This is a genomic window from Methylobacterium sp. WL1 (assembly GCF_008000895.1).
GTDB lineage: Bacteria > Pseudomonadota > Alphaproteobacteria > Rhizobiales > Beijerinckiaceae > Methylobacterium.
In genome coordinates this window covers 1899493-2014164 of the sequence record NZ_CP042823.1, presented here as the reverse complement: position 1 = coordinate 2014164, position 114672 = coordinate 1899493, and the positions used below count along the sequence as shown (strand labels likewise).

The 114672-nt window shown below is 67.0% G+C and carries 101 protein-coding genes, 1 tRNA gene and 8 pseudogenes (1 of these 110 only partly in view); 44 read left to right on the top strand and 66 right to left on the bottom strand.

Features of this window, described 5'->3' with window-relative positions; all coding sequences use genetic code 11:
- Positions 1-1014, bottom strand: partial view of a hydrolase gene (locus tag FVA80_RS09965; RefSeq protein ID WP_147908634.1) — the 5' portion only. The gene continues 141 nt to the left of window position 1, outside the view; only the first 1014 of its 1155 coding nucleotides appear in the window; it begins with the start codon at positions 1012-1014; its stop codon lies beyond the left edge, outside the window.
- 211 nt (positions 1015-1225) lie between these two features.
- Positions 1226-3067: a DNA helicase RecQ gene (recQ, locus tag FVA80_RS09960; RefSeq protein WP_147908622.1), complete on the bottom strand. Its 1842-nt coding sequence runs from the start codon at positions 3065-3067 to the stop codon at positions 1226-1228.
- A gap of 86 nt (positions 3068-3153) precedes the next feature.
- On the opposite strand from recQ, the gene FVA80_RS09955 reads away from it, so the two are divergent.
- Both FVA80_RS09955 and FVA80_RS09950 read left to right on the top strand, forming a co-directional pair.
- Complete coding sequence (locus FVA80_RS09955) at positions 3154-3390, top strand: type II toxin-antitoxin system VapB family antitoxin (RefSeq protein ID WP_147908623.1); 237 nt, start codon at positions 3154-3156, stop codon at positions 3388-3390.
- Positions 3391-3410: 20 nt separating this feature from the next.
- The gene (locus FVA80_RS09950) at positions 3411-3794 is read left to right on the top strand and encodes a type II toxin-antitoxin system VapC family toxin (protein WP_246692344.1); all 384 of its coding nucleotides are present in this window, start codon (positions 3411-3413) and stop codon (positions 3792-3794) included.
- A 4-nt stretch (positions 3795-3798) separates the two neighbouring features.
- On the opposite strand, the gene denD is transcribed toward FVA80_RS09950, so the two are convergent.
- From denD to FVA80_RS09925, 5 genes and pseudogenes are all read right to left on the bottom strand, one after another.
- A complete protein-coding gene (gene denD, locus FVA80_RS09945) occupies positions 3799-4776 on the bottom strand; it encodes a D-erythronate dehydrogenase (RefSeq protein WP_147908624.1) in 978 nt (325 codons plus the stop codon).
- A gap of 108 nt (positions 4777-4884) precedes the next feature.
- Positions 4885-6170 (bottom strand): annotated as a pseudogene (gene otnK / locus FVA80_RS09940) (3-oxo-tetronate kinase).
- Complete coding sequence (gene otnI, locus FVA80_RS09935) at positions 6167-6949, bottom strand: 2-oxo-tetronate isomerase (RefSeq protein WP_147908626.1); 783 nt, start codon at positions 6947-6949, stop codon at positions 6167-6169. The pseudogene otnK and the gene otnI overlap by 4 nt, the downstream one beginning before the upstream one ends.
- A gap of 29 nt (positions 6950-6978) precedes the next feature.
- Entirely contained in the window at positions 6979-7893 is a 915-nt protein-coding gene (gene ltnD / locus FVA80_RS09930; RefSeq protein WP_147908627.1) for an L-threonate dehydrogenase, read from the bottom strand.
- 95 nt (positions 7894-7988) lie between these two features.
- Positions 7989-9308, bottom strand: coding sequence for an MFS transporter (locus FVA80_RS09925; protein ID WP_147908628.1), 1320 nt, complete (start codon positions 9306-9308; stop codon positions 7989-7991).
- A gap of 288 nt (positions 9309-9596) precedes the next feature.
- On the opposite strand from FVA80_RS09925, the gene FVA80_RS09920 reads away from it, so the two are divergent.
- Together FVA80_RS09920 and FVA80_RS09915 are read left to right on the top strand one after the other, a co-directional pair.
- Positions 9597-10604, top strand: coding sequence for a LacI family DNA-binding transcriptional regulator (locus FVA80_RS09920; RefSeq protein ID WP_147908629.1), 1008 nt, complete (start codon positions 9597-9599; stop codon positions 10602-10604).
- A complete protein-coding gene (locus FVA80_RS09915; RefSeq protein WP_147908630.1) occupies positions 10601-11278 on the top strand; it encodes an aldolase in 678 nt (225 codons plus the stop codon). The genes FVA80_RS09920 and FVA80_RS09915 overlap by 4 nt, the downstream gene beginning before the upstream one ends.
- Before the next feature lie 50 nt (positions 11279-11328).
- On the opposite strand, the gene glyS is transcribed toward FVA80_RS09915, so the two are convergent.
- From glyS to FVA80_RS09900, 3 genes are all read right to left on the bottom strand, one after another.
- Positions 11329-13512, bottom strand: coding sequence for a glycine--tRNA ligase subunit beta (gene glyS, locus FVA80_RS09910; RefSeq protein WP_147908631.1), 2184 nt, complete (start codon positions 13510-13512; stop codon positions 11329-11331).
- Between the two features lie 139 nt (positions 13513-13651).
- The gene (locus tag FVA80_RS09905) at positions 13652-14095 is read right to left on the bottom strand and encodes a hypothetical protein (protein WP_147908632.1); all 444 of its coding nucleotides are present in this window, start codon (positions 14093-14095) and stop codon (positions 13652-13654) included.
- A 68-nt stretch (positions 14096-14163) separates the two neighbouring features.
- Complete coding sequence (locus FVA80_RS09900) at positions 14164-15075, bottom strand: glycine--tRNA ligase subunit alpha (protein ID WP_147855523.1); 912 nt, start codon at positions 15073-15075, stop codon at positions 14164-14166.
- Between the two features lie 167 nt (positions 15076-15242).
- On the opposite strand from FVA80_RS09900, the gene FVA80_RS09895 reads away from it, so the two are divergent.
- Together FVA80_RS09895 and FVA80_RS09890 are read left to right on the top strand one after the other, a co-directional pair.
- Complete coding sequence (locus FVA80_RS09895; RefSeq protein ID WP_147910850.1) at positions 15243-15701, top strand: GNAT family N-acetyltransferase; 459 nt, start codon at positions 15243-15245, stop codon at positions 15699-15701.
- 153 nt (positions 15702-15854) lie between these two features.
- A complete protein-coding gene (locus FVA80_RS09890; RefSeq protein WP_147910851.1) occupies positions 15855-16130 on the top strand; it encodes a hypothetical protein in 276 nt (91 codons plus the stop codon).
- A gap of 144 nt (positions 16131-16274) precedes the next feature.
- On the opposite strand, the gene FVA80_RS09885 is transcribed toward FVA80_RS09890, so the two are convergent.
- The 4 genes from FVA80_RS09885 to FVA80_RS09870 all read right to left on the bottom strand — a co-directional run bounded on the left by FVA80_RS09885 (position 16275) and on the right by FVA80_RS09870 (position 19966).
- Positions 16275-17885, bottom strand: coding sequence for a Na+/H+ antiporter (locus FVA80_RS09885; protein WP_147910852.1), 1611 nt, complete (start codon positions 17883-17885; stop codon positions 16275-16277).
- A gap of 139 nt (positions 17886-18024) precedes the next feature.
- A complete protein-coding gene (locus tag FVA80_RS09880; RefSeq protein ID WP_147910853.1) occupies positions 18025-18531 on the bottom strand; it encodes an MmcB family DNA repair protein in 507 nt (168 codons plus the stop codon).
- 120 nt (positions 18532-18651) lie between these two features.
- Positions 18652-19428, bottom strand: coding sequence for a cobalamin-binding protein (locus FVA80_RS09875; RefSeq protein WP_147910854.1), 777 nt, complete (start codon positions 19426-19428; stop codon positions 18652-18654).
- Between the two features lie 16 nt (positions 19429-19444).
- On the bottom strand, positions 19445-19966 hold the full coding sequence (locus FVA80_RS09870) for a DedA family protein (protein WP_147910855.1): 522 nt from the start codon (positions 19964-19966) through the stop codon (positions 19445-19447).
- Between the two features lie 361 nt (positions 19967-20327).
- Here FVA80_RS09870 and FVA80_RS09865 point away from each other — a divergent pair, with 361 nt between their 5' ends.
- The 4 genes and pseudogenes from FVA80_RS09865 (at position 20328) to pdxY (ending at position 23439) form a co-directional block, all read left to right on the top strand.
- Complete coding sequence (locus FVA80_RS09865; protein ID WP_147910981.1) at positions 20328-20549, top strand: hypothetical protein; 222 nt, start codon at positions 20328-20330, stop codon at positions 20547-20549.
- A 103-nt stretch (positions 20550-20652) separates the two neighbouring features.
- Positions 20653-20994 (top strand): hypothetical protein, encoded by a 342-nt coding sequence (locus FVA80_RS09860; protein ID WP_147910982.1) that lies wholly within the window; start codon positions 20653-20655, stop codon positions 20992-20994.
- 807 nt (positions 20995-21801) lie between these two features.
- Positions 21802-22385 (top strand): annotated as a pseudogene (locus FVA80_RS32175) (phospholipase A2 family protein).
- 205 nt (positions 22386-22590) lie between these two features.
- The gene (pdxY, locus tag FVA80_RS09845) at positions 22591-23439 is read left to right on the top strand and encodes a pyridoxal kinase PdxY (RefSeq protein ID WP_147957826.1); all 849 of its coding nucleotides are present in this window, start codon (positions 22591-22593) and stop codon (positions 23437-23439) included.
- A gap of 20 nt (positions 23440-23459) precedes the next feature.
- Here the strand turns inward: pdxY and FVA80_RS09840 are convergent, their stop codons facing one another.
- The gene (locus FVA80_RS09840; RefSeq protein WP_147910513.1) at positions 23460-23942 is read right to left on the bottom strand and encodes an OsmC family protein; all 483 of its coding nucleotides are present in this window, start codon (positions 23940-23942) and stop codon (positions 23460-23462) included.
- A gap of 154 nt (positions 23943-24096) precedes the next feature.
- Here FVA80_RS09840 and FVA80_RS09835 point away from each other — a divergent pair, with 154 nt between their 5' ends.
- The 5 genes and pseudogenes from FVA80_RS09835 to FVA80_RS09815 all read left to right on the top strand — a co-directional run bounded on the left by FVA80_RS09835 (position 24097) and on the right by FVA80_RS09815 (position 29780).
- Positions 24097-24981 (top strand): PhzF family phenazine biosynthesis protein, encoded by an 885-nt coding sequence (locus FVA80_RS09835; RefSeq protein WP_147910512.1) that lies wholly within the window; start codon positions 24097-24099, stop codon positions 24979-24981.
- Positions 24974-25678, top strand: a complete 705-nt coding sequence (locus FVA80_RS09830) for an NUDIX hydrolase (RefSeq protein WP_147910511.1) — start codon at positions 24974-24976, stop codon at positions 25676-25678. Before FVA80_RS09835 ends, FVA80_RS09830 begins: the two co-directional genes overlap by 8 nt.
- Positions 25679-26047: 369 nt before the next feature.
- Positions 26048-27027: pseudogene (locus FVA80_RS09825) on the top strand (ABC transporter substrate-binding protein).
- A 258-nt stretch (positions 27028-27285) separates the two neighbouring features.
- A complete protein-coding gene (gene glgX, locus FVA80_RS09820; RefSeq protein WP_147910510.1) occupies positions 27286-29553 on the top strand; it encodes a glycogen debranching protein GlgX in 2268 nt (755 codons plus the stop codon).
- Between the two features lie 137 nt (positions 29554-29690).
- Positions 29691-29780, top strand: a tRNA-Ser gene (locus FVA80_RS09815).
- 136 nt (positions 29781-29916) lie between these two features.
- On the opposite strand, the gene FVA80_RS30450 is transcribed toward FVA80_RS09815, so the two are convergent.
- Complete coding sequence (locus FVA80_RS30450) at positions 29917-30093, bottom strand: hypothetical protein (protein WP_246692342.1); 177 nt, start codon at positions 30091-30093, stop codon at positions 29917-29919.
- 668 nt (positions 30094-30761) lie between these two features.
- Between FVA80_RS30450 and FVA80_RS09810 the strand changes: the two genes are divergently transcribed.
- The 7 genes from FVA80_RS09810 to FVA80_RS09780 all read left to right on the top strand — a co-directional run bounded on the left by FVA80_RS09810 (position 30762) and on the right by FVA80_RS09780 (position 39290).
- Positions 30762-30944: a hypothetical protein gene (locus FVA80_RS09810; protein WP_147910509.1), complete on the top strand. Its 183-nt coding sequence runs from the start codon at positions 30762-30764 to the stop codon at positions 30942-30944.
- A gap of 85 nt (positions 30945-31029) precedes the next feature.
- A complete protein-coding gene (locus tag FVA80_RS09805) occupies positions 31030-31464 on the top strand; it encodes a hypothetical protein (RefSeq protein ID WP_147910508.1) in 435 nt (144 codons plus the stop codon).
- A 17-nt stretch (positions 31465-31481) separates the two neighbouring features.
- Complete coding sequence (locus FVA80_RS09800; RefSeq protein WP_147910507.1) at positions 31482-32186, top strand: hypothetical protein; 705 nt, start codon at positions 31482-31484, stop codon at positions 32184-32186.
- A 1367-nt stretch (positions 32187-33553) separates the two neighbouring features.
- Positions 33554-34564 carry a nucleoid-associated protein gene (locus FVA80_RS09795; protein WP_187193494.1) on the top strand — a complete coding sequence of 337 codons (1011 nt, stop codon included), beginning with the start codon at positions 33554-33556 and terminating at the stop codon, positions 34562-34564.
- A 252-nt stretch (positions 34565-34816) separates the two neighbouring features.
- Positions 34817-35935, top strand: a complete 1119-nt coding sequence (locus FVA80_RS31885) for a hypothetical protein (protein ID WP_147957824.1) — start codon at positions 34817-34819, stop codon at positions 35933-35935.
- Positions 35936-36417: 482 nt separating this feature from the next.
- A complete protein-coding gene (locus FVA80_RS09785; protein ID WP_246692341.1) occupies positions 36418-37638 on the top strand; it encodes a hypothetical protein in 1221 nt (406 codons plus the stop codon).
- Between the two features lie 623 nt (positions 37639-38261).
- On the top strand, positions 38262-39290 hold the full coding sequence (locus FVA80_RS09780; protein WP_147911031.1) for an IS110 family transposase: 1029 nt from the start codon (positions 38262-38264) through the stop codon (positions 39288-39290).
- A gap of 701 nt (positions 39291-39991) precedes the next feature.
- Here FVA80_RS09780 and FVA80_RS09775 read toward each other — a convergent pair.
- The 10 genes from FVA80_RS09775 to FVA80_RS09725 all read right to left on the bottom strand — a co-directional run bounded on the left by FVA80_RS09775 (position 39992) and on the right by FVA80_RS09725 (position 52634).
- The gene (locus FVA80_RS09775) at positions 39992-41371 is read right to left on the bottom strand and encodes an HD-GYP domain-containing protein (RefSeq protein WP_147908683.1); all 1380 of its coding nucleotides are present in this window, start codon (positions 41369-41371) and stop codon (positions 39992-39994) included.
- Positions 41372-41709: 338 nt separating this feature from the next.
- The gene (locus FVA80_RS31170) at positions 41710-45948 is read right to left on the bottom strand and encodes a GAF domain-containing protein (RefSeq protein ID WP_246692340.1); all 4239 of its coding nucleotides are present in this window, start codon (positions 45946-45948) and stop codon (positions 41710-41712) included.
- A gap of 6 nt (positions 45949-45954) precedes the next feature.
- The gene (locus FVA80_RS09760; RefSeq protein WP_147908684.1) at positions 45955-46155 is read right to left on the bottom strand and encodes a type II toxin-antitoxin system ParD family antitoxin; all 201 of its coding nucleotides are present in this window, start codon (positions 46153-46155) and stop codon (positions 45955-45957) included.
- A gap of 292 nt (positions 46156-46447) precedes the next feature.
- A complete protein-coding gene (locus tag FVA80_RS09755; protein ID WP_147908718.1) occupies positions 46448-46990 on the bottom strand; it encodes a hypothetical protein in 543 nt (180 codons plus the stop codon).
- Positions 46991-47419: 429 nt separating this feature from the next.
- On the bottom strand, positions 47420-48487 hold the full coding sequence (cax, locus tag FVA80_RS09750) for a calcium/proton exchanger (RefSeq protein WP_147908685.1): 1068 nt from the start codon (positions 48485-48487) through the stop codon (positions 47420-47422).
- Between the two features lie 65 nt (positions 48488-48552).
- Complete coding sequence (locus FVA80_RS09745) at positions 48553-49806, bottom strand: sodium:proton antiporter (RefSeq protein ID WP_147908686.1); 1254 nt, start codon at positions 49804-49806, stop codon at positions 48553-48555.
- Between the two features lie 55 nt (positions 49807-49861).
- Positions 49862-50929 carry an endonuclease/exonuclease/phosphatase family protein gene (locus FVA80_RS09740; RefSeq protein WP_147908687.1) on the bottom strand — a complete coding sequence of 356 codons (1068 nt, stop codon included), beginning with the start codon at positions 50927-50929 and terminating at the stop codon, positions 49862-49864.
- Positions 50926-51462: a YetF domain-containing protein gene (locus FVA80_RS09735; RefSeq protein WP_147908688.1), complete on the bottom strand. Its 537-nt coding sequence runs from the start codon at positions 51460-51462 to the stop codon at positions 50926-50928. The genes FVA80_RS09740 and FVA80_RS09735 overlap by 4 nt, the downstream gene beginning before the upstream one ends.
- 95 nt (positions 51463-51557) lie before the next feature.
- Positions 51558-51893 (bottom strand): hypothetical protein, encoded by a 336-nt coding sequence (locus FVA80_RS09730; RefSeq protein ID WP_246692339.1) that lies wholly within the window; start codon positions 51891-51893, stop codon positions 51558-51560.
- 189 nt (positions 51894-52082) lie between these two features.
- The gene (locus tag FVA80_RS09725; RefSeq protein ID WP_147908689.1) at positions 52083-52634 is read right to left on the bottom strand and encodes a fasciclin domain-containing protein; all 552 of its coding nucleotides are present in this window, start codon (positions 52632-52634) and stop codon (positions 52083-52085) included.
- Positions 52635-53016: 382 nt separating this feature from the next.
- Between FVA80_RS09725 and FVA80_RS09720 the strand changes: the two genes are divergently transcribed.
- The 6 genes from FVA80_RS09720 (at position 53017) to FVA80_RS09695 (ending at position 57445) form a co-directional block, all read left to right on the top strand.
- A complete protein-coding gene (locus FVA80_RS09720; protein WP_246692338.1) occupies positions 53017-53490 on the top strand; it encodes a PRC-barrel domain-containing protein in 474 nt (157 codons plus the stop codon).
- Positions 53491-53516: 26 nt separating this feature from the next.
- The gene (locus FVA80_RS09715) at positions 53517-53768 is read left to right on the top strand and encodes a hypothetical protein (RefSeq protein ID WP_147908691.1); all 252 of its coding nucleotides are present in this window, start codon (positions 53517-53519) and stop codon (positions 53766-53768) included.
- Positions 53769-53877: 109 nt separating this feature from the next.
- Positions 53878-54858, top strand: coding sequence for a mechanosensitive ion channel family protein (locus tag FVA80_RS09710; RefSeq protein WP_147908692.1), 981 nt, complete (start codon positions 53878-53880; stop codon positions 54856-54858).
- Positions 54855-56153 carry a DUF2254 domain-containing protein gene (locus FVA80_RS09705; protein ID WP_147908693.1) on the top strand — a complete coding sequence of 433 codons (1299 nt, stop codon included), beginning with the start codon at positions 54855-54857 and terminating at the stop codon, positions 56151-56153. Before FVA80_RS09710 ends, FVA80_RS09705 begins: the two co-directional genes overlap by 4 nt.
- A 59-nt stretch (positions 56154-56212) precedes the next feature.
- Entirely contained in the window at positions 56213-56464 is a 252-nt protein-coding gene (locus tag FVA80_RS09700) for a hypothetical protein (protein WP_147908694.1), read from the top strand.
- A 93-nt stretch (positions 56465-56557) separates the two neighbouring features.
- Positions 56558-57445, top strand: coding sequence for a YihY/virulence factor BrkB family protein (locus tag FVA80_RS09695; RefSeq protein WP_147908695.1), 888 nt, complete (start codon positions 56558-56560; stop codon positions 57443-57445).
- Between the two features lie 249 nt (positions 57446-57694).
- On the opposite strand, the gene FVA80_RS32170 is transcribed toward FVA80_RS09695, so the two are convergent.
- The 10 genes and pseudogenes from FVA80_RS32170 to FVA80_RS09650 form a co-directional block, all read right to left on the bottom strand.
- Complete coding sequence (locus tag FVA80_RS32170; RefSeq protein WP_348642425.1) at positions 57695-57910, bottom strand: hypothetical protein; 216 nt, start codon at positions 57908-57910, stop codon at positions 57695-57697.
- Between the two features lie 24 nt (positions 57911-57934).
- A complete protein-coding gene (locus FVA80_RS09690) occupies positions 57935-58900 on the bottom strand; it encodes a DUF2252 family protein (protein ID WP_348642426.1) in 966 nt (321 codons plus the stop codon).
- Positions 58901-58976: 76 nt separating this feature from the next.
- Complete coding sequence (locus FVA80_RS09685; protein WP_147908696.1) at positions 58977-59264, bottom strand: 3',5'-cyclic-nucleotide phosphodiesterase; 288 nt, start codon at positions 59262-59264, stop codon at positions 58977-58979.
- A gap of 188 nt (positions 59265-59452) precedes the next feature.
- Positions 59453-59854, bottom strand: coding sequence for an exopolysaccharide production protein YjbE (locus tag FVA80_RS09680; protein WP_147908697.1), 402 nt, complete (start codon positions 59852-59854; stop codon positions 59453-59455).
- Positions 59855-60005: 151 nt separating this feature from the next.
- Positions 60006-60671: a response regulator transcription factor gene (locus FVA80_RS09675; protein ID WP_147908720.1), complete on the bottom strand. Its 666-nt coding sequence runs from the start codon at positions 60669-60671 to the stop codon at positions 60006-60008.
- A gap of 11 nt (positions 60672-60682) precedes the next feature.
- Entirely contained in the window at positions 60683-62767 is a 2085-nt protein-coding gene (locus FVA80_RS09670; RefSeq protein ID WP_147908698.1) for an ATP-binding protein, read from the bottom strand.
- 177 nt (positions 62768-62944) lie between these two features.
- Positions 62945-63157, bottom strand: a complete 213-nt coding sequence (locus tag FVA80_RS09665; protein WP_246692337.1) for a hypothetical protein — start codon at positions 63155-63157, stop codon at positions 62945-62947.
- Positions 63158-63426: 269 nt separating this feature from the next.
- A pseudogene (locus FVA80_RS32165) lies at positions 63427-63488 on the bottom strand (hypothetical protein); the annotation flags it as partial.
- Between the two features lie 231 nt (positions 63489-63719).
- Positions 63720-64220 carry a PRC-barrel domain-containing protein gene (locus tag FVA80_RS09655; protein ID WP_147908700.1) on the bottom strand — a complete coding sequence of 167 codons (501 nt, stop codon included), beginning with the start codon at positions 64218-64220 and terminating at the stop codon, positions 63720-63722.
- A 105-nt stretch (positions 64221-64325) separates the two neighbouring features.
- Entirely contained in the window at positions 64326-64793 is a 468-nt protein-coding gene (locus FVA80_RS09650) for a hypothetical protein (RefSeq protein ID WP_147908701.1), read from the bottom strand.
- A gap of 332 nt (positions 64794-65125) precedes the next feature.
- Here FVA80_RS09650 and FVA80_RS09645 point away from each other — a divergent pair, with 332 nt between their 5' ends.
- Complete coding sequence (locus FVA80_RS09645) at positions 65126-65329, top strand: hypothetical protein (protein ID WP_147908702.1); 204 nt, start codon at positions 65126-65128, stop codon at positions 65327-65329.
- 275 nt (positions 65330-65604) lie between these two features.
- A complete protein-coding gene (locus tag FVA80_RS30440) occupies positions 65605-65781 on the top strand; it encodes a hypothetical protein (protein WP_187193638.1) in 177 nt (58 codons plus the stop codon).
- 24 nt (positions 65782-65805) lie between these two features.
- On the opposite strand, the gene FVA80_RS09635 is transcribed toward FVA80_RS30440, so the two are convergent.
- Entirely contained in the window at positions 65806-66225 is a 420-nt protein-coding gene (locus tag FVA80_RS09635; protein WP_147908704.1) for a BA14K family protein, read from the bottom strand.
- A 341-nt stretch (positions 66226-66566) separates the two neighbouring features.
- Between FVA80_RS09635 and FVA80_RS09630 the strand changes: the two genes are divergently transcribed.
- Positions 66567-67310, top strand: a complete 744-nt coding sequence (locus tag FVA80_RS09630) for a glutaredoxin (RefSeq protein ID WP_147908705.1) — start codon at positions 66567-66569, stop codon at positions 67308-67310.
- Positions 67311-67322: 12 nt separating this feature from the next.
- Here the strand turns inward: FVA80_RS09630 and FVA80_RS09625 are convergent, their stop codons facing one another.
- From FVA80_RS09625 to FVA80_RS32160, 4 genes and pseudogenes are all read right to left on the bottom strand, one after another.
- Positions 67323-68003, bottom strand: a complete 681-nt coding sequence (locus tag FVA80_RS09625) for a LysM domain-containing protein (protein ID WP_187193637.1) — start codon at positions 68001-68003, stop codon at positions 67323-67325.
- 217 nt (positions 68004-68220) lie between these two features.
- Positions 68221-69381, bottom strand: a complete 1161-nt coding sequence (locus FVA80_RS09620) for an AI-2E family transporter (RefSeq protein WP_147908707.1) — start codon at positions 69379-69381, stop codon at positions 68221-68223.
- A 191-nt stretch (positions 69382-69572) separates the two neighbouring features.
- Entirely contained in the window at positions 69573-69830 is a 258-nt protein-coding gene (locus FVA80_RS09615; RefSeq protein ID WP_147908708.1) for a hypothetical protein, read from the bottom strand.
- Between the two features lie 91 nt (positions 69831-69921).
- Positions 69922-70011, bottom strand: a pseudogene (locus tag FVA80_RS32160) (ion transporter); the annotation flags it as partial.
- Between the two features lie 175 nt (positions 70012-70186).
- Between FVA80_RS32160 and FVA80_RS09605 the strand changes: the two are divergent.
- A complete protein-coding gene (locus FVA80_RS09605; RefSeq protein WP_147908709.1) occupies positions 70187-72100 on the top strand; it encodes a potassium transporter Kup in 1914 nt (637 codons plus the stop codon).
- A 189-nt stretch (positions 72101-72289) separates the two neighbouring features.
- On the opposite strand, the gene FVA80_RS09600 is transcribed toward FVA80_RS09605, so the two are convergent.
- From FVA80_RS09600 to FVA80_RS09565, 7 genes are all read right to left on the bottom strand, one after another.
- Positions 72290-72553: a hypothetical protein gene (locus FVA80_RS09600; protein ID WP_147908710.1), complete on the bottom strand. Its 264-nt coding sequence runs from the start codon at positions 72551-72553 to the stop codon at positions 72290-72292.
- Between the two features lie 735 nt (positions 72554-73288).
- The gene (locus tag FVA80_RS09590) at positions 73289-76546 is read right to left on the bottom strand and encodes a CusA/CzcA family heavy metal efflux RND transporter (protein WP_246692336.1); all 3258 of its coding nucleotides are present in this window, start codon (positions 76544-76546) and stop codon (positions 73289-73291) included.
- Positions 76547-76559: 13 nt separating this feature from the next.
- Positions 76560-77966, bottom strand: a complete 1407-nt coding sequence (locus FVA80_RS09585) for an efflux RND transporter periplasmic adaptor subunit (RefSeq protein ID WP_147908711.1) — start codon at positions 77964-77966, stop codon at positions 76560-76562.
- 136 nt (positions 77967-78102) lie between these two features.
- Entirely contained in the window at positions 78103-78465 is a 363-nt protein-coding gene (locus FVA80_RS09580) for a hypothetical protein (RefSeq protein ID WP_246692335.1), read from the bottom strand.
- A 65-nt stretch (positions 78466-78530) separates the two neighbouring features.
- On the bottom strand, positions 78531-78770 hold the full coding sequence (locus FVA80_RS09575; protein ID WP_147908712.1) for a hypothetical protein: 240 nt from the start codon (positions 78768-78770) through the stop codon (positions 78531-78533).
- 125 nt (positions 78771-78895) lie between these two features.
- On the bottom strand, positions 78896-79879 hold the full coding sequence (locus tag FVA80_RS09570) for a cation diffusion facilitator family transporter (RefSeq protein ID WP_147908713.1): 984 nt from the start codon (positions 79877-79879) through the stop codon (positions 78896-78898).
- 46 nt (positions 79880-79925) lie between these two features.
- Positions 79926-80675, bottom strand: a complete 750-nt coding sequence (locus FVA80_RS09565; protein ID WP_147908714.1) for a cation transporter — start codon at positions 80673-80675, stop codon at positions 79926-79928.
- Positions 80676-80744: 69 nt separating this feature from the next.
- Between FVA80_RS09565 and FVA80_RS09560 the strand changes: the two genes are divergently transcribed.
- Together FVA80_RS09560 and FVA80_RS09555 are read left to right on the top strand one after the other, a co-directional pair.
- Entirely contained in the window at positions 80745-81164 is a 420-nt protein-coding gene (locus FVA80_RS09560) for a helix-turn-helix domain-containing protein (RefSeq protein WP_147908715.1), read from the top strand.
- A 194-nt stretch (positions 81165-81358) separates the two neighbouring features.
- The gene (locus tag FVA80_RS09555; protein ID WP_147908716.1) at positions 81359-81568 is read left to right on the top strand and encodes a hypothetical protein; all 210 of its coding nucleotides are present in this window, start codon (positions 81359-81361) and stop codon (positions 81566-81568) included.
- A 203-nt stretch (positions 81569-81771) separates the two neighbouring features.
- Here the strand turns inward: FVA80_RS09555 and FVA80_RS09550 are convergent, their stop codons facing one another.
- Positions 81772-82581 carry an IS5 family transposase gene (locus tag FVA80_RS09550; protein ID WP_147911041.1) on the bottom strand — a complete coding sequence of 270 codons (810 nt, stop codon included), beginning with the start codon at positions 82579-82581 and terminating at the stop codon, positions 81772-81774.
- A gap of 310 nt (positions 82582-82891) precedes the next feature.
- Here FVA80_RS09550 and FVA80_RS09545 point away from each other — a divergent pair, with 310 nt between their 5' ends.
- A complete protein-coding gene (locus tag FVA80_RS09545) occupies positions 82892-83920 on the top strand; it encodes an IS110 family transposase (RefSeq protein ID WP_147911031.1) in 1029 nt (342 codons plus the stop codon).
- Positions 83921-84524: 604 nt separating this feature from the next.
- On the opposite strand, the gene FVA80_RS09540 is transcribed toward FVA80_RS09545, so the two are convergent.
- The gene (locus FVA80_RS09540) at positions 84525-86177 is read right to left on the bottom strand and encodes a hypothetical protein (protein ID WP_147910866.1); all 1653 of its coding nucleotides are present in this window, start codon (positions 86175-86177) and stop codon (positions 84525-84527) included.
- A 441-nt stretch (positions 86178-86618) separates the two neighbouring features.
- Here FVA80_RS09540 and FVA80_RS09535 point away from each other — a divergent pair, with 441 nt between their 5' ends.
- A complete protein-coding gene (locus FVA80_RS09535) occupies positions 86619-88271 on the top strand; it encodes a porin (RefSeq protein WP_147910867.1) in 1653 nt (550 codons plus the stop codon).
- A gap of 133 nt (positions 88272-88404) precedes the next feature.
- Positions 88405-88982: pseudogene (locus FVA80_RS09530) on the top strand (IS110 family transposase); the annotation flags it as partial.
- Between the two features lie 412 nt (positions 88983-89394).
- Here the strand turns inward: FVA80_RS09530 and FVA80_RS09525 are convergent.
- The 6 genes and pseudogenes from FVA80_RS09525 to FVA80_RS09500 form a co-directional block, all read right to left on the bottom strand.
- Positions 89395-90663 (bottom strand): sodium:proton antiporter, encoded by a 1269-nt coding sequence (locus tag FVA80_RS09525; RefSeq protein WP_281408721.1) that lies wholly within the window; start codon positions 90661-90663, stop codon positions 89395-89397.
- Positions 90664-90700: 37 nt separating this feature from the next.
- Positions 90701-91869, bottom strand: a protein-coding gene (locus FVA80_RS09520) for an IS3 family transposase (protein ID WP_147911033.1) whose coding sequence is annotated in 2 segments (ribosomal slippage) — positions 90701-91605 and positions 91605-91869 — 1170 coding nt in all. Because the reading frame shifts where the segments join, the coding sequence is not laid out codon by codon here.
- A gap of 64 nt (positions 91870-91933) precedes the next feature.
- Positions 91934-92107 (bottom strand): annotated as a pseudogene (locus FVA80_RS09515) (efflux transporter periplasmic adaptor subunit); the annotation flags it as partial.
- A gap of 60 nt (positions 92108-92167) precedes the next feature.
- A complete protein-coding gene (locus FVA80_RS09510) occupies positions 92168-92377 on the bottom strand; it encodes a DUF1656 domain-containing protein (RefSeq protein WP_147909004.1) in 210 nt (69 codons plus the stop codon).
- The gene (locus FVA80_RS09505; protein ID WP_147909005.1) at positions 92374-94416 is read right to left on the bottom strand and encodes an FUSC family protein; all 2043 of its coding nucleotides are present in this window, start codon (positions 94414-94416) and stop codon (positions 92374-92376) included. Before FVA80_RS09505 ends, FVA80_RS09510 begins: the two co-directional genes overlap by 4 nt.
- On the bottom strand, positions 94413-94889 hold the full coding sequence (locus FVA80_RS09500) for a MarR family transcriptional regulator (RefSeq protein ID WP_147909006.1): 477 nt from the start codon (positions 94887-94889) through the stop codon (positions 94413-94415). The genes FVA80_RS09505 and FVA80_RS09500 overlap by 4 nt, the downstream gene beginning before the upstream one ends.
- Before the next feature lie 496 nt (positions 94890-95385).
- Here FVA80_RS09500 and FVA80_RS09495 point away from each other — a divergent pair.
- Positions 95386-96048: pseudogene (locus FVA80_RS09495) on the top strand (IS630 family transposase); the annotation flags it as partial.
- A gap of 671 nt (positions 96049-96719) precedes the next feature.
- Positions 96720-97181, top strand: a complete 462-nt coding sequence (locus tag FVA80_RS09490; protein ID WP_147909007.1) for a MucR family transcriptional regulator — start codon at positions 96720-96722, stop codon at positions 97179-97181.
- Between the two features lie 617 nt (positions 97182-97798).
- Here FVA80_RS09490 and FVA80_RS09485 read toward each other — a convergent pair.
- From FVA80_RS09485 to FVA80_RS09450, 8 genes are all read right to left on the bottom strand, one after another.
- Positions 97799-99562 carry an EAL domain-containing protein gene (locus FVA80_RS09485; protein ID WP_147909008.1) on the bottom strand — a complete coding sequence of 588 codons (1764 nt, stop codon included), beginning with the start codon at positions 99560-99562 and terminating at the stop codon, positions 97799-97801.
- Positions 99563-100084: 522 nt separating this feature from the next.
- Positions 100085-101812, bottom strand: a complete 1728-nt coding sequence (locus tag FVA80_RS09480; RefSeq protein WP_147909009.1) for a sensor domain-containing diguanylate cyclase — start codon at positions 101810-101812, stop codon at positions 100085-100087.
- A 689-nt stretch (positions 101813-102501) separates the two neighbouring features.
- Positions 102502-102915: a VOC family protein gene (locus FVA80_RS09475; RefSeq protein ID WP_147909010.1), complete on the bottom strand. Its 414-nt coding sequence runs from the start codon at positions 102913-102915 to the stop codon at positions 102502-102504.
- A 42-nt stretch (positions 102916-102957) separates the two neighbouring features.
- Complete coding sequence (locus tag FVA80_RS09470) at positions 102958-103992, bottom strand: biotin-dependent carboxyltransferase family protein (RefSeq protein ID WP_147909011.1); 1035 nt, start codon at positions 103990-103992, stop codon at positions 102958-102960.
- Positions 103985-104719: a 5-oxoprolinase subunit PxpB gene (gene pxpB / locus FVA80_RS09465; protein WP_147909012.1), complete on the bottom strand. Its 735-nt coding sequence runs from the start codon at positions 104717-104719 to the stop codon at positions 103985-103987. Before pxpB ends, FVA80_RS09470 begins: the two co-directional genes overlap by 8 nt.
- On the bottom strand, positions 104712-105485 hold the full coding sequence (locus FVA80_RS09460; RefSeq protein WP_147909013.1) for a 5-oxoprolinase subunit PxpA: 774 nt from the start codon (positions 105483-105485) through the stop codon (positions 104712-104714). The genes pxpB and FVA80_RS09460 overlap by 8 nt, the downstream gene beginning before the upstream one ends.
- Positions 105486-105520: 35 nt before the next feature.
- Complete coding sequence (locus tag FVA80_RS09455) at positions 105521-106804, bottom strand: Zn-dependent hydrolase (RefSeq protein WP_147909014.1); 1284 nt, start codon at positions 106802-106804, stop codon at positions 105521-105523.
- The gene (locus FVA80_RS09450; protein ID WP_246692333.1) at positions 106801-107865 is read right to left on the bottom strand and encodes a hydroxyacid dehydrogenase; all 1065 of its coding nucleotides are present in this window, start codon (positions 107863-107865) and stop codon (positions 106801-106803) included. Before FVA80_RS09450 ends, FVA80_RS09455 begins: the two co-directional genes overlap by 4 nt.
- A gap of 194 nt (positions 107866-108059) precedes the next feature.
- Here FVA80_RS09450 and FVA80_RS09445 point away from each other — a divergent pair, with 194 nt between their 5' ends.
- From FVA80_RS09445 to FVA80_RS09425, 5 genes are all read left to right on the top strand, one after another.
- Positions 108060-108866: an amino acid ABC transporter ATP-binding protein gene (locus tag FVA80_RS09445; RefSeq protein ID WP_147909015.1), complete on the top strand. Its 807-nt coding sequence runs from the start codon at positions 108060-108062 to the stop codon at positions 108864-108866.
- 34 nt (positions 108867-108900) lie between these two features.
- The gene (locus FVA80_RS09440; RefSeq protein WP_147909016.1) at positions 108901-109584 is read left to right on the top strand and encodes an amino acid ABC transporter permease; all 684 of its coding nucleotides are present in this window, start codon (positions 108901-108903) and stop codon (positions 109582-109584) included.
- Positions 109585-109650: 66 nt separating this feature from the next.
- Positions 109651-110448: a transporter substrate-binding domain-containing protein gene (locus FVA80_RS09435; RefSeq protein ID WP_147909017.1), complete on the top strand. Its 798-nt coding sequence runs from the start codon at positions 109651-109653 to the stop codon at positions 110446-110448.
- 70 nt (positions 110449-110518) lie between these two features.
- Entirely contained in the window at positions 110519-111199 is a 681-nt protein-coding gene (locus tag FVA80_RS09430; protein ID WP_147909018.1) for a GntR family transcriptional regulator, read from the top strand.
- Between the two features lie 14 nt (positions 111200-111213).
- Complete coding sequence (locus tag FVA80_RS09425) at positions 111214-112380, top strand: Xaa-Pro peptidase family protein (RefSeq protein ID WP_147909019.1); 1167 nt, start codon at positions 111214-111216, stop codon at positions 112378-112380.
- 235 nt (positions 112381-112615) lie between these two features.
- On the opposite strand, the gene cysC is transcribed toward FVA80_RS09425, so the two are convergent.
- Together cysC and FVA80_RS09415 are read right to left on the bottom strand one after the other, a co-directional pair.
- Positions 112616-113248 (bottom strand): adenylyl-sulfate kinase, encoded by a 633-nt coding sequence (cysC, locus tag FVA80_RS09420; RefSeq protein ID WP_147909020.1) that lies wholly within the window; start codon positions 113246-113248, stop codon positions 112616-112618.
- Position 113249: 1 nt separating this feature from the next.
- Positions 113250-114224 carry a hypothetical protein gene (locus FVA80_RS09415; RefSeq protein ID WP_246692332.1) on the bottom strand — a complete coding sequence of 325 codons (975 nt, stop codon included), beginning with the start codon at positions 114222-114224 and terminating at the stop codon, positions 113250-113252.
- Positions 114225-114672: the final 448 nt, after the last annotated feature.

Sequence of the window (114672 nt, the reverse complement as noted above, 5' to 3'; positions counted from 1 at the left end):
GAAGTGCATCTGGAACAGGTTCCACTGCCGCCGGCCGACATCGGCGCTGGTGATCAGCTCGTGGATCGCCACCCAGAGGACGGCGGGCCGGCCGGGATCGGGCGGGGTCAGGCCGCAGGCGGCGATCGGGTTGTTCTTGTGGATCGACAGCCAGTCCCAGGTGGCGCGCACGTCGAGCCAGCGGATCTGCGCGGCCCGCCCGAACCGCAGGAGGCTGTCGCGGAAGCCCTGGGCGGCCGGATCGAGGCCGAGCCAGGGGATGACGCTGCCGATGCTCACGAACGAGACCGGCGTGCCGCGCCCGCCGAATCCGGGATCGCGGGCGAGCACCCGGTCCAGTGCCTCGATGCCGAGGAAGCTCGACGAGGAATGGCCGACCACCACCACCTCGTCGGCCTCGCCCTCGGCGGCGTGGATGCGGGCCGCGAAGGCGTCGAGCCGAGGCCCCATCTCGGGCGCCTCGCCCGCCGCGTAGGCATGCGTGAAGGCCGTGTCGTCGACGAGGTGGGGCACGTAGAGCGGCTTGCCGCGGGTCGCCCGGATCAGCCCGGCCAGGATCGCGTAGGCGAGCGGCGGCACTGCCAGCAGGCTCCAGGGCTGGACCGCCTCCGGGGCCAGGCCGGCGAGCCCGGCGGCCGCGGCGAGGCTGAGGAGCGCCAGCGCGATGTAGATGTAGTGGACGCAGAAGATCACCGTCGAGAAGCGCCAGCCCTCCCGGCGCAGGTTCGCCATGTAGCCCGACCGCCACAGGCGCCAGAGCAGCGCCGGCACGCCCCGGAGCCGCGTCCAGTCGGATTGCGGGAACCGGGCGCGGACGATGTCCTCCCAGCGCAGCAGGACGTAGCGGGTGGAAACGCCGCGCGATTCCGCCGTCCAGGCAAGTTCGAGCCCGTCCGCCGAGCGGACCGGATCGCCGACCGTGATCGCGGCCCCCCGGCGCGCGGCGGTGAACCGCGCCTCGCGACGGAACAGGCCCCAATAGGTCTCCGGATCGCGCGGGTCGAAGCCCGGCATGTAGAACACGATGCGGGAGGTCAGCGTCCGCGATGCGGCGCCGTCCGGCTTCCCGGAGGGGTGCTGGGCCGGTGCGTCGGCGGCGGGCGTAAGCGTCGAAATGATGGGTCCGATCGATTCGAGTTGGCGGCTTGCCTACATGAAGCGGCCGGGCGCGCCGAGAGTGAAACTGCGTCGGGCCCGCGCCGGACCGGTCGCCGAGGCGGCAGGCTCACGCCGCCGGCGGCTGGGCCAGGAACTCGCCGATCGCCGCCACGAACCGCTCGCCGTAGGCCTCGCGCTTGCGCTCGCCGACGCCGTGGACCGCCCGCAGCGCCCACAGGTCGACGGGCTTCTGCCGGGCCATCTCGATCAGGGTCCGATCCGGGAACACCATGAAGGCGGCGATGCCCTCGGCCCGCGCCAGGGTGGCGCGCAGGCCGCGCAGGTGCTGGAACAGCGCCTCGTCGACCTCGGAGAGCGCGATCTCGCCCTCCTCGCGCGGCGCGGCCCGGCGGCGATCGCGGGATTCGGATTTCGGCTCCGGATCGGGGCGCAGCTTGACCGGCTCCCGGCCGAACAGGATCGCCTCGCCCTTCTCGGTCATGGACAGGCCGCCGTAGCCATCGGCATTCTCGGCGATCGCCCCGGCCGCGAAGAGCTGGCGCAGGATCGCCCGCCAGGCGGCCACCGGCTTGTCCGACCCGACTCCGAAGGTCTTGAGGCCGGTATGGCCGTTGCGGCGGACCTGCTCGCTTTCCTTGCCGTGGACCACGTCGCAGATATAGGCCGCGCCGAAGCGCTGGCCGGTGCGCACGATCGCCGACAGGATCTTCTGTGCCGCCACGGTCCCGTCCACCAGGGTGACGCCGCCGCGGCAAAGGTCGCAGCGGCCGCAGGGCTCGCTGGCCTCGCCGAAATAGCCGAGCAGCGACTGGCGCCGGCAGGAGGCGCCCTCGCACAGCCCGATCATGGCCTCGAGCTTGCGCCGCTCGACCCGGCGGCGCTCGTCGGAGATCTCCTTCTCGTCGATCTGGCGGCGGCGCAACGCCATGTCGTCGAGGCCGTAGAGGGTCAGCGTGTCGGCCGGCAGCCCGTCGCGGCCGGCGCGGCCGATCTCCTGGTAGTAGCCCTCGACGTTGTTGGGCATGTCGGCGTGGCAGACGAAGCGCACGTCGGGCTTGTTGATGCCCATGCCGAAGGCGATCGTGGCGGTCATCACCACCCCGTCCTCCTGGAGGAACCGGTCCTGGTTGCGCATCCGCGTGCCCTGGTCGAGCCCGGCATGGTAGGGCAGGGCGTCGAACCCGTCCTTCTTGAGGGTCTCGGCGAGCTGCTCGACGCGCTTGCGCGAGGAGCAGTAGATGATCCCGCTCTCCGCCCTGCGGTGCTTGAGGAAGCGCTCGATCTGGCGGGCCGGGTTGTCCTTGGGCTGGAACGTCAGCCGGATGTTCGGCCGGTCGAAGGAGTGGACGAAGATTTTCGGGCCGCGCCCCTGCGGGAACAGCCGCTCGGCGATCTCGGCTCGGGTGGCGGCATCGGCGGTGGCGGTCAGCGCCAGGGTCTGGATGTTGCCCAGCGCCTGCCGGGCCCGGGCGATCTCCCGATATTCCGGGCGGAAATCGTGCCCCCATTGCGAGACGCAATGGGCCTCGTCCACCGCGAGCCGCCGGACCCCGACCCCGCGCAGGGCCTCGATGCAGCCCTCCATCAGCAGCCGCTCGGGGGAGACGAACAACAGGCGCAGCTCCCCGGAGCGGAGGCTGCGCCAGGTCTCGCGCGACTCGACCTCCGACACGGACGAATTGAGGGTGGCGGCCTCGACGCCGACGCTGCGCATCTGCTGCACCTGGTCGTGCATCAGGGCGATCAGGGGCGAGACGACGACGGTCAACCCGGCATCGATCAGCGCCGGAAGCTGGTAGGTCATCGACTTGCCCGAGCCCGTGGGCATCACGGCGAACACGTCGTCGCCGTCCAGCACCGCGCCGATCACCTCGTCCTGCCCGGGCCGGAAATCCTCGTACCCGAAGGTCTTCTTCAGCGCGGCGCGGGCCTCGTCGAGGCGGGTCATCGGGATCCTTGGTTTCGGGACTTGTGCGCGGCTTGCGGCACCCGTGGCGACACACCAGCCTTTCGGATCTCTACACGGGGACGGTCATGCCGCTCAACATCCGCAGCGAAGCGGTGAACCGGCTCGCCGAGACACTGGCCTCGCGCGCCGGCGCGAGCAAGACCGAAGCGGTGCGGATCGCGCGGACGAACGAGTTGGCGCGCCAGGAGCCGCAGGTGCCGCTCGCCGAGCGGCTGAAGCCGTTGCTCGACGAGCTTGCAGCGATCCCGCGCACGGGCCTGGACGCCGACAAGGCGTTCCACGACAGCCTGAACAACGGGTGATGTTCGTCGATGCGTCCGCGATGGTCGCGATCCTGTCGGACGAGCCGGGGGCCGGCGACCTGGTTCGCTGCCTCGACGGGTCCGAGATGCCGATCACATCAGCTTTGGCGGTGTTCGAGACGGCCACAGCCCTCACGCGGAAGCTCGCCCAGGATCTGGCAGCCTCAATATCGCAGATCCTGCGCTTTCTTATTGCGCGCGGTATCCAAATCGTCCCGATCGGCGCGCCAGAAAGCCGCGAGGCCCTGACCGCCCATGCCCGCTTCGGCAGTGGCCGCCACCCCGCCCGGCCGAACCTCGGCGACGGCTTCGCCGATGCCTGCGCGCAGGTCCACGGCGTGCCGCCGCTGTTCGTCGGCGACGACTTTCGGCAGCAGGATATCCACTCCGCCCTGGCCCGATGAGGCCTCAGCCGGCGTGGAACTCCGCCACGTGCTGCGCCACGATCGCGTCGAAGGAGGCGTCCGCCCGGAAGCCGAGCGCCAGGGCCGCCTCCGGCTCGAACGCCTCAGGCCAGGAGGAGACGATCCGGGCGATGGTCGCGTCCGGCTCGCGCCGGATCAGCGCCACGGCCTTGTCGCCGGCCACCCGCCGCAGGGCCTCGATCTCCTCGGCCACGGTCGCGGAGACGCCCGGCATGGTCAGGCTGATCCGCGAGCCGATCGCCGCGCGGTCGAGCCCCGCCGCATGGACCAGGAAGCCGACCGCGGCGGCGGGGCTGGCGAACCAGTGCCGCACCGTCTCGGGGACCGGCAGCACCGCCTCCTGGCCGGCCAGCGGCTCGCGGATGATCCCGGAGAAGAAGCCCGAGGCCGCCTTGTTGGGCTTGCCCGGGCGCACGCAGATGGTCGGCAGCCGCAACCCGATCCCGTCCAGGAAGCCGCGCCGGGCGTAGTCGGCGAGCATCAGCTCGCCCATGGCCTTCTGGACCCCGTACGAGGAGGCCGGACGCAAGATGTAATCGTCCGGGATCACCTTCGGGAAGGGCGGCCCGAACACCGCGAGCGACGAGGTGAAGACCAGCTTCGGCCGGTAGCCGTCAGCGGCGTTGGCCCGGCGGATCGCGTCGAGCAGCAGCCGCGTCCCGTCCAGGTTGACCCGGTAGCCGAGCTCCAGGTTCGCCTCGGCCTCGCCCGAGACCACCGCGGCGAGGTGGAAGATCACCTCCGGACGCTCGGCGAGGGCGGATTCGGCGGCGCCCGGGGCGGTGAGGTCCGCGGCCTCGGCCTTCACCGGCCCGGAGAAGCCCGCGGGCGCCGTGGGCGGCACCACGTCGAGCAGGGTAAGGGCGGTGAGCGGCGCGCCGCCTACCGTGCCGTCCGCGACCAAGGCATCGACAAGGCGGCGGCCGATCATGCCGGCGGCACCGAGAATCAGGGCGTGCATGGGTAACCTCCTGCTCCAGGGCAAAGCCCTAAATTTTTTAGTGACGCATCATCGTTGTTCGAAAGCCGGCGCCACCGCTCTCGGGATGATGCTTGGTGGTTTGCCGCGTCAGGCCATCATGTCCAGGGCGCGCCCGAAGAAGTCGGGCCCGCCGAAATTGCCGGATTTCAGGGCGAGCAGCATCGGCTCCGGCCGGCCGGCGGTACGCAGGATCGGCACGCCCGCGGCGATCTCGGGGCCGACCAGGAACGCCCGGAGACCGAGCCGGTCGACCACGGCGCCCGAAGTCTCGCCCCCCGCCACCACGAGCCGGCGCACGCCGCGGGCGACCAGCCCCTCGGCGATGGCGGCCAGCGCCGCCTCGATGGCGTGGCCGGTCGCGTCGATCCCGTGCTCGGCCTGGAGGGCACGCACCGCCTCGGGGGTCGCCGAGGAGGCGATCAGCACCGGGCCGGCGGCCAGGCGTTCTTCAGCGAAGGCCAGGGCCTCGCCGACCACGCGCGCCACCGCATCGGCTCCGCCGAGCAGGGCCGCCGTGTCGAGGCGCAGCACCGGCATCAGCGCCTCCGCGGCAGCGATCTGCTGGAGGGTCGCCTGGGAGCAGCTGCCGGCGAGGCACGCCGCGGCCCCGCCCACCGGTTCGCCGAGGGCACCGCCGGCCGCGTCCGGGTGCCGCGCCTGTCGGCCACGAGGGCGCGGGCGAGCCCCAACCCGAGCCCCGAGGCGCCCACCGAGAACCGTTTCGCGAGGATCGCCCGGCCGAGCGTTTCGAGGTCGTTGTCGAAGATCGCGTCCGCGATGGCCGCCTGCTTGCCCTCCGCCGCCAAGGCGTCGAGCCGGGCCGCCACGGCCTCGGCGCCGCGGGCCACCGTGGCGGTGTCGACGAGGCCAACCGGGCCCGCGCTTTGTCGTGCCAGCACGCGCACAAGGTTGGCATCGCGCATGGGGTTGAGCGGATGATCCTTCAGCGGGCTCTCGTTCAGGGGCACGGAGCCGACGAACAGGTTGCCCTGGTAGACGCTCCGCCCCGTCTCCGGGAAAGCCGGGGTGACCAGGGCGATCGGCTCCCCGGCATCCGTCCGCAGGGCATCCATGACCGGACCGATGTTGCCGGCCTCCGTCGAATCGAAGGTCGAGCAGACCTTGAACATGACGTGGGCGGCGCCCCGGGCACGCAGCCAGCCGTCCGCTTCGCGGGAGCGCGCCACGGCCTCGCCGGCCGGGATCGAGCGGCTCTTGAGCGCCACCACCACCGCGTCGGCCTCCGGCAGGGCACGGTCATCCGTCGGCACGCCGATGGTCTGGATCGTGCGCAGGCCCGCCTTGGTGAGGGTGTTGGCGAGGTCCGAGGCGCCCGTGTAGTCGTCGGCGACGCATCCCAGTGCAAGGCTCATCGGGCACTCCCTTTGTAGGCGGCGAGCCAGCCGAGGCCGGCCACGGTGTCGGCGGCCGGGATGTACTCGCAGCCGACGAAGCCGGCGTAGCCGAGCCGGTCCAGCTCGTCGAACAGGAACGCGTCGTTCATCTCGCCGGTGCCGGGTTCGTGACGCTCGGGCACGCTCGCGGTCTGGACATGGCCGACGATCGGCATCAGCGCGCGCAGCCGCATGGTCACGTCCCCGTGCAGGATCTGGCAATGGTAGAGGTCGAACTGCAGCTTGAGGTTCGGCAGAGCCAGCGCGCGGATCAGGTCCGCGGCCCGGCCGAAATCGTTCAGGAAGTAGCCCGGCATGTTGCGGCCGTTGATCGGCTCGAGCACGAGGTCGAGGCCGGCCGCGCCCAGGCGCTCCGCCGTCCAGGCCACCGCCCGGCGATAGGCCTCCGCGGCGCGCGGATCGTTCGGGTCGGCCAAGCCCGCCATCAGGTGCAGCCGGGCGACGCCGGTCGCCTCGGCGTAGCGGAGCGCCGTGTCGACGCCGGCCCTCAGTTCATCGAAGCGCTCGGGAAACGCCGCCACGCCGCGCTCGCCCTTGGCGAAATCGCCCGGCGGCAGGTTGAACAGCGCCTGGGTCAGGCCGTTCGCCCGAAGCCGCTCGGCGATGGCCGCGGGCGGGTGTTCGTAGGGAAACAGGAACTCGACGGCGTCGAACCCGGCACGGGCCGCCGCCTCGAAGCGGTCGAGGAACGGCACCTCGTTGAACATCAGGCTGAGATTGGCGGCAAAGCGCGGCATTTTTTTCGGACTCCCTGCGCTCGATCCGGTTACTTCTGCCCCGGCAACTTGGCGCCCGAGACCTGCGCGTAGAGCCGCGCCACGGACGCGTCGTCGTCCCGGCCCATGCCGGCGCCGGATGCCATCAGGAACATCTGGAGCGCCGCCGCGGCCACCGGGACCGGGTATTTCTCGGCCCGGGCCATGTCCTGCACGATGCCGAGGTCCTTGACGAAGATGTCGACCGCGCTCTTCGGCGCGTAGTCGGCGTCCAGGATGTGGGGCACCCGGTTCTCGAACATCCAGGAATTGCCGGCCGACTTGGTGATCACCTCGTAGACGCGGGCCAGGTCGAGGCCCTGCTTGGCGGCGAAGCTCATCGCCTCGCAGGCGGCCGCGATGTGGACCCCGGCCAGCAGCTGGTTGATCATCTTGAAGGCCGCACCCTGGCCGGCCGCGTCGCCGAGTTCGTAGAGCGTGCCCGCCATGGCATTGAGGGCGGGGCGGGCCTTGGCGAAGGCCGCCGCCGAGCCCGAGGCCAGGAAGGTCAGGCCGCCATCCGCCGCGCGGGCGGCGCCGCCGCTCATCGGAGCGTCGAGATAATGGCGGCCGGTGGCCTCCAGCCGCGCCGCCAGTGCCCGGGCGACGGCCGGATCCATGGTCGCCGAGGACACGAACACGGCGCCTTCGGGCATCGCCGCGGCGGCGCCGGCCTCGCCGAACAGCACCGCCTCGGTCTGGGCGGCGTTGACGACCACGCTCACCACCACGTCGGCGCCCCGTGCCGCCTCGGCCGGATCGGCCGCGGCAGTGCCGCCCGCATCCCGGAAGCGGGCGACGGCCTCCGGGTTCACGTCGCAGGCGGACACGGAGAAGCCGGCGCGCAGGAGCGAGCCTGCCATGCCGGAGCCCATGGAGCCGAGGCCGATCACCGCGGCGCGGCCTGTCTGCGTGGTGTTGGCCATCGGGTTGGGTCCTGCTCTTGATGACGGGACAGGTGAGGCGGCAGCGCAGGGCGAGGCGCGCTCTCCTCCCCCGTGTGGAGAGGGGGGAAAGAACCTCAGCGGTTGACCATCCTGGCCGGGGTGACGAACACGCAGGCCGAGCCGACCACCAGCATCACCGCCAGCGCGTACATGCCGGCCGCGGTGCTGCCGGTGGCGTCGCGCAGCGCCCCGATCACGTAGGGGCTGACGAAGCCGGCGAGGTTCCCCACCGAGTTGATCAGCGCGATACCGGCAGCCGCGCCGGCGCCGCTCAGGAAGGCGGTGGGCAGGGACCAGAACAGGGGCGAGCAGGTCAGCACGCCGGCCGCCGCCACCGAAAGGGCCGCCACCGCGACCGTGGTCGAGCCCGCGCTCGCCGAGACCACGAAGCCGACGGCCCTGACCAGCGCTGGGACGATGAGATGCCAGCGGCGCTCGCGCATCCGGTCGGCGCTCAAGCCCAGCAGGATCATCACGACGGCCGCGCACAGGAACGGGATCGCGCTGATCAGGCCGATATTGAGGTTGCCCTGCACCCCGGACGCCTTGACGATGGTCGGCAGCCAGAAGGTCAGGCCGTACTGGCCGGTGACGAAGGCGAAGTAGATCAGGCTCATGAACCAGACGCGGCCGTTGCGGAACACGGTCGCGATCGAGTGCGGGCTGGATTCCTTGCCGTGATTGTCGGCGGCGATGTCCCGCGCCAGCACCTGCTTCTCGGCGTCGGTCAGCCACTTGGCCTCGGACGGACGGTTGTCGAGGTAGAGGAACACGGCGACGCCGATCAGCACGGCCGGCACGGCCTCGATCAGGAACATCCATTGCCAGCCGGACAGGCCGTGGGCGCCGTTGAACGCGTCCATGATCCAGCCGGAGAGCGGGTTGCCGAAGATACCCGAGATCGGGATCGCCGCCATGAACACCGCGATCACCCTGGCGCGGCGATGGGCCGGGAACCACTGCGTCGTGTACAGGATCACGCCCGGGTAGAACCCGGCCTCGGCCAACCCGAGCAGGAAGCGCATCCCGTAGAAGGTCCATTCCGAGTTCACGAACACGAACGCGCCGGAGATCAACCCCCAGGTGATCATGATCCGGGCGATCCAGACCCGGGCACCGACCCGGTGCAGGATCACGTTCGATGGCACCTCGAACAGGAAGTAGCCCAGAAAGAAAATGCCGGCGCCGAGGCCGTAGACCGTCTCGGAGAACTTGAGCTCCTGGGACATCTGGAGCTTGGCGAAGCCGACATTCACCCGGTCCAGATACGCCACCACGTAGCAGAGCATCAGGAACGGCACGAGGCGCCAGAACACCTTCGCGTAGGTGCGGTCGGTAAAAGTCTTCTCGTCCGCGAGGGCCGCGCCCCGCAGCGGGGCGGCTTGAACCGACATCGGCGTACTCCCTGGTCCGCACCCCGCGGGAGGCGGACGGATAATGGTCTTCACCGCTCGTTCCGGCGGCGCTGACGGGGGCTGTAACGGTTTTTGGCAGCGCTGCCAATCCGGCTTGTGCGAAATAATGCAGGCCGCTATGGCGGGGCATAAGGCGCCGCCGAACGGGAGCCCTGCATCCAATCCACCCCCCATCCAGAGGTGCCGAAGCGCAGCGGATGCCTCAGGATGAGGGCCCTGGGTGGGAGGCGAGGCGGAGACGCGAAAATGGCCGGGAGAGGCCGGGAGATGGATGCATTCCAGCCGCCGGGGCGGCTCGTGACGCTCACCGACGTCGCCCGGGCGGCGGGGGTCGGCGAGAGCACGGTCTCGCGGGTCCTGCGCAACCACGGCTCCTATTCGAAGCGGGCCGGGGAGCGGGTGGCCGAGGCCGTGGCCCGGCTCGGCTACGTGCCCAACCGCCTCGCCGGCAGCCTCGCCGGTCCCGGCGCGAGCGCGCAGCTCGCCGGGGTGATCGTGCCGTCCCTCGCCAACGTGGTGTTCCCCGACCTGCTGCGCGGGCTGACCGGGGCGCTGGAGGCCGAGGGCATCCAGTGCGTGATCGGGGTGAGCGACTACGATCCCGACCGGGAGGAGGCGCTGGCCGCCGCGCTGCTGTCCTGGCGCCCGGCCGCGCTGTTGCTGACCGGGCTGGAGCACAATCCCGGGACCGTGGCCCTGGCGAAGGCCGGGGGCGTGCGCGTGGTCGAGATGATCGACACGGACGGGCCCGGGATCGACGCCGTGGTCGGCTTCTCCAACCGGGCGGTGGGGGCAGCGAGCGCCCGGCATCTCGCGCTCCGCGGGTATCGCCGCATCGCCTATCTCGGCCACGACCTTGCGGTCGACCTGAGGGCGGGCAAGCGACTGGCCGGGTTCGAGGCTGCCCTGGGCGAAGCGGGCCTGGCGCTCCAGGCCCGAGAAATCCGGCCGGGGCCGTCCTCGCCGGCCTCGGGGCGGGCCGGGCTGGAGACGCTGCTGGCGCGCCGTCCGGACCTCGACGCGGTCTACTTCTCCAACGACGACATGGCGCTCGGGGGCTACTTCGCTTGCCTGTCGGCGGGGCTGGCGGTGCCGGGGCGGATCGCCCTGTTCGGCTTCAACGGGCTCGAATTCGCGGCGGCGATGCCCCAGCCCTTGTCGACGGTGCGCACCCCGCGCCTGGAGATCGGCCGGCAGGCGGCCATCTGCCTGATGGGTGAAAGTCCCAAAAGAATCGATCTCGGATTCGAGCTGATCGAGGGAGCGACCGCATGAGCGAGACGGCGTTGCGTGAACAAATCTGCCGCTACGGCCGCTCGCTGTTCGAGCGCGGCCTGACGCCGGGCTCCTCCGGCAACATCTCGCTGCGCCTGCCCGACGGCGGCTGGCTGGTGACGCCGACCAACGCGTCGCTGGGCTTCCTCAACCCCGCCCGGATCTCGCGGCTCGACCAGGATGGCCGGCTGATCTCGGGCGACAAGCCGACCAAGGAAATCCCGCTGCACACTGCGCTCTACGAGAGCCGGGGCGAGGCCAAGGCGATCGTGCACCTGCACTCCACCCACGCGGTGGCAGTCTCGATGCTGCCCGAGATCGACCCGCGCCAGGTGCTGCCGCCGCTGACGCCCTATTACCTGATGCGCACCGGGGGCACAGCGCTGGTGCCGTATTATCGCCCCGGCGACCCCGCGGTGGCGGACGCGATCCGGGGGCTCGCGGGCCGGTACAGCTCGGTGCTGCTCGCAAATCACGGTCCGGTGGTGGCCGGCGACAGCCTGGAGGGCGCGGTGTTCGCCACCGAGGAGCTGGAGGAGACCGCCAAGCTTTATCTGTTACTTCGCAACCTCAACCCGCGGCAGTTGAGCCCGGGACAGGTGGCGGATCTCGTCACCCATTTCGGGCTGACCCTGCCGGAGGTGGACGACCATGCCGGGCACGATCATGGGTGACGGGACGGGGGCCGCGCGTCCCGTCGCCCCGCCTGCGGGGAGAAGGGGTGCTATCCCTCGATCTTCGAGAAATCCGCCACCGCGCGGGTCGCGGCGCGTAGCGCGTTGAGCAGCAGCAGGCGGTTCTCGCGCAAGCCCGGATCGGGCGCGTTGACGGTAACATCCTGGAAGAAGGCGTCGACCGGCGCGCGCAGGGTCGAGAGCGCCCGCATCGCGCCGGCGAAGTCCTCGTTCGCAATAGCGTGCGATGCCGTCGCGGCGGCGCCCGTCAGGGCCTCGGCGAGCGCCCGCTCGGCCGGCTCACCGGACGCGGCCAGCGCGGAATCGGGCGCGGCATCGTAGGCGCGGCCGTCCTTTTTCTCCTCGATCCGCAGGATGTTCGAGGCGCGCTTGACCCCGGCCAGCAGGTTCTTGCCGTCCTCGGTCTCCAGGAAGGCCTGCAGGGCCTCGACCCGGCGCACCACCATCAGCAGGTCGTCCTGCCCGGGCAGCGCGAAGACCGCGTCGATCAAGTCGTGCCGGGCGCCCTGTTCGCGCAGGTAGACCTTGAGGCGGTCGGCGAAGAAGGCGAGAAGATCAATGCTGCTGATATCTGCAGTTCGTCCGCCCCAATCGATTAGACCACGACCATGCCCGACAGCATTGCCTCCAGGAGACGCTTTGGCACTTGCTGTCGCGTTTATAGACTTGCCAACCAGATCAGAATGCGCGTCGAAAATGTTAACAAGATTCAGGCGGAGCCCATTGAGCACATACCGAATCACCCCCAAGGCCGCCCGTCGGAGCGCATACGGGTCCTTGCTGCCGGTGGGCTTCTCGTCGATTGCCCAAAAGCCCACCAGCGTGTCGAGCTTGTCGGCCAGCGCCACGGCGATCGAGACCGGATCGCTCGGCACCCGGTCGGAGGGGCCGACCGGCTTGTAATGCTCCTCGATGGCGGCGCAGACGCTTCCGTGCTCGCCCTGGAGCGCCGCGTATTTACGGCCCATCAGGCCCTGAAGCTCCGGGAACTCGCCGACCATCTCGGTGACGAGGTCGGCCTTGGCGAGGCGGGCGGCGCGCTCGGCGAGCGCCGGGTCGGCCCCGACCAGGGGCGCCAGCTCCTTCGCCAGGGCGGCGATACGGGCGATCCGCTCACCCTGCGTCCCGAGCTTTTCGTGGAAGACGATGCTGTCGAGCTTGGGCAGCCGGTCGTCCAGGCGGATCGCCTTGTCGGTCTCCCAGAAGAATTTTGCGTCCGACAGGCGCGCCCGCACCACGCGCTCGTTGCCGGCCGTGATCGCTTGGCCGCCGTCAGACGCCAAAAGATTCGAGACCAGGATGAACGCGGGGGCCAGATCCTCCGAGCCGGATTTGCGCAGGACGAAGCACTTCTGGTTCGCCCGGATGGTCGCCCGGATCGCCTCGGCCGGGATGTCGAGGAAGGCGTCGTCGAAGGAGCCCATCAGCACCACGGGCCATTCCACCAAGCCGGACACCTCCTCCAGCAGGCCCTCGTCCTCCACGAGGTCGAGGCCGCGGGCGAAGGCAAGGTCGCGGGCATCGTGCAGGATCACATCCTTGCGCCGGTCGGCGTCGAGGATGACCTTCGCGCGCTCCAGGGCCTGGATGTAGTCGTCGAACCGGCGCACCTCGATCGGTCCGGGCGCCAGGAAGCGATGGCCGTAGGTGACAGTCCCGGCCGCGATGCCACTGACGGCGAACGACACCACCTCGGGGGTCTCGGTCTCCGGCCCGAAGGTCGCGACGATCGATTGCAGCGGGCGCACCCAGCGTAGGGCGCCGGGCTGGGCGGACGCCGCGCCCCAGCGCATCGCCTTCGGCCAGGGGAAGCTCCGGATGATCTCGGGCAGGAGCTCGGCCAGCACGTCCAGGGTCTCGCGGCCCGGGCGCTCGATCACCGCGAGGTAGAATTCCCCTTTCTTGGGGTCGGTGATTCGTTGTGCCTCGTCCAGGCTCGCAAGGCCGGCGCCCTTCAGGAAGCCTTGGACGGCGGCCTCGGGGGCGCCGACCCGCGGCCCGCGGCGCTCCTCGCGCACGGCCTCGCCGCGGGCGGGCAGGCCGGCGATGTGCAGGGCGAGGCGGCGCGGCGTCGAGAACGCCTTGGCGCCCTCGTACAGGAAGCCGCGCTCGACCAGCGAGTCGGTCACGAGTTTCTTCAGATCCTCCGCCGCGCGCCGCTGCATGCGGGCGGGGATCTCTTCCGAGCGGAGTTCGAGCAGGAGGTCGGGCATGGCGCGGCCATATCGCCGCGCCGCTGGCCTGTCGAGGGTCGAACGGCCGGGGCCGTCCTGAGAACCTCTCACAAATCTCCCGCTGCGCCGTCGCTGCCAGAGAAGAACTCCCGGTGATCGGGAGTTTCGTGAGAAGCTCTTATTGCGCCTCGCCCTTCAGGATGGTGGTGAGCTGCCACTTGCGATCGCCGATCGCGTGGGCATCCGACACCCGCCAGGCGCCGTCCTCGCGCACGAGGTCGAAGACGATGGATTTCGAGCCGTCCCCACCCTTGCGCTCCACCGTGACCTTCGCCTGGTCCTTGCCCTCCGTGGCCTCCTTGAAGGTCAGGGCCTTCACGGTATCGGGCTTCAGGGGCTCGCCGTTCAGGCGGTAATCGAAGTCGAGGCTGCCGGTGGCGCCGTTGGCCTGCTTGGCGTCGGCGTCGAACAGGCCCTGCAGGCGCTTGGTGTAGACGGCCGAGTGATTCGGGCGCGGCTCCGCATAGAGCTTCTTGACCACAGCCTCCGGGCCGGGATCGGCCGCGAGCGCCGGGGCGAGACCGAACGCGAGGACGCCGAGGGCGAGGAGGGTCTTTTTCATCATGGGATTCCCGCGTCTGCGGACGCGCCGAAACGCGCCGATTGGCGGGGGTTGCAACGCGCGAGGGCTCAAGGGGCTCCACCGGCCGCCGTCTTGAGCCACGCCGCGCCGCAGGCCTTGGCGAGTTCCCGCACCCGCAGGATGTAGCTCTGACGCTCCGTGACCGAGATGACCCCGCGGGCGTCGAGCAGGTTGAAGACGTGGCTCGCCTTGATGCACTGGTCGTAGGCCGGTTGCGCCATGCGGTGGCGCTCGGTCTCGGCGGCAGGCGCGCCGGCGTCGAGATAGGACCGGCAGGCGGCCTCCGCGTCGGTGAACTGGCGGAACAGCATCGCGGTGTCGGCCGCCTCGAAGTTGTGCCGGGAATATTCCTGCTCGGCCTGCAGGAACACGTCGCCGTAGGTGATCCGGTCCGCGCCCTCGGCGCCGTTGAAGTCGAGGTCGTAGACGTTCTCGACACCCTGGACGTACATGGCGAGCCGCTCGAGGCCGTAGGTCAGCTCGCCGGCCACGGGCGCGCATTCGAAGCCCGCCACCTGCTGGAAGTAGGTGAACTGGCTGACCTCCATCCCGTCGCACCAGCATTCCCAGCCGAGGCCCCAGGCGCCGAGCGTCGGGCTCTCCCAATCGTCCTCGACGAAGCGGATGTCGTGGAGCTTCAGGTCGACCCCGATCGCGTCGAGGGAGGCGAGGTAGAGTTCCTGGAGGTTGGGCGGGTTCGGCTTCAGGATCACCTGGAACTGGTAATAATGCTGGAGCCGGTTGGGATTCTCGCCGTAGCGGCCGTCCTTGGGCCGGCGCGACGGCTGGACATAGGCGGCCTTCCAGGGCTTCGGGCCGAGCGCGCGCAGCGTCGTCGCCGGATGGAACGTGCCGGCGCCGACCTCCATGTCGTAGGGCTGGAGGATCACGCAGCCCTGCGCGGCCCAGAACTCCTGCAGCGTCAGGATCAGCCCCTGGAACGATTTCTTGTGGGACATAGGCGGGGACGGCTCGGCGATGCAGGTCTGGGGGTCGGCGGGCCGGTTTAGGTGCGGGCGGCGGGGGGGTGCAAGACGAAGGGCCAGCGGGGCGGGCGCGGTTGCGCTTGCGCCCGGGGTACGGAGGGTGGTCAGTTCCCCCCTGTGCCATGCGGGAGACGCGGACCATGACCCTCGAACCGGAGACCATCGCCATCCGCCCGATCGCCCCGGAGGATCGGGCGGCGTGGCTGCCGCTCTGGCGGGGCTACCAAGCCTTCTACAAGGTCGAGATCGCCGAGGCCGTCACGGACTGCACCTGGGCCCGCCTCAACGACCCGGCCGAACCGGTCGACGGCGCCCTGGCCTGGCGGGGCGCCGAGGCAGTCGGGCTGGTCCACCACATCCGCCACCGCTCGGCCTGGACGATCGGCGATTACTGCTACCTGCAGGACCTGTTCGTGGCGGACACAGTCCGTGGCGCGGGAATCGGCCGTCGGCTGATCACGCATGTCTACGCGGCCGCAAAAGCCGCCGGCTGCTCACGCGTCCATTGGTTGACCCATGAGACCAATACCGACGCGATGCTGCTCTACGACCGGATCGCGGAGCGGTCGGGCTTCGTGCAGTACCGTAAGATCGTCTGAATCCTTCGCACGGGCGCCCCGGTTGTGTGGCGAAGCACGCAAGCGGGGCCGTTTTCTCGGCATAGCGGGAACCGTCAAGTTCGCGGCCAAGTTATCGCCGCAAACAGGGGATTTCGGCACCTCAGCGCTGCCGAATACGACGGACCACCAGTCATGCATCAGGCTCGCACGCGTCACGATTTCGGCCGCAAGAACTTTGCCGTCCTGGCCGCGCTCGCCGTCTCGGCGATGGTTGCCACCCCGTTCGTGATGAGCGCCAGCCGCGCGCTGGCGACCCCTGAGGAGCCGACCGTCACGGCGAGCCTGCGGGTCGAGCCGGTGGAGGTCTCCCCCGTGGCGGCGCCCAAGGAGGCCGCCCCCTGCCTGCGCAAGGTGCGGGTCGTCTACAGCGGCTACAGCAACCCGACCGACGCCTGCACCACCCGCTAGGGCATCGTTCCGAAAGGCGGCCGCCGGCTTTCGGACGAAGACGTTGCGGATCCAGATGCCAGCGCAACGTGCTGGTTCCGACATCCGGCAGGATGCGCGAGCGCATAGCCTCGAGAACCCCGACGCTCCGCTCGGAGTTCGGGCTTAGACGGCGCCGTGCGCCGGCGCTTCGCCGGCCAGGCGCTTCAGGTGGAGTTCCTCCAGGTCGATCTCCCCTTCCAGGGCCCGCAACACCGAGCTGTGGATGCGGTTCTCCCGGTGCAGGGCGATCAGCGCCGAGCGCCCGGACCGCACCGCGAGCAGCGCGGCGGCGAAATGCTCGGTCTTCTCGGCGGCCAGCGCCCCACGCTCGTCGCGGTCCCGGGACGATGCCCGCACCCGGCGACGGCACTCCTCGACCAGGCGCGGATGCTGCAGCGCGCCGGACCCGGGCGCCACCAGCCGCTGTAGGGCACCGAGCCCGGCCTCGTTCATCACCACCCGGGCCATCGCGGCGTCGAGATGGCCCTCCGGGAGGCTCTGGCGCGGGTCGAGGCGTAGCCACCGGATCAGCGGACCAAGCGTCGTGCCCTGGATCAGGACCGTGAACAGGATCACCGCGAAGGCCGCCACCAGGATCGCGTCACGGCCCGGAAAGTCCACCGGCAGTGCCAGGGCAGCGGCCAGGGTCACCACCCCGCGCATGCCGGCCCAGCCGATGATCAGCGGCACCCGCGGGTCCGGGCGGGGCTCCTGGGCGCGAACCCGGGCCGACAGGGTCCGCCGCAGGTAGACGGCAGGGAACACCCACAGCAGCCGCGCGGTCACGCATGCCACCGTGACGATGACCGCCAGCGGCAGACCGGTGGCGAGCGCGCCGAGGTCGCCCCCGGACCGGGCCAGCACGCCGCGCAGGGCCAGCCCGATCAGCACGAAGACCAGAGCCTCCAGCACGAAGACCACGAATTCCCACACCGACACGGCGTGACGCCGGACATGAGCGTCGAAGGTCTCGTGCTCGCGCCCGCCCATCATCAGCCCGCAGGCGACCACGCCGAGCACCCCGGAGGCGTGGACCTCCTCGGCGGCGAGATAGGCGGCGTAGGAGGCCAGGAAACTCAGTACCGCGACGGCGTTGGCATCGTGCAGGCGCCGCACCAGCGCGTTCACCGCCAGGCCGCAGGCGAGCCCGACCGCGATACCCGCCACCGCCAGCCAGGCGAAGCTGCCCGCCGCCGCCCAGACGCTGAAGCTACCGGTCAGCGCCGCCGCAACGGCGAACCGGTAGAGCACGAGGCCGGACGCGTCGTTGACGAGGCTCTCGCCCTCCAGGACCGTGACCATCCGGCGGGGCAGGGCGACCCGGGCCAGCACCGCCTTGGCGGCGACCGCGTCCGGCGGCGAGACGATGGCGCCGAGCGCGAAGCAGGCGGCCCAGGGCAGGGCCGGCACCACCGCGTGGGCGACGAGCCCGACCACCAGGGTGGTGAACAGCACCGCCCCGAGCGAGAGCGACAGGATCGCGCCGAGGCTCGCGCGGAAGTCGCGCCAGACGGTGAAATAGGCCGATTCGAGCAGCAGCGGCGGCAGGAACAGGACCATGATCAGGTCCGGATCGAGATCGAAGGCCGGCAGGCCCGGTGCCACCGCCAGTGCCATGCCGCCCAGCACCAGGGCGGCGGCCGGGGGAAACCCGAGCCGTCCGGCTGCGAGCGACAGCAGAAGGGCCGCCCCGAGGAGCGCAAGAATCAATTCGAACAGGGCAACGGGCGTCATCACCCGCCCATAGCGCAGTCTTCACGAAAACGTCAGGGTTTCAAAAGGTCCGAGACCTGTTGTGGGTACAGAGCAAAGCCCTGCAGGTCCCGGGGCTCCGCCACCGCCCCCCAAAGCGCTTACCCGTTGAGATCCCTCGTCAAAGCGCCCCTTCCCGCACCGCGCCCGGGTCGGCCAGCGCGTGGAGGATGCGGGCGGCGCTGTGGGCGAAGCGGAGGGTGACGGCCTTGCGGCGGGGGCCGCTGAGCGGGTGCTCCGGGGCTTCCCGCAGGATGCCGGCGCCGTAGCCGTCGGCGACGATCAGGCCACATGCCTCCGGGATCAGCGATTCGGGCACGTCCTCGGGGATGGCGAAGAAGAACCGGTCGCAGAAGTCCCTGTAATCAGGCCACTTTCTGTCGGCGCGGAAATCCGCGACGCTCGACTTGATCTCCACGATGGTGAGCCGGCCGGCGCCGCACAGGGCGATCACGTCGGCGCGGCGGCCGTTGACCAGGGAGAATTCCGGCAGGGTGACGCAGCCCATCTCGGAGAACAGGCGGCGCACGCCGCGCTGGATCCGCAGGGCGGTGGGCGATTGCCGCCGGTCGGGGGGCAGGATCGTGGCGCCCGCCGGGAGCGCGGGGAGGCCGAGGGAAGCGGACATGCGGTTGCGGGATGCGCCTGTGTCGAATCGGGACATCCTGCCGAACCGCGACCGATCCGTCACCTGCGGCGCGGCATCGCCCCCGCCACCCGGAATGAACATCCACTTGAATTCAGAGGCTTAAGCCAGGAAGGCCTGGATCGCAGCGAACCCGTCGGTGAGCGCGGCGGGGCCCGGCTGGAGGATCAGCGGGGCCTTGATCTCGTGGATCCGGCCGGTCCGCACCGCCGGGATCGCGTCCCAGCCGGGGCGGGCGCGGATGCGGTCGACGTTGACCTTCTTGCCGCACCAGGAGGCCAGGATCACGTCGGGGGCGGCGGCGATCACCTGGTCGGGGGTGACGATCCGGTCCTTCGCGGCCGGCTGTCGGCTGAGCTCGGGGAACACGTCCTGGCCGCCGGCGAAGCCGATTAATTCGGAGATCCAGCCGATTCCGGAGATCATCGGCGCGTCCCACTCTTCGAAGTAAACGCGAAGTCTGGGCCGGGTCGGGGCCTGTGCGGCGGCGGAATGCAGGGATTCTTCGAAGAACCGTGCGAGCGCGTCCGCCCGCTCCGGGACCCCGACCAGGGCCCCCAGGGTGCGGACCATAGCGAGGCAGCCCGCCACATCCCTCTGGTTGAATAGGTGTACGGCGATACCCGCGCGGGCGAGATCGGCGACGATGTCGGCCTGGAGGTCGGAGAACGCCAGGACGAGGTCCGGCGCCAGGGCCAGGATCTTTGGGATGTCGGCGCTGGTGAAGGCCGAGACCCGGGGCTTCTCCCGCCGGACCCGGGGCGGGCGCACCGCGTAGCCCGAGACGCCGACGATCCGGTCCTCCTCACCCAGAAGGTACAGGGTCTCGACGGTCTCCTCGGTGAGGCAGACGATGCGCTCCGGCGGGAAGCGGCGCATCAGCGGGCCGACCGGATCACCGGTCGAGCCAGGCGAGCAGCCCGGCCCCGGGGGCGAGCAGCACGAAGGCCCAGACCAGCGCCGAGCCGACATTGGCCAGCTGGAACGGCAGCCGCGCCAGCCCGAGGGTGCCGGCGAGCAGCGGCACCAGGGCCCGGGCCGGCCCGAAGAAGCGCCCCAGCGCCACCGCGGCGATACCCCAGCGGCCGATGAAGCGTTCCGCCTTGGCGACGAGGTCGGGGTAGCGCCGCAACGGCCACTTGGTGCGGGCGCCCGGCCCGACCCAGCGCCCGGCCTCGTAGGAGAGCCAATCCCCCAGCGCGGCCCCCAGGGCGGCGGCGCCGATCACCGGCCAGAGCGGGATGTCGGCCCCCCCGACCAGGGCGCCGATGCCGATCAGGATCACGGTGGCCGGCACGAACAGCGACAGGATCGCGATCGACTCGCAGAAGGCGAGCCCCCCGGCGATCAGCGGCGTCCAGACCTTGTGCGCCTCGACGAAGGCGAGGGTGGAGGTCCGCAGGGCTTCGATGTCCATCGGGCTCGGGGGCGGCGGGGATCGAACCCATCTGAGGCGGGAGAGGGCCGGGGACAAGGGTTTTGGGTGATTGAACTAGGCTTGGGAGTAGGGGCGGGAGCACCAGCCTATGAACCTGACATATTGATTGATCGCCCTTTGCGATTGTTCTTGCTACCGACGGCAAATCCAGAGCCGGCATTGCAGGGATCGGTAATCCGCCAGTTTGTTCATCCTTTGTTCGCGTGCTATAGATAGCTCCATAAGGAGCCTGCAGCAGTTTTATCACAGCGGTTAAGCTTCCTGCTGAATCCGGCCACGTCATGGATGGACAACTTAAACGCGATTTGCACTCTTCGCTGTCTGTGAAGGAGGGGTACAAATGGCTCAAGCCGAAGACGTGCCGATGAGCCGGCAAGAGTTCTTAGTTGCTTACGATGGCCCCTCTCGTGCGGACGACCACTCTATTGATGTCCGGAACTTGGCGCCAGCGCTGCTGGCTTTTGGCCGACTGCTGCTCGAGGCTAATACAGAGTTTAATGGCAAAAATCCACAACTAAAGTTTTATTTGTCTCAGATTTCGAGCACAAATGCTTCAACATAAATATTGAACTGATCAATGGTTTTTACGATCAAATCAAGCAATTTCTCGGCCTGGATCAAGTAAAAATCGCGAGAGAACTACTTGTATAGATCGGCCTTCCGAAATGTCCGCTATATGGAGTTGGGCTTGCAACAGGCTAAATAAATTTTTTGAAATATCTCGGGCGGAAAAAGGCCAAGATATTATAGAAGAAAGAGTCGGATCCGACCCGCGTGGAATTATAAAAGCCACAATAAAAGGCAATGACAATATGGTTTGCCTGACACCAGAAATATATAGCCTGTCAAAAAATCCAAAGGCGCTTCAAGCAACTCAGGATGCTTTCTTGCCACTGGGGCATGATGGCTTTGAAACAATGCGTGTTTCTGGGAATGAAGAGGATACGCCGGAAAATTTCACACCCGAAGAGGTTGCCAATATCGCCGCATCTTGTGTGAAGGCATAGAAGAAAGCAAATAGGCCAACGAGCCAGACGTTGAAGAAACACCCGCATGGCTAAGCGTTTATTCGCCGGTATACGATGCAAGCGCAATAAACTGGCGGTTTCGCCTTGGGCTGGAAACCATACACGCAGACATTATTGCGACAACAATTGCACAAGATACACTGGAAAGAGGCGGCGCACTATCAGAGGATACGTACCAAGTTGTGTTGGAAATAATCACGCCTTTTGACTCCGACAATAACGCCAAACAACCAACTTACAAAATTAAAAAGGTCATGCGCTTCATTCCCGATCGCCCTCCGAAGCAAACGGATTTATTTAGTCCCGATGGCGCCTTATAAGATACGGACAAACTAATTTTACAAAATTACTGCTAGATATGCAGGCTATGTTTTAAACCAAGATCTAGGACAATATCGCCCGCAGCGGCGGTTCTCCCCCGCGATCCGAGAATCACCGGCGTTGAACACCCTGTCGATCTAGTCCGACGTCGACTACGGCCCGATTGGCAACGCGGCTTCGATGGTCCCGATGCAGCGGCGCGGGGTCGAGGTCGGGCCGGTCCACACCGTCCCGTTCTCAAACCATCTCGACTGACGCCCGGTCTTCGACGCGGAAACAATCCGCGCCACGGTCCGGGGCATCGGCGGGCGCAGACGGGTCGGCACCGGGCGCGCCGTGCTGGCGGCCTCTCGGGGCTCGGCCCCAACCGCGCAGGACGCCCCCGACCCGGCCCCGCTGCGCAGACCGACTTCGGAACGGAACAGTCGCGCTCCGCATTGCTGGCTCCGCATTCGGGAGCCTGCCGTGAGACCCACCCTTCTCGTCCTCCTCGGGCTGTTGCTCCTGGCCGTCCCGCAGCATGTCCGGGCGCAGGCCGTCGCCGGTGAGGCGTATACCACCCTGGAGGCGGACGAGCCCCGCCCAGGCCGCCGCCGCCGCTGCCGGACCTGTCCGATCCGAACGGCCGGGCGGGCGAGGCGCTCAACGAGCCGGGCGAGCGCTCCGGCATCCCCAAGGCGCTGCGGGCGTCGGGCTCCAAGGCTGGCGGCCCGGCCAACGACCTCAACCCGAGCGGGCAGGCGGAGGCGCCGGCGCCGCCCAAGGGCGATCTCGGCAAGGTCGCGGCCGGCGAGGACCTGTTCCACGGCAATTATTGCGGCACGGGCCAGCGCGGCGAGGGCCTGCCCCCGATCGACGCCCTCGATGCCGCCTGCATGCGCCACGACGCCTGCTACGACGCCGCCGGCTACAGCTCCTGCGCCTGCGACGCTACGCTGAAGCGGGAGGCCGCGTCCGTCTCGGACGCGCCGGGCGCCTCGCTGGAGACGCGGCGCCGGGCGCTGAGCGTCACGCAGGCGACGGTGGCCATGCGCTGCCGCGCGCCCTGATCCGCTCCCCGCCGTCGAGCCGAGCGGGACGCGGTCCGGCCCGCCTGCCGGCCGCGGGGGCCGAACCGAGGCGGGCCGGCCGTCCGAACCGCGCCGCTCGCGGCGTGCCCCCGTGCGCGCCTCCCGTGCGTGCCCCCGCGCTTGCGCCCGCGCGCCGGATCGCCGACAGCAGCGGCTCTCCTCACGGCACCGGGAATCACCCGCGTTGAACGTCCTGTCGATCCAGTCCCACGTCGCCTACGGGCATGTCGGCAACGCGTCGGCGGTGTTCCCGATGCAGCGGCTCGGGGTCGAAGTTTGGCCGGTGCACACGGTGCAGTTCTCCAACCACACCGGCTACGGGGCGTGGCGCGGCCCGATCTTCGAGGCGGACATGATCCGCGACGTGGTGCGGGGCATCGGCGAGCGCGGGGTGTTTCCCGGCTGCGACGCGGTGCTGTCGGGCTACATGGGCTCGGCCGCGATCGGGGCGGCGATCCTGGAGGCGGTGGCCTCCGTGCGGGCCGCGAACCCGCAGGCCCTCTATTGCTGCGACCCGGTGATCGGCGACGTCGCGGAGGGCGTCTACGTGCGGCCCGGGATCGAGGCGTTCCTGCGTGACCACGCCGTGCCGGCGGCCGACATCCTCACCCCCAATCAGTTCGAGCTCGACCGGCTCACCGGCCTGCCGAGCCGGACCCTGCCGGAGGCGGCGGCCGCGATCGCGGCGCTCCAGGCCCGGGGCCCCCGGGTGGTGCTGGTCACCTCGGCGCTTTGCGCCGACACGCCGCCCGACCGGATCGACCTGCTGGCCGGGGCGGAGGGCCGGGTGTTCCGGGTCCGCACCCCGCGCCTCGCCATCGCGGTGAACGGCGCGGGCGACTGCATCGCGGCCCTGTTCCTGGTCCACTACGCCCGCACCGGCTCGGCCGCCACGGCTTTGGGCGCGGCCGCCGCCTCGGTCTACGGCCTCCTGAAGCGCACCGCGGCGGCGGGTTCCCGGGAGATCCTCACCGTGGCCGCGCAGGCGGAATACGTGACCCCGACCGAGACCTTTTTGGTCGAGGCGGTGTAGGGGCCGAATCGCGCACGCCCTCAATCCACGCCCTCCCGCACGATGGTCGGTTCGTGCGTCACCGCAAAGTTCACCGAGCGGGCGATGAAGCATTGCGCGTGCGCCCGGTGGTGCAGCGCCAGGGCGGCGGCGGCGTCCGATTCCGCCGTGACGGTCACGCGCGGGCGCAGGGTGACCGCGGTGAACTGGCCCGCACCGCCGGGCTCCTCGGTCATGCGGCCCTCGGCGGTGTCGGCGTAGGCCGTCACCACGATCCCGGCCTGCGCGCACAGGCCGAGATACCAGAGCTTGTGGCAGGCCGAGAGCGAGGCCACCAGCAGGTCCTCCGGGTTCCAGCGCGCCGGGTCGCCCCGGAAGGCCGGGTCGGACGAGCCGGTGATCACCGGCTTGCCCGGGGAGGCGGCCTCGAAGGCGCGGTCGTAGCCGCGATAGGTCCGGGTGCCGGCCCCGGTGTTGCCGGTCCAGGTCACCGTGACCGCGTAGGCGTGCTCCGTGTTGGGCATGGCTCCCTCCCGTCTCCGCGGCCTGGGAAGCGGTGCCGCACTGGGCTAGGCTCTGGGACCGCGCCGCCCGGATCGAGTCGGGCGTTCGCACAGCCTTAGCAAAGCGCGCCGCAGCCGCCAGCCGGTCGCGGGCGCCCCCCGGAGGACCGACACGATGGCGCGCCGCTTCGTCACCCTCGACGTGTTCACCGACCAAAAATTCGCCGGCAACCCGCTGGCCGTGGTGCGCGACGCCGAGGGGCTCGACACGGCCGCGATGCAGGCGATCGCGGCGGAGTTCAACCTGTCCGAGACGGTGTTCGTGCTGCCGCCCACCGACGCGCGGCAGCGGGCGCGTCTGCGGATCTTCACGCCGCGGCACGAGCTTCCGTTCGCCGGCCACCCGACCGTGGGGAGCGCCGTGCTGCTCGCCCTGGAGGACCCGTCCCGGGGCGATGCCCGGGCCTTCGGCCTGGAGGAGCGGATCGGGATCGTGCCCTGCGTGGTCGAGACGCTGTCCGACGGCAGCGGCGGCCGGGCACGGTTCAAGCTGCCGGCCCTGCCGGAATTTCTGGGCGCCGGCCCGGAGCCGGCGGTGCTCGCGCCGCTCCTCGGGCTCGAGCCCGGCGATCTCTGCACCGGCCGGCACGTCCCGAGCCGCCACGGGGTCGGGCCGACCTTCACCTGCGTGCCGGTGGCCACGGTGGCGGCGCTCGATTCCGCCCAGCCGGCGCGAGGACCGGAGGCGCAGGACGGGCTCTACCTCTACGCGCCAGACCCCGAGGGGACGGGCCAGAGCTGGCGGGTGCGGATGTTCGCGCCGCATCTCGGTATCGCGGAGGATCCCGCCACCGGCTCGGCGGCCGCCGCCTTCGCGGGGGTGCTGATGCAGTTCGAGACCCTGGGCGACGGCACCCACGACGTGGCGATCCAGCAGGGCGAGGCCATGGGCCGGCCGAGCGCCATCGCGCTCCAGCTCACGATCGCGGCCGGCGCCCTTCGCTCGGTGGAGATCGGCGGCTCGGCCGTGATCGTGTCGGACGGGACCTTGCGTGTCTGACGGCTTCCGGATCACCCGGCTCGCCGGGGTCACGGCGCGACTCGTCGCGCATGACTGGCCGTTCGCCCGGGACCACGAAGCGGAAATCGCCGAACACTGGCAGGCGCGGCGCGCCCGCAGCCCCGGGATGTTCGACGGCACCGTGCTGCTCGCCCGCGCCTGGTCGGTCGCGGACGGGATCGCTCGGGTCGACCTGTTTGCCGCCCGCTATTCCAGCTTCATCGCCTACCGGGACCGGGGCCGCACGGAAGCCGGCGTGGTCAACGCCTTCGCGGCGATCGTGCCCGGGAGCCTGGACGGTGGGGTGCTGCTCGGCGCGATGGGCACCCATACGGCCAATGCCGGCCAGCTCTACTTCCCGTGCGGCACGCCCGACCTCGACGACGTGCGGGGCGAGACCGTCGACCTCGCCGGCAGCGCCGCCCGGGAGCTCGCCGAGGAGACCGGCCTGGCGCTGCCGGCGGATGCCGCGACCGACTGGGTGCTGCTGGCCGGGGAGGGGCAGCTCGCCTTCCTGCGCCCGGTGCGGTTCCCGGAGACGGCCGACGCCCTGTGCGCCCGCATCGAGGCCCACCGCCGCCGGGAGGCGGAGCCGGAACTCGCCGGGATCCACGTGTCGCGCGCGGCCGACGGTCCGGAGGCGACTCGGATGCCGGGCTTCGTGCGGGCGTATCTGGCGGATGCTTTTGCGGTGTAGGCTGCCGGAGCCCGGCGGCAGGGAGGCTGAGGGCTGGTCATCGGACGAGGGCCGCTCCCACCCAGTCCCCTCATCCTGAGGTGCGAGCGCACCGAGCCTCGAAGGAGCCCTCCGGGGATCGCGCGGCCGGCTGGAGGGCTCCTTCGAAACCTCCGCTGCGCGAACGCACCTCACGAAGACCCGGTTGGGTGAGAGAGGCCCGCCGCAACGACACGTATCTTCTCTCGCGCGACGAAACCCGACACCGCCATCACCCGATGTGCCCGCAATACGGAGTGTCGTTTCCTTGTTCGCCGCAGGCGCTTCCATAGACTTGGCCGCTCCGCTGGACCCCTCGCGCACGCTGCGCCGGGCAACGAAACGGGCGACATGCGCATCCTCTCTGACGCCCCGAGAACGACCCGCCGGCACGCGGCCGCCTGGCTCGCCGCCGCCCTGATGCTGTCGGCGGCCGCCCCGTCCTGCGCGGCCGAGCCCGTGATGCTGCGGGTCGGCGACCAGAAGGGCGGCAACCGCGCGCTGCTGAAGATCTCCGGCTTCGGAAAAGACCTGCGCTACACGATCGCCTGGTCGAATTCCCCGCCGCCGCGCCGATCCTGGAGGCGCTCAATGCCGGCGCCCTCGATGTCGGCTATACCGGCGACCTGTCGCTGCTCACGGCCTACGCGGCCGGCGCCCCGATCAAGGCGGTCGGCGGCACGAAATCGGACCCGCGGAGCCATGCGATCCTGGTCCGCCAGGATTCCCCGATCCGGTCGGACGCCGACCTCGCGGGCAAGCGCCTGGCCGGCACCCGCGGCGGCTGGGGCCAGTTCCTGATCGACGCGACCCTGGAGAAGACGCGGATTAGGTTGGAGGACGCCACCTTCGCGCCGCTCAACCCCGTGGACGCCAAGGTCGCCCTGGTCGCCGGCTCGATCGATGCCTGGGCGGTCTGGGAGCCCTACGTCTCGTTCGCGACCCGCAAGGACAACGCCCGGGTGATCGCCGACGGCGCGGGCCTGACCCCGACCATCACGTTCATTGTCGCCTCCGACACCGCCATCGCCACCAAGCGGGCGGCCGTGCAGGACCTGCTGGACCGCCTGAACAGGGCCCGGCTGTGGTCGCTCGACCATCTCCCCGAATACGCCAAGAGCACCGCCGCCCTGACACGCCTGCCGGAGGATGTGCTGCTGGCGGCCTATGCGGCGCAGCGGACCAGCCCGATCAACATCGACGACGGCGTGGTCGCGGAGGTCCAGGAGGCGTCCGATCGCGCGACCCGCTACGGCATCCTGGCCAAGCGGCTCGACGTCGGCCGGGTGCTCGACCGCAGCTTCACCGCGCCGGCTCCGAACGCGAACTAGGGCATCGTCCCAAAGGGTGGATTCCGGCTTTCGGAAAACGACGATGCGCAGCGAAAAACTCGCGCCGCGTGCCGGTTCCGATATCCGGCACGCGGCGCGAGAGGCGGGGCCCGCCGGCCCGAACCGCACCGCAAAAATTCGCCCGCCCCGGCGGGAGCTTCGCTGTTCCCGGGACGTTTGCGTTGCAGTCCGGGGTCACCGGCCGAGGCGTCCCGCGACGCGCGGCCGGCGTTCCGGGCTGCCAGCACCGGAGCTCCCATGGCCGACCCGACCCGTTCGACAAACTCGTCCCGCGCGACCCGCACGCGCATCCAGGAAGGCCAGCCCTATCCGCTCGGCGCCACCTGGGACGGGCTGGGCGTCAACTTCGCCCTGTTCTCGGCCCACGCCACCAAGGTCGAACTCTGCCTGTTCGACGACCAGGGCGAGAAGGAGATCGAGCGGATCGAGCTCCCCGAATACACGGACGAGATCTGGCACGGCTACCTGCCGGATGCGCGGCCCGGCACGATCTACGGCTACCGGGTCCACGGCCCCTACGAGCCGAAGGCCGGCCACCGGTTCAACCACAACAAGCTCCTGATCGACCCCTACGCCAAGGGACTGGTGGGCTCGATCACCTGGAACCCTGCCCTGTTCGGCTACCAGATGGAATCGGGCGACGACCTGACCTTCGACGAGCGCGACAGCGCGCCGTTCAACCGCCGCTCGCGGGTGATCGACCCGGCCTTCACTTGGGGCCGGCACCGCAAGCCCAACGTGCCGTGGGAGAAAACGATCTTCTACGAGGCCCACGTGAAGGGCATGACCAAGCTCGACCCGCGGGTTCCGGAGAAGCTGCGCGGCACCTATGCCGGCCTCGGCACGCCCGACGTGCTCGACTACATCAAGAGCCTCGGCGTCACCTCGGTGGAGCTGCTCCCGGTGCATTCCTTCGTGCAGGACGACTACCTGCAGCAGAAGAACCTGGTGAATTACTGGGGCTACAACACGATCTCGTTCTTCACCCCCGCCCGGCGCTACGCGGCGGTGCCGGACTTCGCCTTCTCCGAGTTCAAGGAGATGGTCTCGCGCTTCCACGGCGCCGGCCTCGAGGTGATCCTCGACGTGGTCTACAACCACACCGCCGAGGGCAACGAGAAGGGCCCGACTCTGTCGTTCAAGGGCGTCGACAACGCCTCCTACTACCGGCTCCTACCGGGCGAGCCGCGCTACTACATCAACGACACCGGCACCGGGAACACCTTCAACCTGTCGCACCCGCGGGTGCTGCAGCTGGTGACCGACTCCCTGCGCTACTGGGCAACCGAGATGCGGGTCGACGGCTTCCGGTTCGACCTGGCCACGATCCTCGGCCGTGAGCCCTACGGCTTCGACGAGGGCGGCGGCTTCCTCGACACCTGCCGGCAGGACCCGGTGCTCAACGGCGTCAAGCTGATCGCCGAGCCGTGGGATTGCGGCCCCGGCGGCTACCAGGTCGGCGGCTTCCCGCCGGGCTGGGCCGAGTGGAACGACCGGTTCCGCGACGACGTGCGCGCCTATTGGCGGGGCGATCCCGGCCTGCTGCCGGACCTCGCCGCCCGGGTCTCGGGCTCGGCCGACAAGTTCGACAAGCGCGGCCGTAAACCCTGGGCCTCGGTGAACTTCCTCACCGCCCATGACGGCTTCACCCTGCATGACACGGTGGCCTACAACGAGAAGCACAACGAGGCGAACGGCGAGGGCAACCGCGACGGCCACTCGCACAACCTCTCGTACAATTACGGCGCCGAGGGCCCGACCGAGGACCCGGCGATCCGGGCCGTGCGGCTGCGCCAGATGCGCAACATGCTGGCGACCCTGTTCCTGTCGCGCGGCACCCCGATGCTGCTCGCCGGCGACGAGTTCGCCCGCACCCAGAACGGCAACAACAACGCCTATTGCCAGGACAACGAGGTCTCTTGGCTCGACTGGGGGGCGATCGGCGACGAGGAGCGCGATCTCGCGGAGTTCACCCAGCGCCTGGTCATCCTGCGCAACGCCCTGCCGATCCTCAGCCGCGGACGCTTCCTCACCGGGCAGTACGACGAGGAGTTCGGCGTCAAGGACGTGACCTGGCTGCGCCCGGACGGGGGCGAGATGGCCAGCGAGAACTGGTCCGAGGGGGCGGCGAAGGCGTTCGCGGTCCAGCTCGACGGGCGTGCCCAGGCCACCGGCCTGCACCGCCGGGGCGGCGACGCCACGCTGCTGATCATGTTCAACGCCCACCACGACCTGGTGACGTTCACGCTGCCCGAATCGCCCAACGGCGTGGCCTGGACCCGGCTGCTCGACACCAACCTGCCCGACAGCCAGGACGTCGAGAGCTTCCCGTTCGGCAATGGCTACGACGTGACCGGGCGCTCGCTCCTGATGTTCGTGCTCAAGCCCGAGGACACCCCGGGCGACGACGCCACCGAGATGGAGCGCTCCTACCAGCACGTGATGCAGGCTTTTGAGCGCGCCAACGTCGAGAGCGTGCATTTCCACCTCGACCCGGAGGCCTGAGACGCGCTGAGCGGGACGGTTTTCGTCTCGCTCAGGGTCCGCCGCTTGCGCCCGGCGGCGCACCCGGCTAACAGCACCCCACCGCGCGGCCCTGGTCGCGTCCGGCGCCTCGGTGCCCGGGCGCCCTGTCTGCGGTCGGAGGGGTGGCCGAGTGGTTGAAGGCGCACGCCTGGAAAGTGTGTATACGGGAAACCGTATCGCGGGTTCGAATCCCGCTCCCTCCGCCATTCAACCCTACAAGTATCTCAATTCGTTGAGCTTTTGAGCTAAGCCTAGCATACCCCCCTCATTGCAGCCCACATTAAGTTTTGGGTTGATTTGGATACTGTCGGTCGAGTTCGGACAGGGTTCAGGCGGTCTGAGCTAAAATCTTTTTTCATTTTCGGTGTAGGCCGTGCAGACCATGTAGGCCGTGCAGACCATGTAGGCCGTGCAGACCATGTAGGCCGTGCAGACCATGTAGGCCGTGCAGACCATGTAGGCCGTGCAGACCATGTAGGCCGTGCAGACCATGATTTTATAGCAGTGCTTCGTCGTCACACGAAGGGGAGGGGGCTTGATGCCTCCAATATTCAACAACGATCATCGGTAAGGCGGGAGTTGGGTTTCGTCCCTTCGAAAGAATTCAGGCGCTGGCACGTCCTCAAAGCGCGTCGAGCAGATCGCCCGTCGGTACTGTGAGCGCCTCGGTCTCGCGATCGAGCAGGTCCACCATCGCGCTCTGCACGCTGTCCAGTACACGTGTGCGTATAACTCGTGTGCGTATAAGCGGATGGGGAGGAATATGAGACAACCGGGGAGTGCGGCCCAGCCGCCGGGGACAGCCTCGACCGCGACCACCACGTTCTGCCGGAAGCTTGAGCGCACACCCTAATAGCGCTGACATACTCACTGAGATGTTGAGCTGCTTGCACTTCAGGGCTCAGCCTCATTGCCGTCGTACCCAAGCCCGAGGCGCTGCACGATGCGCAGCTGAAGATTATCGGCGTCGACCACACGCTTACCTTCTCCAGCGGCCGTTGCTCGCCGTGCGTCGGCCGGCCGCGCCGAAATAAACAGACAGCTGTAAATTTTCGCGGGGCTCGCGGGAAACTCTCTCATCGGCTCCGGGTGAGCCGCGGAGACTCACTTTCATGCCCGTCGCCATCGTCATCGGCGCTATCCTAATACCACCCTGGTCCGCCCGTGCGAGGCCACGTGCGCTCAGATTGATCGCTCTGGCCACGCTCCTGACCTTGCCAGCCTTCGCACAGTCGCCGCTGGAGGGCTGCTTCCAGGGGCGGGGTGAGAGCAAGCTCGGCCTGCAGGTCTATGCACTCAGCACGGACGACCCAGGGGACGCGCACCTCGTCATCGCCGAGACGGCTATCTCCGGCAGGACATCGTCGTGATGTGCTCTGCCGCCCTAACCGACGCGACCGCGCCGGTCCGCAAGATCGACTGGGAGTTCGTGTACTGATGGGGGGCGTTATGATCATGGACACCACTGCCAGCCCGAACCCCGCCCTCCCTCAAGATGCGATGGTCGCACCGAGCGTCGGTATCTTCTGGGGCGTGCCGGAGGGCGGGCGCACCGTGCTGGTCACCGACCGCACGCCCCTGGCGGAGGCGGAGGTCTACGGCAATTGCCTCACCCACCCGCGCGGGCACCACGAGGTCTGGGAGGCCTGGCGCAAGCTGGGCGCCACGATGCTGCGCCGCCGCGGCCTGCCGGCGGCTATCGCGAGCCACGAGTACGAGGCGTTCCCCCGCGGACGGGTGGTGTACATGCGCAAGCCCGCACTGTTCACGCTCTACGCCGATCGGCACCTGCAGAGCCCGAAGACGATCGCTGAACTGGTGCGATTGTTCGGCCTCGCCGGGGAGCACCACGCGGTGCGCTCGGACGCGCACTACCGCACCCTCACCTGATCCAGAGGTCACACATCATGGGAGGTAGCTCAGACGACATCGAGGCGCTCCTCGTCGACTGCCACGACCTAAGCAACCCGTCGCCGGGGATGCTGCCGGCAATCTTCCGCGACATCGTCGAGCGGCTCAATGCGGAGGGCTACGTCTACGCCGTTGTCGGCCGCATCGCGCTGACGCTGCACGAGCAGGCGCGGTACGTCGGCGTGATCGAGATCGTCGCCGACCTCGGCGCGGACGGGCGCGAGCGTGCCGCGGATCTCGTTCAGGCGACACGGGTGCGGTTCGCGGCGCACATGGACCCGAAGCTGTGCCCGCGGCCCATCGAGGTGACGCTGCGGCCCTGCGCCTGCGCGATCGAGGCGGGTCTGCTGTCGGAGGCAATCACCCGCCTGTGGTTCGGCATCCCAGCGCGGCTCGCGAGCGCGGAGCATCTGCTCTGGCTATGGTGTCGATCGGACGCCATCGATCATCCAGCGGACGCCTCCGCGCTGATCGCGGGGGGCACAGTCGACCTATACCGTGTGCAGGGCCTTCTGCGGGAGACGGACGACCTCGAGGAGGCGGGGCAGAGGCGGCTGCGGTTGGCGATCGGCGACGCTGTCATGTCGACGACGTTCTCGTTCAGCCGGTTCATGAGCGAGCGGCGCGCCAGGCTCGACCCGAACTATGTTCCGGTCTGGCGCCGGCTCCTCGAAGAGCGAGACGAGGCAACGCCGGACTGATCAAGTGCGAGTTCGCCATGCTCTCACATTCTGATGCGTCGGCATCGACCAACGTCCCTGGCAGTGCCGACTGCCGAGACGGGACGGCGCGGTGTCTTCGCAGGCCAATCGCTGCAGCGGGACATGAGGGTGGCGGCTCGCACGTAACTACGACCGACGACCGACGACCGCACGAGGGATCGGTGCCATCGCTGCAGATGTGAGCGGTGGATACGCCTGCGCACCACGCCCCGGACAACGCAATGTTTCTCCGAAACCTGCACCGACCGGATGGGACGACCGCCTGCCGCCCTACTCCCGGCCGGCGCACAGCCGGCGCCAGCCGCAGTCGCGTCCACCCCCACCGACGCACTGACGGGCCAGATTCACTTCGGACGCCAGCCATCCGGCCGGAGCCGAACGAGGGTTGACGGTCGCTCGGCTCCGGGCACCGCGGTTTCTTGATTGAGTGACGGCCCTGCACATCTCTTTCGCAGCAACGCCGTCCAGCTGTACCCTCACCCCCACAACGGCGTTTCCGGGCACTTCGCGACCCCGCCAAGTGTTTGAAACTCGAGAGGTCCGAGCGGTCTGGTTCAGCTGACAAGTGGCCTACGCGGCCACCGGCGAGCTACAGCTCTCGCACCCTGCACGTCCCGCCGCAATTGACCCATTCCGGGCATTGGGAATGTCCGCTCGTGGGCGGCGAGCCCGCGGCTATGAACCTTAGGCGGGGTTGACTGGGGGTGTTGTGCTCCACCGCGGTTTGTTGACCTTTAGGCACCTTACGAGGCGTTTGCTCGAGTGTCCTTTTTAGACCGTTGCCGTTTCTGCTCGTTAGGGACTCTAGCGATCCGCTCGCATTGGGCGAACAGCTTTTGCGCGTAACGCCGCCTGGGATCGGGGTTCTGTCGTACCCGCCCGCACCGCGTCGCGACCATTGGGACGGACAAACGCCGAGAGAAGCTCCGGCGCGCTCCGGCCGCCGCACTAATGCGATAGCGGCAGGACCCGAAGCTCTTCAAGATGGCGGGCCTTCTCGCCAGTCGCATCCTCGACGGTGACCGTCAGTCCCACGCAGTCCGACACTTCGAAACGTGCTGTATGCAAAACCCTAGTTTGCATACAGCGGCGCAGGTTCTCTGCGCTTTGGCGTAGCGAGCACGCCGCAGCCAACCCACGCTTGTTCTTGTTTCGTTCACAATGTAAACCAGCGGGGTCACGCGGGATGCGGGGTCAGCGCTCTGCACGGTCCAACTCACCCCGAAAGGAGCTCGGGACAGGGGGCGGCGATCGTATCGTCTGGGTTGTCAGCGTCCTTGCGCCCAGCCAGTCTCGGCCGCAGTGAACGACACTTGAGGTCGTTGCATTCGCCGCTGGGAGGGCAGGTGACAAACACCATTATCCGCGTCGCGATCCACGACCTAACCAAAACCCAGGGCGCCTTCGTCGTTAAGCACGGAAAAAGCGATCTGAAAGTTACTCAGACGATGCAACGCGTGATCGACGACCTCACCGCTCTCTACGCCAAGCGGACCTCGAAATCTTACGGGAAATTCGCGGTCGATGAAGATCGATTTCCGACCGAGAAGCACCTCCGCGCCTACCTCAACGTCCAGCCCAGCGACTTCACGACGCTGACGCACAAGATGATGGAAACGCTAAAAGCCCAGGCGGGCTACAAGGGCGCTGCCACGGGCGGCCACGTCTTCTTCGCTCACTTCGAGCGCGAAGAACGGCAGTACCTCCTCATCGCGATCGTCAACGAGAAGCTCGGCGCGTCGATGACGAGCGATCTCGATGTTCAGGATGTCCGCCATCTCGACATGGACGGTTTTCGGTTCGCGGGCCGCATCAACATGACCAGCTGGGCCAACGGCGAGGAGCGCTACATCGGCTTCTTGAAGGGCAAGCGGGAGGTCTCCGAGTACTTCAAGGAATTCCTCGGCTGTGACACCACGGTCCAGAACCGCCGCGACACGGCCGAGCTTGTCCAAGCGTTGATGGCATTCGCCACCGATGAAGGCATGGACACCCCGAGAAAAGACGATTTCCTCGCCCGCGCGAAAACCATCTGCGAGCGTTCGGCCAAGGCTCAGGAGGAACTCAGCTTCGAGGCGCTGGCCAACGAACTGAGCCCGCAGGATCCCGAGAGGCTGATGACCGTTCTGGCCGATCCCGATCTGCGCCTTAACGACGGCTTCGTGCCTGATCGCCGCGCCCTCGGACCGCTGATCAAATTCAAGGGCAAGACCCCGACCTGGAGCATCGAGTTCAACCGCGACGCGATCACCCGCGGAAACGTGCGGTTCAACGCTGAGGACAACACCCTCACGTTGACCGGCCTGCCGGAGGATCTCACAGCGCAGCTGCGCGCTGAGTACAGCCAAGATGGCTAGGATCACATTCGACCAGCTGACCCTGCTGTATCGTTATATCGCCTTCGAGCAGAACAGTGATCAGGGAAGGCTGTCGATTGCGACCCCAGAAGTCCTGAGGTCATCCAACTCATCGAAGATGACCAGGATGTCGCTGTTGACGCAGACATCGTGGTACTTGACGATGGCGCGCTTCAAGTCGGTCAGATCGTATCAGTCCGCGTCGGCCCACCCCGGACTGCGCTCGGCTCCCTCGTTCGCGACTTCGACGGGTTGCTCGATACCCCGGAAGCGCGGGTCAAAGAACCGCGCGCCTACTTCGTCATCGACGGCGGTATCACACCGGACATCGATCCCTGTCCCGAGCGCCTAGCGACCTATCGCAAGGTCATCGAGTTCACGAAGCTCGTCGGCGAAGCAGCGGCCTATGTCGATCAATCCAAAAGGGAATTGATCTTCATCAAGGATGGCAAGTTCAGCGTTCCGCTGGCTTATAAGGCCGCCGACTTAGACCGTGTGAGCGTCTCCGACACCGACGCCATTCTCAGCGCGTGCGCCGACGAGATTCACCGAGACCAGAAGCTCGCGATCCTCGCCGAAGCCGTCATCGGGATCTGCGCGTCTCAGCCGGTCGCAGTCCGGTTTCGCCACCTCATCGCAAACCTCGGTTCGGTGAACGAGGAAGTTCGCAACGGCTATCAGCTGTTCGCGTCCAGCTTCTCTTACTCAAAGATCCGCAACGAGATCGAAGCCGCACGCATCGATTATCTCAACAAAATCCATAAAACGATTATCGATATCCAGACGCAGTTGCTCGGTATCCCTGTCGCGACGGTCATCGTCGCCTCGCAGCTGAAAGTCACATCCGTCTGCAGCGTCGAGTTCTGGACCAACTTCGCCGTCGTCGTGGGAGCGTGGATCTTCGTCGCGCTCTTGGCGATCGCCATCGGAAACCAATGGGCGACGCTGGCGTCCATATCCGACGATATCGCGCGCCAAAAAACCAAGTTTCAGCGGGACTTTGCGGCGCTCAGCGATCAGTTCGATACGATTTTCGTCACCCTCGCCGGTCGGATCAAATGGCAGCGAAGGTTTCTGGGGTTTGTTGGCGTGCTCGCAGTCGTCGGGGCAGCGGTGGCCACGTTTGTCGCGTATCGAGTGACCAACGTCCCGTACATGAGCTGTTGGTCGGGTGAGGTCTCGGCGTCGGCACCGATCCCGCCGGCTGTGACGCCTGTGGCACCGGCTCCGACGCCTCCGTCGCCTGTCTCGCCAGCCAACACACCGACGAACGCGTCGCCGTCTAAGCCAAGCCCGCTACCCGATCCGGCTCCGCCAACGCCCGCCAAGCCGAAATTGGCTCCCACCCCACAGGCCCACCCGCAGCCGTAAGTGGTTTGCGCTGTCAGAAGCGCCAGGGGAGGAGAGGACACTCCGTGTCCCCGCAGTTCGGCTGATAGCTCGGTAGAACTGATCGCATAGGAGCGGCCCGCTCCACGGGCCGACACGGCGACGGTCATCCGAAACTGAATGTCCGTTACCGGGCGGTCAGCTGATGTCCGTTCATGGCGCGTTTCGGACCCTCAGTGACCCGACGGCGCTTTGACGCACGGCTGCGCGTGTCGAGCGCGTGTTCCACCGGCTACATCACATCCAACCCCTTTCACCTGCGCCTAGGCCCAGGGCAGGCTCACCGCCGCCGCCACACCGCCGCCGGCCCACCGGCCCACCTCAGCCTTCCCCACCGCTCGCCTCCCCACCGCTTGGCCATGCTTCGTCGGCGTCGGCCTTACGCCGCCACCTGTTCATCCCTCCGCCCGTCCCGGGAACCCCGTCTCGGCCGCACCCCCGCGGCCGCCACGAGGCACCTCACTATGGACGCCACCATCCCCCTGCCGCCGCCAACCGATGCCGGTAGCCTTCATGAGACCGGCGACATCCTCGCCGCCCACAACACCCTCGACCCATCCGGCCTCGGCGCACCCCCTTCCCACCTCCCCGTCATCTCCGAGGCTGCCCGCCGACGCCACCACGTGTTCGTCCACGCCGACCACCGCTTCAAGGCCGCGGCCCGCTTCATCCAAGCGCTCTGGCGCGAGGACCGTGACCTGCCAATCGGCACCCATCTCGACCGCGCCAACCCGCACCGCGTCCGCCGCCTCGGCTCACGCATCTCCCTCGCCGCCGGCCGCACCGGCGCTAACTTCATGACGCCCTCCATCGCCGCCGTGGCCGCCAGGGCGTTGGCTTACCGCGAACCCGGCGCCGCCTACGACATCAGCCGCCTGCGCACCAACCTGCTGTCATCGCAGCCGCTCGCCTTCAACCTGTTCGGCCCACTCGCCGCCGACTCCGCGCTCGCCACCCGCTTCATGGCCGAACTGTTCCCCGGAGTACTGACCTCGGTCACGGACATCCTGTTCGAGCACTCTCCGGGCCGCGGCGAGCCACGCTTCACCGCCGACCGCACCGCGTTCGACGTCGTCCTCCGCGGCATCACCCCCACCGGCGCCCGGGCACTGATCTGCATCGAGATGAAGTACAGCGAAGCCGGATATGAACCTGCCCCACCGCCCAACCCGCGGCACACGGAGATCGCGCATACGACCCCGGGCCTATTCATCGCGCCAGACGACCCGACCCTGACCGGCCCAGCCTGCCAGCAACTCTATCGCCAGCACTCCCTCGCATCGGCAATGCTCACCGCTGGCCTAGCGGACACAGCCACGCTGGCCTTCATCGCCCCCGCGCACAACCAACTCGCACACGCCGCCGCGGCAACTTACAATCGTCAGCTCACGGACCCGGCCGCCGGCCCGATCCCGTTCATCCCGCTGACGCTGGAGCACGCGTTCACCGCCATGGCCGCAACCGGCCTTCCGGACCATGCCCGCGCACTCCACCGCCGCTACACCGACTGGTGGCTCCTCGACGGTGAACTCGAACTCGCGATGGGAGCCGCCGCATACGCACCTGCTGCTGAGGCATTGGCAGCGCCCGCGCACATGCCGACCGTCGACACCACTAGCGCGAGCAAGCCGATCAACCGTTCACGATCGCAGCGCACTCGGCCCGCGACCCGGACTGCTGTTTGACAGGACAATAGACAAGTCACGATCCGAGCCGGCGGCAATCACATGCTGCCGGCTCGAACCAGGTTCTGACGCAAACCCACACCGCGGCGGATGCTTGGGCGACACCGGCTCACCAACCCAGGCACATCTCTGATTCTGCCCGCTTCGTACACCGTGCAAGTGTTTGAAAATTGAGAGGTTCGAGTGGCCCAGTTCTGCACACAAGCGGCCTTATCCACGACCGGCGAACTGTAGCTCAGCCCTGCCGTGACAGCCGCCCATTTCGCGACGACACCATCACCGGCACCCGAAGCACTCGTCCATAACGACTGCTTCGAGCCGTTCGGCATCACGCTTGATGACCGGATCTGGCCGAAAGCAGCATGTCGGCTTCGGAGAAGGTCGGTCGGAAAAACAGACAGGCTCTAACCGACCCAACCCGGTCGCCCAGAGCGCCATCGGCTCTTCCCGAGAGCGGTCATTCGTTGACCACTCGCCAACTTCGGCTCGGGGTGGAAAGCGTCCCCTAGCCTTTCTCCTGAAAGCAGATGGGATGGATGGCTCCCGCTCCAACTGACGGCATCTCGGTGCCAAGATGTGGTTGCTGTCGAAGCAGCAGCCACGCAGATGCAGAAGCCGTTCTCATGGAGATTACCACCGTCGGCATCGATCTGGCCAAGAGCATCTTTCAGGTTCACGCCGTCGATGCAGCTGGGCACGTCGTCGTGCGCAAGACTCTGAGGCGGGCACAGGTCGTGCCGTTCTTCTCCAAGCTGCCGCGATGCCTGGTTGGCATGGAGGCGTGCGGCACGGCGCACCACTGGGCCCGGGGACTCATGAAGCTCGGCCATGACGTGCGGCTGATGCCGCCGGCTTACGTGAAGCCGTATGTGAAGCGCGGTAAGACCGATGCGAACGACGCCGCGGCCATCTGTGAGGCGGTGACGCGCCCGAGCATGCGCTTCGTGCCGGTGAAGTCGACCGAGCAGCAGGCGGCGCTGGCGCTGCATCGGACGCGCGATCTGCTGGTCAAGCAACGCACGCAGCTGGTGAACATGATCCGCGGCCTGCTCGCCGAGTTTGGGATCGAGATGGCGCGGGGCCTGCGGCACGCGCTCGAACTGGCAGCCCGGCTCTCGGCCGGAGACGCGGCCGAGGTGGCGCCGTTAGCCCAGCGCGTGGTGACCGGGCTGGCCGATCAGATCGGCGCCTTGCAGATCCAGCTCACCCGCCTGGAGAAGGAGTTGCTCGCTTGGCATCGGGAAAACGACCTGTCGCAGCGCCTGGCGACGATCCCCGGTGTCGGTATCGTCTCGGCAACGGCGCTGGCCGCCTCGGTGAGCGAGCCCGAGCGCTTCCGCTCCGGTCGGCAGTTCGCCGCCTCGTTGGGACTGACACCGCTGCAGAACTGTAGCGGCGGCAAGGAGCGCCTGGGTCGGATCTCGCGCATGGGCGACCGCTACCTGCGCCGGCTGCTCGTAGTCGGCATGACCTCTCTGATCCGGCGCGCGAAGACCACACCGAACTCGGTCGACCCGCGGCTGCCGGCCCTTCTCCAGCGCAAGCCGGTGCGCGTCGTGACCGTTGCGGCCGCCAATCGCACGGCGCGGGTCGCTTGGGCTATCATGACCCGCGGCGGCACCTACCGCGCACCGGCGGCCAGGGCTGCCTGACAGCACGGAGAAGACGACTTTCCAGGTTGCGAGGACGATGAGAGTTGATGGCGAACCGGTCAGACCGGGAGCCGGGACACCCCGCTGTCTGTCCAGGGCATCATAGCCCGCAAAGCAGAGTGGGACCCAGCTCGCGGATACCATCAGGGCCAGCGGTCAACATGAACGACTGCATCAACAGGCCGGACACAAGACTGCACCCGACCAAAGCGTCAGAAGCTCAATTCGCCACTTGCAATGCGGGAGCCATCCACACAAGACGTTCAGTCTCCAACCTGACCACGACCTTGATGCCGATGTAGTCTGTTTTCAAAGGCTGACGAAGGCGGCGTTCCGGAAGGCGAGTGCGATGAAAGAATTACGCCCCTAGAAGTTGCATATCTGGTTGCATCAAATGCAATCAAAATTGCTATCAACATTTACTTTTGAACGATGCATCATGCGATCACAGGGCGGATAGAAAATTTATTAGCCCACGCTTGCAGCGTAACCCGAGATCAGAAAGCTCAGAGCATGCTTACTTGCATCCTCAATTCGCTTTTCCTCCAAGCTTTGAGTTCGCCAGCCTCCGGATGGATAGTGCGTACGGTCATCGTCTCGGCGTCAAGAGAAGTATCACCTTGTGGCGACGCCGCCGACGGTGGAGCCCGCAAGATAGGCCTGATCCGCCAGTCAGAAGGTTCGCCGAGAGGTGGCTCGGTTCAAGCTGCCCGAGCGAGATCGCCCTCGATCGCGGTGAGCGCCCGCTCTAGCGCCGCGAAGCAGAGCGGGTCGAACGCCGTGCCAAGGTCTGCGCGCATAATGCCGAGCGCCTTCTCAAGCGACATGGCCGCACGGTAGGGCCGGTCGGCGGTCAGCGCGTCGAACACGTCGGCGACCGAGACAATGCGGGTCTCGGGTGCGATCGCGTCGCCTTTCAAGCCGCGTGGATAGCCCTTGCCGTCGAGCCGTTCGTGGTGCCCGCCGCCGATGCAGGCCATCTCGTGGAACACCGCCGCGCGGGTCAGGATGGTCTCGGAAAGGGAGGCGTGATTGCGCATGTCCCGCCACTCCGCGTCATCCAGTTTGCCATTCTTGTCGAGGATCGCGTTCGAGACCCCGAGCTTGCCAACATCGTGAAGCAGCGCAGCCCGCTTCAGCCAGCGCCGGCGTACCGACGTATAGCCAAGTTCAGCCGCGATCATGTCGGCGTAGACCGCAACCCGCTCCGAATGGCCGGAAGTGAACGGGCTCTTGGCGTCGATAATCTGAGCAAAGGCACGGGCGATGTCGTCGAGGTAGTCTTCGTCAACGACGATCGGGCTGACCGGCGCCAACGCGAACACCGCCTCCTCGACCTCATCCGAGGTCAGGGTGTCCCAGAAGCCGGGTTTGGACGCGGCCGCCTCGAAGCAGGCGACCACATGTGGATCGAACCATGTGCCCGAGCGCGCCCGCACCTCGGCAATCGCGGCCGCGGGGCCGGCCGCGGTGTGGAACACGTCTACTACCTGAGCGAGCAGCGCTACCCGTGCGTAAAGTGGGATCGCCGAGCCAGCGAGGCGGTCCGGTCGACCGCCGCCGTTCCAGTGCTCGTCCAGGGCGTGGATGGCCTCGCAGACGCTCGCGGGGAAGCGAAGCTGTCGGGCGATCTGAGCACCGCGCTGACAGCGGGTCTGGATCAGGTCGTCGGTAATCGCTCCGCCGTTCTGCAGGATGTTGAGCACGGCACGGAAGCGTTCGGCGAGGCCAGCCTTGAGGCCGGTATGAGAGAAGACAAAGCCGAGCACCTTCGGCAGACTGTCGCTCACCGTTTTGAAATCACGTTTGAAGCTGAGATCGTCGGAGAGGTAGAGTTCGCAGATGCGCGCGGCATTGCTGGAGCAACCGAGGTCCTTCAGCATTACCGTGTGGTAGAGTTCCCAGAGCTGCAAGTCCGGCAGGCCCATCTCCCGGCCGATGTTGAAGCCGATCCAGGTCGCGCGCACGCAATGCCCGACAGGCTGACCCTCCGTCAGGTCCAAGGCGTGGCTCAAGGCGCCGAGCACTTCCGACAGCTGGATCGTCCTGGCTTCCTCTTCGCTGCCTGACACGATCCGCATCGTTCTCGTCCAGTCTCTTGCCTTATAGGCCTCTATAGGCGGCAAGACTGCCTGAAGAACCTGATCAAAGCGTTGCGCTGCCTTTCGCTCGCTAATCAGCCCTAAGCGGAAATTTCCAGCTTCCGCAAACGGTCGTGAGTGGCCCCCACGGCTATGTCCGCTCCACGCGTCCGCGGTCCGGAAGCGGACGGGCAGGAAACCACCCCAAGCAGTCATTCGGCAACCGACCCAACCCAGCCGCCCAGACAGCAATCGGCAGATCCCGAAAGCGGCCATTCATCAACCTTGGCTCGGGGGTGGGGAGCGGAAGCCAATGGCAACGCTTGGAGCGGACACGATCACCGCGAGGTGATGAGATCCTTGATCCGCGAGGCGAGCGTATCCATCGCGAAGGGCTTGGTCAGCACTTGCATGCTGTGGTCCAGATGCCCGTTGGTGATGACGCTGTTCTCGGCGTAGCCGGTGATGAACAGCACTCGCAGATCGGGGCGTCGTTCGCGGGCCGCATCCGCCATCTGGCGCCCGTTCATCCCGCCGGGCAGGCCCACATCCGTGACGAGCAGGTCGATGCGGACGTCGGATTGGAGCACCTTCAGCCCCGCGGCGCTGTCACCCGCCTCGATGGCGGTGTAGCCGAGATCCTCAAGCACCTCGGTAACCAACATGCGCACCGACGGCTCGTCGTCCACGATGAGCACCGTCTCGCCCTGCTCGGCGCGCGAGGCCTCGTCGAGCATCTGCGCGAGACCCTCCTCGTCGGTCTCCCCGTAGTGACGCGGCAGGTACAGGCATATGGTCGAGCCCTCCCCGACCTCGGAGTAGATCCGCACCTGCCCGCCCGACTGCTTGGCGAAGCCGTAGACCATCGAGAGGCCGAGCCCCGTGCCCTGCCCGAGCGGCTTGGTGGTGAAGAACGGCTCGAACACCTTCGCGATGAGGCTCGGCGACATGCCGGTCCCGGTGTCGGTCACGCAGACGCTGAGGTACTGGCCCGGTGCCATGTCGTGCTGGCGCGCGCCGTTCTCGTCCAGCCACTTGTTCGCCGTCTCGATGGTGATGCGCCCGCCGTCGGGCATCGCGTCGCGGGCGTTGATGCAAAGGTTCAGGAGCGCGTTCTCCAGCTGGCCCGGGTCGATCAGTGCTGGCCAGATCCCTGCCGCTCCGACCACCTCCATATGGATCGCCGGCCCCACCGTGCGCCGGACGAGTTCCTCCATGCCGGCGATGAGCCGGTTGACGTTCGTGGGCTTCGGATCGAGCGTCTGACGGCGCGAGAACGCGAGCAGGCGGTGGGTGAGCGCGGCTGCCTGCTTGGCCGCTCCCTGCGCCACCGTCATGTAGCGGTCGACGTCCGTGAACCGGCCCTGGTCGATGCGCTTCTGCATCAACTCCAGCGAGCCGGAGATCCCCGCCAGCAGGTTGTTGAAGTCATGCGCCAGCCCTCCGGTGAGCTGGCCCACCGCCTCCATCTTCTGCGACTGACGCAGTGCCTCCTCGGTGTTGTGAAGGGCTTCGGCCTGCTCCTTCTCCGCTGTGATGTGGCGACCGCTCGCGTAGATCAGGTCGCCATCGGGAGCCGCGACCCAGGAGATCCAGCGGAAGCCCCCGTCCTTGTGCCGATAACGGTTCTCGACGACCGGCAGGCTCTGGACGCGGGCATGCTGAAGCGCACGGTCGGTCACGCCTTCGTCGTCCGGGATGACGAACTCGAACAGGGGTCTGCCGACCGCATCTTCGGACGTCCAACCGAGGATCGCGGTGAAGGCCGGATTGACGGCCTGGAAGATCCCCTTACCGTCGATGATGACCTGGATGTCCTGGGTGTTGCTCCAGAGCCGGTCGCGCTCCTGCGTGCGTTGATGAACCTGCTGTTCGAGCGTGTCGTTCAATTGGCGGAGCGCTTCCTCCATGCCCTTGCGGTCGTTGATGTCGTTGAAGAAGATCGCGACTCGGTTGTCGGCCGGATCGCCGATGCGCAGCGCACGCACGTCGAACCAGCGCCCGAACACGTCCGCCTTGTTCTCGAAGTGCGCCGGTTCGCCCGTCAGCGCGACGTGCCCGTAGGTGTCGAACCAGTGCCGCTCCAGGTCCGGGGCGAACTCGCTGACCCAAAGGCCGGCGACCTTGGCGCCGGTCTGCCGTTCGAAGGCCGGATTGGCCTCCACGATGCGGTAGTCGACCGCTCGCTCCGCCTCGTCGAACTTCATCTCGACGATGCAGAATCCGACGTCGATGCTCTCGAACAGGGTGCGGTAGCGCGTCTCGCTCTCTCGGAGCTGCCCCGAGACCGAGCGCCTCGCGATCTCGACCTCGGTGCGGTCCATCACCCGGCGGGCGAACGCCAGTTCCCCGGCGGACCATGCCTGGACACGATCACGGTGCAGGCAGAACACCACCTTGAGATGGCCGCCCTCCATCAGCGGCAGGTTGGCCAGGGACCCGATGTCGAGTGAACGGAAACTATCGACCTGCCCGGCGGTCAGGGGGTCCTCGGCGACGTTCGCGACCACGACATCCTCGCCACGCCGCAGCGCTTCGCTGAAGGTGCCGTAGTCGGCGAAAGTGTGGGATCCGGCCGCGCTGCGTTGGCCGGCCGCCAGCCAATCCCGTGCGATGACGATGTGCTCGCCGGGTTCGTCCACATCGCCGTAGGCCGCGCGCGAGAGGCTGAGCGCATGGCCGACCGTTTCCGCCGCCGCGAGGGCCATTGCCTGCGGCGAGTCCAGCTTGCGCAGCCTCTCGGACAGCTCGATCAGCATGGCCTCCATGCGGCGCTGCTCGATGTCGATCAGCACGCCTGGGAAGGTCAGCCCCGTGCCGTCCGGGGCGAGATCGACGCGTCCGTTCGCCTCGATCCAGTAGTAGCGTCCGTCGGCGCGGCGCACGCGGTACTGGTGAGCGTAGGCGCCGCCCCGCGCGATCACCTCGTCGATGGCGGCGGCCAACCCCGCCTGGTCCTCGGGGTGCACCGTCGCCACGATCTGCGCGAGGGGGATTCCCGTCCGTCCGAGCGCGGGATCGAGACCGAAGGAGCGGGCGAAGCCCTCGTCGACGGTGAAGCGGTCGGAGGGCAGGTCCCAATGCCAGGTGCCGATGATCGCGCCGGCCGCGAGCGCGAGTTGCACGCGCTCGACGTTCTCCCGCGCCAGCGCCGCGCTCTCGCGCAGGGCGTCCTGAGCCTGTCGACGCTCGGTGATGTCGGCGATGAGCATCGCCACGCGGTCGTCGCCGGCCGGGAACAGGTGAGCATCGTACCAGCGCCCGAGCGGCACCGCCTCACCCTCGAACCGCATCGGCAGCTTCGTCTTAGCGACCTGCCCGTATGCGTCGTGCCAGTGCTGCTCGATGCCTGGTGCGATCTCGGTGGCCCAGTGTCCTACGGCGTCCGTCAGGCCGGTGTGCTTCGCGAAGGCGGGGTTCGCCGACAGTACGCGATGGTCGATGGCACGTCCGTCCCCGTCGAACCTCACCTCGCAGATGCAGAAGCCGGCGTCGATGTTCTCGAACAGTGTCCGATAACGCACCTCGCTCTCGCGCTGGGCCTTCTCGCCGTCCAGCCGCTCGTAGACCGCCGACATCAGGCGGGCGAGCGTCTCGAAGAAGTAAAGCGCGTCGGCGTCGAACGAGGGCACCTCGGTCGAGGCGAAGGAGATCACGCCGTGCAGGCTGCCGCGGCTCGTGATGGGGAAGCCGGCGTAGGCGTTCAACCCGATGCCACGGGCGGTCTGGTAGGCGGGTTCCTCGCTGTTCTGGACGTCGGTAAGCATCAATGGTCGACCCTGCTCGGCGACGATGCCGCAGAGCGGCGCGCCGTAGGGCATCCGATGAAGGAATGCCTGCACCTCCGCGCTCGCGTTGAGCGAGTGGGTTAGGCGTAGGTGCCGACCGTCCTGCCAGATGTCGTAGATGTAGCTGCGGTCGAACCCGAGGGTGCCTGCGCTCGCGGACAGGATGGGATCGAGCACGGCGGCGGGATCGGTGGCGGTCAGCAGGGCCTGCGAGGCCTTGGCCAGGACCTCGATGCGGCGGGCCTGCCGCAACTCGGTCCGCTGCCGTTCCAGGACCTGGTCGCGGCCTTCGACGGCGCGGCGCATCTCCAGCAGGTTCGCCACCTGGCGTCCGAGCGCCCTGAGGTCGTCGGCCTGCTCCGGGGTCAATCCGCCGGGCCGGGGCACGGTGTCGATGACGCACAACGAGCCCAGCACCTGCCCTTCGAGGGTGCGGAGCGGCGCGCCCGCATAGAAGCGGATGTGCGGCTCGCCCGTGACCAACGGGTTGGCCATGGTCCGCGGATCGGCGGTCAGGTCCGGAATGACGAGGAGGTCGGGCTCGACGAGAGCGAACTTGCAGACAGAGCTATCGAGGTCGGTCTCGCAATGGGGGAAGCCGATGCGAGCCTTGAACCACTGCCGGTCGGCGGCGACGAGGCTGACGAGGGCGACCGGCGTCGCGCAGAGGCGCGTCGCGAGACGCACGACATCGTCGAAGCCCTGCTCGGGCAGGGTGTCGAGGATGTCGTGGCCGGCGAGCGCGGCGAGGCGGGCCGGATCGGTCACGGCGTAGGGAGTGCTGGACATGTCGCGTCAGGCCGATGTGAGCCCCGCCTTCGCACCCTTTACCCGGGGCCGGGGCACGAGGATGGTTCCCTCGCGCTCGATCATGAGCCGCAAGGCCGAGCGAACGACCTCGCTAGCGCTGGCGTAGCGCCCCGATGCGACCTGCGTTCGGAGATAGGTCTCCAATTCCAAGGTCAGGGAGACGCAACGCGTTGGAGTGTTGGACATATCCTCGTGTCGCACGGCCGACCGCAGCTATCAACCTATGATAAGTTTTCCCGTCGGAGCGTTCTCGCAAGGAGCACGGCCTTCTCACCAACTGACAGGTTGACGCTTCGCGTAGCAGCATGGATAGGCGCGCCCCTGACGTTCGCTTCGTTGCGCCGCTCGGACGCGGACCGTCTGAAACCCACCCGTTCCGACCGTAGATCTTTGTCTTGACGAGCGGACTGCAAGCGGACGTTCCCGAAAAAGAAAGGGCCGCCCGAAGGCGGCCCCAAGATCGAAGCTCGTTGGAATGTCAGTACCCGCAGCCGTAGGGCGAGTACCCGTAGCCGCCGCCGTAGCCGACAGGCTGGCCGTAGCCATAGCCACCACCATAACCGTAACCACCGCCGTAGCCGTAGCCGACCGGACGAGCGTAGCCGTATCCGCCGTAACCATATCCACCGTAGGCGTTCGATGCGATGGCACCCGCCGCGAGGCCGGCGATGCCAAGCCCGATCACGGCACCCGGTCCGATCCCCCGGCGCCCGTAGCCGCCACCGTAGTATCCGCGGCCGTACCCACCGCGGTACCCGCCATAGCCACGACCATAACCGCCGCCGAAGCCGACGCCCCTGTACCCGCCGAAGCCGCGACCGAACCCGCCGCGTCCGAAACCGACTCCTCTGTACCCGCCACCGAAGCCACGACCGAACCCGCCGTGACCAAAGCCACCACGGCCAAAGCCGCCACCGTGGCCGAAGCCACCACCATGGCCGAAGCCACGAGCCTCAGCGGATGGCGATGCTAATACGCCAAGGCCCAAGGCTGCCGTCGCAACGAGTGCAAACTTGTTCATGCGCAAAGACTTTCCGGAGATGTTTTGCATGATTTCAGAACGGCCTCGGAACCACGACAGTTCCATATTCGTCATGCTAAAACACTGCGCAACAGATCATGCAGTCACTGCCCACGGTTTGTACCGGTATAGAATAACTACGCGAAGCACGATGCTTGAGGTGAACGCATTACGCATTCAGACGGCGGGTCGTGAGGCAGAAACGTGGCCTAACGGCCGTGGGGACGGCTTGACAGGGCGGCCTCAACTACGGTGGCGGAGCGCATCGGCGATGGCCAGGATCACGGGCGCACGCTGTCGTCGGCATCCCGACGCCGCGTAGGCAGCACTCCATTCGCCGGCATGGCCACCAGCGCCGTCATGGGGATGGTGACGCCGGTCGGCCTTGCGTCCCCCCGCTACCTAGGATGGCGCGGTGCCATAAAGGAGTCAGGTCGGACTCGCGAAGAAGAAGGCCAGGCCGAATAGGACGTAGACCCCAAGCAGCAAGAGGCCTTCGAACCACGTCGTCTCACCGTCGCGGGCGATGGCGTTGACGATGAAGGCGGTGCTCGCGATGCCGAACAGGTGCAGCGGGTTTGAGAACACCAGCGACATCGGGTGGCCGAGCGCCCAGGAGATGATGACCAGGAGCGGCGCTAGCACCAGCGCCACCTGGATAGCCGAACCGATGCAGATGTTCAGCACGAGGCCCATGCGGTCCTCGTGCGCGAACCACGCCGCGGCGAACAGGTCGCCGGCCGTGCCGACCAGGGCCAGCACGATCACGCCGAGGAACATCGGCGAGAGGTGCAGGCTCCCGGCGGCCTCAGTGATCGTCCCCGAGAGCATCTCGGACTCGAAGGCGATGGCGACCGTCGCGGCGATCAGGACCCCGATGGCGAACGGCAGGCTCCAGTCGGCCTCGCCGCTGCCCTTGTCGTTCGAGAACACGTCGCGGTGGGTGACCAGCGTGAAGGCGAGGTTGGCGAGGTAGAGCAGCAGTAGGACGACGGAGACGCCGAGGCTGACCTCCTCGTCGGTGATGCCCAGCGTCTTTCCCTGGCCTGACATACGTCCGCTCAGGTCGAACACGGCCGGCAGCAGCAAGGCGATGACGACGAGGATCAGCAGGGTCGACAGCAAGCCGGCGCGCTCCGCGCTGAACTTCTGCCGCTCCCGTGTCGCCCCGCCGACGATGATGGCTAGGCCGAGCCCGAACAGGCTGGTCCCCATGATCGAGCCGGCGATCTGCGCCTGCACCACCGCGGCCTCGCCCCGCAGCAGCACGAATAGCGCCAGGACGAGCTCGGCGATGCTGCCGAAACTGACGGTGAGCAGGCCGCCGATGGCAGGCCCGACCCGGTCGGCAAGCTGGTCGGTGGCGCGTCGGACCCACTCCGCCAGGACGGCGATGGCGAGCGCGCTGGAGGTGAACACCAGGAGCGGCGAGGCGCCGACGAGGTACTTCAGCGCCGCCGAGATCGGGATGAGTACGAGGAGGACGGTGAAGACCATGTGGGGTTACGATGTCCGATGGAGATGTACCGGCCGACGCGGGCCGACGCCGTGCACGGCGTCAATCAGCCGGCGCGGAGCGTACGCCGCGCGACCATGCCCAGCGTCGAGCCCTGGACGATGATGGTGAAGAGCACCACCGCGTAGGTCGCCGCCAGGATCGCCGGCTTGGCGTCGCTTTCTGGGATCGAGAGCGCCAGGGCCACCGAGATGCCGCCGCGCACCCCCGCCCAGGTCAGGAACGGCACGTTGCGCGGCGAGAGGTTGCCGCCCCAGCGGAACATGAGCAGCGGCGTCGAGACGGCGACCAGCCGGGCGACGAGGACGATGGGCACCGCACAGGCTGCGAGCGCCAGCCCGCCGAGTTCGAAGCGCAGCACCAGCACCTCCAGCCCGATCAGCAGGAACAGCACCGAGTTCAGCACCTCGTCGATGAGGGTCCAGAGGGCGGAGACGTACCCTTGCGTCCGCTCGCTCATGGCGTCGCGCGGAGCCCGGTCCCCGACCAGCAGCCCGGCGGCGACCACCGCGAGCGGGCCGCTGAAGTGGAGCTTCTGGGCGAGCGCGTAGGTCCCGGCGACCAGCGCCAGGGTGATCAGGACCTCGACGGGGAAGTCGTCGATGGCGCGCATCGCCCGGTAGGCGACGTAACCCGTGAATACCCCGAGAACGAGGCCGCCGCCGGCCTCCTGCACGAGCAGCTTGGCAACGCCGCCGGCACTCATGGCCTCCCCGCCCGAGCCTGCGGCGAAAGCCACCAGAACCGTGAACAGCACGATGCCGATGCCGTCGTTGAACAGGGCCTCGCCCTGCATCTCGACCTCCAACGCCTCGGGGACCTTCACGTTCTTGAGGGTCGCCAGAACCGCCACCGGATCGGTCGGGCTGATCAGCGAGCCGAAGACGAAGGCCCAGGCGAGCGGGACCGGCCGGCCGATGGCGTCGGCCGCCAGCCAGAACGCGCCGCCGACGAGGGCCGTGGAGATCAGGGTGCCGACCAGTGCCAGCGTCGCGACGGCCCAGGCTCGGTCGCGGAGCATGCGCAGGTCGAGGCTCATGGCGCCGGCGAACAGCAGGAACGCCAGCATGCCGTTCATCACCACATCGGTGAAGTCGACCTGGCCGAGTACCCTTGTGAGGTCCGCGTAGAGGTGCTGGGCTGGGAAGGCGAGGTCGAGGCCGACGAGGCTGAGCGAGGCGAGCAGCCCCATCACGAGCAAGCCGATGGTGTGCGGCATCCGCAGGAAGCGACGGTTCAGCCAGCCGAACAGGGCCGAGAGCGTCAGCAACAGGGCGGCGAGGTCGAAGATCGAGATCATGGGAATCTCCGACCCGCACAAAGGCGGGCTGCAAGGCCGTTTTCGGCACGTGGGCTCATCGGGACTGCAATCGTTCGGTCGTCCCCGCCGCGGCGAGCACCGCGTTGGCCGTGGCGACGTCCTCGGCGTCCCGCTGCGGAGGCGCCTTCGCACCTTGGGCATCCTGGCGGCACAGGCGGACGAGGTAGGGGAAGTGGTCGGAGCCGAATGCGTCGAGGCGCTCGATGGAGACCGTCGCGAAGCCGCCTTCGTGGCAAACGTGGTCGAGGGGCCAGCGCAGCCAGGACGAGTGCGCGTTCCATGTCGCGACGTATCCGTAGCCGCGGCGCGGGTCGATCAATCCCGACAGTCGAGCCATGCGCTCCACCGCGATCTCCCAGGGCGTCGCGTTGAGGTCGCCGGCGAGGACGCCAAGCTCGACCCGTTCGCGCAGCACGGACGCCGCGGCATAGAGCTGGGCGTCCCGCCCGCGGGCGGATTGCCAGGGCTGCGGCGGCTTCGGATGAAGGCCGATGAAGTCGACGACCTCGCCGCTGCGCAGGGTCACGCCGGTCACGACCGCCGGGGTGTCCTGCCCTCCGAGATGCCGGATGCCGCCGTTCACCAGGGGCAGCCGCGAGAAGAAGTGGATGCCGTAGTACGACCCCGTGATCCGCTGCAGGGCATGGGGCATCGACGCGAGCACGGGCTTCAGGGCCTCGTCCCACCACGCGTCGGTCTCCATGGCGAGGAACAGGTCGGGCTCCTCCCGCGCGACGGCCTCGACCAGGGGCTCGGCGTTCCTATTCCCGAATTGCACGTTCGCGATCAGCACGGAGAGCCTGCGCTCGACCGGGCATGCGTCGACCCGCATGCCGCCCGTGGGCCGATAAGGCCACAGTGTCCAGGCGTTGACCGCGAGCGCGAGGGTGACCAGCCCGAGAGCCGGAAGGGTCGACCTGGAAGCTCCCCGAAGGAAGGGGAACAAGGCCAGACCGACGACCAAAGAGCCGACGGCGAAGGGCAGGCGCGGGAAGTCGAGCAGCCGGACCGCCCACCACTCGGTCGGGATCATCGGGATCAGGCTCGCGGCGGCCAGGAGGGTTGCGAGCAGGATGAGCATATTGCGGACGAGGGCCTTCACAAACGGCGCTCGGCAGGTTGGCCCGTCTCCGGGCGGGCTACGCCGGTCAGGCCGTCCCCGCGGTCGGAAAGCGTCTTCAACACGCTGATCGAGCCGTCTGTTTCAAGCACGACCGAAGCGGCCTGCGAGAGGTCGTCGAGGCCCTCCGAGCGCAGGGCCGAGAGCACGTCGTCCCGGGTCATGCGCTGGCGGCGCATCGCGCCTTCGACCAGTTGGCCCTGGTGGGCGAGCAACGTCGGCTCGGCCTTGACCAGCGACCGGACCCACGCCGAGCGGACGCTCGACCAGGTGATCAGGTACTGCAGCCCGATGAGGGTCGCGAGGGCGAGCACCCCTTCCAGCAGCGCGACCGACTTCGTCAGGACGATGGAGGACAGGGTCGAGCCGAGCGCCACGGTCACGACGAGGTCGAACGCGTTCAGCTTGGTCAGGGTACGCTTGCCCGAGATCCTGAGGAACAGGATCAGTGCGACGTAGGCCAACGGTCCGACCACGACGACCCTGAGCAGGCCGGACCAGCTATCGAAGAACATCTTGGGAGACCTCCGGGTGTGTTCCCCGGAGGGATGGTTCTCGACATGCGGGCTTCCCGTAGAGGAGGTCCGCGGACGTTCCGCTCAATCGCCGGTCAGCGCATGTCCTTGGGCAGGTGCTTGATCGGGTCGGTCCGGCCGCCCTGGGTCTTGCCCTGGACCGAACCCTCGGACTGCATGACGTCGGTTGAGGACTGGATGGCGCTCGGCGGCGCGACCTGCCCGTTGCCTTCGTGGCCCACGTTTCCGGCGCCCTTCGTCGTAGAGGTTCCAGAGGGTAGCGTCCCGGGGGTCGGCTGGTCGATGGAGCTGGCTGCCGATTGGGCGACCGAGGGGCCGGCAAGCGCCACGCCGGAGGCGAGCATGACGGTTCCGACGATGCGCTTGACAACGGGACCGGACGCAAGTCGGGTGAAGTTGGGCGAGCTCATGCGAAAAGTCCTGTCGGTTCGGCGGTCATCGGGGGTCCCGATCTGAAACCCTGCCGAACCCGTTGGTTCCTGTTCCGCCCGTGAAACCGATGATGCGAGACGATCCGCTTTCGGGTGGCGTCCTACATTCCAAGCCGTCACCGATGCCGGCCAACCCCGTGAGAGGGGTAGGCCGGCCGTGATGTCGGGTTACTTCGGCATCAGGACGCTGTCGACGACGTGCACGACGCCGTTCGACTGGAACACGTCGGCCTGCTCGACGAAGGCGCCGCCGCCCTTCTGGTCGATCAGCGCCAGACGGTCGCCGTCCATCTTCACGGTCAGGACCTGGCCCTCGACCGTCTTCAGGTTCGCGGCCTCACCGCCCATCTTCGCCTTGGCCATCAGGTCCTTAGCGTCGAGCTTGCCCGGGACGACGTGGTAGGTGAGCACGCCCGTCAACGTCTTCTTCATGTCGGGCTTCAGCAGCGTGTCGACGGTGCCGGCCGGCAGCTTCGCGAAGGCCGCGTTGGTCGGGGCGAACACCGTGAACGGGCCCTTGCCGCTCAGGGTGTCGGCGAGCCCGGCGGCCTTCACGGCGGCGACCAGGGTCGTGAGGTTGCTGGCCTTGGACGCGTTCTCCACGATGGTCTTGTCGGCCATCATCGGAGCGCCGCCGACCATGGGTGCGGTCTCGGCGAAGGCCGGCGCCGCGAAGGCCAGGCCGGAGGCGAGGAGGGCGGCGGTCAGGGTCGTACGCATCATTGAAAGTCCTGTTGACGTCATAACGGCTCGATCATCGAGGCTCGTGACGACGTTACGGACCCATGTGCCTCTCCGTTTCACGGATTAGATCACAAGGATTTCATCGACGGCACGCAAGTGAAGAGGGATTAAATTTTCTCCATCTCGAATGGACCAAGCGCTTACTGCGGGAAATTAGAATTTCCACTCAGATCCAAGCATTTCTACCGGGCCGTTTCTGGAAAATTCATGACCAAACATTCATGCGCGGCCTCTTTTTTCTGAACGTTTCCTGAACGCGGACGTTAGGGCCCCGAACCGTGCAGCCGGGGTGGGTAAGAGCCCGGTCCAGATGGGACGATCCCGGTTGCATCTTCGAAACGATAATCGGGAGAACGTCTTGTCCTATCGCACGATCACCGCCGCCCTTGCGCTCGCATGCCTGTCCGTCCCGGCCCTGGCCCAGACGACGCCGACGACCCCGGCACCGGGCACGGCCATGCCCGCGTCCTCCGACATGACATCCTCCGGCATGGGGATGAAGATGGCCGACACCGCGACGGTGAAGCTCAAGTACGTTACCGTGAAGCCGGCCGACGTAATGTCGTCCAAGCTCGTGGGCACCACCGTCTACAACAACAAGAACGAGACCGTCGGCGAGGTCGAGGATCTCGTCATCGAGAACGGCAAGACGCTGACCGGCGTCGTCGTCAGCGTCGGCGGCTTCCTCGGCATGGGCGAGAGCTACGTCGTGCTCGACCCGTCGACACTGGCCATCAGCGATAAGGACGGCAAGTGGATGGTCCACGCCGACACCGACAAGGACACGCTCAAGAACGCGCCGAAGTTCACCTACTCGAAGATGAAGAAGTGATCGGCCGCACAAAAGGAGAGACGACCATGAAGCACACCATCCTCGCCTCGGCGCTCCTGGCCGGCATCGGTCTCGGTGCCTCCACGATGCCGTCGGCGGCCCTGCCGGTGAATGTGACTGGCGTCGCCCCAGCCGCGAACGCGGACCTTATGCAGGTGCGCATGCACCGGCGCCACCGCATGCGGCAGGGCTCGGCGAGCCGCGGCAACGCCAGCATGCCCTCGCGTGGTGCTCGCGGCCAACAGTATGGCGGAACGACCGGCGGCCCGCGTCGCTGATCCGTTTGGAGCGTGACCCGCGGGGGCCTACCGCCCTCGCGGACGACCAACGAGCGCCGTCGGCTGGCACATCCGCCACCGGCGGCTTTCGCATGAATCGGGACACCGCATGATCTTTTCGGAAGCGCTGGGACGTCTCGAAGGGCTCGGTCGTTCGGCCGCCGCCCTCCTGCCGGGGCTCGCCGTCGCCCTCGTGCTGTTCGGCCTCGGCCTGCTCGTCGCCCGCGGGGTCCGCGCCGCCGTACGCAGGGCTGCCACGTTGCGGGAGGCCTCACCCGGCTCCGCCTCGGTGCTCGGGCGCATCGCAGGCGGCATGACGATCCTGGTGTCGTTCCTGGTGGCGGCCTCGGTCGCCTTTCCCTCCGTCTCCGCCGCCGACCTGTTCAACCTCCTCGGCATCGGCGGCGTCGCCATTGGTTTCGCCTTCCGGGACGTGTTGCAGAACCTGCTGGCCGGCATCCTCATCCTGCTGACCCGCCCCTTCGTCATCGGCGACCAGATCCGCGCGGGCTCGCACGAGGGCACGGTCGAGGACGTCTGGGTCAGGGCCACGGTGCTGCGGACCTACGACAACCAACGCGTTCTGATCCCAAACGCGACGCTGTTCGTCGACAAGATCACGGTCATCACCGCGCACGACAAGCGCCGGCTCGCCTTCCCCCTCACCATCGGCAACGGCGACGACATGAAGGAGGCCCGCCGCGTCATCGTCGAGGCTCTGCGCGGGACCGGGGGCGTGCTCGCCGAGCCGCCGCCGGAGGCGCTGGTCACGGGCCTGGGAGCCGCCGGCGTCGACATGACGGCGCGGTTCTGGATCGACCCGCCACGCCGCCGCGACGCGGTGGATGCGCTGGACCACGCGATCTCGAACGTGAAGGACGCGCTCACCGCCGCCGGCATCGACCTGCCGTACCCCACGAGCCAAGTGCTTCTGCACGACCAGACCGAGGCGTCGGACGGCGACCGCACCCGCCAGCGCGAGGGCTGGCCCGCCGGCAAGACTCCGCCGCGAGCGCGCTGGCAGGTGCTCCGCGCCGATCGTGACGACCTCGAACGCAAAGACGACGCAGGGAAGCGGGACCGAGCATGAAGGCACGTCTCCAGGCCTGGATCGAGTTCCTGGGCGACCTGTTCTGGCTCAGGCCCGCCCTGATCGTGCTCGGCTGCATAGCGCTGGCGCAACTCGGGATCTGGCTGGAGACGGCCCACATCGCCGGCTACGATGCCTCCTCGCCGAACCAGAACTGGGGCTATTCCGGCGGGGCCGAGGGTGCGCGGGCACTCCTGAGTGCGGTGGCGTCCTCGACCATCGGGGTCGCCGGCACCACCTTCTCCATCACCATCGCGGCCCTGACGCTGGCATCCGGGCAGATGGGCCCGCGCCTGCTGCGCAACTTCACTCGCGACGCCCGCAACCAGATCGTCCTGGGCATCTTCCTCGGCACCTTCGCTTACGCGCTGATGGTCCTGCGGACGGTGCGCACCGTGCAGGAGAGCCCGTTCGTCCCGCACCTGGCGATCACCGGGGCGATGGTGCTGGCTCTGCTCTCGCTCGCCACCCTGGTCTGGTTCGTCCACCACATCGCCGCCAGCATCAACGTTGAAACGGTGGTCGACGCGGTCCATCGCGACCTCTGCGCCGCCGTAGAGGCGCGCACCTGCAGTGGCGCAGGCATGACGCTCCCGGCGCGGCTACCGACCGGTGGCGGAGTCCGCACCGACGGCAGCGGTTACCTGCAAGCCGTCGACGAGGACGGGTTGGCCGACTGGGCCCACGAGCACCGTGTCACCGTCGCCTTGCGCGTGCGACCGGGCGATTACGTCCCGAGCGAGTTCCCTGTCGCGTTCCTCTCCGCCGGGGTCGAGGGCGCGGAGCCGGTCATTCGCCGGGCGCTGACGTTCGGGCGACGCCCGGCCGCCCTGCAGGACCTGGAATACTCGATCCGGCAGCTCGTCGAGATCGCGGTCCGGGCGCTCTCGCCGGGCATCAACGACCCCTTCACGGCCGGCAGCGTCGTCGATCATCTCGGCGACGCCCTGTGCCGCGTGGCGGCGCGCCACCTGTCCACCGGGGCGGTCGCGCGCGAGGGCGAGGTCGTGCTCGTCGTGCCGGTGACCGACTACGACGGCCTGTGCGATGCCATGTTCCACATGATCCGCCAGAACGCCGCCGGCTCGGTGCACGTGCTGGCCCGGATGCTCGACGTGCTCACCCGCGTCGCCGAAGTCGAGCGGCTGACGAACCGGACCGCCGAGCTCGCACGCCATGCGGATCTCGTCCTCGCCGCGGCCAGGCGCGACGTCGCCGATCCGCACGACCTTGCCGACATGGAGGCCAGGCATGCCCGCTTCGTGGCGATGCGCGAGGGGCGCCATTCCGCGTAAGGGCGCACGACATTCCCCGGTGCCACCTCCTGGTTTCCGATCCATCGAAGGACGACCGAATGACCCGTTTCACGCTCATGCTCCTCGTCGCGGCAATCCCCTCGCTGGCGATTGCCGCACCCGTTGCCGAGCATCCCAAGCATGACGGCGTCCGAACCGGTGGGATGGGCATCGGGACCCGCCCCACCGGCGAGGCCACGCGACCGGGCACGGATATGACGACCGCGGGGTCTGGCGCCGGGAAAGGGAAGCCGGGCACGAAGGCCGGCGCGGTCGGATCGACGGGCGAAGGAGCCGCCAAGCCACGCTGATCGTATGCGGCTGTCGATACGCGTGCAGTCGCATCGTCGCCGGCCGCGGACATCCTTCGGCTTCCATCCCTTCATGTCGGCGTGCGAGGAACCATGAGTGGAACCGCGGTCCGGATCGCTCGGCATGCCGCACGCGAGGCGTCGGAGGACCAGGTCAGCTTCGTGGCCTCGGGCGTCGCCTTCCGGGTCGCGCTGGCGGTGTTCCCGGCGATTGCGCTGGTGGTCTGGCTCGGAAGCCGGCTGCTCGGCGCGGACGAGGTCCGCAACTTCCTTCAGGGCGCCATGCAGGCCGTGCCGGACAGCACGCGTGAGATCGTGCAGCAAGCCGTGGGCGCCTCGATGGCGAAAAATCCGGCGGATCGCGGAAGCGACCTGCTTGGCCCGGCCGCCCCGCTCCTCGGCCTCGCCTTCACCCTGTGGAGCGCCAACAGCGGCATGCGCGCGCTGTTCAAGGCCCTCAACCTGATCTTCGACGTGGAGGAAGGCCGCGGCTGGCTGCGCTTCACCATCGTCACCCTGCTGTGCACGTTGGGGACCCTGGTCGTGCTGGTCTGCGCGATGACGCTGGCCGTCCTTGTGCCCCACGTGCTGCCGCAGGAGGGACTTTACGCCACTTTCTCTCCCCTGCGTTGGCCGGTCCTGTTCGCGGTACTCGCGCTGGCGCTAGCGACGCTGTACCGGCTCGCCCCCTCGAACGGGCGCGAGGGTTGGCCGTTCGTCACCGTCGGGGGCGCCGTCGCCGCGCTCCTGCTTCTGCTGACCTGCGGCCTGTTCTCGTGGTTCACGGGCCGCTTCGCCAGCTTCGCCGTGACCTACGGCTCCCTCAGCACGGTCGTGGCCTTCCTGCTCTGGCTGTGGCTGTCCTTCGTCATCGTGCTGTGCGGGGCGGAACTCGACGCGGCCATCGGCAGCGAGACCAGCCTCTACGGAGGCGGGTCAGTCGATGACCGGTCCGCGAACGATCCGGATCGACAAGGGTAATCGAACTTCGCCGACGCCTCGGCCCTAACGTGATCGGCCAACCGGCCGGGCCATGCCGATCCCGTAGGTCGCCGGCACGTGCGGACAGACCGCGTTCCACTCGCAGGACCCGATGGTCGCCACCGCCACCGTCCATTTGGTCGACCGGGCTATCCCGACGCGGTCCATCGCCCTGCCTGAACATGCGCCGGGCGGTCGCCGTGTCCCTTTCTCGGGTCGCGTTCCCAGCCGTCGATAGCCCCGATGAGCTCAGTGCCGGTAGATCAGGTCGTGGGCGCAGCAATGGTCGAGGTAGGCCGCCTCGTGACGCCCCGACATCGCCACGACGGTTTTCCAGAGCCAATCCGGCGCGTCGATCTCGGCGGTCCCACGCCGGCGAACCGCGCGCCGCCAGTCCTTGCGCGTCTCCGCGTCCATCAGCCGGCCATGGCTGTCGCCGACCACGTAGGCGAGATAGCCCGCCACGCCGAGCGCGGACCTGGAGGCGAACTAGTCGACCTCGATCTTCAGGTCCTGGGGTAGCAACTCGCGCACGAAGACGGGATGATTCATGACCCGCCCGGACCCCATGCGCTCGCCCAGGATAGGCGAGAGCGCCCGGGCGCCCGCGACCACGCGCTTGGCCGGGTCGTTGGGCATCGCCTCGGGCCGTATCGCCGGAGCTATCGGCGCCTCGGCCTCCTTGACGTCGAACAAGGCGTAGCGCGGGGCCTCGCCGTCCTCGCAGATCGCGATGATGGCGGCATAGCGCAGCAGTTCGAGCGAGCTGCAGCCCTTCACCCAGGAGGCCGCGTCGACCACCTCGATCCGCGCCTCGGCGTTCCGGCCGTGGAGCTTGAGCACGAGGTCCCGCATCTCGGGCTGGGCGAACAGCGCGCCGACGGCCGCGCGCTCCTCCGACGCCAGCGGCCAGAACTTCTTTCCGTGGTCGATGGAGGGCGTCCTGTGCTTCAGGCGGTCCTTGGCGAGGTGCTTCCAGGTCCGGTCGAAGGCGCAGCGCTGAGTCGCCTCGATCAGCTTGGGCGCCGTCGGGATTTCGTCGCGCCGGCCCCGGGCGAGCGCCAGGGCGTAGTTGCACACGACCTCCTCGACCATGCGCGCGGTCACGGTGCCGGACAGGTCCGAGGAGCGGGCGGCGGAGGCCAGCGACAGGCAGAGCCGGATCAGGTCGTGACCCGGATGGCCGATCACCGACTGGTCGAAATCCCGGATCTGGACCGCGACGTGCCCATCCGAACCGGCGAGCGCGCCGAGATTCTCGATGTGGCAGTCGCCGCAGATCCAGATCGGCGGCGTCTCGGGCAGGACGAGCTCGGGCATCTGTCCGAGCCACTCGTAGAATTGGCGCGTGTTGCCGCGGACGAAGCCGTGGGCGGAGCGCGCCATCTTGCGAAGCCGCCGACGCTCCAGTGCCGCCTGGCGCTCGTCGGGCTCGTAGATACGGCACTTCGACATGGATCGGCTCCAGGGCCGGGCGCAGGACGGCCGCGTGCCGGATCGGGAATGCGGCTTGGGACCGCCTTAGCCGCGGTCAGCTCCGCCGCCGCTCGATCCTGTCCGGGTCGAACTCCGTGTTCCTCTCGATGGCCCTGCGGCAGCGTGGGGAGACGGACGAGACGTTGCGCTTGAAGCAGGAGACGATGCTCGCCCGGCTGGTAGCGAACGGGCCGCAGAGCCGGAGGTAGTCCGACGTGCAGTAGGGCTTGAGCTTGGCGCGCAGGGACTTCGCTTCCGCATGTCCGCCAGCGGAGAGCAGCAGCACGGCCGACGCTGCCAGGAGGACATCGAGCATCGAGACATTGGGCATCGTCTTGGGCACGGTTTGCTCCTCGCTGGTCTGAGATGGGTCGGACGCAGCACGAGGGGTGCGACACGCGGAATGCCAGTCTCCCCGATGCGCCCCCACGTCTTGCCCGGGACGGCGACGAGCGACGGAGACCGCCGGACGCAAAAGGGCCCGCCGCGACGATGTCGGGCGGGCCCTCGACGGACGGGTTCGAGGATGCCTCAGCAGCCGTCGTCCTTGGCGGCCTGGTCGCCGAGCTTCTGGTTCGCGCCGGCGTTGTTCATCGCGCCAACCGTGCCCGGCGAGGCCGACTGCTGGCCACCCGCGAGGTTCTTGCTGGAGGTACCTACGCCGGCACCTTGGTCGTTCTTCGCTTCGGACCCCGGCTTCTGCCCGACCATCTGGTTGGCACCAGCGGCGTTCATGGCGCCGACCGTGCCGGGCGAGGCGGGCTGCTGGCCGCCGGCCAGGTTCTGGCTCGACTTATCGACGTCCGAGCTCTTCGGCATCACCTGCCCCGGCGTGGGGTCCTTCCCCTTCGTCGTCCCGGTGTTGCAGGGGGCGGCAAGGGCTGGCACGGCCAGGGCGAGGGTGGCCACGACGGCGATGGCAACGGATTTCATAAGCGTTTCCTCGGGATTCTTGCTTTGTCGCAAACAAGACCTCTGACGGTCCCAGGTTCCAGGATAGGGAGGTCGCCCCCGCGCCGTTAGAAAGGCGGCGACGGTACCTGGCATTCGGCCCTTTCCGGCGACGTCAGGGATGCTGGCTGCGCTACCGAAGGGTGAGTGCGTCCAGCCAGCCTTGGGACGCCGCGTATCGGATGATCTCCGCCCGCGTCCTGAGCCCGAGCTTCTCGGCGGCCCGGGCCTTATAGGTCTCGACCGACTTCACGCTGACGTCGATGCGGCGTGCGATCTCCTTGTTGCTGAGGCCCTGGGCGATCAGGCGCAGCGTCTCCGTCTCCCTTGGGCTGAGCGCCTCGCCGGTCTCGGCCGGCTTCGTCCCCGCTGCCGTCGCGGAACCGTCCCCCAGGGCGTGTCCGGCGACGGACGGGTCGAGGTAGATCCCGCCTGTCGCGACCGCATGGACTGCCCTCAGAAGGTCCTCGGCTGCCGAGCGCTTGAGGAGGTAGCCCCGGGCGCCGGCCTTCAGCAACGGCTGTACGTAGGCGGCGTCCTCGTGGACCGTCAGGACGAGGACCTTGGTGCCCGGGCAATCGGCGGTGACGCGCTCCGTCAGTTCGAGGCCGTTCAGGCCGGGCATCGAGACGTCGAGCACGGCGAGGTCGGGTGCCACGGACCGTATCAGGGGAAGCGCCTCGCCGCCGTTCGTGGCCTCGCCGACCACGTCCACTCCGGGATCGGCGTTAAGGAGTGCCCGGATGCCGGCAAGGACGATGGGATGGTCGTCGGCGAGGACGACGCGGATGCGGCCCATGGAAAGGTCCTTCATGCGCAGGCGGCCTGCGGAACTGGGATGCGGATGAACAGCGTCGTGCCGACGCCCGGGGAGGTTTCCAACGTGAGGGTGCCATCGAGGAGGGAGAGGCGCTCGCGGATGCCGGACAAGCCGAGGCGCGGCTTGGCCGGTGAGCCGTCCACGGCCGGCCGGGAAACGGCTTCGGGATCGAACCCGTCGCCGTCGTCCTCGACGATCACCCGCACCTCCTGAGGACGGTGCTCCACCGAGACGCTGACGGTGTCGGCCTTGGCGTGTTTGAGGACGTTGGTGAGCGCCTCCTGGACGATCCGGTAGATCGCGCCCTCGGCGGCGGCGGGCAGGCGCACGGGCTCGCCGAGGAACTCCAGGTCGGCGCGGACGCCATGGCGCTGACCCCACTCGCGCAGCAGGGTGGCGAGGGCCTCGTGCAGGCCGAGGTCGTCGAGGGCGGTCGGGCGCAGGTCGACGGCGGCGCGGTGGATGTCGCGCCCGATCTCGCCCGCGAGGGTCTGCAGCCACTGGACCTGACGTCCCGCCTCAGGGATCGCGCCGCCGACATCGAGGAGCCGTTCCAGGCTCTTCAGGCCGAGTGATAGCCCGGTCACGGTCTGGCCGACCTGGTCGTGGAGTTCGCGCGCGATGCGGCGCTGCTCGTTCTCCTGCGCCTCGCCAAGGCGGCGGAGGAGTTCGAGGCGTTCCGCCTCGGCGCGCTTCCGTGGCTCGATGTCTGACACCACGCCATAGACCAAACCGGCTGAGGCGGCGTCACGCAGGCGGGGCGCGCGGCCGACAAGGCGTACCCAGCGCGGCTCCGGCCACCTGCCGTCGACGCGGAACTCGACGTCGAACGCCCCCCCGTCCGCCAGGCTCCAGTGCAGGTCGTCGGAGAGGCGGGCGCGGTCATCCGGATGGACCATGCCGATCACCCAACCGGCATCGGCCGCCGTCTCGCCATCCTCTGCGACGTCGGCCCTCCAACCCAGCAGTTGGGCCGCACGCGGCGAACCCGTCACCTTACCCCGGACCGTATCCCATCGCAGCGTACCGAGTTCCGCAGCCTCAGTGGCAACGGCGCCCTGCTCCTCGCTCGACCTCAGCGCCAGGGCGAACCGCGCCCGTTCGCCGGACCGTCGCTGCGCCATGTCGCGGCCCACCAGGCCGACCAGCGCCAGTGCAAGGCCGATGCTGACCACGCTGCCTCCGCCCAGGACGAGGTACGAGCGCAGGACAGGCGCGTTCAGCGTCGCGGCCGGCATCCCGAAATGCACCGACCAGCCGCCGGTGTCCTTCAGCGTGCGGTAGACGACCTCGACGTTCGAACCCTCCAAGGTTGAGCCCGTGTAGAAGCCGTTGGGCGCGTGCCGGATGGCCGTACGCAGGGCGGCATCGGCCGGTTGCCCGAGTTCCTCAGCTTCGGCGCGGGTGCGGGCGATGGTGTTGCCGTCAGCGTCGACGATGGTCCCGACCCAGCCATCCGATGCGCCGGCGTCGCGCAGGATCGAGCTGACCGCATCGTTGGCGAGACCGACCGACAGCACGTAGCGGAGTTCGCCACCCCTGATGACCGGGACCCGTAGGGCGACGAGGCGCTTGCCCGAGACCGGTCCCACCGGGCCGATGCCGCCCACCACGGGGCGATGCGTCCCGACGACCGCATCGAAGCTTCGGCGGTCGGCGGTGGGTCCGAGCTCGTCGTCGAGGGAGCGGAGCAGGTTGACGATCTGGACGCCGTCCGGTCTCGCGAGCTCTACCGTCTCCCATAACGGGCGTGCCCGCTTGAGCCGCTCGGCTTCGGCGTAGAAGGCGGCTAGATCCGGCTTGTCGAGGGTGGCGGATGCCGCCTCCGCTTCGAGGACGCCGATCTGCGCGGCGATGTCGGAGGCGACCCGCTCGGCCACGCGTGTCGCACTGGCCACCGCGGCGCCGCGGGTGAGGTCGCGCTGCTGCTGGGCCATCAGGGTGGCGACCCAGCCGCTCAGCAGGAGCAGAGGGATCGCGGCCGCAAAAGCGAGCGCGGTGAAGGTACGGCCGTTACCGCGGTTCAGTTCGGGTCGGTCGTGTTTGGCGTCGACGTCGTCTCTCCGAATGGTCATAAGCGGCACTCGAAGGAAACCGTCCGTAGCCGGTGTTTCCGCTCGCACCGTCCGCCAGCCCGTGATGCCATCTCGTCCGACGGCCGCTGCCGGCGTTCATGGTCGAGGAAGCTAGGGTGGCGCATCATCCGGGTCGAGGCGCGCGGCTCCGAGAGACGAGCTCGGCTTTCGTTCGTCTCACAGAAGGCGGCGACCGGACGCGATGACTTGCAGGACCTGCCGGTCGCCGCCTGATGCGAGCACCCCTTGCTCCAGGTGGCGCAGACGAGCGACGAGGTTCGGCGGCGCGGCGTCGCGTTCGTTGAGCCCTGCCTCCACTAAGGCGGTGACCACCCTTTCGAGCCGGCCAAGGGTCCGACCCTCAAGGGATGGCTGGTGCTTGCGTCTCATCATCCTCGTCCGACATGCCCTATCGTCGGACCCGAAGCGGCGACGCGGGGGCTCTCCGATCCAAGCCCGAGCACCCTTGGCGAAGACTCGATACTCTCCGGTCTTCCTAGATCCGGGAAACCGCTGGGTTCAGGGCGACCGTGGTCTCCATTGCCGCGGCGGCGATCCGGAGCGCCATGGCCGGATGGGGCGCTCGCATGCCGAGATCCCATACTGACCCGTCGTAGCCCTCGTACCAGGCTCGACGTTCGCGAGAATCGGCCGGGTGGGGGCAAGCATCCCTGGGTCTGCCGGCGGAACGGGCGCGCGCGCCCTGCTTGATGACTTCCATGATCATTGGCGCTCGCTCTCCGGCCCGCACGACACTCTCGTGACGACGTCGATTAGCGCCCGGTTCGACGGCACCGACAAGCATGTCGGCACCGGGTCGCCGTTCTCACCGACACGTGTCAGGTTTATCCCGACGCCGGGACGACCGGACCGCGCTTGACCGTTGCCGGATTGCCTGCCCGGGGAGGCAAGGCGGGCGACCGGGCGACGTTGCCCGGTCGCACTGTCGCGATCAGGAGTTCTTCTTGTCGTACTTGAACTCCGGCGCGTTCTTCAGCGTGTCCTTGTCGGTGTCGACCATGGCCTTGAGCGTGCCGTCGGCGCGGTGGAGGAACACCGACGCGGGATCGACCAGAACGTAGCGCTCGCCCATCCCGAGGAAGCCGCCGACACTGACGACGATGCCGGAGACGGTCTTGCCGTCGTCGATGACCAGGTCCTCGATCTCCCCGACGTTCTCGTTCTGCTTGTTGTAGAGGTTCTTGCCGACGAGTTTCGAGGAGGTCACCTCGGCCGGCTTGGCGGTGACGAACTTGATCTTGGCGGTGGCTGTGTCGGCCATGGTCATGCCGCCCATCCCGCCCGCCGACGTGGGCATCGCGGTCCCGGCGGCCGGAGCCTTCATCTGGCCGGTCTGGTCGCCGGCTGGCTTCTGCATGGCCTTGTCCTGCGCGAGCGCGGGACCGGCGACGAATGCGCTGGCGACGAGCGCGGTTGCAACGATGTTCTTCATCGGGTTCACCTCGATTTGGGGAAGCCTCGGCACGGGGCCGACATCCGTCATTCGAGGGCTTGGACCTGCAACGGGCGGCCCAAGCCCTCCACGCGCGTGCAGGGCTTAGTAGCCGCAGCCGAGGTACGGGCGGCCGTAGCCGTAGCGGACCGGGGCGTAGCCGTATCCATAGCCGTAGCCGTAGCCGTAGGGTCGGCCGTATCCGGCGCCGTAATAAGCCGGCCGGATCGCCGCGGCGGCGAGCCCGAGGCCAACGCCGCTCGCGAGGCCGAAACCGCGATAGCCGCGACGGTAACCGTAGCGTCCGTAATGGCGCCCGTACCCGTAGCGGGCATGCCGGAAGCCGAACCCGCGATAGCCGCCGAACTCGTGTCGGTGCGAGCGGAAGCCGATGCCGCGGAAGCCATGATGGCCCCGGAAGCCACCGAAGCCGCGGTGATGTCCATGGAAGCCGCCGAAGCCGCCGTGGTATCCGTGGAAACCATGCCCCCTGCCGAAGGGCCTTGCCTCGCTCGACGGGGCGAACAGGACGAGGCTCGATACCGCCGCGAGGGCGACTGCGATGCGTTTCATGGAGCGACTCCGGATAGGCCATGCCTGGCCGCGCGGTGGTAGGAAAGGCTCGACCGGCGTTCCGGCGCCGACGAACGCGCCTGGACGGATCCGGCGCAGCCTTTCCGGCTCACCTCGTCATCTGGGTCGCTGTAGGTGCCCCGATCAGTCAGAGAAGACCGCAACCCCGTCAGGGTAAACCTGACAGCCCACTGAGCCCTTTCCACGCTAGGCTTGCATTCGATGTGGACGCATACGGGGTCCTGGCCATCGCCTTGTCCGTCCGGGTCCTGCCTCGGCGACGGTCCGGACTTCTTCTCGGTCCAGCGGTGGGGATTGCCATGAGGCAAGCGATGCGTCGAACGGCACGGCTGGTCCGCGCGCTCCGGAGACGGTCCGGCATCGTCTCGCCACCGGGTGATCTCGTCACCGGACCGGCTCCGGCGACCGACAGCTCCGTCGAGGATTTGGCCCGGTACGGCGGAGGGCTCGTGGCGACCGATCTCGCACCCGACCAGGTCCGCACCCGGTATCACGCCCATGACATGCCGACGTGAGCCGGGTCCGGATACCCAAGTCCAGTGGGTTCAGGCGCCCTCGGCCTGCCGCAAGTGGCGCCGCTGGCCCAGCGAACTCCCAGGACCGGCCAACGATAACGCCACCCACGCGCCGCCTGGTGCCATTCACGCGGCCGGCTTGGCCATCCTCGGATGCATCGTCCTGCTCTGCCTTCTCGTCGCCCTCTTGTCCTGACCGGGAACGACAAGCATTCCGCGCCGCACAAGGCCCGGTATCGAGACACAACAAGTCAGCCGAGCAGCCGAGGCACACCTTGCAGCGCGTCCCGAACCGTCGACGACCTTGGAAGCAACTCGCGTTCGCCGACGGCTCCGGCGGAATACCGCGCGGCTCGGACATCCTGTTGGGCGTGCTCGGGATCGTGCTGCTCGCCGGCTACTGCCTGGTCATGGCCGCGAACGTGGGCGGCCTGACGCTGGCTTCGGGCTGACATCACGAGGGGGCGACGCCGCGCTTACGGGCAGGCGTGGCGGTCGCCGTCGTTGCCGAGATAGGTGCCGCTCGACGCATCGTAGGACCGGAACCGGCGGGCGCACGCTGCCACGGCCTCCGAGCCGACTGCGCCCTGCGCTTGGGAGTTGGCGATGGCGCCCCCGATGATGGCGCCAGCGGCGAGGCCTGCCACGCCTGCGCCGACGGCCGCGCCGACGCCCGGTCCGCGGCGGTAGCCATAAGCACGGCCGTAGCCCCGACGGTAGCCGTAGCCGCGTCGGAAGCCGTGGTGCCGGTGCCCGAAGCGCCGGAACTGGACGTAGCTGGTCGGCAGAGCCCCGGCCGAGAGCGCCTCGACGGGGGCGGTGGCGGGTCCGGCGAAGGCCGGCTGTCCGAGCAGGGACGCCGCGACCGCGGCGGCGAGGGCAAACGAGAGCTTCATCGGGATCGGGTTCCTGAAGGGGGCGCCGCGTTCAAACCGGTGCCGGGGCGTCCGGGAATACGGGCGGTCGGACCGGCGGGGGCGAGGCCGATGTCCGCAGCGGTCGGAGGTTCAGAAACACCCGCCCGTCCCGGACGTTCCGTATCCGGTCCCGCGGTGGCTTGGCACGACGTCTATACGGCCGAGTCCCCGACGATCCGGTCCTTGACCTTCCAACCGTGGGAAGCCCCATCTCGGGCTCATGAGTTTCCGCGCGACGCAGGTCGGGAAGCCGAACGCCGCGGTCGCGTTGTCAGGGTTAGGGTGACCCACCTCCTAGCGCATTCCGAAAGGATCCCTCGATGCTCGACACCACCCGCAGGGCCACCGTGCATCGCATGGTGATGGAAAAGCATGTCTGCCCCTACGGCCTGAAGACCAAGGACCTGCTCGAACGCGAGGGTTTCCAGGTCGACGACCATTGGCTGACGACGCGTGAGGAGACAAACAGCTTCAAGGCCGAGCACGGCGTGAAGACAACGCCGCAAACCTTCATCGCGGGTGAGCGCATCGGCGGCTACGACGACCTGCGTCGCCACCTCGGCAAGCCGGTCGCCGACCCGAATGCGACGAGCTACACGCCCGTGGCGGCGGTGTTCGCGATGACGGCCTTGATGGCGCTGGCGGCGAGCTACGCGGCCTTCGGGACGCTGCTGACGGTGCGTGCGGGCGAGTGGTTCATCGCCTTCAGCATGTGCGTGCTCGCCATCCTCAAGCTGCAGGACGTCGAAAGCTTCTCGTCGATGTTCCTGGGCTACGACCTGCTCGCCCGGCGCTGGGTGCGCTACGCCTACGCCTACCCGTTCTGCGAGGCGCTCGCCGGCATCCTGATGGCAGCGGGCGCTCTCTCCTGGCTGTCGATCCCGGTCGCCCTGTTCATCGGCACGGTCGGCGCTGTCTCGGTGTTCAAGGCGGTCTACGTCGACCGGCGCGAGATCAAGTGCGCCTGTGTCGGCGGCTCGGCCAGCGTGCCGCTCGGCTTCGTCTCGCTCACCGAGAACCTGATGATGGTCGGCATGGCCGTCTGGATGCTGGTCCGGCCCTGACGGCCCTCGCGGTCAGGGCGCGATTTGGAACGGCTTGCTGGTCAGCTTCACCGCGTCTCCGTCTCGCAGGACGAACACGAGGCGGGTGTCGCCCTGGCGCTCGGGAACCTTCACCTCGACGTCCAGCGTGCCTTTGCCCGACGTACGGGCGGATTGCAGGACCTGGAAGGCCGTGTTGGGCGTCCCGACCCCGACCAGGAGCGGCTCGTCCCTCGGCAGGCCCGTGGCCGTCAGGGTCACGGTCGAGCCTGGCGAGCCATGGTCCGGCGAGAGGGTGAGGCTTGGGGCGCCCGCACCATCGGCCAGGCCGATCCGCCGACCGAGCCGCTCCAACCGTCCCTTGAGGTCGGGATTGCGGTCGAGCAGGTCCTGGGCGGAGGCGCCGACCTGACCGGCGATGCGGCCCACGGCATCGTTGGCCTCGCGCCCCAGGTGGTTGAGGCGATCCGCGAGACCCTGGCCGGTCGCCGTCCGCAGGCGCAGGGTGGCGCCAACCTGCAGGTCGCCCGACCCGTAGATGGACGGATTGGCGGCCAGGAGTGCGCCTTCCGACACTTCGCAGCGGCTCGCGATCCGGCTCAGGGTATCGTCGGGCAGGATCTTTACGGGACCGTCCCCGCAGGCTGCCTCCTGCGCTTCACCATGACCGGCGGTCAGCATGCCCGTCCCGAGGATGACAGACAGGGCGGTCAAGCGAGAGGTCCGACGTCGCATACTGAACTCCCCGCCGACTCAGATGCCGTCCGAAACGTGTCGAACGACGGGCCGTTCCGTCACTCCCGAGGACGGCCGAGCGCAGGATGCACCGGGAATCCCGACGGACGTTCGAGCGATGATGGGAGCGCCCTTGCCGCCGATCCCACGTCGGCATGCGTCCGGGCCCGGACGTCGCCGATGGACCGTCCATCGATCAGGACCCGATCATGTGGCCCAGGGGTTTCAGGGGTTCTACGTGGTCGGACACGATCTTCATCATCGCCAGCAGCGGCACCGCGAGCAAGGCCCCCGGGATGCCCCAGAGCGTGTGCCAGAAGAAGACCGAGAGGATCACGAGGAAGGGGTTGAGCGTGAAGCGCTTGGCCAGGAGCAGAGGCGTGATCATCTCGCCTTCGGCGATATGGATCAGCAGGTAGAGACCGGCGGGCAGGAGCGCGAACCAAGGCCAGTCCAGGCTGAGCACGCCCACCACGAAGAAGATCACGATCCCGGCCAGGGGCCCGAGGATCGGGATGAAGTTGAGCAGGAAGGCCGTCGCGCCCCAGAGCAGCGGCGTGTCCAGTCCGCAGGCCCACATGGCGAACCCCGTTGCCACGCCGACGCCGCCGTTCATGATGGTGATGGTGACAAGGTAACCCGTGATGTTGGTCTCGATTTCCTGGACGATCTCCACGGCTTGACGCTTGCCGGAGAAGGTCGGCAGCACCTCGACGAACCCGCGCAACAGGCGGTCGCCAGAGGCGAGGAGGAAGAAGAGCAGGATCATCGTCGTGAAGAAGCGGGTCAGGAGGGTGGCGGTGCCGCTCATCAGGTTGCCCGCCAGCGTGGAGGCGGGCCTTGCGGTAACGACGTCGCCCGCGCCCTCCTGCTCATTGGCCGCGGCGATGCTCTCCAGGGCCTGCAGGCCTTGCTGGAGGACATCCAGGGGCCGGCGTAGCGCTTCGACCTTCTCCTTCAAGAGCGGCAGGCTCTCGGGAGCGCGCCGTATCCAACCTGACGCGGGTATCGAAGCCGTGAAGCCGACGCCGCCGATGGCCCCGAACACCACCAGGATCAGCAGTGCCGCGGCGAGCGCCTTCGGCAGCCGGAAGCGCTTGTGCAGGACCCGCATCGCCGGCGCGAGCAGAAGCTTCAGGACGAGCGCAAGGACGATGGGCAGGATCAGTTCCTGACCGACGTAGAGGGTGTAGACGATCCCGAGGAGGCTCAAGACCAGGATGCCCGCGGAGCGGACGCCGCGCGGGATGGCCTCGCCCGTGGCGATGGCCCGACGGGCCTCTTGGTCCCCGCGCTCGTCGATCCGGTCATCGGCAAGCAACGGCCGGACCGCGCCCTGTTCCCGCGTGAACGCCAAATCCTTCTCCTGAAAATCCTGCGCGGCGGTAACAGGGGGCGTGATGGAACGATCCGAGCCCGCGCCAGGCGATGTCCCGGAACTCCGCGTGCGACCTTTCGGGGGGCGACGGTTCGGGTCGGGTTGGCCCCGATGGCGCTCGTTGGATTCCCCGCGCCCTAGGATTTTGACGGCTCGGGGAACGCTTGGGATCAGCCTTGCCCGCCGTCCCGGTAGGCGGCCCCACGCACGGCGTTGGATGCCTCACCGGACATCCGGCCAAGCACGGCCGGGTTCGGGTCGTGCGAGCTACCGACATCGGCCGATCCGGCGGTCCCGATCATCGCCTCAGCCCCCGTCGAGACGGCCCACTGCTCCGGTTCGGGCAAGTCGCCGGCTCGATGGGCCCCGACGGCCAGCATTCCGGCGCAGAGGGCGGTCGCGATCAGGAGCGTCGAAAGGAACTTCATGCCCGTCAACCGGCGGCCGAGCTACGCCGTTCCAGACGACCTCGGTACGTGCCCTCGCCGGGATGTTCAGGAGTGTGCCGCAGGCCTTGCGGAGGACCTGGGCGAGGCGCGGGAAGAGGGTCACCCCGCAGGTCATCACCACCGGTGAGGTGATGCGCCCCGTACCGTGGAGCGTGACGTCGTCGTGGGTAAGGTCACCGATGCCCGACGTTCCGCGTGCTCGAACGTTTCCCCGCCCCGTCGCCGGTCCGCCGAGACCGGGATATTCGTCTTCGGCTTAGGCGAACGTTCCCGGCCCCTCGACCGTTGAGGCTTGCCTTGCGAGCCTCCCACGTTCGCGGACGTGGAGCCCGTGGATGCCCGCAATCGCCAGGACCGAGTTCGCGACGTCCGAGACCCCGCTGCCCTCCGATGAGGGGCATGGCCCGAAGACGGGCTTCTGGGCGCTGACCCTCGGTTCGGTCGGTGTGGTCTACGGCGACATCGGCACCAGCCCGCTCTACGCGTTGAAGGAGTCCCTCCACGCCGCCGCCGGAGGGGGGCACGCGCCGACCCGCGAGATGGTCTTCGGCGTCGTCTCGCTGATCCTGTGGGCGCTCATCCTCATCGTCACGCTGAAATACGTGCTCTTGGTGATGCGGGCCGACAACGACGGCGAGGGCGGCACGCCCTCCCTGGTCGCGCTGGCCCAGCGTGCCTTGGGCCATTCCGGCGGGTTCGTCATCGTGCTCGGCATGGTCGGCGTCTCGCTGTTCTTCGGCGACGCCATCATCACCCCGGCCATGTCGGTGCTCTCCGCGGTCGAAGGGCTGAAGCTGGTGACCCCGGCCACCGATCCGTACGTCCTGCCCATCAGCCTCGCCATCCTCATCGGCCTGTTCGCGGTCCAGAGTCACGGGACGGCGCGGGTGGCGACCTTCTTCGGCCCCCTCACGGCGTTCTGGTTCACCGTCATGGGGCTTGGCGGCCTCGGCCACCTTGTCGACGACCCGAGCATCCTGGGGGCGCTCAACCCCGCCCACGGCGTATCATTCATCCTGAGCCACGGCACGGCCGGCCTGCTGGCGCTCGGGGCCGTGTTCCTCGCAGTGACCGGCGCGGAGGCGCTCTACGCCGACATGGGACACTTCGGTCGCACGCCGATCCGCGCGGCCTGGTTCGGGCTGGTGCTGCCGGCGCTCGCCCTGAACTATCTCGGCCAGGGCGCCATGCTGCTCGCCCACCCCGAGCGGGCCGAGAACCCGTTCTTCCTGCTCTATCCGTCCTGGGCCCTGCTGCCGATGGTGCTACTCGCCACCGTGGCGACGGTCATCGCCAGCCAGGCGGTGATCACCGGCACCTTCTCGATCACCCAGCAGGCGATGCAACTCGGCCTGCTGCCGCGCATGCGCGTCCTGCGCACCTCCGAGACCGAGAGGGGGCAGATTTACATCCCGCGGGTGAACTGGTGGTTGCTCGTCGCGGTCGTGTTCGTGGTGGTGCTGTTCAAGTCGTCGAGCGGCTTGGCGGCCGCCTACGGCATCGCGGTCACCGGCGACATGGTCATCACCGCCTGCCTGCTGTTCGTCGTCGCCTGGAAGGTCTGGCGCTGGTCGCCTGCGGTCGCGGCCGCGGTCATCGCGCCGTTCCTGCTGATCGAGATGGTGTTCCTCTCGGCCAACGCGCTCAAGATCCTCCATGGCGGCTGGGTACCGCTGACCATCGGTGCCGCCCTCGTGACGGCGATGTGGACCTGGCGGCGTGGCTCGGCCCTGATCGCCGAGGAGATCCACCGTCGGCGCGTACCGCTCACCGAGTTCACGCGGATGGCCGAGACGGGCTCGATCCAGCGGGTGCCGGGAACGGCCATGTTCCTCACGGGCACGCCCGGCGATACCCCGGGGGCCTTGATGCACAACGTCAGGCACAACCGGGTGCTGCACGCGAACAACTTCATCCTGCACGTCGTCACGGAGGACCTGCCGCGGGTGGCCGACGCCGAGCGCGTCGCCGTGAAGAAACTGTCCGATGCCTTCTCCTGCGTGACGGTGCGCTTCGGGTTCACCGAACTGCCCGACCTTCCGCGCGCCCTGTCAGCCGCGGGTCTGGACAAGGGCGACCTGTCTTACTTCCTGACGCGGCGGGTGCTGGTGGCCTCACCGGAGACCGGCATGCCGGTGTGGCAGGACAGGCTCTACATCTCCATGGCCCGTGCGGCCACGGACGCGTCCCGCTACTTCCGCATCCCGGTCGACCGGGCGGTCGAGATCGGCGCCCGGATCGACATCTGATCCCGGGAACGTCCGACGGCCATGGTCCGGCCCCCTCCTGGATTGCGACGCTCGCTCGGGGTGGGCCGTTTCGGCGCTGAGCACCACCACGGTCGAGATGTTACGGAGGGGACGAAAGGACAGCACTCGGCTTAAGCTCGACGGCGGCGCGTGCGGATATGTGAAGTGGCCCGAAGGGCCCCTGGACGATCACATGCGGTGGTGGCGATGGCCATGACCGTGGCGCATCATGTGACCACGGTGATGGTGATGGTGACGCATCATGTGGCCGCGGTGGTGGTGATGGCGCATGTGATGCCCACGGTGGCCATGCATGCCGTCCATGCGGACGTCGACGATGTTGGTCGTGGCATCGACGGCGCCAATCATGCCGGGAGCGGCCGAGGCGGGTGCAGCGATGCCGATGGCGCTGAGCGCGGCCAGTGCGGCGACGGCGAAAAGGGACTTCCTCATGGGGCTTCCTCGTGGGTTATCGGTGGCCTGGATCGGGTCTGGGACCGGTCCGGTGGCATCGGGGAACGGCCATGCTTCCAAGACCGTTCCGCGAAGTGCGTACTTTCAAGCCGAGCATGGATAAGGGAACGTTCTTCCGTGGATCTTCGCGGTCCGCATTAGGGTCCCGCTACCGCGGGCCGTCGCCGTCCCCTTCGATGAGGCGCCTGGCATGGATGTTCGCCGGATGGCCCGTCGCCGAAGCATGAGCCCGGGAACAGGCCTCGTAGCGGTCGCCGCGAGATAGCATCACCAGCCTCCGGCCTTCCGGCCCGGGCCTGCCGGAAGCGAGGAGCGTCCGGGCCTTCGGCCAGGCCACGGCCTCCGAATGCGCCTCCAACCGAGACGGGCCCGTGCCGGAGGATGCCCTCCCGGAGGATGGCGTCATAGTGCGCAGAGAACTCGGCATCGGGGAGGGGCCGGCTCAGCCAGATGACCTGCTGAAGCCCCTCGTCCCTGCAGACCTCCAGGATCACCCGGTCGGTGTCGGCGCCCGACGCAAGGGGCTTGTCGTGCAGGTAGGTCAACGCCGTGACGTTGGCCTCCCGGTCGATCATCGAGGGCCTGGGAACGTCCGTCACGGGGCCCCAGGCGAGGCCGAAGGGCGCCTCTTGCGCAATCGCGGAAGACGCCGACACGATTGCGAGAAGCGCCGCGTAGACCCTGCCGACCATGGCGCACTCCTCAAACCCCGGGCTACTCGGCGGCCTGCGGAAGGGCCGGACGCTCGTCGCCTCCTCCGTCCGCGACCCTGGCCTTCGCCGGTGCGATGGCCGCCGCGAACCTGGCGTAGAGCGCCGGCAGGACGACGAGGGTCAGCAGGGTCGCCGAGATGAGCCCGCCGATCACCACCGTCGCCAGGGGGCGCTGAACCTCGGCCCCGGTCTCGGTCGCCAGCGCCATCGGCACGAAACCGAGGGACGCCACCAGCGCCGTCATCGCCACCGGACGGAGCCGGGTCATGGCGCCCTCCAGGATCGCCTCGCGCCTAGGCCGCCCTTCGGCGATGAGCTGCTTGATGTAGGTCAGCATCACGAGGCCGTTGAGCACCGCCACCCCGGACAGGGCGATGAAGCCGACCGCCGCCGGCACCGAGAACGGCATCCCGCGCAGCCACAGGGCGGCAATGCCTCCCGTCAGCGCGAACGGGACGGCGCTGAACACCAGCAGTGCGTCCCGGGCCGAGTTCAGCGCCGAGAACAGTAGCAGGAAGATCAGGAAGAAGCACACCGGGACGACGACCATCAGGCGCTGCCGGGCGGAGGCGAGGTTCTCGAACTGGCCGCCCCAGGTCACGTAGTAGCCGGCAGGAAGCTGAACTCCCGATGCGACCTTAACCTGCGCCTCGGCGACGAGCGATCCGATGTCCCGGCCACGCACGTTGGCAGTGACCACGACCCGGCGCCGCCCGTTCTCGCGCGAGATCTGGTTCGGTCCTTCCGTGACCGAGAAGCTCGCGACCTGCTTCAGGAGGACCGAGGCGGCACGCCCGTTGACGCCCGGGGGCAGCGGCACCGGGATGTTCTCCAGCGCCTCGCGGTCCTCGCGCACCTTGTCGTTCAGGCGCACGACAATGGGGAAGCGCCGGTCGCCCTCGAACACCATGCCGGCCTCGCGCCCGCCGATGGCCGCGCCGATGACGTCCTGGATCGCGGACGTGCTCAGGCCGAGGCGAGCGGCCTCGGTCTTGTTGATCTTGATCTCCAGGAACGGCAGGCCCGCCGTCTGCTCGACCTTGACGTCGTCGGCGCCCTCGACGCCGCGCAGGATCGCGGCGACCTGGTTGGCCGCCTTGAGCATCGGCTCGAACTCCTCGCCAAAGATCTTGACGGCGAGGTCGCCGCGGGTGCCGGCCAGGAGCTCGTTGAAGCGAAGCTGGATCGGCTGGGAGAACTCGTAGACGTTGCCGGCGAGCGCCCCGAGGGCCTTCTCGATCTGCTCCTGCAGGTCGGCCTTGGACAGGTCCGGGTCGGGCCATTCACCTTGCGGCTTCAGGATGACGAAGGTGTCGGACGAGCTCGGCGGCATCGGATCGGAGGCGACCTCCGCGGTGCCGGTTTTGGAGAAGACGTAGGCGACCTGGGGGAATCTGCTGATCGCCTGCTCGACCTTCAGCTGCATCGCCTGCGACTGGGTCAGGGAGGTCGAGGGGATGCGCTGGGCGTTCAGCGCGATGCTCTTCTCGTCGAGCTGCGGGATGAACTCCTGGCCAAGCTTGGTGAACAGGAACCCGGCCCCGACAAGCAGGACCAGGGCGACCGCGACGAAGGTCATCGGGACCCGCAGGGCGGCGCCGAGGACAGGTCGGTAGGCGGCCTTGATCCCGCGGATGAGGACGTTGTCCTTCTCCGTGACCTTGCCGGTGATGACGATGGCGATCATCGCCGGCACGAAGGTGAGCGACAGGACGAAGGCCGAGACGAGGGCGATGATGACGGTGAGCGCCATCGGCTCGAACATCTTGCCCTCGACGCCGGTGAAGGTGAGGAGCGGCACGTAGACGAGGATGATGATGGCCTGCCCGTAGAGGGACGGCTTGATCATCTCCTCGGCTGAGGCCCTTACGGTGACCAGGCGTTCCTCCAGGTCGAGCTTGCGCCCGAGCTCCCCCTGTCTCTCGGCGAGGTGGCGCAGGGCGTTCTCGGTGATGATGACCGCCCCGTCGACGATGAGGCCGAAGTCGAGCGCCCCGAGGCTCATCAGGTTGGCGCTGATGCGACCCTGGACCATGCCCGTCATGGTCATCAGCATCGCCACCGGGATCACCAGCGCCGTGACGATGGCCGCGCGGATGTTGCCCAGCAGCAGGAACAGGATGACGATGACGAGGGCGGCGCCCTCCGCCAGGTTCTTGGCGACCGTCCGGATGGTGGCCTCGACCAGCAGGGTCCGGTTGAGCACGGTCTGGACCTCGACGCCGGGCGGGAGGGTGCGCCGGATCTCGGTCATGCGCGCGTCGACGGCGGCCGAGACGGTCCGGCTGTTCTCGCCGATCAGCATCAGGGCGGTGCCGATGACGACCTCGCGCCCGTCCTCGCTGCCCGACCCGGTGCGCAGGTCGCGCCCGATCCGGACCTCCGCGATGTCCGAGATGCGGACCGGCACGCCGCCGCGCGTGGTCACGACCACGGACCCGATGTCCTCCATGGTCTCCAGGCGGCCGGCGGCACGGACGACGTAGCCCTCGCCGTTGTCCTCCAGGTAGCGGGCGCCCTGGTTCGCGTTGTTGGCCTCCAGCGCCCGGCCGATGTCGGCGAACGACAGGTCGAGGGCGGTCAGCTTCATCGGGTCCGGCTGGACATGGTACTGCTTGTCGAAGCCGCCGATGCTGTCGACCCCGGCGACCCCCGGCACGGTCTTCACCTGAGGGCGGATGATCCAGTCCTGGACCGTGCGCAGGTAGGCCGTGCGTTCGAGCTCGGTCATGAGGCGCTGGCCTTCCGGGGTCAGGTAGCTTCCGTCGTCCTGCCAGCCGGGCTTACCGTCGGGCGAGACCTTGCGCTCCCCGGCCTTCGCGTAGTGGATCGACCACATGTAGATCTCGCCGAGGCCCGTGGAGATCGGGCCCATGTGCGGTTCGGCCCCCGGCGGCAGGGTCGATTTCGCCTCGCCGATGCGTTCGGCGACCTGCTGGCGGGCGAAGTAGATGTCCAGCTTCTCCGAGAACACGGCCGTTACCTGGGAGAAGCCGTTGCGCGAGAGCGACCGCGTGTATTCCAAGCCCTTGATACCGGCGAGCGCGGTCTCGACGGGGTAGGTCACCTGCTTCTCGATATCGACCGGCGAGAGCGACGGCGCCGTGGTGTTAATCTGCACTTGGTTGTTGGTGATGTCCGGCACCGCGTCGATGGGGAGCTTGGTCAGCGAGAACACGCCGAAGCCGGCCGCGAGCAGCGACAGCAGGACCACGAGCCAGCGCTGGTGGACGGAGAAGTCGAGGATCTTCGAGATCATGGCCGGTCCCCGCTCAATGGTCGTGGTCGGCTTCGGCCTTGCCGAGCTCGGCCTTCAGGACGAAGGAGTTGGCGACAGCGACTTCGTCGCCGGGCTTCAGGCCGGTGAGGATCTCGAAGGCGTCGTCGTCGGCCTTGCCGATGGTCACGTCCCGGCGTTCGAAGCCCTCCCGGGTGCGGACGAACACGACCTTTACGCCGCCGATGGTCTGGATGGCGGATTTCGGCAGTCGGACAGCGACCTTGTCCTGCGCGATCTCGACCTCGGTGGTGACGAAGGTCCCGGGTCGCCAGGTCATCTCCTTGTTCGGCAGGGCGACGATGACCCGCGCCGAGCGGGTTTCCGGGTTGAGGATCGGGCTGACGAAGACGACCTTGCCCTCGCCGCGGGAGGCTTCGTCGTTTCCGAGAATGGTCACCTTGGCGCCCTCGCGAACCTTCGACAGCTCGGTGGTCGGGATGGCGAGCTCGATCCACACGGAGGACAGGTCGGCGACGGTGTAGACGTCGGCCGGATCACCCTCCTTGCCGACGGCGGTTCCGACATCGACCTTACGCTCGACCACACGCCCGCCGAGCGGGGACTTGAGCTCGTAGCGGCGCAAGCTCGATAGGTTCGGGGTGGTCTCGTCCTTCTTGGCGGACGTCGCGACCTCGGCCGCGTTGAGCCCCAGGGCCGATAGCTTCTGGCGGGCGAGGTCGACGCGCAGGGTCGCTTCGGAGTAGGCGGCCTTGGCGTTCAGGAATGCGGACTCGGCCGAGATCCGCTTGTCCCAGAGAGCCTGCTGGCGGTCGAAGTTCGTCTTCTCCAGGTCCGCCTTGACCGTCGCAGTGAGGAAGTCGCTCTTGGCCTCGGCAACCTCGCGGCTGTCGAGGACGGCTACCACCTCGCCCTTGGCCACTTCCTCACCGAGGCGCTTGCGCATCTCGGCCACGGTGCCGACGACCCGCACAGGAACGCGGGCGATCCGGTCGGCGTCCTGGGCGATGGTGCCGGGCACCAGCAGATGGCGCGAGAGGATGCCGCCCTCGACCCTTGCCAGCTTGATGTCCTGCTCCGCGGCCTGCTCGGCCGTCATCTTGATCTTGCCCTCGCCCTCCTCGTCGTGGCCATGCGCCTCGCCCTCGGCGTGCTTGTGGCCTCCGGCTTCCGGCTTGGCCTCGCCGTCCGAGTGCCTGTGTTCGCCGGCGGGCTTGGGCTCTCCCTCGGCATGCTCGTGGCCGTGCTCGCCATGGCCGTGGCCGTCATCGGCCTTCGGGGCCGCAGGGGTGCTCATCGCCGCGTTGGTCGGCGGGGTCTTGGATGCGGTCGCCAGGCCGGCGGCGGCCAGCGCCCCCTGCACGGTCTCGGACACGCGGGGGAAGGCACCGCCTATGGCGATGCCGATGGCCAGGAAGGCCACGGATAGGAATGCACGCATGGGAGGAAGGCCGTTCGCCTGGGACCCGGACGCCGCCTCGGGCGGTCTCGCGGGTCCGATACTTGTCACGCTCGGGGAAGGCCGGCATCCGCGAGGACGGCCGGCCGGGCACGCGCCACGTCGTGGCGGGGCCGTCTCAGGCCCGAGGTGGCCTAGGCAGCCTGTCCGCCGCGATGGAGGCGATGGCCACGTCCACCGTCACGTAGGACGGGCGGCCGGTCGAGGCGGTCGGAACCCAGGCGGAACCCTCAAGCCCGATGGCTTGGTGGCAGCCGCAATTGGCATGGCAGGCGGGGCAGGCGTCAGCGTGGTCCGGCCCGGAAGCGTCCGACGAGGCCGACATCGAGAGTTCGTGGCTGGCTGACCGGTGGGCCTCGGCGGAATGGATCGCGCCGGGGACGACGAGCGCCATGACCAGGACGAGCGAAAGCACGCGGACGGCGGTCGCCCACCAGCCGCGCATCATTCCGTAGGCCCTGATCCGGGGTCCCGTGCTCATGATCGCCTTATGACCGATTCAGCGCCACCCGTACATGCCGGGCGGCCCACGACGAGGTCCGAGCCTCAATAGTCGTCGTGATGGTGATGGTGATGGTGGTCGCGGCGTTCGTAGTAGACCGGCCGCTCCTCGTAGTGGCGGCGATGGTGATGCACGACGATGTCGTCGTGGTCGCCGTGATGGTAGCGGTCGACATGGAAGTCGCGCCCACGCCCGTCGAAGTCACCTCCGTAATACTGGGCGGACGCCGCGACCGGCGCGAGGATCAGGGTCGCGGCAAGAAGGGCTGATACGCGGGCACGCATGGCACTCTCCCGAAGGAACGATGCCGTCAGAGGGTCCCCGGCGACTTGAATGGAGCCTGAAGCCGCCATTCACCCATCCGGGCCCACGGACGGACCCCGTGAGGGTGCTCCCCGCACCGGTCCGCTCAGACGACGCTTGCGGGAGCGAGGGCGCAGGCCGCGGCATCCTTCTCGACCTGAAGGGTGGTGTGGCCGATCCCGAACCGCTCCCGCATCCCACGGGCGGCGTTCATCAGGAACGCATCGCCGGGATGTCCCCCGCCCATCACCAGGTGCGCGGTCAGGGCCGTCTCCGTGGTGCTCATCGGCCAGATATGGAGGTCGTGCACCGCCGTGACGCCCGACAGCCCTTCGAGGTGGGCGCGGACCGCCATCGGATCGATGCCGGGGGGAACCGCGGCCAGCGACATCGTCAGGCTGTCGCGCAGGAGGCCCCAGGTGCTCCAGACGATGACGGCGACGATGCCGAGGCTCACCACGGGGTCGAGCCAAGCCCAGCCGGTGTACAGGATCACCAAGCCGGCGACGACTACGCCCGCCGACACCGCCGTGTCGGCCGCCATGTGCAGGAAGGCGCCGCGGATGTTGATGTCGCCCTTGGCCCCGGAGGCGAACAGCCAGGCGGTGATGCCGTTTACCAGGATGCCGACCCCGGCTACGATCATCACGGTCTTGCCGGCCACCGGGGCCGGTTCGCCGAAGCGCTGGATGGCCTCCCAACCGATGGCTCCCACGGCGACGAGAAGGAACACCGCGTTGAAGAGCGACGCCAGGATCGAGGAGCCCTTCATCCCGTAGGTGAAGCGGGAGGTCGGGGCCCGCTTGGCCAGCACGGTCGCCACCCAAGCCACCACGAGGCCGAGCACGTCCGAGAGGTTGTGGCCCGCGTCGGCCAGGAGCGCCACGGAGTTCCCCAGGACGCCGTAAACGGACTCGACGAGCACGAACCCGACGTTCAGGGCGATCCCGATGGCGAACGCCTTGCCGAAGCTTGCGGGGGCATGGGAATGGCCCGAACCGTGGGAATGCCCTGCATGGTCATGGTCCGCACGGGTCGCGTGGTCGTGTGATCCGTGATGGTGTCCGTCATCTGCGTCGTGCGCTGTCATGGTCGTCCTGTTCCGCTCTTCGACGGTCGATGGTTGGGCCTGGAACTCACTCGGCCGGTGAGGGATGCATCGTGATCGCGCCTTCGCGATGCTCGGCCCAGGCCTGCCGCAGGATCTGGACGGAGGAGGTCAGGAAGATCCCTGCCATTACGGCCGCGACGGCGAGATCGGGCCAGGCGGAGGAGGAACCCCAGACCCCGAGAGCGGCGACCATGACCACGACGTTGCCGATGGCGTCATTGCGCGAGCACAACCACACCGAGCGGACGTTGGCGTCGCCGTCCTTGTAGCGTCGGAGCAGCAGGACCGATCCGACGTTTGCGGCCAGCGCCATCACGCCGATCACGCCCATCACCTCGGCCCAGGGCACGCCGAGCACCATCGTCTGATAGACGGTGCTGCCGAATACCCAGAGCGCCATCAGGAACAGCGATGCGCCCTTGAACAGGGCCGCCTTCGAGCGGACCGCAAGCGATGCGCCGATCACCGCGAGGCTCAGGCCGTAGGTCACGGTATCGGCGAGGAAATCGAGGGCGTCGGCCTTGAGCGCCTGCGAACCGGCGAGTTGGCCCGCTGCCATCTCGGTCACGAACATCGCGCCGTTGATGCCGATCACGGTCCAGAGGACCGCCTTGTAGCGTGGGTCGACGCCGTCGAAGACCGGCACGCCGCCCGAGCAGCACGAGCCGCCGGCGGTGGCATGGTTGTGCGCCTTACCTGAGGCGCCGGGCAGCACGAGTTCCGGAGGCGAGCAGCAGGCGTCGGCCTTGGTCGCCCCGCAGCAATGGTCGCTCATCACGTTTCCTTCCCAACGGTCTCAAGCAACGCTACAACCTCTAGCGGCTAGAGGTGCAAGCGGATAATCATGGACATTGCAATCGGGGAGCTATCCCGGCGGACGGGGGTCAAGATCCCTACGATCCGCTACTACGAGCAGGTCGGACTGATGCCGGAGCCGCCACGGTCGGCTGGTTCGCAGCGCCGCTACGGCGAGGCAGACGTCGGCCGGCTGAACTTCATTCGTCACTCCCGGGAGCTCGGCTTCGAGGTGGAGGCGATCCGTGAGCTGCTGACGATGAACGCGCACCCCGACCGCTCATGCACCGACGTCGACCTGATCGCGCGCCGGCATCTCGCCGAGGTGGACAGGCGGATTGAGCGGCTCATGGCGTTGCGAGGCGAACTCGACCGGATGATCTCGGAATGCGGACAGGGACGCGTCGGCGAATGCCGCGTGATCGAGACGCTGTCCAATCACGCGAAGTGCGCACACGGGAGCCATTGAAGCTTACGCAGCTTGCTTCGGCCCCATCCCTACGCGGCTTCGAACAACGAGCCTGGGGAGCCGCTGAGATTCCTTTGCCGTTAGGTGAGACAGATGCGCATCGAGCGGTGCCCCAACCCGGCCAAATGGAACGCAGGTCCGAGGTCGGGGCTTGCCTTCGTTCCGCGACCGCACGTCGAGACGCAAGGAACGCCATGTCGAGCGATACCCAGAAGCACCACGCACTGATCAACAGCCTCAAGGCGGCCATGGGCAAGTCCGACGGGTCGTTCGAGCAGGCGGTCACCGACGCCTTCGAACACGTCTTTGACCATTTGGACCGCCTGAACTCGCATGTCTCGCTCGGTGGACCGGAAGGCGAGGAGCGTCATCTGAAGCCAGGCGAAACCGCGACGCTTAGGTAGGGCCCAAGTCGCCGACCAAACCTCGAAAGCCTAGAGTGCCCGGCCAACAAAAAGACGATCTAAACGTAGACGAGGCCGCCTCACCTAAGAAGCGGCCTCGTCATACCTAAGGTTGAATTAAACGGAACTTTGGTCCCGAAGACGGATCATTGAGCCGGAGATCAAGCAGCATGCGGCCTGAGAGCCTGTTTGAGCGTCTTATCTTAAGCCGGATTGTTGAGGGCATTAGCGGCCATGAGGCTGGCGGCGCAGACGAGGCGCCCTGTCGCGACATCAAGGCGACCGGCGCGCTCACGGTGCAGGCCGCCCCAATGGCTGAGCCAGCCGAAGGTTCGCTCCACGACCCAGCGCCGCTCCAGGACGACGAAGCCCTTCTGATCCGGGTCTTTCTCGACGACGCGATGGCGCATGCCGTGGATGTTGCACCATTCCCGGCAGCGTTCGGCCGCGAAGGCGCCGTCGAGGATGGCCAAGCGTAGACTGGGCCACTGCTCCTTGCCATCATCAAGGGCGGGTAAGGTATCGCGATCCTGCACGTTGGCCGGCACGACGGCGAGCGCCAGAACATGGCCTTCGGCATCGACCAAGGCCACGCGTTTGCGCCCGACGACCTTCTTGGCGCCATCGTAGCCGCGCGGTCCGCGCACCCCGATGCATTTGACGCTCTGCGTGTCGATGATCGCCAGCCGTGGCTCCGACCGGCGTCCGCAACGCCGCCGCTGACGGCGGGTCAGAGACCGCAGCAGGCTCTCGAACAGGCCCTTGTCGATCCAGCGCCGGAACCAGCCGTAGACCGTGCGCCACGGCGGAAAGCCCGCAGGCAGCGACCGCCATCCTCCGCCCGTCCGCAAGTGCCAAGCTATCCCTGCCAGCGCGTGGCGCGCCGGTGTAGCCTCCGGACAGCCCGGCGGATCCGCGCGCTCCAGGAAACGGGCCACCTCGTCCAAGCCCGCTTGCAGCACCATGTTCTTCAGACGCGCCTCGTGACGCGTCCGATGTCGGTCCGTCCACATCTGCTCTCCACCCCGCCCCGCCAGGCGGAATTTGTGTTGCTACACGAGACAGATGGGGACGGCCGGCAGAGGCGCTCAAACAGGCTCTGAGTGCATGCTGCATCGTCAATTCCAATCAGCAACTTGATGTCGAGCTTGAGCGCCAACGGTCGCTGAATTTTTGTATCCCATCAATCTTCGAGAAAGCGTCCCCTAGCCTTTCTCCTGAAAGCAGATGGGATGGATGGCTCCCGCTCCAACTGACGGCATCTCGGTGCCAAGATGTGGTTGCTGTCGAAGCAGCAGCCACGCAGATGCAGAAGCCGTTCTCATGGAGATTACCACCGTCGGCATCGATCTGGCCAAGAGCATCTTTCAGGTTCACGCCGTCGATGCAGCTGGGCACGTCGTCGTGCGCAAGACTCTGAGGCGGGCACAGGTCGTGCCGTTCTTCTCCAAGCTGCCGCGATGCCTGGTTGGCATGGAGGCGTGCGGCACGGCGCACCACTGGGCCCGGGGACTCATGAAGCTCGGCCATGACGTGCGGCTGATGCCGCCGGCTTACGTGAAGCCGTATGTGAAGCGCGGTAAGACCGATGCGAACGACGCCGCGGCCATCTGTGAGGCGGTGACGCGCCCGAGCATGCGCTTCGTGCCGGTGAAGTCGACCGAGCAGCAGGCGGCGCTGGCGCTGCATCGGACGCGCGATCTGCTGGTCAAGCAACGCACGCAGCTGGTGAACATGATCCGCGGCCTGCTCGCCGAGTTTGGGATCGAGATGGCGCGGGGCCTGCGGCACGCGCTCGAACTGGCAGCCCGGCTCTCGGCCGGAGACGCGGCCGAGGTGGCGCCGTTAGCCCAGCGCGTGGTGACCGGGCTGGCCGATCAGATCGGCGCCTTGCAGATCCAGCTCACCCGCCTGGAGAAGGAGTTGCTCGCTTGGCATCGGGAAAACGACCTGTCGCAGCGCCTGGCGACGATCCCCGGTGTCGGTATCGTCTCGGCAACGGCGCTGGCCGCCTCGGTGAGCGAGCCCGAGCGCTTCCGCTCCGGTCGGCAGTTCGCCGCCTCGTTGGGACTGACACCGCTGCAGAACTGTAGCGGCGGCAAGGAGCGCCTGGGTCGGATCTCGCGCATGGGCGACCGCTACCTGCGCCGGCTGCTCGTAGTCGGCATGACCTCTCTGATCCGGCGCGCGAAGACCACACCGAACTCGGTCGACCCGCGGCTGCCGGCCCTTCTCCAGCGCAAGCCGGTGCGCGTCGTGACCGTTGCGGCCGCCAATCGCACGGCGCGGGTCGCTTGGGCTATCATGACCCGCGGCGGCACCTACCGCGCACCGGCGGCCAGGGCTGCCTGACAGCACGGAGAAGACGACTTTCCAGGTTGCGAGGACGATGAGAGTTGATGGCGAACCGGTCAGACCGGGAGCCGGGACACCCCGCTGTCTGTCCAGGGCATCATAGCCCGCAAAGCAGAGTGGGACCCAGCTCGCGGATACCATCAGGGCCAGCGGTCAACATGAACGACTGCATCAACAGGCCGGACACAAGACTGCACCCGACCAAAGCGTCAGAAGCTCAATTCGCCACTTGCAATGCGGGAGCCATCCACACAGGGCTGGCTTCTACCAACCCAACCCAGCCGTATGACCTGCCGTCAGCGTTTCTCCAAAGCAGCCGTTAGCCAGCCCTTCGGCAACTTCGGATCGGGGTGGTGAGCCGACCCTGACCTTTCGCCCTAAAGTCGACGTTATGCCTGCGACCCAACCCAGTCGTAGGTCTTCGACTACCAAGCCGCCGAGCAGCGCCTGAGACTAAGCGTTCAAGCGAATGATGGCGAAATCACAGCGCCGGAACCACCATTGCCTTGACGGCTCTGCCATCATCGGGCACAGATCGACAACGCGTGTTTTGCCGCTTCGTAGCAAAAACTTTTATATTCCATGATCGTCGGCGTTCCATTCAGCTCTGATTAGCTCGTGGCTTTCGTCCTACTTGCGCCAGCAACGACTTACACGTTGCAACGTCTTGATCGAAGCGCGTGCCGCACGCTTCGCACGACTGTGGCATAGCGTCAGCACGGCTTTTGCGAGCCGTGGACCCGCATTCGGGGCACCCAGCTGGGGATGGAGCGGCTTCCTTGGAAAACTGGATGCCGCGCTTGGCTGCCTGCAACTTAAGGCATCGGACAAGTTCAGAAGGCGCCGCTACCACACGGTAGTAGTTTGCGCGCCTTGGAAAGAAGCTTGCCTCCTCGCTTCGAGCGCTGCGGCGTCCGATTTCACCGAACTTAATGTCGTTGATAATGATGTTCGATGCGCCCTCCAAAATCTCAATGGCGGCGTTTTGGTATTGATGGTTTCGGCGCGCAACCACCTTTCGCTGGTGATTGCCGAGCCAAGTGACGAGCTTCATATATTCCTTCCGCCACGTGGCAATTTCCGCTCCAATAGCGTCTCGGGATTGTTCTGTGAAAAATGGCCCCCTGCAAAATTCTCTTAGTGCAGTGAATCGACCCTCTTGGCGGCTCTGAAGCGCGATAAGCAAATTTTGGTAGGGCTCCTCGAACAGGGTTGCATCGGTCGTTTGCAGTAATTCTAGACCGACACGCCCACTCGTTTGAACGCGATCGCGCAGCTCATCGGCAAAGGCGAACGCGTCAAGCAAATCGCGCTGGAGGACGACGAATCGCGGTTGACCATCCACCGACGACACCGTGGCGACTCGAAGGCCATCGGGTATGCGGCGCCAGCCGAAATCGACAGCGATGGGTTTGGCGCCTGCTGGAGGAGTAGGGGGGGATCCCATTACTCGTGTACAGAGGAAGCTCACTGCCCATTTCCACCGTTCACCAACGCGACGCCGCGTGATGATAACCTCTTTCACCCGGCAATCGTCTGGAATTGGCCTATGCATTACCATGGGCCACGTGACGCTGCGGCGCTCGCCGGCTTGAACAAAAACCGTTGCCGTTAGCCGAGTCCGCTGTAGCCGCCGTCGCTCGCCACGGCTTTCCGCTGACCACGCCCTCCCCGACGGTGAGCGGATCATGACCTGACTCAGGCTGCCATCGAACAGATGCTCGACGTCAGCGCCGCCTTGTAGTGTGTTGGTAATACGGCTGTTCCCGCCCGGTGCGCGGCGGCGCATGGCATGACCGCCACGTAATGCTGCACTGCGAGCTTTCTCGAAGGCCCGAACGAGCGGGTTGTAGTTCCCCCACCAAACGCCACTGTTCTGTCTGGCGACTTTTACCGCCTCTCGCCGGGCCAGCTCCAGATCACGAAGCTCGGAGGCCATCCGTTTCGTGACTTCCTTCTGCGTCACCGCAAGCTGCTTCTTGGCTTCTGAGACAGCAGTAAAAGACGCTCGGTTTTGCTGTAGCTTTTCATAATTCGACTTTGCGGTATTTAGCGCCTCGTCCTTCAATATAAGGTCGTAATATTTTTGAGCGCATTCCTCGTGAATACCAACCAAGATATTCCATAGTTTATTCGATCTCTCAATTTCATGATCGCAATCCGAGTCCCAATCTAATGGATCTAGCAAACCATAACGCCTAATAACAATTTGTTTTTGATCTAAAATTGTTTGATTTTCGTACTCCTCTATCATGGGTGCATGTCCGCGCATTTCATTTTCTGCCTGCCGGGAGCCCTTGCTTGGTTCTGACCACGATGCAACTCGCGCACTCGGCGAACAGAAGGAAAGCCTGCGCGTCAGCGACGCCTATCATCATCCGGCCGACCGCGCTGCTCGCAGCTGCAGCATATTTGTTCGCTTCGGCAGCATAAGTGCACGTTGAACAAGCTGTTGCCGGCTAATGCCTTCTTGGAATGTTGCGAGCCAGCAACATCACACAGGAACCACGGCCAGCGAGGCGAATCGTCGTTGCCCGCAGAAACGTGATGCCACATGGTGAACCTGCACGGGGGCATCGCCAAGCGAGAGCCCGCAGGAGCCTGCCGTCAGATGCAGGCCGAACGCACTATGCGGCGTGATCCGGACCAACCGGGCGAAGCTGCACCAATGGGTCTCGAAGCTTTGGAGATGTCTATGAAGCTCTTGAAGAGCTCACTGCTGGGTTCCGCAGCCGCTTTCGCGGCCATCGGAGCCGCACACGCCGCCGACCTTCCGGTCAAGAAGGCGGTCCCGATCGAGTACGTTCGCGTCTGCTCGGCCTACGGCGCCGGATTTTTCTATATCCCCGGCACCGACACCTGCCTTCGTCTCTCCGGCCGCGCCCGGTTCGAGGGCGGCTACATGACCAGCTACTCGCGCCAGTTCGGTAACGGCGGCGACACGTCGGGCTACCAGGGCCGCCTGCGCATCAACCTCGATGCCCGCACCCAGACCGCCTACGGCACCCTGCGCGCCTTCGTGCGTCTCGATGCCGGCGCCCGCACCGGCTATTCCGGCGTCGGCACCTCCGGCACCCAGCAGCGTATTGGCCAGGCTTTCCCCGGCCTCGGCATCGACAGCTTCGGCCGCGATCAGCAGTTCTCGAACGTCGACAAGGCGTTCATTCAGTTCGCAGGCCTGACCGCCGGTCGCGCCTCGTCGTTCTTCGACTTCTACGCTCACGATTTCGAGCTCGCCGGCGCCACCGCGGGTTCGGACCTCGCGTCCACCAACCTGCTCGCCTACACCGCCACCCTCGGCAACGGCTTGTCAGCCACGATCTCGGCCGAAGACCCGGTCTTCCGCCGCAGCCCAATCTACTCGCCGTCCAACAACCCCGGCGGCGTCACCGTCAACGCGTCGATCGCGAACTTCGCGCAGACCAATTCGCCGGCTCCGGTGTTCATCGGCTACAACGGCGCGACCCCGAGCCGCTTCAGCCAGGTCGATGTCATCCAGCGTTCGCGGATGCCAGACGTCGTCGGTGCCCTGCGCCTCGACCAGGCCTGGGGTTCAGCTCAGATCTCGGCCTCGGTGCACGAGCTGAACGTCGGTAACGTGCAGAACGGTGCCGGTACCGGCACTGGCTCGAACATCAGCATCCCGCACGCCAGCAACTCGTATGGCTATGCGGTTCAGGGTGGCCTGAAGATCAACGCGCCGTTCATCGCGCCCGGCGACGCCCTCTACCTGCAGGGTGCCTACGGCAGCGGTTCTCAGCTCTACACCGGCTACTCCTCGTTCAGCGGCTCCTACTCGCAGAACGCCGCGACCATCCAGGGCCAGAAGTTCAACCAGTTCTTCAACGACGCGACAGTCAACCCGTTCTCGGGTCAGCTGGAGCAGTCCACGAGCTTCACGGTCGTAGCCTCATATCTGCACTACTGGTCGCCCGAGTGGCGCTCGGCCTTCTTCGGATCGTACGGCCAGATGAGCTTTGGAAATGGTGCCCGTCTGGCTCAGGGTGCGGCCTTCTCGCTGATCAATCCGAACGGCACGAACTCGTTCGGCGCGAACGCCGTCGGTACGCCCGGCACGGCCTTCTACAACCTCAGCGAAGCTCTGCGCGACACCTATCAGTTCGTGGCGGGTGGCAGCCTCATCTGGTCGCCGGTGAAGGACCTCGATATCGGTGTCGAGGGGTACTACACCCAAGTCGGCGTCAGGAACGGTCGCGTGATCGACAAGGACAAGAGCCCGACCGCCTACGCAAACGTCGCGGGCATCAACGCGGGTACCTTCGTGCCGCGGACCACGACGTCGGACGGCGTGTCCTCCTTCCGCTTCCGCGTCCAGCGCGACTTCTAAGCCGCTCTAAGCAACGAGCACCGGGGCCTCGAACCCCGGTGCCGATCAGCCTCTCGTGCTTCACGTACCTAGCAAGCCCGGCCTCAGAGCCGGGCTTTTTCGTGTCGGAATCATATGGATTAGCCCAATCGGCGAAGGCCGCCGCAAGTTCGAGACGGCGGTCGGCATTCTCGTGACGGATCCCCAGGCGCAGATTGGCGCGCGTATCCAAGCTCTCGTCGCCGAGATCCGTGAGGAGTGGGCGAGCCTCGACGGCCGTTCGAAGCGCTCGACCGAGAGTTCGTGGCGCATGCCCGCGCCGACGAGGCGGCACGTCGCCTGGTGTCGATCCCAGGCGTCGGGCCGATGACGGCCACGGCCTTGCGCGCGGTCGTCGATGACGGAAGCGCCTTCGCGTCCGCGCGCGACCTGCCAGCCTGGCTTAGCCTCGTGCCCCGACAGCATACGACCGGCGGCAAGCCGAAGCTGCTCGGCATCAGCAAGAAGGGTAACGCCTATCTGCGTGGGCTCTTCATCCATGGAGCGCGCGCAGCGCTGGCCTCACTGTCCAAGGTTGAGGATGCGACCGGCCGATGGTTGCGCGGTCTGCTGGCGCGGTCGCACTACAACGTCGTGGTCGTCGCGCTCGCCGCCAAGCTCGCGCGGATCGCTTGGGCGACGCTGCGCAAAGGAGTGAGCTTCGAGCGGCAGCCGGAGCCGGCCCTCGCATAGGGCATCAAAAGAGGTTGACCTGAGGCGGAGCGCGATCGCTCGGCCCGGGTCCACGAGGTCTGCGGGAGGACAGTGAAGATGGCCTGACGGTCGAGCGGCGTTCCGGAAGCCTGGCAAAAAAAGCGGCCCCCGAGGCCGAATTGCTTATGAGGCCCGGGACGTGCGGCTCTCCATCTTGGCGGCGGCCACCGTGCCGACATGCCGGATACGTTTGTGCAGACCGGTCACAGGCACCTTCATTGACGACCTTGCAGACGGGGCGGGCCATACTTTTTTTGAGCAGATGGTTCTCCAGCACAAGATCAGCCACGATCTCCTTTTAAATCCACACGGGTCGCCAATCCGCGCGTCAAATGCGTGCAATAAAGCCGATCAAGCGTTTTATACATAGTATTTTCATACATCTTTATCGTTACTGAAAATACAGCCAACTTATCAAACAAAAGATCGGCGCTAGGATCGTCGCTGACCAGACCATGTAGCCGAAAAAGCTCGGCATCTTGATGCCGTTCTCCTCGCAAATCGCCTTGATCATGAAGTTGGGGGCATTGCCGATATAGGTGTTGGCGCCCATGAATACGGCTCCGGCCGAGATGGCCGCGAGGGTTCGGCCGAGTTGACCCATGAGGACGTGCGGGTCGCCGCCAGCGAGATTGAAGAACACAAGGTAGGTCGGCGCGTTATCAAGGACGCTCGACAGGCCGCCGACTAACCAGAAGTATGCAGTCTCGATCGGCGTGCCATCGCTGTGCGTTACCAGCCTGATCAGCGGCGCAAACACGCCGCGCTCCCCGGCCTGAAGGATCGCCAGGGCCGGGATAATGGCGATGAAAATCCCGGCAAAGAGGATCGCTACTTCACGGATCGGGGTCCAGGCGAAGGCGTTCTCGATACGGATGCTGCGTCGGGTCGTGCGCCAGGACAGGATGCCGACGCCGAGTAGGATGGCATCCCGCGCCAGCCCCTCGAGGGGCACGGCGGTGCCACCCCCCATCGGCACAACGACCCCCGTTTTCCAGAGACCGCTCCCGAGCACCGCCAGCACGATAATCGTCAGGTAGATGACGTTGTGCAGACCCTCGATCCGGATCTGGCGGGGTACGCGGCTCCGGGGCGCTGCCGGCTCGGACCGCCAAGCGATCCAGTCGATTGCCATGAAGAGGAAGAGCAGGATCGCGCTGGTGATTGCCATCGGTCCGACGAGAGCCCGGGTCGTCCAAAAGAAATCGATCCCCTTGAGGAAGCCGAGGAACAGTGGCGGATCGCCCAAGGGAGTGAGGGAGCCGCCAATATTGGCCACGAGGAAGATGAAGAAGACGAAGACGTGAGCGTTGCGCGGCCGGTTCGCATTGGCCCGGATGAGGGGCCGGATGAGCAGCATCGAGGACCCCGTGGTGCCAAGCACGCTGGCCGTGAGGGTGCCGATGGCAAGGATCGCAGTGTTCGTCGTCGGCGTGCCCACGAGGTTGCCGACAATCCGTATCCCTCCGGCGACGACGAACAGCGCGAAGACCAGGATGATGAAGGGCAAAAACTCGAGGATCGCCGTGTGCCAGACCGCGCCAGTGGCGGTGCCAGCTCCAAAACGGACGAGGCACGGCAGGATGAACGCAGCGGCCCAGAATGCCGCCACCGTGCCGAAGTGATGCTCCCACAACCGTGGCGCGGCGACGGGAAGGATGGCTGGCCTGCCCCCATTCGGTGGCCCAGGTTCGAAGTTAGTGCATCGTCGGTCGCGTGACGATGGCGGGGTGAGCGAGCGGCCCTGAGCCGCTCGGTTCGGTTGGCCAGATGACGACCTCGGGCGCAGGTGGCTGGTAGCCGAGTGAGGAGTGTGGCCGGATGCTGTTGTAGTGCCTCCGCCATTGCTCGATCACGACGCTGGCCTCTTTGAGGGTGTAGAACACCTCGCCGTTGAGAAGTTCATCCCGCAGCTTCGCGTTGAAGCTCTCGCAATAGCCGTTCTCCCACGGACTGCCCGGCTCGATGTAGGCGGTCGCTGATCCAACCGCCGCGATCCAGTCCTGAACGGCCTTGGCGATGAACTCCGGCCCGTTGTCCGAGCGGATATGCCCTGGCACCCCGCGCAGGCTGAACAGGTCCGAGAGTACATCGATCACGTCCAATGCCTTCAGCTTACGAGATACGCGGATGGCCAGGCACTCGCGTGTGAACTCGTCGATGACGTTCAGCATCCGGTACTTGCGTCCATTGTGCGTGCGGTGCTCGACGAAGTCGTAGGACCAGACGTGGTCGGGACGCTCGGGCCGTAAGCGAAGGCAGGAGCCGTCGTTGAGCCAGAGGCGCGACCGCTTCGGCTGGCGAGCGGGAACCTTGAGGCCCTCGCGGCGCCAGATCCGTTCGACCCGCTTCACGTTCACCGTCCAGCCATCGCGCCGGAGCATCGCGGTGATCCGACGGTAGCCGTAGCGCCCATACTGCAGAGCCAGGGCGACGATAGCAGCCGTCAAAGCAGCCTCGTCCTCGACCATCACGGCGACTTTGCGCTGCGTCGAACGATGCTGACCCAGGACACGGCAAGCGAAGCGTTCGGACACACCGTGCTCGGCAACGACGTAGTCGACACAAGCCCGGCGGCGAGCCGGGCTCAGAAGTTTCCCGAAGCTGCCTCCTTCAAAATGAGCTTCTCCAGCGTCAGGTCCGAGATCGCCCGACGCAGACGCAGGTTCTCCGTCTCCAAGGACTTCAGCCGCTTGACCTGATCACCCTTCAGACCGCCGTACTCGGAACGCCAACGGTAATACGTAACCTCGGTCACCTCGATCGACCGGATTGCTTCAGCAACCTTGCGACCCTGCGAGACCAGGACATCGACCTGCCGCAGCTTAGCGACGATCTCTTCAGCCGTATGCTTCTTCCGTCCCATAAAAACATCCTCCAAATGGCCCAAAGCCATACATCAGGGAGGACCACTTTTCAGGGGGCAGGCCAACGAGGCCGGAGACGTCCGGCGCCACCTCGACCACGTCGGCGCGCACGCGACCATCCCGGGTCCAGGGCGCCTCCATGTAGTAGTCCCACAAAGCCAGGCCGACAACGACGGCGGCGGCGACCATCGCCAGGGTGACGACGAGCCGGAACGAAAGAGCGAGAAACCGTGTCATGGCGGGAACCAAACGATCAAGAGAAGGCGTGAGGAACTGACGGGGGCGAACGACGAACTGTCAGGAGATCAGGGGCTGCCCGACCGTGACAACACAGCCCAGCAGGACGACGTAGAGCGCGAGGTCGAACAGCGGCCGGTGCCAGACCAGCCGGTAGAAGCCTGTCAGTGCGAGCATCCGGCGCAGGGGCAGGCTGATCAAGAAGGCGAGGATCATCCAGGCCCCGAGGCTCGGGACGAAGACGCCGTAGATGTCGAGTTCGCCGGTCATGCCGCAAGCGCCGCCTGGGTTTGGGCCATCAGACTCGGCCGATAGGGAGGAGCCTCGGGAAACAGCCCGCGGCGGATGCCGACAAGCCCGAGGAGCGCCGCTCGATGTGCCGGGCGCTCCGGTTCAATCGCCACCGCGTCGAGCGCCGCATCGAGGGACACCAGGAGTTCGGTGGGCGGGAGAGCCGCGCGGCCGCCGAAGTGCCGCGCCATGCAGCCAAGGAGCCGCTCGACCGCGGTCCTGGCTTCCGTCGAGAGCTGCCGGCGGTCGCGGCGCAGTTCGACCACGTTCACCCCGATCCGCACCTCGGCGAGCAGATCGGCCGTCCATTCCGCATCATCCGGCGGTAAGGCTGCGAGACGCGGAGCGAGCAGTCCGACGCGGTCCAGCATGATGGCGGCGAGCTCCAGACCGCTCTGCGCGCCGTGACGCTCGGCGGCCTGGGCGAGGCTGCGCCGGTTCACGGCCTGGAGGCGGTGCGCCGACCACCCGGCCCCGACCGACCGGACGAGGCGTGTCACCAGCGTGGCGACCCACATCCCGACGATGATCGAGAGCGCAGAGTTGGCGAAGGCAGCGAAGTCGCCGGTGTAGCTGCTCTGGAGCGCGATCACGGCCGAACCGTTGACCGCAGCACCCATCGCCATCGGCGCCGTCCGCGGCTGCGTCATGCAGACTCCGCACAGGATGAGCGCCGGCGCCAGCGCCAGGGCCAGCATCTCGAAGCTCGTGGCCTGCGGCAGAACCGCGAACAGGTAGATGGCGGCGACGACGGCGCCGAGCACGGCCGAGTTGGCGAAGCCAAGGATGGACGGTGCAGGGTCGTCCTGCGCGGCGAAGAAGCAGCAGCCGACCGACGCCATCATCGGCGCGCCGGAGCCATCCGGCCAACCGGTCGCGATCCAGATCGAGCAGGTGAGCAGGACGACAAGGAACACGCCGACCGCGGACAGAAGCGCCATGCCATGGTCACGGTGACGGATCGTGCGCGCGGCGGCGGTATAGCGAAAGGCGAGTTCCTTTCTAACGGGCGTCCCGTCGACGATGTGCCTTTGCAGGAGCCTGGCATCCTGGCGCAGGTCGATGAAGTCGCGCAGGCGCGCCACCAAGCTGGCGAGCACCAGGTCCGGCCAGGCGAAGTTTTTGTGAAGGACCGGATCGACCGCGTCGGCTGCCATCCGCAGCCGGTCAGCCGCGACGGGGTCGGTCGCCCCAGAGGCGAGCCACGCAGCCATATCGTCGAGGAGGGCGCGCACGCGGATCGGAAGCGCCTTGGCTTGCTCCAGGGCATCGACTCGGTCTGCGACCGCCGAAACGATCGGCAGAAACATCAGCATGTGCTGGCGCAGCGTCGCCATGGCGGCGACAGAGCGCTCGGCGCCGGTCATGTCGTAGCGCAACGGCGTCGCCAGGGCGTCGAAGGCGATGGCGTCCGAGGCGAGCTTGAGCCGCTTGGCTTGAGTGTCTCTCGTCTGACGCGCACGGCCGAGCACGTCGGCAACCCAACCGCGCGCGTCGCGCAGCCAGAGATCCAGGCGCGTGGATATCATCGGCGCCACGGACTGGGGCAATACGATCGTATTGACGAGGCTGGCGCACAGGATGCCGAGCGTGATCTCCTCGGCGCGGGCCACCGCGGTGTCGAACATCGTCCCCGGTTCGCCCACGCTCGGGAAGCCGATCAGGGCCGCCGTGTAGCCGCCGAGCATCATCAGATAGCTGCGGGGGGTGCGGTCGAGCAGCGAGAAGTACAGGCAGATCGACACCCAGAGCGCGATAGCGAGCGTCAGAAGCTCAGGCGCATTGACGAGGTTCGGCACGAGGGTGATGCTGACGACAGCGCCCAGCAGGGTGCCCAGGACCCGGTAGAGGGCCTTGGCCCGAGTCGCACCGGCCAGCACCTGGCTGGTGATGTAAACGGTGCCCAGCGCCCAGTAGGGCCGAGGCAGGTCGATCCACATGGCGAGATACATCGCCAGCACCGCCGCCACGAAGGTCTTGATCGAGAACGCCCAGTCGCGCCAGCCAGGGAGCGTCATTCTGCGGCCTCCTCGCGAGCCATGCCGTTCGGGAACTCACGGATGTACTTCTGAAGCGCTTGGAAGACCCTCACGCTCGCTTCCAGATCAGCGGTGTCGACGTCGGAGAACACCTGCTCCCGTAGTTCGTTGAGTTCGGCTTCCATCTGCGCCACGGTCTGCTGCCCGGCCTGCGTGAGGCTGAGCATCTTGGCGCGCCTATCCGTCGGATCTTCCTTCCGCACGACCAGTCCAGCCGTGCAGAGCTGATCGAGCAACCTCACCAGCGATGCGCCTTCGATGCCGACGGCCTCGGCCACAGCGTTCTGGCGCGGCTCGCCATCGAGTCGGCCAATGAGAATGAGAGGGAGCGCGGTCGCGTCGGAGAGGCCATGTGATTCTACGACGCCGTTAGCTGCGCGCCGCCACTGTCGCCCGGCCAGCAGCAAGGTATGGGTGTAGGCTTGGCGCAAATAATCGAGCTTCTTGGACATCCAGTTCGCCTGGGCGCCGAAGGCAAATCGAGCCCTCGCGCGGGACCCTTATAGATGGCTAGCTATCGGTTAGGATGCGATCTTATAGATGCTCAGCCATGCGACGGCGGCAGGCCAATTCCTCGTTGGATGGTCGTCCCTCAACGATTATGCGTAGGCTGTAGGCGCGCCTCGCGAACACGTGGACTAGGAACCGGCCGCAACCCGGAGGGCCATGTGGCCGACCGACCGCTGGACCTCTCCCGCAGCAATCCCGTTAGCAAGGTCGCTTTGCGCCCATCCCGGTCGTTCAGTGAGCCTCCGACGCTCCTCAATAGCGAACGCCTACCGCGACGGCTGCGGCAACCCGTTCGCAAGAGGTCAAGCTACAGCAACAGGCGCGCCTTGATAGTCCGCGGCTGCTAGCGGCCCATTGTGCGCCTCGCGAGGTCCGCGTCCCGGCTATCGACCACGTGGCGGTCTGCGACTTGGTTGGGGGGATTTTCGCTCGTCCGCTTCGCTGAGCCGGGTCCTGCGAGCCCGGGGCTACCGCAAGCTCTCCGCCTGCCCGCGCCATCACGCCCAGGACCCGGAAGCCATCCCGGTTTTTAGAAAGCCTTCCCCGCCCGCAGGACGGAGATCGCGCAAGCCGTCGGCGGCAAGCCGATAGAGATCTGGTTCGCCGACGAGGCTCGGGTCGGCCAGAAGAACACGATCACCCGCCGCTGGGCCAAGCGCGGCACGCGACCTGCGGCGCCGAAGGACCAGCGCGCCGCCTCCGCCTACATCTTCGGTGCGATCTGCCCCGCCCTCGGCAAAGGGGACGGCCTCGTCACGCCACGCTGCATCACCGAGGCGATGGCCTTGCATCTCGAAGAGATCGCCCAGGTCGTCGCCCCGGTGCGCACGCCGTCCTGCTGCTCGATCAGGCGGGCTGGCGCACAACCAAGAAACTCGTCGTGCCCGCCAACATCACCCTATTGCCCGTGCCGGCTCGCTCCTCCGACTGAACCCCATGGAGAACCTCTGGCAGTTCATGCGCGACAACTGGCTCGGCAACCGCGTCTTCAAATTTTACGCTGACATCCTCGACCACTGCTGCCGCGACTGGAACACCCTCATCGACCGACCCTGGCGCACCATCTTTATCGGACTGCGCGCCTGGGCTCATGGGTTCTAATCAATGAGGATCGGTATCACTTGTGCGTTGGCTTACGATTCCAGCCTCGACAGGCTTTCTGGCGGACGGTTTCACACTGACGCCAGAGATAGCTCATGAGTTCTAATACAGGTTGTTGCGGATCACTGTTCGGTCATCACAGGATACTCGTACGACCGATATTGGAGATCGGTTACGGCGCGAGGGGCAGCCGCTTCGCCCTTTGGGAGCCTTCCCATGTTTGCTCAATCGCAAGTCCGGGACGAAACCAAGCGACGCCCTTGCTACCGAGTTTACTGGTTACGTGGGGATGGTCGGATCGATGGAGCGGAGATCATCCGTTCCGAAGATGACGGTGAAGCGATGACCACGGCTCGTGGTATGGCTGATGGGCGCAGCGTCGAGGTATGGGATCGCGAGCGATTCATCGGACGCTTGGATCATCATATCAGCTGATTGTGCGAGCGGGGCCGATCCTCGGGTACCGTGACTGGGATTCCGCTTCCTTCTTCAACGAGCGCATTAAACTCGTCCGCAACGAAGCAACCCGCTAGCCCCACGACCGGCGGGCTTCTGTTAACCATATTGGAATCCCCGGCAGTCGGGGCTTGAATCCTGCCTTTCGCTGCTGATCTAATTTGCGTGGCCGTGGTGCATGCACGCACCTAAGCTTCCAACTGAGCAGTAGTAAGATGATACTAGAAGATACCGGACCTCAGGTTGATTCCGTCCGATTGGCTGGTGAGGTTGTCGCCGCGTACATCTCGAACAATTCCGTGCCGGTCGCTGAGTTGGCTGGTCTGATCCGAGCCATGCACGACACCATCGCTTCGATTGCTTCAGGTTCAGCTGCCAGTGCCGCCGAATCTCAGCCAGAAGTTGCACAACCATCTCCCGCCCAGATCCGCAAGTCGGTTCAGCAGGACGGTCTGACGAGCTTCGTCGATGGAAAGACATACAAGACGCTCAAGCGGCACCTGACCGCCAATGGGCTGACCCCGCAGACCTACTGCGAGCGCTACGGTCTTCCAGCCGACTACCCGATGGTCGCCCCCAGCTATGCCGAACAGCGTTCAGCGCTGGCCAAGGCGATCGGACTGGGGCAGCCCGGCTCACACACCGAGCCTCGTGAGAAGGCTCGCAAGGCAGCTTGAACCGCACGGTTCTTACCCCTGGAATCGTGAGAGCCCGCTGGTCCCAGGACCGGCGGGTTTCATGGATCGACGGGCGGCTTCTACGGTCGCCAAATTTGGCTCTGGACGGGCGCGGGTCGTTTTCCGCTACAGAATCCGAGTAAGTGCAGAGGCGCCTGTACGGCTCCAGATCCGCAATTTGCGACGATTGGCCCGAACCCGACACTTGATACCCGAAGCTTGGGGCTGCCTCCGGCCCTTCTCGGATCCTCAAAAGGTCCGCTCGTGGCAGATCAATAAAGCACGGCCTGCGTTCGGGTAGGATGGTTTCCTGCTCATTCACTCCCAAAAATCGAATGTATTGGATCAGACATAGATGTGAAGTCCGCTCCGAACCAAGAAATAATTTGAATCTAGTTAGTTGCATAGAAAAGTTAGATTACCTGAAAATAATTAAAGTTTTTGAATAAATTCTGTTTTCGCCATCGCTATCATCGAAATTTATAGGGTGTCCAAATAATTCCCCATTCAACCTGATTAGCAATTAGCATATTGCATTTAGAAACAGCGTTATTACGAATATATCTCATTCTGTTTGACCATTTTCGATTACTTATATTACCCGAAGATTTGATATTTTACTCGTGGTCTTCAAAACAACTCTGAAATTCATCGACCTCCAGCGGACGAGCAAAGAAGTAGCCCTGGGCCTCATCGCATTGCATCGCCAAAAGCAGATCGGCCGCCTCAACGGTCTCGATGCCTTCCGCTACCACACGGTAGCCGAGATCATGCGAGAGGCCGATCATCGAGCGCACGAGCGACATCTCCTTCTGGCCTTCGCTTAGTTTCAGTACGAAGCTTCGGTCGATCTTCACGACGTGGGCTGGCAGATCCTGAAGATAGGCGAGGCTGCTGTAGCCGGTGCCAAAATCATCGATCGCTAGGCGAACCCCGGCGGCGGCAAGCTCGTCCAACTGGCGCCGCGCGTTGATAGCATCCTGCATGATAGCGCTCTCAGTCACCTCCAACTCTAGTCGCTCCGGTTCCAGACCGAGCCGCTCAAGCGCGACCTGGACGGAATGGGCGAAATCCATTTCGTGCAGGTTGGCAGCCGAGACGTTGACCGAAATCACAATCTCACGCTTGGCGTCTCGCCAGCGACGCGCCTGCGCGAGGGCTGTTTCCAGAACGAAGGTCGTCATGGCTTGGGCGTGTGGTGAGTGCTCGATGACCGGGACGAACTCGCTGGGAGACACGGGGCCCAAGACCGGGTGGTTCCAGCGCAGCAGCGCTTCCGCGCCGATACATCGTCCCGTGGGCAGATCGATGCGCGGCTGGAACACGAGCCGCAACTGATCACCAGCAAGCAGTGCCGACCCGAAGTCCTGCAGCAGTCTGTATCGGCGATGATAGGCTTGATCGGCCGCGAGTGAATAGATGCCGACTAGATCGGGCGACATGCGGGCTTCCTGAACCGCGCCGTAGAGGGCTCGCAGTACGTCTTGCGGTCTGGTCGATCCGGGCGCAAAGACGGTCACACCGATGGCGCTGGTCATAAGCATTCCAGTGATGGAGCGCTGCTGCGCCTCCCTCTGTCCGTCCGTCAGCCGACGGACATAATCGTCTTGTCGGACTCCCGGGGGCGCCAGGAAGGCGAATTGCGTGGCCGCCGTGTGATAGAGCTTGAGCTCTCTACCGATGTCACGGTGTATTCCGCGCGCGGTGTCCCTGATTAAATCGTCGATGCGGCCCAGGCCCATGACGCGGGCATAGGCATTGATCTGTTCGGGACGCGCGAGATCGATGAGCACGGCAAGCCGAGCCTCGTCCGGACGCTCGGCCGCGAGATCGGACAGGTCATCAAGGAACTGGTTCCGGCTCGGCAGGCCGCTCAGCGGGTCGATCCGGCCAAAGGCATGCTGCAACTCGATCTGCGCCATGACCATCGCGGCCAAATCTTTCAGGGCGGCGACCTCGGCCTCAGTGGCAGCGCGCGGCTCAGTTCCTAAAACGCATAGGGCGCCGAGCCCGTAACCTTCGCGGGTCACCAGCGGCGCGCCGGCATAGAAGCGGATGCCGCTGCGGCCGAGCACGCTGTCGGCGTAGCAGGCATCTTTCTTGAAGTCGGGGATCACCAGAACGTCGGTGGTCTCAGCCACCTGTCCGCACGGCGCCTGTTCCCGCGGGATCGATGAATGCTCGACGCCGATGCGCGACTTGAACCATTGCCGGTCGCGATCCGTCAGCGACACCGCTGAAATTGGCAGGTTGAAGATCTGGCTAGCCATCCGCGTGATGCGGTCGAAGCTCTCGCTCGGCGGCGTGTCGAGCAGGTCGTACTGTTGAAGTGCACTCAGGCGCGCTTCCTCGGAACGGTCCTTGTGTAAAATTTCAGACATAGTGCGACTGCAAGCCTTCGTGCGGCAAAGGTACGGGCGGCGCTTTCACCCGACCTGAGCCTCATATCCCCCTGATCCATCTAACTGAAAAACCCTTGCCAAACTCTGTTTGTAGCAGGAATGCGGCCTTACAGCCTCAAAAAAGCGTGTCTTATAGCTGGATCGACTAGATCGTAGCACGCAAAGGAGGGAAATTAACGGCATCAGAGCGATTTTCCGGGTTTGAAAGCGGCATTTCTCCTAGTGCCGAAAGCATAATTGCTGCTTGCCACCCTTTGCGGAGCCTCGGGCGGCCTAATCGCCCGCGACCTAATGGCCCAGGTGCGTTGATCATCGCTAACTAAAGCTGCATGGATAGAGACTGGTTCACCTTTGGGTCAGATCATGCATGACGACCCTGTGCCCCGTGACGACAGCTTCAGCCGCCTCGTCGCTCTCAATGTAAAAGTAAGGGCTCGGCGATCCGGGAGATCTCGACCCAGTAGCCTCTCACGTAAGCGACTGGGATATCCCGCGGTCGCTCTAAGCTGCCGCTTTCAGACCTGGTGATTTTGAAGCCTCAAACGATCGCACGCAGTTGCGGCCGCCGGACTTGGCCGCATAGAGTGCGCGGTCTGCCCGTTCGATCGTGTGATCGACGTCGCCATCGGTGAACTCAGCCTCGGCCATGCCGATGCTGATTGTAGCTCTGAGACACTGACCGCCAGGCTCAAATACAGTGTTTGCCACCGTCTGTCGGATGCGGTCCGCGAAGATAGCCGCGCCTTCCAGACCAATTTCGCAGAGCAGGACCACGAACTCCTCGCCACCGAACCGCGCCACCTTGTCGGTGGGTCGGATAGCCTCGCTGACGATGCGCCCAACTTGGCGGATAACCTCATCGCCCGCGGCATGCCCGTACAGGTCGTTGACACGCTTGAAGTGATCGATGTCGATCATCAGAATGCAGATCGAACGCCGGTACCGCTTGAAGTTGCTCATCGCGCCGTTGGCTAAGGGCAGGAACGCGCGTCGGTTGAGGAGAGCAGTCAGTGCGTCGGTGTCGGCAAGAACCTGCATGGCGTGCAGATCGGCGCCGAGACGTTTGAGGCGATTCTCTGCGGCTTCGATCGCGTGTGAGGCCTCCACTTCGATAAGGCGGGCACCCGCCTCGACCGTGCCGATGCGTCTCAAGAGCGATCTGACAGAGGTCGATAGGTGCAGAACCTCGGGAGAGCCGTGCAGGTGGCGCGTCATCGTCGCATTCGCCTCGCGGCCGATGCGGTCGACTGCCGCCGTCAGCTGCGTCAGTGGCTGGGTCAGCCGGGCCGCGACCCACCAGATACCGACAGCACCGAGGATAGCCGTGGAGAGCCCGAGGAGAAGGATAAGGCTGGTCAGACGGTTAGCCCCGGCCAGCGCCGTATCGATCGGCTGCAGCGCGACGACGGTCCATCCCAGGCCCGGATATTCGCCTCGACCGCGCGTTGCAGCGACCGCAGCAAGCCGAGTGCCCTCAGCGCTCTGGACGATGAAATTCCCGGATGCGAGTTCCGCGGCCGTGTACGGGGTCGCTAAAGCGTCGGATCCGAGCAGAACTCGGCCGGAGCGATCGAGGACGACTACGTCCTCCTTCAGCTCAGGTCTGCGAGACGACAGGACCTCGCGCCGGACCACGTCTGCCCATCGCCAGCTGAGGTGCGCCCCAAGGACACCGATGATCTGTCCCGAGGCATCGCGGACCGGGACAGCCAAGTCCACGAACCGAAACGGCGTTCCATCGCTGTAGGGAGGAAGCTTGGATTCCAGCAGGGCTGCCGCGTGCACATCCTCCACCGCCGCTTGCCGAAGACCATTGCTGAACCAGGGGCGCTGGCTGACGCTTACCCCATCAAGAACGCCGCCTGTTGCAGCACGCACCCGGCCGTCGCGATCGGCAAACCCGATCCAGGCGTAGTCCGGCAACGTCCTCTGCATCGTCTCAAGCACTATGCGCAGGCCGCCGGTGTTCGCCATCCAGTGGGGCTGCAGCGGTTCGAGTGAACCAACGTTGCGGACTTCCCGCAGGCGTTCGGCCATGTCCTGATCAAGTCGATCGGCCATCGACCGGGCGACCTGCAGGAGGGTGTTCTGCGCCATATCGGTGGCCTGCCCGCGCGCCAGCAGCGCGGACCCGATCGTGGTCACGCCGACAATAGCAAGGCCGATGGCGCCGGCGAGCAGACTGATCTGGCGGCGCAATGAAACGCGGTCCGCGAGCCGCTTGAACATCTTTAACCATCCTCGATCGAGGAGGAGTATGCGGCTCAGTTCATGACGGCAGGTGAAGTTTGTTCGTGAATAACTCACTTCTTGCAGGGCTCGGCTGCAGCCGCATGACTGCCTGTTCCGGCAGTAGATTCCTGCCACCCCGAGCAAGCTACAAGCGGACGTTCCGTGGGTCTGCAAGGGGTCGTGAGCGGGCCAAACCGCGACGTCCGCTTCGATTCGCGGCTACTTGGAAGCGGCCTGGCGGAGAACCACCCCAACTGATCGTTCAACTGGGTACGCCCTGATGCCCCGAAAACGATCGTTTTCCCGATGGTCGTAGGCCGTATATGATAGACTAATCAACGCGATTGAAATCCTGTCGGGTAACCATGTCGGCTATTCAAAGGTCGGCAAAACGTGTTCTTTGGATACGGGAAGCGAGGCTGTTGCGACGTCCGCTTAAGGACATGGTGAAGTCGAAACCAGCCAGTCCGATTTCGGCCAATCTAAGTCGCGCCAGGCCGCTGCCAGCCGCAAAACCGGTCGTTCGGCTTGGCGCCCATTTCAGCCATCCAGGCGCTTCTCTTCTTCGCTTGAGCGCGGACATTCAACAGCGAATCGCCATCATGCTCCGCCTTCCGCCTGCTCGACCGCGCCACGGAACGAACGAGCCGGCATTCAGGCGCGTGAGGGCTAACTGCGAATGTAAGTCAGTGTTCGAAGACGCTCTTGAGATCCCTAAAACCCTTGATTTCGATGGGGTTACCGCTTGGGTCGAAGAAGAACATCGTGCGCTGCTCGCCGGGCTCCCCCGCGAAACGGATTACCGGCGGGATGTCAAAAGCAACGCCCTCCACCTCAATGCGGGCGGCCAGTGCCTCCCAGGCGTCGAGCGGCAGCACCACGCCGAGATGGGGCATCATCACCATGTGGGTACCGACCTTTCCGGTCCGGGTCGTCGCGAAGGGCTCACCCAGATGCAGCGAGATCTGATGGCCGAAGAATTCGAAATCCACCCAGGTCTCCGTGCTGCGCCCCTCCCGGCAACCGAGCACACCGCCGTAGAAGCGGCGCGCCGCGTCGAGGTCGGTGACGTGGTAGGCGAGGTGGAATGGCGTGAGCATCGATAAGCCTTTTCGTCGTGTATGGACGGGACCGTCGCGCCCTCAGGCGGCCGGTTCGAGAGCGCTCGCCGAGATGACGCCACCGATGAGGTTGCAGGACAGCAGGAAGGCGCTGTCGAGCTCTGCGCCGCCGGCCGGTACGAGGGCCGCCCGTCGCGCTGCGAGGGTACGTTTCGCCCCGCGGGCGAGGGACTGGGCCTCCTCGACGGTGACGGCTTCGAACACAATTGTTTCGCCCGGCCGCACCTGCGACAGGCGACCGAGATCGGCCGAGATCACCGTGGCGATCTTTGGATACCCTCCGGTGGTGTGGCGGTCGGCGAGCAGGATGAGGGGACGTCCGTGTCCGGGCACCTGGATCGAGCCGTTCACGATCCCGTCTGAGACTATGTTGAAGCCATCTGCATGGGCGATCGGCGGCCCGTCGAGGTGGCAGCCCATCCGGTCCGCCCGCGCGGTGAGCGTGTAGGGCGCGGAGAGGAAGGTTCGCAGACCCTCTTCGGTGAAGCTGTCGGCCTGCGGCCCGAGAACAACCCGGATCGGACCGCCTAGACGTGGCCGGTGGAGCGGCGGCAGGGTCAGCGGTCGGTCGCTGGACTTGGGCGCGCCGAGGGGTAGCAGGTCGCCCGCAGCGAGAGGATTGCCGTCCAGGCCGCCTAGGCGAGTACGGCTATGCGTCGAGACGCTGGCGAGCATCGGCGCCACGGCGAAGCCCCCGGCGACCGCGAGGCAGGCCCGTAAGCCCTGCCGTGGGGCGCCCAGGATGAGCCGATCCCCCCGCCGTAGGTCGTAGGCGGTGAAGAGGTCGAGTATGCGCCCATTCAGGATCATCCCGAAGGGCGCCCCGGCGAGGGCGATGCGGCAGGATTCCGCCTCGCATACGAGGGTGGGGCCGACCATCGCCATCTCGATCACGGCCGTGTCGAGCGGATTGCCGACAAGGGCGTTGGCCAGGGCCAGCAGATCGGGATCCATCGCCCCGGACCCGGAGATACCGTAGCGCAGGTAGCCCTGCCGACCGGCATCCTGCAGGGTCGAGGCGACACCAGGGGCAACGACGCGCAGGCCTTCAGCCATCGATTCGCTCCAAGGTGGCCACGGTCTCACCGGCACGGGCGGCCTCGCTGAGAGAATCGAACTCGGCGCGGCCGATGGGGTCGAACCGGATCAGATCTCCGGCCGTGAACAGGAACGGCTCGGCACGCGCCGGATCGTAGGAGCGTGCGGGCGTGCGGCCGATGAGTTGCCAGCCGCTAGGCAACTCCAGGGGTGGCGAGACGCCGGTCTGGTTCCCGCCGATGGATACACTGCCCGCCGGGGTCTTGGGTCGGGGATCGGTGCGCCGGCTCGCATGGATGCGGGGATCCAGGCCGCCGAGATAGGCGAAGCCGGGGGCGAAGCCGATCATGTAGACGCGGTAATCGCGGCCGGCATGGACGGCGACCACCTCCTCCGGGCTCAAGCCCGCCCCGGCCGCAAGCGAGGCGAGGTCGGCCCCGTGCTCGCCGCCGTAGTGGACTGGTACCCGCCAGCGGCGGCCCGCGCCGGCCCCTGCTTCCGGGGGCGGCCAATGGGCGGCGATCAGCGCCGCGAGTTCGACCCGGGGCAACCGGTCAGGGTCGTAGAGGACGAGGAGCGAGCGATAGGTCGGCACCGTCTCCAAGAGGCCCGGTCGTCCAGCGCCGCGGATCGCCTCGTCCAGGGCGATGACCTGCGCGTTGACCGCAGGATCAACCGTCTTGCCAAGTTCGACCGTCAGGGCACGATCGCCGCAATCGAGGAGGCGATAGCCAGGCTCAGACACCAAGCACCTCAGCCATTGGACGCAGACCGATGCCCTTGGCGGAGCAATCCTCGCGCAGGCGGCGTCCCATGGCGACGGCGCCGGGCGTGTCGCCGTGAACGCAGATCGTGTCGATCCGAGTCGGGATGCGCCGGCCGGATAGGCTGGTGATCGCCCCATCCTCCAACATCCGCATCACGCGCTCCGAGACGGAGTCGGGATCGTGCAGCACGGCGCCGGGTAGCCTGCGCGAGACGAGGGAGCCATCATCCGCGTAGGCGCGGTCGGCGTAGATCTCGCGGGCGATCAGCAGGCCGAGCTTCTCGCCGGCCTTCTCGGTCTCCAGGCCCGGCATGACCACGAAGATCAGGTCGCGGTCGAGAGTGCGGATCGCCCGCGCCACCGCTACGGCGAGGTCGGCATCCTCGTTGGCCATGTTGCCCATCGCCCCGTGCGTCTTCACGTGGCGGACCGGGCAGCCGGCATCCTGGGCGAGCGCCAGGAGGGCGCCGACCTGGTAGAGAACCGCCTTCTCGATGTCGGCCGAGCGTTCGCCGTGGATCGGCCGCCGGCCGAAGCCCCAGAGGTCGAGGAAGCTTGGATGCGCGCCGGCCTGCACGCCGTTCGCGGCGGCGCCGCGCAGGGTCTCGTGCATCACCAGCGGGTCACCCGCGTGGAAGCCGCAGGCGATGTTGGCGGAGGTCGCCACCGTCAGCATCTCGGCGTCGTCGCCGAGGCGATAGACGCCGAAGCCCTCGCCCATGTCGCAGTTCAGATCGACGATCATCGGTGCATCCTTTCGCGTGGGTTCTGTCTGCGGGGTCAGGCTTCTGCGACGAGGTGCGCCACCAGGGCCGCGGCGGCGCACAGATCCTCGATCCGCATCGCCTCGTGCGGGTTATGGCTGCCGTTCTGGTTGCGGATGAAGATCATCGTGCTTGGCACGCCCTGGCCGGCGAGGGTCGCGGTGTCGTGTCCCGCCCCGCTCGGCATGGTCCGGAACGGCATCCCGAGCCGATGCGCATGGCCCGACAGGGCCTCGACCAACGCTGAGCTCATTCGGGCCGGCGTGCTGCCAGTGCGCTCGCCCAGGACGAAGCGCACGCCGCGGGCGGCCTCGATGGCGGCAACCAATTCGGCCAAGGCCGCCTCGATCCGGTCCAGAACGGCGGGCTCGGTGCTGCGCACGTCGAGGCAGAAGCGGACCTCGCCGGGGATCTTGGCGAAGGCGTGCTGGACCGGGTCAGTGCCGACCTCGCCCAGCGTGATCGTGGCCGGCCGCCCCTCCGCCTCCAGCGTGCCCCACAGGGCATCGAGGCCGGTGATCAGGTCGGCGAGGGCGAAGACGGCGTCGCTGCGCTCGGACCGCGCTACCGCGCCGGAATGGCCGTAGCGGCCGAAGCAGGCGGCCTTGCGGTAGCGGAAGCTGCCGCTGATCGCCGTGACGAAGCCTACCGGGACCCCGGTCGCCTCCAGCGCCGGACCCTGTTCGATATGCATTTCCACAAAACCGTGGATCCGCGTCGGGTCGAGCAGCCGCTCGCCCCGCGCCACAGCCTCCGGCCGCAGGCCGAGCTCAGCCATGTGCTCGCGCAGGCTCCGGCCGGAATCGGCGCGGGGCAGGTCGAGCACGTCGGGCGGCAGTAAGCCGAAGGCGGCGCGGCTGCCGACATAGGAGGCAGGGAACCACACGCTCTCTTCGGCTCGGAACACCGCCACCGTCACCGGGCGCGCCGGCACGAGGCCCGCCCGGCGCAGAGCTTCAAGGGCTGCGAGGCCACCAATCACCCCGGCCGCACCATCGAAGTTACCACCGTGCGGTACCGTATCCACATGCGAGCCGACCATCCAGGGTGACAGTGCCGGGTCGCGTCCCAGCATTGTCAGGAAGAGATTGCCGGCGGCATCGCATTCGGGCCTCAGACCCAGTGCGAGCCCGGTCGCTCGCATAAGGGCGTGGGCCCGCTCCTCCCCCTCGCCGTAGGCAGCCCGCGTGACCCCGGGCTCGTCGTGGCTGAAGGACAGGAGCTGCGCGAACAGTCCGGCGCAGAAGTCCGGGTCGATGGCGATCAAATCTGCGCCCGTTGCAGCCCCTAACCCGTTCATGCCGGAAACTCCGCGGACGGTTCACCCTGCCGCCGCCGATCCCAGACCTCCGCGTTGACGAGGTTCGGTGGGCGGCGGCCGGCGAGCACGTCGACCACCTGCCCGGCGACCCGCTCGGCCGCACGGATCAGGGCCGCCTCGGTGGATGCCGCGACATGGGGGGTAAGGATCGCCCGGCGCTCCCCATGGAGCGGATGGTCGTGCGCGAGCGCGTCCCCCGACACCACGTCGAGCCCCGCGCCAGCAATGGTCCCAGCAGCGAGAGCCTTGGCCAGGGCACCCTCGTCCACCAAGGCGCCACGGGCGGTGTTGATCAAAAAAGCGCCAGCCTTCATGCGGGTCAGCTCCCCCGAACCGATCAGCCCACGGGTCAGGGGCGTGAGCGGCAGGTGCAGGGAGACCACGTCGGCCCGGGCGAGGAGGTCCGGCAGGGAGGTGGCGCGCTCGGCCCCTATGGCCTGAAAATCGGAGTCGGGCCGTGTCGGGCCGTAGGCGAGCACTTCCATGCCGAGGGCCGCCGCCAGTCGGCCGGTCGCTTGCCCGATGGCACCGAACCCGACGAGACCGAGCGTCAGCCCGGCGAGTTCCACGAGGCGCGCCCCGTAGCGGAAATCGTGGTCGCCTTCCCGCATGGCCCGGTCGGCCTGCGGGATCGCCTTCGCCAGGGCGAAGATCAGGCCGATCGCATGCTCGGCGACGGACTGGGCATTGGCCCCCGGCGTGTTGACGACCGGAATTCCTACCCTCGTCGCCTCGGGAACGGCCACCGGGTCAGTCCCGGTGCCATGAACCCCGATCACCCTCAGCCGGGGCGCGGCCAGCACCGCCTCTGCGGGGAAGCCGCCGTTGCGCGTGATCACCGCGACACAGTCGGCCGCCTCGCGGACGAGAGTCGCGGGGGCGAGGTCGGTGGCGATCCGGTGCTCAAGCCCCGCCGCCCGGAGACGGGCCAGCCCGGCTGCGTGGATCGGCTGAACGATGAGGCAGACGCCCGACGGTTCCGCGGAGGGGGAACGGGGGAAGGAAGGCTCAGTGAACACGTACGAGGCAGCCCTGCTCATAAATACCGCTTGAATGCCGGTGGTATACCGATGAGTGTATCGCATCGCCTCGATACTGGCAACATGAAAATCCAATACAGATCGGCATATCACGGTAATATTCTTGAACGGTAGAGCGAATAGATCGATAGGTTCAAGTACTATCACAGTATTGCAATAAAAATCGAAACGATGACAACGATTTAGGGTGAACGATGACGGAGATCGAAGTCGCCAAGACGCCGCTTTTGAAGATCAGGAAGCTGCACAAGAGCTACGGCGCCAACGAAGTCCTGAAGGGCATCTCCCTCGATATCCACGAGGGCGAAGTGGTGTCGATCATCGGCGCGAGCGGCTCGGGCAAGAGCACCTTCCTGCGGTGCCTGAACCTTATGGAGACGCCGACCTCTGGCTTCATGGATTTCGAGCGATTCGCCTTCGACTACGAGCTGGGCGCCCGTCGTCAGCCGACCCCGCAGCAGCTCTGCGAATTGCGGGCGCGGATCGGCATGGTCTTCCAGAGCTACAATCTCTGGCCGCACATGACCGTGCTGGAGAACGTCGTCGAGGCGCCGATCAGAGTGCGACGAATGCCGCGCCGGCAGGCGGTGGAGGAAGCTGAGGCGCTGCTAGAGCGCATCGGCCTCTACGAGAAGAGGCAAGCCTACCCGTCGAAGCTCTCGGGTGGGCAGCAGCAGCGCGTGGCGATCGTGCGCGCCCTGGCGATGGCACCCAAGGTGATGCTGTTCGACGAGGTGACCTCGGCCCTCGATCCTGAGCTGGTGGGCGAGGTGCTGGCGCTGATGGCCTCCCTCGCGGCGGATGGGATGACGATGCTGCTCGTCACCCACGAGATGGCCTTCGCCCGCGACGTCGGCACCCGCACTCTGTTCTTCGACGGTGGCGTGATCGCCGAGGACGGCCCGCCTAAGGAAGTCATCGGTGCCCCTCGGAGCGAGCGGTTGCGCCACTTCCTCCGGCGTGTGCTGCACGAGCCGACCGGCCTCGGGCACTCGGCGTGAGTAGCCGCATATCCAGCGGGGAGTTCGGACGGTGATGAGCGTCACGGCAATTCAGGACTGGTGGCTCAGCCTCTCGGAAGAGGTCGTCACCTACGGCCCCGGCTTTCTCTCGGCGACCATCGTCGTTCTCGGCGTCACGGTGGCGAGTATTCTTGTGAGCTGGGTCTGCGGCCTGCTCGGGGCGCTAGGCAAGCGCTCGTCCTTCGCTCCCTTCCGGGCCCTGGCGAGCTTCTACGTCTGGTTTATTCGGGGTACGCCGACCCTTGTCCAGGTGTTCATCGTCTATTTCGGCATGCCGCAGATCGGCGTGAAGCTGTCGCCGATCACCGCCGGGATCATCGCGCTGGGCGTCAGCAGCGGCGCCTACGTAGCCGAGACCATCCGTGCCGGCCTCGCGGCGATCCCCCGGGGTCAGATGGAATCGGCCTTGGCCTTGGGCATGAACCCGCGGATCATGATGGCGCGGATCGTAATGCCGCAGGTCTTCCGCATGATCCTGCCTTCGCTCACCAACGAGGCGATCTCGTCGGTCAAGAACACGTCGTTGCTCTCGACGATCACGGTGGTCGAGCTGACCCTCTACGCCCAGCTCATGATCGCCACCACGTTTCGCCCGTTCGATTTCTACATCGCGGCGGCGCTGATTTACCTCGGCCTCACGTCGATCCTGTCGCAGCTCTCCGCCTACTTCGAGCGGCGCTACGCCCGTCTGTCCTGAGCAGCGCCTGCCGCGAGTCGGGCCGCGGCTCACACCTCTCGCCCCGTCCCAACATCGGAGATTGCTATGAACCGCCGACACCTCCTCGCACTCGCTGCCCTCTGCACCAGCCTGCTGGCTGCTCCCGCGGTCCGCGCGGCCGAGGGCAAGCTGGAACTGATCGAGCCCGGCAAGCTGATCGTGGCGACCGACAGCACCTTCGCGCCCTTCAGCATGCGTACGCCGAGCGGCGAGCTCGACGGGCTGGAGGTCCGGGTGATGCGCGAGGTCTGCCGCAGGCTCGGGCTCGAATACAGCCCCGTGAACGTCAAGTTCGATGCCCTGCTGATCGGCCTGATGGCCGATCAGTACGACATCACCAGCGAGTCGATGGACATCACGCCCGCCCGGCAGAAGCAGGTCGCCTTCGCGGACGGGTGGCTCGAATCCGGGGCGCGGATCGTCACCCGCAAGGATACGGGCATCAAGGGTCCGGACGATCTAAAGGGCCGGAATGTGGGCGCCCTCTCGGCCTCGACCTTCGGAAAGCTCGCCGAGGACCACGGCGCCACCTTGAAGAGCTACAAGACCGCCGCGGACGCCATGCAGGACCTCGTCGGTGGCAACATCGACGCGGTGATCAACGACGCGGTGGCCGGCAACTACGCGATCAAGGCCCGCAAGCTGCCGCTGGTGATGATCGAAACCCCGCTCAGCACCATCCAGAAGGGCTTTGCCATCAAGAAGGGGAAGCCGAACCTGCATGCGGCCGTCAACAAAGCCCTCGCCGGGATGGTCGCCGACGGCACCTATGCCAAGCTCATCACCCCGCTGATCGGCTATGACCCGGCGCCGAAGGAGCCGATCCGCACGAACGCCATGTGAAAGGCGGCGGCGACACGGCATACCGACAAGAAGACGGGGGCGGCCCGGCCGGCCGCTCCGGGAGGAACCGATGAAGACCCTTGACGCATCGTCGTACACGACGGCGCTCAACGCCCGGCGCGAACAGAGCCTGGGTCAGATGGCCTATGACAAGCTGCTCGACATGCTGGTGCGGCGCGACCTTCCGGCCGGGACCGTGCTGCACGAGCGTCGCCTCGCCGAGATGCTCGACATCTCGCGCACACCGACCCGCGAGGCGATGTCGCGGCTGGAGACCGAGGGCCTGATCGAGCGGCAGCCCGGCGGGATGCTCGTCGTGAAGGAGTTCTCCCTGCGCGAGCTGATCGAGATCCTGCACGTCCGCCGCCTGCTGGAACGGGAGAGCGTCGTGCTCGCCGCGGGCCGGATCGCCGACGCCGTGCTGGAGGATTTGCAGGGACAGATCGAGGCGCTGCTGGCGGCGGGGGATCCGGATGCCCCGGGCAACTGGGAGGTCGACCGCCGTTTCCACGAACTGTTCGCCGATCACAGTCAAAATGCGATCCTGGCCAAGACGATCAAGGATCTGCGGCTTAAGACGCAGATGTTTAACCTGAGCCGGATGCCCGAACGGTTCGAGGCAGTGCATCGCGAGCACTTGGCGGTGGTCGCCGCCCTGCGAGCCGGGGACGCGGCGGCGGCGGCCGATGCCATCGCGGCTCATCTCGAAAACTTCAAGCTGGGCATTATTCGCCGCCTGAGCGAATTCTAAGTTGTGGCGGCGCGATGGATGAATTTGCGAACCTGCGCGGCTGTGAGGCGGCCTTCCCGGAGGCGGAGTTCGCCGCGCGGCAGATGGCGGCACGGGCTGCAATCGCCGCCGCCGGCCACGATGCCCTGGTTGTGACCGGTCCGGAGGCGATCTACTGGCTGACCGGCCGCCAGACGGCGGGCTACTTCGCCTTTCAGGCCCTCGTGCTGCCGGTGGAGGGAGAGCCGGCCTTGCTGGTGCGCCAGCTCGAATTGCCGGGGGCGGCGGCCAATACCTGGCTCAACGACATCCAGGCCTATCCAGACGGGACCGACCCGGCCGACGCCCTGGCCGATCTCGTGCGCCGCCGGGGCTTCGCCCGGCCGGCGCTGGAGCGGGACGGCTGGTTCGTCTCGCCCGCCCTGGCGGCGCGGATCGGCACGGCGCTCGGCATCGACCCGGTTCCGGACGGGTCGGGCCTCCTCGGCCCCCTGCGCACAGTGAAGTCAGCGGTCGAGCTGAAGGCGATCCGGGCCGCCGCACGTTACGCACAGGCCGGGCTCGCGGCCGGCATCGCGGCCTGCACAGTGGGGAACGACGAGAACGCGGTCGCCGCCGCCATGCTCGCCGCCGCCACGACGGCCGGGTCCGAGGCGATGGCGATGGAGCCCCTGATCTCGTCGGGCCCCCGCAGCGGGCTACCGCACATGACGTGGCGCCGGCGCCGGCTGGAACCGGGCGATGCGGTGTTCCTCGAACTCGCAGGCAGCCATGCCCGCTACCACGCGGCGCTGATGCGCAGCGTTTGGATCGGCGAGCCGCCGTCCGAGGCGCGGCGGATGATGGATTGCGCGCTGCGAGCCCTCGACGCGGCCCTCGACGCGATACGACCGGGCCGGCCCTGCTCCGTCCCTCACGAGGCCGCTCAAGCCATCATCAATGCGGCGGGCTACGGCCCAGCCTTCCGCAAGCGCATCGGCTACTCGATGGGTATCGCCTTCGCGCCCGATTGGGGCGAGGGGGGGCTGCTCAGCCTCTTCACCGGCGTCGACCGGCCGATCGAGCCAGGCATGGTCTTCCACCTGCCGGCGACCTTGCGCCGCTATGGCGCCTGGACCGTCGGCGCATCCGAGACCGTCATCGTCACCGCGCATGGGGCCGAGCCCCTTTCGGACCTGCCTCGCTCCCTGACGCTGCGGTGAGGTCGCCAGAGCCCCGTTGGGTCGGAAAGGGCTCGCCCGCTTCTTCAGCGCTTCAACTCCGAAACTGTCATCCTGCTTCCGGCAAGGACCAACCGGCTGGTTTGCGCCCATCCCGGTCATTCAGAGAGCCTCGAGCGCTTCCCCATAGCGGACATTCAGCGTCACGACGGCGACGCCGGGCGATTCGCATACGGGCGGGTTGAAACCCATCCGTGACGCACGGGATCGAACCCACTTACACATCGGCTGCGCTTAACCGCAGCAGGGCCTCGCACAATGGGGCTACCGAATGCGCCACTGCCAGCCCCTCAGTGTGCAGCAAAAGATCAGGGGCTCCCGGTTCCTCGTAGGGCGCCGACACACCAGTGAACGCTGTGATCTCGCCCCGACCAGCACGCGCGTACAGCCCCTTCGGATCTCGCCGTGCGCAGATTGAGGCCGGCGTGTCGATGAACACCTCGAGGAAGGGGATGTCACCGGCCACGCGCCGCGCCAAGTCGCGGTCGCTTTGCAACGGAGAGATCAGCGAGACGATCACTACCGTGCCGGTTTCGGCCATCAAACGGGCCACCTCGGCGACACGCCGCACGTTCTCGGATCTGTCCCGCGGTGTGAAGGCGAGGTCGGCATTCAGTCCGTGGCGCAGGTTGTCACCGTCGAGCACTGCGCTGTGCCGGCTGCTGGCTATGAGCACTCGGTCTGCGGCGGCGGCGATGGTCGATTTGCCCGCTCCGGGCAAGCCGGTCAGCCACGCGATCACTGGCCGCTGGTCGAGCACCTCCCAGCGCAGCTCCCGCGGTGCCAGCGGGTACCGCGTTAAGTTGGGCCGAGGCGTAGGGGCGATCGCAGGATCGTACAATTTGCCCATCTCAGCGCACCCGCCAGGCTGGTCCGCCGACGAGATCGGCGAGACGCTCCACGCCCCGCTCAACGGCACTGTCCAGCCAGCGCAGCCACGCTGGGGGCGCCCGGTAAGCAACTCGCGCCATCACTTCAGCCACCAACCATTCCACCTCCGCCCCGGTGTCGGGGGAGATCAACTGATCGGCCAGCTCATTCGGCGGATGTTCGGGAGCGTCAACGACAACCGCGTTCCAGCCTCGGCCCCAACACTTGGCGGCCAGCCGCTCGTTTGAGGCAGCGTGGTACGACGCGATGGTCGCGAGGGCGTGGGGCGCGTTGCCCCTGAACGCTTTTGCGTCGATGCCGCGTGCCCAAGCTAGCTCGTCCAAGAGATGGCCGAGTCGCCGCGGGTGCCCGGTGATCTGACGGTGTAGCCCGAGCCCATGCAGGCGACGGGACGCCTCGACGGCGACCGGGCCTGAGCTGCGGTTTGTTCGGTAAGTGAGGTCTCCCGTGGTCAGTAGCGGCTCCAAGCGTGCGTTAAGCCCCAGGGCCTCGATGAGACGGGCCAACAGTGGTGCATCGGAGCACCGGGCCCGCACCGGCACGGCGGCGACCCGACCTCCGGCTGCGCGTAGCCATGGTTCAAGCCGCGCTGCGTAGTCGTAGCGTCCTGAAGTGCCCTCGCGGTTCACGAACTCACGGAAGGTCCGTGCTTCAGCTACGAGTTGCGCACGTAGGGCGTAGGCGGAGGCGAGTTGCTCGGCCTGCGGCTTGACCACGAGCGCGACCTCCATCGCGAAGCCGTGCCGTGCGAATACGTCGGCGAGAACACTGGGCACGCAGAGGCCCGGTCGCTGCACGGCGAAATCCTCGTACGAGAGGATCACCGTGTCGGCCTCGGTGTCGGACAGCGTTTTTGCCAGCCGGCTAAGACTGCCAAGGCGCTCTCGCACGGAGTCGCGGCCGTCGAGGGCCCGTCCGAGCAGGTAGTGGTTCACGTCGTCCGAAGCGTTTGCGCCGGAAGGAGCGAGTTTTGGGTAGCACAAACCGACTGATTCAAGGCGAGGCCGTAACCGGGCGAGGACCTCTTGGAACGAGGTCGATCCGGTGCGCGGCATACCAATGTGAACGATCGCCCGTCGCATGTTTGCTGGTCTCCATGACGGCAAACAGCGTATCCGTGGGAATTATGCCCACAACAAGCCTTCACATCGACGTGAGGTGCGATCGCGCACGTTCGTCGGCTGGATCCAGCTCGGCAACTTCGGTCGCTGACGATGTGGCAAGGTTTACTTCCCTCCTGGGCGCAGATCGCTCCGGCACGGACAGGGGGCTTTCAATAATCCCTAGCTTAGAACATCTTCAGATTTGAACCGTTGTAAGTGTGTGTTTTATAACACCTTTTCGACTTGATCAATGATCCGTGAGCGGCGATCACATTGGCAT

Coding starts and splice junctions, on each gene's coding strand:
- FVA80_RS09435 (WP_147909017.1), top strand. CDS start 109,651: ATGAACCGCCGACACCTCCTCGCACTCGCTGCCCTCTGCACCAGCCTG.
- FVA80_RS09505 (WP_147909005.1), bottom strand. CDS start 94,416: ATGACGCTCCCTGGCTGGCGCGACTGGGCGTTCTCGATCAAGACCTTC.
- FVA80_RS09590 (WP_246692336.1), bottom strand. CDS start 76,546: ATGATCTCGAAGATCCTCGACTTCTCCGTCCACCAGCGCTGGCTCGTG.
- FVA80_RS09475 (WP_147909010.1), bottom strand. CDS start 102,915: ATGCTCACGCCATTCCACCTCGCCTACCACGTCACCGACCTCGACGCG.
- recQ (WP_147908622.1), bottom strand. CDS start 3,067: ATGACCCGCCTCGACGAGGCCCGCGCCGCGCTGAAGAAGACCTTCGGG.
- FVA80_RS09510 (WP_147909004.1), bottom strand. CDS start 92,377: ATGACCGGCGAACTCGACATCTACGGCGTCTTCGTCCCGAGCCTCGGG.
- FVA80_RS09470 (WP_147909011.1), bottom strand. CDS start 103,992: ATGGCTGAAGGCCTGCGCGTCGTTGCCCCTGGTGTCGCCTCGACCCTG.
- FVA80_RS09900 (WP_147855523.1), bottom strand. CDS start 15,075: ATGTCCCACAAGAAATCGTTCCAGGGGCTGATCCTGACGCTGCAGGAG.
- FVA80_RS09915 (WP_147908630.1), top strand. CDS start 10,601: ATGAGCGAGACGGCGTTGCGTGAACAAATCTGCCGCTACGGCCGCTCG.
- FVA80_RS09645 (WP_147908702.1), top strand. CDS start 65,126: ATGCGTCGAACGGCACGGCTGGTCCGCGCGCTCCGGAGACGGTCCGGC.
- FVA80_RS09555 (WP_147908716.1), top strand. CDS start 81,359: ATGTCGAGCGATACCCAGAAGCACCACGCACTGATCAACAGCCTCAAG.
- FVA80_RS09565 (WP_147908714.1), bottom strand. CDS start 80,675: ATGAGCGACCATTGCTGCGGGGCGACCAAGGCCGACGCCTGCTGCTCG.
- FVA80_RS09800 (WP_147910507.1), top strand. CDS start 31,482: ATGGGAGGTAGCTCAGACGACATCGAGGCGCTCCTCGTCGACTGCCAC.
- FVA80_RS09725 (WP_147908689.1), bottom strand. CDS start 52,634: ATGCGTACGACCCTGACCGCCGCCCTCCTCGCCTCCGGCCTGGCCTTC.
- FVA80_RS09895 (WP_147910850.1), top strand. CDS start 15,243: ATGACCCTCGAACCGGAGACCATCGCCATCCGCCCGATCGCCCCGGAG.
- FVA80_RS09925 (WP_147908628.1), bottom strand. CDS start 9,308: ATGTCGGTTCAAGCCGCCCCGCTGCGGGGCGCGGCCCTCGCGGACGAG.
- FVA80_RS09955 (WP_147908623.1), top strand. CDS start 3,154: ATGCCGCTCAACATCCGCAGCGAAGCGGTGAACCGGCTCGCCGAGACA.
- denD (WP_147908624.1), bottom strand. CDS start 4,776: ATGCACGCCCTGATTCTCGGTGCCGCCGGCATGATCGGCCGCCGCCTT.
- FVA80_RS09540 (WP_147910866.1), bottom strand. CDS start 86,177: ATGATAGAGGAGTACGAAAATCAAACAATTTTAGATCAAAAACAAATT.
- FVA80_RS09680 (WP_147908697.1), bottom strand. CDS start 59,854: ATGAAATCCGTTGCCATCGCCGTCGTGGCCACCCTCGCCCTGGCCGTG.
- FVA80_RS09905 (WP_147908632.1), bottom strand. CDS start 14,095: ATGAAAAAGACCCTCCTCGCCCTCGGCGTCCTCGCGTTCGGTCTCGCC.
- glgX (WP_147910510.1), top strand. CDS start 27,286: ATGGCCGACCCGACCCGTTCGACAAACTCGTCCCGCGCGACCCGCACG.
- FVA80_RS09735 (WP_147908688.1), bottom strand. CDS start 51,462: ATGTTCTTCGATAGCTGGTCCGGCCTGCTCAGGGTCGTCGTGGTCGGA.
- FVA80_RS09500 (WP_147909006.1), bottom strand. CDS start 94,889: ATGTCCAAGAAGCTCGATTATTTGCGCCAAGCCTACACCCATACCTTG.
- FVA80_RS09605 (WP_147908709.1), top strand. CDS start 70,187: ATGCCCGCAATCGCCAGGACCGAGTTCGCGACGTCCGAGACCCCGCTG.
- FVA80_RS09950 (WP_246692344.1), top strand. CDS start 3,411: ATGGTCGCGATCCTGTCGGACGAGCCGGGGGCCGGCGACCTGGTTCGC.
- FVA80_RS09715 (WP_147908691.1), top strand. CDS start 53,517: ATGAAGCACACCATCCTCGCCTCGGCGCTCCTGGCCGGCATCGGTCTC.
- FVA80_RS09490 (WP_147909007.1), top strand. CDS start 96,720: ATGATACTAGAAGATACCGGACCTCAGGTTGATTCCGTCCGATTGGCT.
- FVA80_RS09840 (WP_147910513.1), bottom strand. CDS start 23,942: ATGCCCAACACGGAGCACGCCTACGCGGTCACGGTGACCTGGACCGGC.
- FVA80_RS09705 (WP_147908693.1), top strand. CDS start 54,855: ATGAAGGCACGTCTCCAGGCCTGGATCGAGTTCCTGGGCGACCTGTTC.
- FVA80_RS09570 (WP_147908713.1), bottom strand. CDS start 79,879: ATGACAGCGCACGACGCAGATGACGGACACCATCACGGATCACACGAC.
- FVA80_RS09780 (WP_147911031.1), top strand. CDS start 38,262: ATGGAGATTACCACCGTCGGCATCGATCTGGCCAAGAGCATCTTTCAG.
- FVA80_RS09615 (WP_147908708.1), bottom strand. CDS start 69,830: ATGAAGTTCCTTTCGACGCTCCTGATCGCGACCGCCCTCTGCGCCGGA.
- FVA80_RS09650 (WP_147908701.1), bottom strand. CDS start 64,793: ATGAAACGCATCGCAGTCGCCCTCGCGGCGGTATCGAGCCTCGTCCTG.
- FVA80_RS09665 (WP_246692337.1), bottom strand. CDS start 63,157: ATGAGACGCAAGCACCAGCCATCCCTTGAGGGTCGGACCCTTGGCCGG.
- FVA80_RS09760 (WP_147908684.1), bottom strand. CDS start 46,155: ATGTCCAACACTCCAACGCGTTGCGTCTCCCTGACCTTGGAATTGGAG.
- FVA80_RS09730 (WP_246692339.1), bottom strand. CDS start 51,893: ATGAGCTCGCCCAACTTCACCCGACTTGCGTCCGGTCCCGTTGTCAAG.
- FVA80_RS09835 (WP_147910512.1), top strand. CDS start 24,097: ATGGCGCGCCGCTTCGTCACCCTCGACGTGTTCACCGACCAAAAATTC.
- FVA80_RS09670 (WP_147908698.1), bottom strand. CDS start 62,767: ATGACCATTCGGAGAGACGACGTCGACGCCAAACACGACCGACCCGAA.
- FVA80_RS31170 (WP_246692340.1), bottom strand. CDS start 45,948: ATGTCCAGCACTCCCTACGCCGTGACCGATCCGGCCCGCCTCGCCGCG.
- FVA80_RS09575 (WP_147908712.1), bottom strand. CDS start 78,770: ATGCGTGCCCGCGTATCAGCCCTTCTTGCCGCGACCCTGATCCTCGCG.
- FVA80_RS09695 (WP_147908695.1), top strand. CDS start 56,558: ATGAGTGGAACCGCGGTCCGGATCGCTCGGCATGCCGCACGCGAGGCG.
- cax (WP_147908685.1), bottom strand. CDS start 48,487: ATGGTCTTCACCGTCCTCCTCGTACTCATCCCGATCTCGGCGGCGCTG.
- FVA80_RS09880 (WP_147910853.1), bottom strand. CDS start 18,531: ATGTCCGCTTCCCTCGGCCTCCCCGCGCTCCCGGCGGGCGCCACGATC.
- FVA80_RS09480 (WP_147909009.1), bottom strand. CDS start 101,812: ATGTTCAAGCGGCTCGCGGACCGCGTTTCATTGCGCCGCCAGATCAGT.
- FVA80_RS09635 (WP_147908704.1), bottom strand. CDS start 66,225: ATGAAGCTCTCGTTTGCCCTCGCCGCCGCGGTCGCGGCGTCCCTGCTC.
- FVA80_RS09450 (WP_246692333.1), bottom strand. CDS start 107,865: ATGAGCAGGGCTGCCTCGTACGTGTTCACTGAGCCTTCCTTCCCCCGT.
- glyS (WP_147908631.1), bottom strand. CDS start 13,512: ATGCCCGACCTCCTGCTCGAACTCCGCTCGGAAGAGATCCCCGCCCGC.
- FVA80_RS09485 (WP_147909008.1), bottom strand. CDS start 99,562: ATGTCTGAAATTTTACACAAGGACCGTTCCGAGGAAGCGCGCCTGAGT.
- FVA80_RS09885 (WP_147910852.1), bottom strand. CDS start 17,885: ATGACGCCCGTTGCCCTGTTCGAATTGATTCTTGCGCTCCTCGGGGCG.
- FVA80_RS09675 (WP_147908720.1), bottom strand. CDS start 60,671: ATGGGCCGCATCCGCGTCGTCCTCGCCGACGACCATCCCATCGTCCTT.
- FVA80_RS09875 (WP_147910854.1), bottom strand. CDS start 19,428: ATGCGCCGCTTCCCGCCGGAGCGCATCGTCTGCCTCACCGAGGAGACC.
- FVA80_RS09785 (WP_246692341.1), top strand. CDS start 36,418: ATGGACGCCACCATCCCCCTGCCGCCGCCAACCGATGCCGGTAGCCTT.
- FVA80_RS09805 (WP_147910508.1), top strand. CDS start 31,030: ATGGACACCACTGCCAGCCCGAACCCCGCCCTCCCTCAAGATGCGATG.
- FVA80_RS09600 (WP_147908710.1), bottom strand. CDS start 72,553: ATGAGGAAGTCCCTTTTCGCCGTCGCCGCACTGGCCGCGCTCAGCGCC.
- FVA80_RS09580 (WP_246692335.1), bottom strand. CDS start 78,465: ATGAGCACGGGACCCCGGATCAGGGCCTACGGAATGATGCGCGGCTGG.
- FVA80_RS09630 (WP_147908705.1), top strand. CDS start 66,567: ATGCTCGACACCACCCGCAGGGCCACCGTGCATCGCATGGTGATGGAA.
- FVA80_RS09655 (WP_147908700.1), bottom strand. CDS start 64,220: ATGAAGAACATCGTTGCAACCGCGCTCGTCGCCAGCGCATTCGTCGCC.
- FVA80_RS09755 (WP_147908718.1), bottom strand. CDS start 46,990: ATGAACAAGTTTGCACTCGTTGCGACGGCAGCCTTGGGCCTTGGCGTA.
- cysC (WP_147909020.1), bottom strand. CDS start 113,248: ATGGGCAAATTGTACGATCCTGCGATCGCCCCTACGCCTCGGCCCAAC.
- FVA80_RS09460 (WP_147909013.1), bottom strand. CDS start 105,485: ATGATCGTCGATCTGAACTGCGACATGGGCGAGGGCTTCGGCGTCTAT.
- otnI (WP_147908626.1), bottom strand. CDS start 6,949: ATGCCGCGCTTTGCCGCCAATCTCAGCCTGATGTTCAACGAGGTGCCG.
- FVA80_RS09445 (WP_147909015.1), top strand. CDS start 108,060: ATGACGGAGATCGAAGTCGCCAAGACGCCGCTTTTGAAGATCAGGAAG.
- FVA80_RS09545 (WP_147911031.1), top strand. CDS start 82,892: ATGGAGATTACCACCGTCGGCATCGATCTGGCCAAGAGCATCTTTCAG.
- ltnD (WP_147908627.1), bottom strand. CDS start 7,893: ATGGCCAACACCACGCAGACAGGCCGCGCCGCGGTGATCGGCCTCGGC.
- FVA80_RS09710 (WP_147908692.1), top strand. CDS start 53,878: ATGATCTTTTCGGAAGCGCTGGGACGTCTCGAAGGGCTCGGTCGTTCG.
- FVA80_RS09535 (WP_147910867.1), top strand. CDS start 86,619: ATGAAGCTCTTGAAGAGCTCACTGCTGGGTTCCGCAGCCGCTTTCGCG.
- FVA80_RS09920 (WP_147908629.1), top strand. CDS start 9,597: ATGGATGCATTCCAGCCGCCGGGGCGGCTCGTGACGCTCACCGACGTC.
- FVA80_RS09550 (WP_147911041.1), bottom strand. CDS start 82,581: ATGTGGACGGACCGACATCGGACGCGTCACGAGGCGCGTCTGAAGAAC.
- FVA80_RS09775 (WP_147908683.1), bottom strand. CDS start 41,371: ATGCGGATCGTGTCAGGCAGCGAAGAGGAAGCCAGGACGATCCAGCTG.
- FVA80_RS09455 (WP_147909014.1), bottom strand. CDS start 106,804: ATGAACGGGTTAGGGGCTGCAACGGGCGCAGATTTGATCGCCATCGAC.
- FVA80_RS09865 (WP_147910981.1), top strand. CDS start 20,328: ATGGCTCAAGCCGAAGACGTGCCGATGAGCCGGCAAGAGTTCTTAGTT.
- FVA80_RS09690 (WP_348642426.1), bottom strand. CDS start 58,900: ATGTCGAAGTGCCGTATCTACGAGCCCGACGAGCGCCAGGCGGCACTG.
- FVA80_RS09860 (WP_147910982.1), top strand. CDS start 20,653: ATGTCCGCTATATGGAGTTGGGCTTGCAACAGGCTAAATAAATTTTTT.
- FVA80_RS09425 (WP_147909019.1), top strand. CDS start 111,214: ATGGATGAATTTGCGAACCTGCGCGGCTGTGAGGCGGCCTTCCCGGAG.
- FVA80_RS09560 (WP_147908715.1), top strand. CDS start 80,745: ATGGACATTGCAATCGGGGAGCTATCCCGGCGGACGGGGGTCAAGATC.
- FVA80_RS09585 (WP_147908711.1), bottom strand. CDS start 77,966: ATGCGTGCATTCCTATCCGTGGCCTTCCTGGCCATCGGCATCGCCATA.
- FVA80_RS09870 (WP_147910855.1), bottom strand. CDS start 19,966: ATGGACATCGAAGCCCTGCGGACCTCCACCCTCGCCTTCGTCGAGGCG.
- FVA80_RS09890 (WP_147910851.1), top strand. CDS start 15,855: ATGCATCAGGCTCGCACGCGTCACGATTTCGGCCGCAAGAACTTTGCC.
- FVA80_RS09430 (WP_147909018.1), top strand. CDS start 110,519: ATGAAGACCCTTGACGCATCGTCGTACACGACGGCGCTCAACGCCCGG.
- FVA80_RS09745 (WP_147908686.1), bottom strand. CDS start 49,806: ATGATCTCGATCTTCGACCTCGCCGCCCTGTTGCTGACGCTCTCGGCC.
- FVA80_RS09700 (WP_147908694.1), top strand. CDS start 56,213: ATGACCCGTTTCACGCTCATGCTCCTCGTCGCGGCAATCCCCTCGCTG.
- FVA80_RS09440 (WP_147909016.1), top strand. CDS start 108,901: ATGAGCGTCACGGCAATTCAGGACTGGTGGCTCAGCCTCTCGGAAGAG.